General features: G+C 67.9%; 100 protein-coding genes and 1 other RNA gene (2 of these 101 running past the window's edge). 52 read left to right on the top strand and 49 right to left on the bottom strand.

The features are described from left to right. Window positions 1-203 carry the beginning of a thioredoxin family protein gene (locus CFB41_RS03440; RefSeq protein WP_089455620.1) on the bottom strand. 223 nt of this gene lie to the left of the window's left edge, so only the first 203 of its 426 coding nucleotides appear in the window; its start codon is at window positions 201-203; its stop codon lies off the left edge, out of view. Between the two features lie 10 nt (window positions 204-213). Then, window positions 214-759, bottom strand: a complete 546-nt coding sequence (gene grpE, locus CFB41_RS03435; protein ID WP_089455619.1) for a nucleotide exchange factor GrpE — start codon at window positions 757-759, stop codon at window positions 214-216. Between the two features lie 355 nt (window positions 760-1,114). Here grpE and CFB41_RS38045 point away from each other — a divergent pair, with 355 nt between their 5' ends. Continuing rightward, window positions 1,115-1,276, top strand: coding sequence for a hypothetical protein (locus tag CFB41_RS38045; protein WP_006476841.1), 162 nt, complete (start codon window positions 1,115-1,117; stop codon window positions 1,274-1,276). Here CFB41_RS38045 and CFB41_RS03425 read toward each other — a convergent pair. The 3 genes from CFB41_RS03425 to hrcA form a co-directional block, all read right to left on the bottom strand. Further along, complete coding sequence (locus CFB41_RS03425; protein ID WP_089455618.1) at window positions 1,248-1,655, bottom strand: RNA-binding S4 domain-containing protein; 408 nt, start codon at window positions 1,653-1,655, stop codon at window positions 1,248-1,250. The genes CFB41_RS38045 and CFB41_RS03425 overlap by 29 nt on opposite strands. Before the next feature lie 5 nt (window positions 1,656-1,660). Beyond that, entirely contained in the window at window positions 1,661-2,725 is a 1,065-nt protein-coding gene (gene hemH, locus CFB41_RS03420; RefSeq protein ID WP_089439277.1) for a ferrochelatase, read from the bottom strand. A gap of 147 nt (window positions 2,726-2,872) precedes the next feature. Continuing rightward, complete coding sequence (gene hrcA, locus CFB41_RS03415; protein WP_031399637.1) at window positions 2,873-3,895, bottom strand: heat-inducible transcriptional repressor HrcA; 1,023 nt, start codon at window positions 3,893-3,895, stop codon at window positions 2,873-2,875. A gap of 131 nt (window positions 3,896-4,026) precedes the next feature. Here hrcA and CFB41_RS03410 point away from each other — a divergent pair, with 131 nt between their 5' ends. Then, window positions 4,027-4,929: an NAD kinase gene (locus tag CFB41_RS03410; RefSeq protein WP_039361361.1), complete on the top strand. Its 903-nt coding sequence runs from the start codon at window positions 4,027-4,029 to the stop codon at window positions 4,927-4,929. 19 nt (window positions 4,930-4,948) lie between these two features. Next, window positions 4,949-6,598: a DNA repair protein RecN gene (gene recN, locus CFB41_RS03405; RefSeq protein ID WP_089455617.1), complete on the top strand. Its 1,650-nt coding sequence runs from the start codon at window positions 4,949-4,951 to the stop codon at window positions 6,596-6,598. Window positions 6,599-6,797: 199 nt separating this feature from the next. Here the strand turns inward: recN and CFB41_RS03400 are convergent, their stop codons facing one another. Further along, complete coding sequence (locus CFB41_RS03400) at window positions 6,798-9,041, bottom strand: carbohydrate-binding protein (protein ID WP_256940835.1); 2,244 nt, start codon at window positions 9,039-9,041, stop codon at window positions 6,798-6,800. Between the two features lie 137 nt (window positions 9,042-9,178). Further along, entirely contained in the window at window positions 9,179-11,965 is a 2,787-nt protein-coding gene (gene glnE, locus CFB41_RS03395) for a bifunctional [glutamate--ammonia ligase]-adenylyl-L-tyrosine phosphorylase/[glutamate--ammonia-ligase] adenylyltransferase (RefSeq protein WP_089456545.1), read from the bottom strand. 226 nt (window positions 11,966-12,191) lie between these two features. On the opposite strand from glnE, the gene CFB41_RS03390 reads away from it, so the two are divergent. The 3 genes from CFB41_RS03390 to tldD all read left to right on the top strand — a co-directional run bounded on the left by CFB41_RS03390 (window position 12,192) and on the right by tldD (window position 18,834). Next, a complete protein-coding gene (locus tag CFB41_RS03390; protein WP_089455616.1) occupies window positions 12,192-16,391 on the top strand; it encodes a YhdP family protein in 4,200 nt (1,399 codons plus the stop codon). A gap of 63 nt (window positions 16,392-16,454) precedes the next feature. After that, on the top strand, window positions 16,455-17,282 hold the full coding sequence (locus tag CFB41_RS03385; protein WP_089455615.1) for a carbon-nitrogen hydrolase family protein: 828 nt from the start codon (window positions 16,455-16,457) through the stop codon (window positions 17,280-17,282). Between the two features lie 85 nt (window positions 17,283-17,367). After that, window positions 17,368-18,834 (top strand): metalloprotease TldD, encoded by a 1,467-nt coding sequence (tldD, locus tag CFB41_RS03380; RefSeq protein WP_039361365.1) that lies wholly within the window; start codon window positions 17,368-17,370, stop codon window positions 18,832-18,834. A gap of 110 nt (window positions 18,835-18,944) precedes the next feature. Here tldD and CFB41_RS38040 read toward each other — a convergent pair whose 3' ends face one another. Next, window positions 18,945-19,238, bottom strand: a complete 294-nt coding sequence (locus CFB41_RS38040; protein WP_179249952.1) for a hypothetical protein — start codon at window positions 19,236-19,238, stop codon at window positions 18,945-18,947. Between CFB41_RS38040 and aroG the strand changes: the two genes are divergently transcribed. The 3 genes from aroG (at window position 19,237) to CFB41_RS03365 (ending at window position 21,089) form a co-directional block, all read left to right on the top strand. After that, complete coding sequence (gene aroG / locus CFB41_RS03375; protein WP_089455614.1) at window positions 19,237-20,310, top strand: 3-deoxy-7-phosphoheptulonate synthase AroG; 1,074 nt, start codon at window positions 19,237-19,239, stop codon at window positions 20,308-20,310. The genes CFB41_RS38040 and aroG overlap by 2 nt on opposite strands. A 123-nt stretch (window positions 20,311-20,433) precedes the next feature. Then, window positions 20,434-20,703, top strand: coding sequence for a type II toxin-antitoxin system Phd/YefM family antitoxin (locus CFB41_RS03370; protein WP_089439272.1), 270 nt, complete (start codon window positions 20,434-20,436; stop codon window positions 20,701-20,703). Next, window positions 20,700-21,089 (top strand): type II toxin-antitoxin system VapC family toxin, encoded by a 390-nt coding sequence (locus CFB41_RS03365; RefSeq protein WP_011351011.1) that lies wholly within the window; start codon window positions 20,700-20,702, stop codon window positions 21,087-21,089. Before CFB41_RS03370 ends, CFB41_RS03365 begins: the two co-directional genes overlap by 4 nt. A gap of 72 nt (window positions 21,090-21,161) precedes the next feature. Here the strand turns inward: CFB41_RS03365 and hmpA are convergent, their stop codons facing one another. Together hmpA and CFB41_RS03355 are read right to left on the bottom strand one after the other, a co-directional pair. Beyond that, window positions 21,162-22,370 (bottom strand): NO-inducible flavohemoprotein, encoded by a 1,209-nt coding sequence (gene hmpA, locus CFB41_RS03360; RefSeq protein ID WP_089455613.1) that lies wholly within the window; start codon window positions 22,368-22,370, stop codon window positions 21,162-21,164. Window positions 22,371-22,462: 92 nt separating this feature from the next. Then, window positions 22,463-23,014 carry a cob(I)yrinic acid a,c-diamide adenosyltransferase gene (locus tag CFB41_RS03355; protein WP_089455612.1) on the bottom strand — a complete coding sequence of 184 codons (552 nt, stop codon included), beginning with the start codon at window positions 23,012-23,014 and terminating at the stop codon, window positions 22,463-22,465. Window positions 23,015-23,187: 173 nt separating this feature from the next. On the opposite strand from CFB41_RS03355, the gene CFB41_RS03350 reads away from it, so the two are divergent. From CFB41_RS03350 to proC, 6 genes are all read left to right on the top strand, one after another. Then, entirely contained in the window at window positions 23,188-24,597 is a 1,410-nt protein-coding gene (locus tag CFB41_RS03350) for an FAD-binding oxidoreductase (RefSeq protein WP_047851128.1), read from the top strand. A 41-nt stretch (window positions 24,598-24,638) separates the two neighbouring features. Beyond that, the gene (locus CFB41_RS03345) at window positions 24,639-26,132 is read left to right on the top strand and encodes an FAD-linked oxidase C-terminal domain-containing protein (RefSeq protein WP_089455611.1); all 1,494 of its coding nucleotides are present in this window, start codon (window positions 24,639-24,641) and stop codon (window positions 26,130-26,132) included. A gap of 185 nt (window positions 26,133-26,317) precedes the next feature. Further along, window positions 26,318-27,406 (top strand): glycolate oxidase subunit GlcE, encoded by a 1,089-nt coding sequence (gene glcE / locus CFB41_RS03340; RefSeq protein ID WP_089455610.1) that lies wholly within the window; start codon window positions 26,318-26,320, stop codon window positions 27,404-27,406. 7 nt (window positions 27,407-27,413) lie between these two features. Further along, the gene (glcF, locus tag CFB41_RS03335) at window positions 27,414-28,640 is read left to right on the top strand and encodes a glycolate oxidase subunit GlcF (RefSeq protein WP_089455609.1); all 1,227 of its coding nucleotides are present in this window, start codon (window positions 27,414-27,416) and stop codon (window positions 28,638-28,640) included. Between the two features lie 131 nt (window positions 28,641-28,771). Next, complete coding sequence (locus CFB41_RS03330) at window positions 28,772-29,470, top strand: YggS family pyridoxal phosphate-dependent enzyme (protein ID WP_089456544.1); 699 nt, start codon at window positions 28,772-28,774, stop codon at window positions 29,468-29,470. A 52-nt stretch (window positions 29,471-29,522) separates the two neighbouring features. After that, entirely contained in the window at window positions 29,523-30,335 is an 813-nt protein-coding gene (gene proC / locus CFB41_RS03325) for a pyrroline-5-carboxylate reductase (RefSeq protein WP_089455608.1), read from the top strand. Between the two features lie 154 nt (window positions 30,336-30,489). On the opposite strand, the gene ubiA is transcribed toward proC, so the two are convergent. The 6 genes from ubiA to recG all read right to left on the bottom strand — a co-directional run bounded on the left by ubiA (window position 30,490) and on the right by recG (window position 38,690). Continuing rightward, a complete protein-coding gene (ubiA, locus tag CFB41_RS03320) occupies window positions 30,490-31,353 on the bottom strand; it encodes a 4-hydroxybenzoate octaprenyltransferase (protein ID WP_089424539.1) in 864 nt (287 codons plus the stop codon). A gap of 276 nt (window positions 31,354-31,629) precedes the next feature. Continuing rightward, on the bottom strand, window positions 31,630-32,118 hold the full coding sequence (gene dpsA / locus CFB41_RS03315) for a non-specific DNA-binding protein DpsA (RefSeq protein WP_089439266.1): 489 nt from the start codon (window positions 32,116-32,118) through the stop codon (window positions 31,630-31,632). A 105-nt stretch (window positions 32,119-32,223) separates the two neighbouring features. Next, window positions 32,224-32,364, bottom strand: a complete 141-nt coding sequence (locus tag CFB41_RS38035) for a hypothetical protein (RefSeq protein ID WP_179243613.1) — start codon at window positions 32,362-32,364, stop codon at window positions 32,224-32,226. A gap of 101 nt (window positions 32,365-32,465) precedes the next feature. Next, complete coding sequence (gene katG / locus CFB41_RS03310; protein ID WP_089455607.1) at window positions 32,466-34,652, bottom strand: catalase/peroxidase HPI; 2,187 nt, start codon at window positions 34,650-34,652, stop codon at window positions 32,466-32,468. 622 nt (window positions 34,653-35,274) lie between these two features. Further along, window positions 35,275-36,234 (bottom strand): hydrogen peroxide-inducible genes activator, encoded by a 960-nt coding sequence (locus CFB41_RS03305; protein ID WP_043189592.1) that lies wholly within the window; start codon window positions 36,232-36,234, stop codon window positions 35,275-35,277. A 125-nt stretch (window positions 36,235-36,359) separates the two neighbouring features. Further along, the gene (gene recG, locus CFB41_RS03300) at window positions 36,360-38,690 is read right to left on the bottom strand and encodes an ATP-dependent DNA helicase RecG (RefSeq protein WP_089455606.1); all 2,331 of its coding nucleotides are present in this window, start codon (window positions 38,688-38,690) and stop codon (window positions 36,360-36,362) included. 167 nt (window positions 38,691-38,857) lie between these two features. Here recG and queA point away from each other — a divergent pair, with 167 nt between their 5' ends. The 6 genes from queA to CFB41_RS03270 all read left to right on the top strand — a co-directional run bounded on the left by queA (window position 38,858) and on the right by CFB41_RS03270 (window position 46,728). Then, the gene (queA, locus tag CFB41_RS03295) at window positions 38,858-39,925 is read left to right on the top strand and encodes a tRNA preQ1(34) S-adenosylmethionine ribosyltransferase-isomerase QueA (protein ID WP_089455605.1); all 1,068 of its coding nucleotides are present in this window, start codon (window positions 38,858-38,860) and stop codon (window positions 39,923-39,925) included. A 157-nt stretch (window positions 39,926-40,082) separates the two neighbouring features. Beyond that, window positions 40,083-41,282, top strand: a complete 1,200-nt coding sequence (gene tgt, locus CFB41_RS03290; protein WP_089424534.1) for a tRNA guanosine(34) transglycosylase Tgt — start codon at window positions 40,083-40,085, stop codon at window positions 41,280-41,282. A gap of 256 nt (window positions 41,283-41,538) precedes the next feature. Further along, window positions 41,539-41,862: a preprotein translocase subunit YajC gene (yajC, locus tag CFB41_RS03285; RefSeq protein ID WP_006476868.1), complete on the top strand. Its 324-nt coding sequence runs from the start codon at window positions 41,539-41,541 to the stop codon at window positions 41,860-41,862. A gap of 106 nt (window positions 41,863-41,968) precedes the next feature. Further along, complete coding sequence (secD, locus tag CFB41_RS03280; protein ID WP_089439262.1) at window positions 41,969-43,990, top strand: protein translocase subunit SecD; 2,022 nt, start codon at window positions 41,969-41,971, stop codon at window positions 43,988-43,990. Between the two features lie 16 nt (window positions 43,991-44,006). Next, window positions 44,007-44,957 (top strand): protein translocase subunit SecF, encoded by a 951-nt coding sequence (gene secF, locus CFB41_RS03275; RefSeq protein ID WP_089439261.1) that lies wholly within the window; start codon window positions 44,007-44,009, stop codon window positions 44,955-44,957. A gap of 205 nt (window positions 44,958-45,162) precedes the next feature. Further along, window positions 45,163-46,728, top strand: a complete 1,566-nt coding sequence (locus tag CFB41_RS03270; RefSeq protein ID WP_179249950.1) for a S41 family peptidase — start codon at window positions 45,163-45,165, stop codon at window positions 46,726-46,728. 18 nt (window positions 46,729-46,746) lie between these two features. Here the strand turns inward: CFB41_RS03270 and CFB41_RS03265 are convergent, their stop codons facing one another. The 4 genes from CFB41_RS03265 to CFB41_RS03245 form a co-directional block, all read right to left on the bottom strand. Beyond that, window positions 46,747-48,024 (bottom strand): MFS transporter, encoded by a 1,278-nt coding sequence (locus tag CFB41_RS03265; protein WP_089455604.1) that lies wholly within the window; start codon window positions 48,022-48,024, stop codon window positions 46,747-46,749. 184 nt (window positions 48,025-48,208) lie between these two features. Then, the gene (locus CFB41_RS03255) at window positions 48,209-48,790 is read right to left on the bottom strand and encodes a YceI family protein (protein WP_089439259.1); all 582 of its coding nucleotides are present in this window, start codon (window positions 48,788-48,790) and stop codon (window positions 48,209-48,211) included. A 65-nt stretch (window positions 48,791-48,855) separates the two neighbouring features. Then, a complete protein-coding gene (locus CFB41_RS03250) occupies window positions 48,856-49,416 on the bottom strand; it encodes a YceI family protein (RefSeq protein WP_089439258.1) in 561 nt (186 codons plus the stop codon). Window positions 49,417-49,424: 8 nt separating this feature from the next. Next, window positions 49,425-49,985, bottom strand: coding sequence for a cytochrome b (locus CFB41_RS03245; protein WP_089455602.1), 561 nt, complete (start codon window positions 49,983-49,985; stop codon window positions 49,425-49,427). 258 nt (window positions 49,986-50,243) lie between these two features. Between CFB41_RS03245 and CFB41_RS03240 the strand changes: the two genes are divergently transcribed. The 6 genes from CFB41_RS03240 to CFB41_RS03215 all read left to right on the top strand — a co-directional run bounded on the left by CFB41_RS03240 (window position 50,244) and on the right by CFB41_RS03215 (window position 57,934). After that, window positions 50,244-50,909 carry a paraquat-inducible protein A gene (locus tag CFB41_RS03240; protein WP_089455601.1) on the top strand — a complete coding sequence of 222 codons (666 nt, stop codon included), beginning with the start codon at window positions 50,244-50,246 and terminating at the stop codon, window positions 50,907-50,909. Then, window positions 50,906-51,535: a paraquat-inducible protein A gene (locus tag CFB41_RS03235; RefSeq protein ID WP_089439255.1), complete on the top strand. Its 630-nt coding sequence runs from the start codon at window positions 50,906-50,908 to the stop codon at window positions 51,533-51,535. The genes CFB41_RS03240 and CFB41_RS03235 overlap by 4 nt, the downstream gene beginning before the upstream one ends. Continuing rightward, window positions 51,528-53,147: an intermembrane transport protein PqiB gene (locus tag CFB41_RS03230; protein ID WP_089455600.1), complete on the top strand. Its 1,620-nt coding sequence runs from the start codon at window positions 51,528-51,530 to the stop codon at window positions 53,145-53,147. Before CFB41_RS03235 ends, CFB41_RS03230 begins: the two co-directional genes overlap by 8 nt. After that, window positions 53,144-53,872: a membrane integrity-associated transporter subunit PqiC gene (locus CFB41_RS03225; protein ID WP_089455599.1), complete on the top strand. Its 729-nt coding sequence runs from the start codon at window positions 53,144-53,146 to the stop codon at window positions 53,870-53,872. Before CFB41_RS03230 ends, CFB41_RS03225 begins: the two co-directional genes overlap by 4 nt. A gap of 471 nt (window positions 53,873-54,343) precedes the next feature. Beyond that, a complete protein-coding gene (locus tag CFB41_RS03220) occupies window positions 54,344-56,467 on the top strand; it encodes a site-specific recombinase (protein ID WP_089455598.1) in 2,124 nt (707 codons plus the stop codon). 165 nt (window positions 56,468-56,632) lie between these two features. Further along, the gene (locus CFB41_RS03215; RefSeq protein ID WP_039361417.1) at window positions 56,633-57,934 is read left to right on the top strand and encodes a class I SAM-dependent RNA methyltransferase; all 1,302 of its coding nucleotides are present in this window, start codon (window positions 56,633-56,635) and stop codon (window positions 57,932-57,934) included. A 96-nt stretch (window positions 57,935-58,030) separates the two neighbouring features. Here the strand turns inward: CFB41_RS03215 and CFB41_RS38030 are convergent, their stop codons facing one another. Further along, window positions 58,031-58,468, bottom strand: a complete 438-nt coding sequence (locus CFB41_RS38030; RefSeq protein WP_373558611.1) for an SRPBCC domain-containing protein — start codon at window positions 58,466-58,468, stop codon at window positions 58,031-58,033. Between the two features lie 168 nt (window positions 58,469-58,636). On the opposite strand from CFB41_RS38030, the gene CFB41_RS03205 reads away from it, so the two are divergent. After that, window positions 58,637-59,041: a VOC family protein gene (locus CFB41_RS03205; protein ID WP_089439251.1), complete on the top strand. Its 405-nt coding sequence runs from the start codon at window positions 58,637-58,639 to the stop codon at window positions 59,039-59,041. A gap of 73 nt (window positions 59,042-59,114) precedes the next feature. After that, entirely contained in the window at window positions 59,115-59,801 is a 687-nt protein-coding gene (locus tag CFB41_RS03200) for a YafY family protein (protein WP_069746174.1), read from the top strand. A 74-nt stretch (window positions 59,802-59,875) separates the two neighbouring features. Here CFB41_RS03200 and CFB41_RS03195 read toward each other — a convergent pair whose 3' ends face one another. Next, entirely contained in the window at window positions 59,876-60,799 is a 924-nt protein-coding gene (locus tag CFB41_RS03195; RefSeq protein WP_089455597.1) for a carbon-nitrogen hydrolase family protein, read from the bottom strand. Window positions 60,800-60,879: 80 nt separating this feature from the next. Between CFB41_RS03195 and CFB41_RS03190 the strand changes: the two genes are divergently transcribed. The 3 genes from CFB41_RS03190 (at window position 60,880) to mnmA (ending at window position 63,543) form a co-directional block, all read left to right on the top strand. Further along, window positions 60,880-61,800, top strand: a complete 921-nt coding sequence (locus CFB41_RS03190) for a LysR family transcriptional regulator (protein ID WP_089455596.1) — start codon at window positions 60,880-60,882, stop codon at window positions 61,798-61,800. Window positions 61,801-61,888: 88 nt separating this feature from the next. Continuing rightward, window positions 61,889-62,398, top strand: coding sequence for an NUDIX hydrolase (locus CFB41_RS03185; RefSeq protein WP_089439248.1), 510 nt, complete (start codon window positions 61,889-61,891; stop codon window positions 62,396-62,398). Next, the gene (gene mnmA, locus CFB41_RS03180) at window positions 62,395-63,543 is read left to right on the top strand and encodes a tRNA 2-thiouridine(34) synthase MnmA (RefSeq protein WP_089455595.1); all 1,149 of its coding nucleotides are present in this window, start codon (window positions 62,395-62,397) and stop codon (window positions 63,541-63,543) included. Before CFB41_RS03185 ends, mnmA begins: the two co-directional genes overlap by 4 nt. 57 nt (window positions 63,544-63,600) lie before the next feature. Here the strand turns inward: mnmA and CFB41_RS03175 are convergent, their stop codons facing one another. Next, entirely contained in the window at window positions 63,601-63,975 is a 375-nt protein-coding gene (locus tag CFB41_RS03175; protein WP_089424511.1) for a helix-turn-helix domain-containing protein, read from the bottom strand. 74 nt (window positions 63,976-64,049) lie between these two features. On the opposite strand from CFB41_RS03175, the gene CFB41_RS03170 reads away from it, so the two are divergent. Both CFB41_RS03170 and CFB41_RS03165 read left to right on the top strand, forming a co-directional pair. Further along, the gene (locus CFB41_RS03170) at window positions 64,050-64,820 is read left to right on the top strand and encodes an NAD(P)H-dependent oxidoreductase (RefSeq protein WP_089455594.1); all 771 of its coding nucleotides are present in this window, start codon (window positions 64,050-64,052) and stop codon (window positions 64,818-64,820) included. A 190-nt stretch (window positions 64,821-65,010) separates the two neighbouring features. After that, window positions 65,011-66,630 carry an FMN-binding glutamate synthase family protein gene (locus CFB41_RS03165; RefSeq protein ID WP_039361434.1) on the top strand — a complete coding sequence of 540 codons (1,620 nt, stop codon included), beginning with the start codon at window positions 65,011-65,013 and terminating at the stop codon, window positions 66,628-66,630. 112 nt (window positions 66,631-66,742) lie between these two features. Here the strand turns inward: CFB41_RS03165 and CFB41_RS03160 are convergent, their stop codons facing one another. Beyond that, entirely contained in the window at window positions 66,743-67,357 is a 615-nt protein-coding gene (locus tag CFB41_RS03160) for a glutathione S-transferase family protein (RefSeq protein ID WP_089455593.1), read from the bottom strand. A 185-nt stretch (window positions 67,358-67,542) separates the two neighbouring features. Here CFB41_RS03160 and CFB41_RS03150 point away from each other — a divergent pair, with 185 nt between their 5' ends. From CFB41_RS03150 to CFB41_RS03105, 10 genes are all read left to right on the top strand, one after another. Further along, the gene (locus CFB41_RS03150) at window positions 67,543-68,928 is read left to right on the top strand and encodes an aminopeptidase P N-terminal domain-containing protein (protein ID WP_089455592.1); all 1,386 of its coding nucleotides are present in this window, start codon (window positions 67,543-67,545) and stop codon (window positions 68,926-68,928) included. Window positions 68,929-68,968: 40 nt separating this feature from the next. Continuing rightward, a complete protein-coding gene (locus CFB41_RS03145; RefSeq protein WP_089455591.1) occupies window positions 68,969-70,156 on the top strand; it encodes a UbiH/UbiF/VisC/COQ6 family ubiquinone biosynthesis hydroxylase in 1,188 nt (395 codons plus the stop codon). A 124-nt stretch (window positions 70,157-70,280) separates the two neighbouring features. Beyond that, a complete protein-coding gene (gene dusB, locus CFB41_RS03140; protein WP_006497523.1) occupies window positions 70,281-71,348 on the top strand; it encodes a tRNA dihydrouridine synthase DusB in 1,068 nt (355 codons plus the stop codon). Then, window positions 71,345-71,578, top strand: a complete 234-nt coding sequence (locus CFB41_RS03135; RefSeq protein WP_006476892.1) for a Fis family transcriptional regulator — start codon at window positions 71,345-71,347, stop codon at window positions 71,576-71,578. The genes dusB and CFB41_RS03135 overlap by 4 nt, the downstream gene beginning before the upstream one ends. A gap of 44 nt (window positions 71,579-71,622) precedes the next feature. Further along, window positions 71,623-73,188, top strand: a complete 1,566-nt coding sequence (purH, locus tag CFB41_RS03130) for a bifunctional phosphoribosylaminoimidazolecarboxamide formyltransferase/IMP cyclohydrolase (RefSeq protein WP_089430608.1) — start codon at window positions 71,623-71,625, stop codon at window positions 73,186-73,188. A gap of 150 nt (window positions 73,189-73,338) precedes the next feature. Next, window positions 73,339-73,881 (top strand): crossover junction endodeoxyribonuclease RuvC, encoded by a 543-nt coding sequence (gene ruvC, locus CFB41_RS03125; protein WP_089455590.1) that lies wholly within the window; start codon window positions 73,339-73,341, stop codon window positions 73,879-73,881. Window positions 73,882-74,073: 192 nt separating this feature from the next. Next, a complete protein-coding gene (gene ruvA, locus CFB41_RS03120) occupies window positions 74,074-74,655 on the top strand; it encodes a Holliday junction branch migration protein RuvA (protein ID WP_089439242.1) in 582 nt (193 codons plus the stop codon). 119 nt (window positions 74,656-74,774) lie between these two features. After that, window positions 74,775-75,845 (top strand): Holliday junction branch migration DNA helicase RuvB, encoded by a 1,071-nt coding sequence (gene ruvB / locus CFB41_RS03115; RefSeq protein WP_089430607.1) that lies wholly within the window; start codon window positions 74,775-74,777, stop codon window positions 75,843-75,845. Between the two features lie 24 nt (window positions 75,846-75,869). Beyond that, window positions 75,870-76,823 carry an oxygenase MpaB family protein gene (locus CFB41_RS03110; RefSeq protein ID WP_089455589.1) on the top strand — a complete coding sequence of 318 codons (954 nt, stop codon included), beginning with the start codon at window positions 75,870-75,872 and terminating at the stop codon, window positions 76,821-76,823. A gap of 143 nt (window positions 76,824-76,966) precedes the next feature. After that, window positions 76,967-78,103, top strand: a complete 1,137-nt coding sequence (locus tag CFB41_RS03105) for a ParB/Srx family N-terminal domain-containing protein (protein WP_373558610.1) — start codon at window positions 76,967-76,969, stop codon at window positions 78,101-78,103. Window positions 78,104-78,163: 60 nt separating this feature from the next. Here the strand turns inward: CFB41_RS03105 and CFB41_RS03100 are convergent, their stop codons facing one another. The 3 genes from CFB41_RS03100 to tyrS are packed head-to-tail and all read right to left on the bottom strand — an operon-like array spanning window position 78,164 to window position 80,546. After that, on the bottom strand, window positions 78,164-78,826 hold the full coding sequence (locus CFB41_RS03100; RefSeq protein WP_089455588.1) for a histidine phosphatase family protein: 663 nt from the start codon (window positions 78,824-78,826) through the stop codon (window positions 78,164-78,166). Between the two features lie 23 nt (window positions 78,827-78,849). Then, on the bottom strand, window positions 78,850-79,308 hold the full coding sequence (gene dtd, locus CFB41_RS03095) for a D-aminoacyl-tRNA deacylase (RefSeq protein WP_011350959.1): 459 nt from the start codon (window positions 79,306-79,308) through the stop codon (window positions 78,850-78,852). Next, the gene (gene tyrS / locus CFB41_RS03090) at window positions 79,305-80,546 is read right to left on the bottom strand and encodes a tyrosine--tRNA ligase (protein WP_089439239.1); all 1,242 of its coding nucleotides are present in this window, start codon (window positions 80,544-80,546) and stop codon (window positions 79,305-79,307) included. Before tyrS ends, dtd begins: the two co-directional genes overlap by 4 nt. A 142-nt stretch (window positions 80,547-80,688) precedes the next feature. Here tyrS and CFB41_RS03085 point away from each other — a divergent pair, with 142 nt between their 5' ends. Continuing rightward, window positions 80,689-81,837: an anhydro-N-acetylmuramic acid kinase gene (locus CFB41_RS03085; RefSeq protein WP_089455587.1), complete on the top strand. Its 1,149-nt coding sequence runs from the start codon at window positions 80,689-80,691 to the stop codon at window positions 81,835-81,837. 114 nt (window positions 81,838-81,951) lie between these two features. On the opposite strand, the gene erpA is transcribed toward CFB41_RS03085, so the two are convergent. From erpA to rplM, 4 genes are read right to left on the bottom strand one after another with little or no spacing between them, the layout of a single operon-like run. Beyond that, window positions 81,952-82,323 carry an iron-sulfur cluster insertion protein ErpA gene (gene erpA, locus CFB41_RS03080; RefSeq protein ID WP_011350956.1) on the bottom strand — a complete coding sequence of 124 codons (372 nt, stop codon included), beginning with the start codon at window positions 82,321-82,323 and terminating at the stop codon, window positions 81,952-81,954. A 20-nt stretch (window positions 82,324-82,343) separates the two neighbouring features. Next, a complete protein-coding gene (locus tag CFB41_RS38025) occupies window positions 82,344-82,532 on the bottom strand; it encodes a hypothetical protein (RefSeq protein ID WP_166893546.1) in 189 nt (62 codons plus the stop codon). 9 nt (window positions 82,533-82,541) lie between these two features. Further along, window positions 82,542-82,934 (bottom strand): 30S ribosomal protein S9, encoded by a 393-nt coding sequence (gene rpsI, locus CFB41_RS03075; protein WP_011883283.1) that lies wholly within the window; start codon window positions 82,932-82,934, stop codon window positions 82,542-82,544. 11 nt (window positions 82,935-82,945) lie between these two features. After that, entirely contained in the window at window positions 82,946-83,374 is a 429-nt protein-coding gene (gene rplM / locus CFB41_RS03070) for a 50S ribosomal protein L13 (protein WP_009687896.1), read from the bottom strand. A 311-nt stretch (window positions 83,375-83,685) separates the two neighbouring features. Here rplM and CFB41_RS03065 point away from each other — a divergent pair, with 311 nt between their 5' ends. Continuing rightward, complete coding sequence (locus CFB41_RS03065) at window positions 83,686-83,994, top strand: DUF1090 family protein (protein ID WP_089455586.1); 309 nt, start codon at window positions 83,686-83,688, stop codon at window positions 83,992-83,994. 436 nt (window positions 83,995-84,430) lie between these two features. After that, the gene (locus CFB41_RS03060) at window positions 84,431-84,895 is read left to right on the top strand and encodes an OsmC family protein (protein ID WP_172625585.1); all 465 of its coding nucleotides are present in this window, start codon (window positions 84,431-84,433) and stop codon (window positions 84,893-84,895) included. Window positions 84,896-84,965: 70 nt separating this feature from the next. Here the strand turns inward: CFB41_RS03060 and rnpB are convergent. Further along, an RNA gene (gene rnpB, locus CFB41_RS03055) (RNase P RNA component class A) lies at window positions 84,966-85,377 on the bottom strand. A gap of 68 nt (window positions 85,378-85,445) precedes the next feature. Then, complete coding sequence (gene pyrC, locus CFB41_RS03050; RefSeq protein ID WP_089439236.1) at window positions 85,446-86,510, bottom strand: dihydroorotase; 1,065 nt, start codon at window positions 86,508-86,510, stop codon at window positions 85,446-85,448. Between the two features lie 204 nt (window positions 86,511-86,714). On the opposite strand from pyrC, the gene CFB41_RS03045 reads away from it, so the two are divergent. After that, complete coding sequence (locus CFB41_RS03045) at window positions 86,715-87,626, top strand: class II glutamine amidotransferase (RefSeq protein ID WP_039361465.1); 912 nt, start codon at window positions 86,715-86,717, stop codon at window positions 87,624-87,626. Window positions 87,627-88,263: 637 nt separating this feature from the next. Next, window positions 88,264-93,525, top strand: a complete 5,262-nt coding sequence (locus CFB41_RS03040; protein WP_089455584.1) for an autotransporter outer membrane beta-barrel domain-containing protein — start codon at window positions 88,264-88,266, stop codon at window positions 93,523-93,525. 102 nt (window positions 93,526-93,627) lie between these two features. Here the strand turns inward: CFB41_RS03040 and CFB41_RS03035 are convergent, their stop codons facing one another. The 6 genes from CFB41_RS03035 to CFB41_RS03010 form a co-directional block, all read right to left on the bottom strand. Further along, window positions 93,628-94,353: an amino acid ABC transporter ATP-binding protein gene (locus CFB41_RS03035; RefSeq protein ID WP_089439234.1), complete on the bottom strand. Its 726-nt coding sequence runs from the start codon at window positions 94,351-94,353 to the stop codon at window positions 93,628-93,630. Beyond that, complete coding sequence (gene gltK / locus CFB41_RS03030; protein ID WP_089439233.1) at window positions 94,350-95,027, bottom strand: glutamate/aspartate ABC transporter permease GltK; 678 nt, start codon at window positions 95,025-95,027, stop codon at window positions 94,350-94,352. Before gltK ends, CFB41_RS03035 begins: the two co-directional genes overlap by 4 nt. Further along, window positions 95,027-95,767, bottom strand: a complete 741-nt coding sequence (locus CFB41_RS03025) for an amino acid ABC transporter permease (protein ID WP_039361471.1) — start codon at window positions 95,765-95,767, stop codon at window positions 95,027-95,029. Before CFB41_RS03025 ends, gltK begins: the two co-directional genes overlap by 1 nt. Before the next feature lie 84 nt (window positions 95,768-95,851). Further along, window positions 95,852-96,745: a glutamate/aspartate ABC transporter substrate-binding protein gene (locus CFB41_RS03020; RefSeq protein ID WP_179249948.1), complete on the bottom strand. Its 894-nt coding sequence runs from the start codon at window positions 96,743-96,745 to the stop codon at window positions 95,852-95,854. Window positions 96,746-96,996: 251 nt separating this feature from the next. Further along, window positions 96,997-98,283, bottom strand: a complete 1,287-nt coding sequence (locus tag CFB41_RS03015; RefSeq protein ID WP_089439231.1) for a Glu/Leu/Phe/Val dehydrogenase — start codon at window positions 98,281-98,283, stop codon at window positions 96,997-96,999. Window positions 98,284-98,547: 264 nt separating this feature from the next. Then, window positions 98,548-99,501, bottom strand: coding sequence for a LysR substrate-binding domain-containing protein (locus CFB41_RS03010; protein ID WP_089455582.1), 954 nt, complete (start codon window positions 99,499-99,501; stop codon window positions 98,548-98,550). Between the two features lie 231 nt (window positions 99,502-99,732). Here CFB41_RS03010 and purB point away from each other — a divergent pair, with 231 nt between their 5' ends. Continuing rightward, the gene (purB, locus tag CFB41_RS03005) at window positions 99,733-101,121 is read left to right on the top strand and encodes an adenylosuccinate lyase (RefSeq protein WP_089455581.1); all 1,389 of its coding nucleotides are present in this window, start codon (window positions 99,733-99,735) and stop codon (window positions 101,119-101,121) included. A 77-nt stretch (window positions 101,122-101,198) separates the two neighbouring features. Here purB and CFB41_RS03000 read toward each other — a convergent pair whose 3' ends face one another. Beyond that, window positions 101,199-102,620, bottom strand: coding sequence for an FAD-binding oxidoreductase (locus CFB41_RS03000; RefSeq protein WP_089455580.1), 1,422 nt, complete (start codon window positions 102,618-102,620; stop codon window positions 101,199-101,201). Between the two features lie 284 nt (window positions 102,621-102,904). Here CFB41_RS03000 and CFB41_RS02995 point away from each other — a divergent pair, with 284 nt between their 5' ends. After that, window positions 102,905-103,552 carry a TetR/AcrR family transcriptional regulator gene (locus tag CFB41_RS02995; RefSeq protein ID WP_089455579.1) on the top strand — a complete coding sequence of 216 codons (648 nt, stop codon included), beginning with the start codon at window positions 102,905-102,907 and terminating at the stop codon, window positions 103,550-103,552. Between the two features lie 78 nt (window positions 103,553-103,630). Here CFB41_RS02995 and CFB41_RS02990 read toward each other — a convergent pair whose 3' ends face one another. From CFB41_RS02990 to edd, 4 genes are all read right to left on the bottom strand, one after another. Further along, window positions 103,631-104,134, bottom strand: a complete 504-nt coding sequence (locus CFB41_RS02990; protein WP_089455578.1) for a gluconokinase — start codon at window positions 104,132-104,134, stop codon at window positions 103,631-103,633. Between the two features lie 13 nt (window positions 104,135-104,147). Beyond that, window positions 104,148-105,509, bottom strand: a complete 1,362-nt coding sequence (locus CFB41_RS02985) for a GntP family permease (protein ID WP_046544930.1) — start codon at window positions 105,507-105,509, stop codon at window positions 104,148-104,150. Window positions 105,510-105,728: 219 nt separating this feature from the next. Further along, complete coding sequence (gene eda / locus CFB41_RS02975) at window positions 105,729-106,355, bottom strand: bifunctional 4-hydroxy-2-oxoglutarate aldolase/2-dehydro-3-deoxy-phosphogluconate aldolase (RefSeq protein ID WP_011350938.1); 627 nt, start codon at window positions 106,353-106,355, stop codon at window positions 105,729-105,731. Window positions 106,356-106,374: 19 nt separating this feature from the next. Continuing rightward, the gene (gene edd / locus CFB41_RS02970) at window positions 106,375-108,231 is read right to left on the bottom strand and encodes a phosphogluconate dehydratase (protein WP_089455577.1); all 1,857 of its coding nucleotides are present in this window, start codon (window positions 108,229-108,231) and stop codon (window positions 106,375-106,377) included. Window positions 108,232-108,513: 282 nt separating this feature from the next. Between edd and CFB41_RS02965 the strand changes: the two genes are divergently transcribed. Further along, window positions 108,514-109,362, top strand: a complete 849-nt coding sequence (locus tag CFB41_RS02965; protein WP_039361495.1) for a MurR/RpiR family transcriptional regulator — start codon at window positions 108,514-108,516, stop codon at window positions 109,360-109,362. Window positions 109,363-109,467: 105 nt separating this feature from the next. Here the strand turns inward: CFB41_RS02965 and CFB41_RS02960 are convergent, their stop codons facing one another. From CFB41_RS02960 to leuS, 5 genes are all read right to left on the bottom strand, one after another. Beyond that, window positions 109,468-109,890: a CopD family protein gene (locus CFB41_RS02960; RefSeq protein WP_011350935.1), complete on the bottom strand. Its 423-nt coding sequence runs from the start codon at window positions 109,888-109,890 to the stop codon at window positions 109,468-109,470. 19 nt (window positions 109,891-109,909) lie between these two features. After that, window positions 109,910-111,181, bottom strand: coding sequence for a glutamate-5-semialdehyde dehydrogenase (locus CFB41_RS02955; protein ID WP_089456541.1), 1,272 nt, complete (start codon window positions 111,179-111,181; stop codon window positions 109,910-109,912). A gap of 138 nt (window positions 111,182-111,319) precedes the next feature. Then, window positions 111,320-112,414 (bottom strand): DNA polymerase III subunit delta, encoded by a 1,095-nt coding sequence (gene holA / locus CFB41_RS02950; protein ID WP_089455576.1) that lies wholly within the window; start codon window positions 112,412-112,414, stop codon window positions 111,320-111,322. A gap of 18 nt (window positions 112,415-112,432) precedes the next feature. Beyond that, window positions 112,433-112,987 (bottom strand): LPS assembly lipoprotein LptE, encoded by a 555-nt coding sequence (gene lptE, locus CFB41_RS02945; RefSeq protein ID WP_089455575.1) that lies wholly within the window; start codon window positions 112,985-112,987, stop codon window positions 112,433-112,435. Window positions 112,988-113,025: 38 nt separating this feature from the next. After that, a protein-coding gene (gene leuS, locus CFB41_RS02940; protein WP_089439222.1) for a leucine--tRNA ligase crosses the window boundary here: on the bottom strand, window positions 113,026-115,107 show its 3' portion. Its footprint extends 513 nt past the window's final position; 2,082 of the gene's 2,595 nt are visible here — the last part of the coding sequence; the start codon falls outside the window, past its right edge; the stop codon is at window positions 113,026-113,028.

The raw sequence follows: 115,107 nt of genomic DNA, 5'->3' as shown, positions 1-115,107 counted from the left end.
TTCAGGTCCAGCGCGCGGATCGCGTCGGGCTGGGCGAGCATCGCCTTTTTCGCGATCTCGCAGTTGAAGCAGTCGACGCCCCAGAAGAACACCACCGCGAGCGCATCGCCCGCGCCGTCGAGCGCCGCGTCGAACGTGCCGGCGTCCAGCGCCTGCATGTCGAACGCGTCGAACGCGGCCGGATCGACGCCGGCAGGCAGCATCGCGACGGCCTTACTTCGGCTGCGCGACGGTGACGAGCGCCGGACGCAGCACGCGGTCGGCGATCATGTAGCCCTTTTGCAGCACGGTGACGACGGTATTCGGCTCCTGGTCGGCCGGCACCATCGAAATGGCCTGGTGCTGGTGCGGATCGAACTTCTCGCCGACCGGGTTCAGCGCGACGACGCGGCCCTTCTCGAGCGCGCTCGTCAGCTGGCGCAGCGTCAGTTCGACGCCCTCGCGCACCTTCGCGATGTCGCCGGACGTATCGTTGACGGCCGCTTCCAGGCTGTCCAGCACGGGCAGCAGGTGCTCCGCAAAGCTCTCGATCGCGAACTTGTGCGCCTTCGAGACGTCGTCCTGCGCGCGGCGGCGGACGTTCTCGGTTTCGGCCTTCGCCCGCAGGAAGCTCTCCTGCAGCTCGGCGACCTTGGCTTGAGCCTCCGCGAGCGCCGTGTCGGCTGCTTCGGCGGCGGGAGCGGCGCCTTGCGCCGCCTGCTTCTCGCTGCCGATCTCTTCGGCCGATTGGGATGCCGGGTTCTCTTGCGTGTTTTCCATGTCGCTGAAAGTCGATTAGAGGTTGAAGCCAAATCGGCAACCGCCGGACCGTATATCCGGTGGCACCGCACATTGCTGGTGCAAATAAGGGTGAAAACGACGATTTCAAGAGGGTTATTCGCCGGCATTCTCCAATACCGCGAAACAACCGCGCGTCACGCCGGGGCATCGGCCGCATAGTCCGCCAGATCGGGCGAAACGGCCGGTAACAACGCTTACCTGGCAAGTACTAGCTTGGCACAGGCCCGCTGCACTACACTCCACTCAAGCGTCGGAAAAGCGTGTTTACCCCTAGCTGACTGACGCCTGACATCCACCTGGCGCCGTTTTCACCCTTCTTCCCGAGGGGAGTACCATGAAACTGACGTTTGCGATCTCGGTGGTCGCGCTGGTACTCATTGCCGGCACCACCACCATCTGCCTGTCGGGAGCCGTCACCGACCGCACGACCGAATACGGAAGCGCGCGGGCGACGTTCGACCAGATGTTCAGCTCCCACCAGAAAATCTGTCGATGATGCGCCGGTCGCGCTTCGTCGGCCGGCCGTGCAATTCGGCTGCCGGCTCGCGATACGTGCGGCGCCGCTCCAGTTCGGCGAGCCGCGCGGCCCGCCCTGCTTCCGTCTCCGCGTAGAGCGTCTGCGCGACGCTCGCCGGCCCGCGCACGTCGCACACGCCGAGCACGGCAATGTGCCAGACGATGCCGTCGATCGCAATCTCGACCTCGTCGCCCACGCGCACTTCCTTCGCCGGCTTGACCGCCGCGCCGCCAATCTTCACGTGCCCCTTGTCGACCGCATCGGTCGCGAGCGAGCGCGTCTTGAAGAACCGGGCCGCCCACAGCCATTTGTCGACGCGCAGCTTCGCGCCCGGTTCGGTCGAAATCTTGTAATTCATCGCGCTCAACTCACCGTTTCGGGCTGCGCGGCCCTGACCGGCCAGCCCTGCAGATTCTCGGCAACGATCTCGCCGAGCGCACCGATCCACGCGGATGCGCCATTCAGGCACGGAATCCGGTGGAACGCCTTGCCGCCGCCGGCGAGGAACTCGTCACGCACTTCCATGCCGATCTCCTCGATCGTCTCCAGGCAGTCGGCCGTGAAACCGGGACAGAACACGTCGGCCCGCCGCACGCCGGCCTCGCCGAACTCGCGCAGCGTCGGCGCGGTGTAAGGCTGCAGCCATTCGGCCTTGCCGAATCGCGACTGGAACGTGACGCGGCATTCGGTGGTCGACAGCCCGAGCGCGGCCATCAGCAGCGCGCCCGTCTGCTGGCACTGGTCGTGATAGGGATCGCCGAGATCGAGCGTGCGCTTCGGCACGCCGTGAAAGCTCAGCACGAGCTTGTCGCCGGCCGCGAAGTCGGGCCGGCCGTGCTGCGCCCAATACTGACGCACCTGCTCGGCCAGCGCGTGGATATAGGCCGGATGGTCGGCGTAGTGACGCACCGTGCGCACCTCGGGCTGGTTGCGCATGCGCGCGAGCGCGTCGAAGGCGGCATCGAACGCCGTGGCCGTGGTCGACGCCGAGTACTGCGGATACATCGGCATCAGCAGCACGCGCTCGACGCCCGCCCGCTTGAACTGCGCGAGCGCGTGCGAGATGTTCGGGCTGCCGTAGCGCATCGCGTAGTCGACCTGCACGTGATAGCCGTTCGACACGAGCAGGTGCCGCACGCTGTCAGTCTGGCGCTCGGTGTACACGCGCAGCGGCGAGCCCTCGGGCATCCAGACGGCCGCGTACTTCTTCGCGGACGCACGGCCGCGCAGCGGCAGGATCACCGCGCGCAGCAGCACCTGCCAGACGGCCTGCGGAATCTCGACGACCCGCGGATCCGACAGGAATTCGGCCAGGTAGCGCCGCACCGCGCGCGGTGTCGGGGCGTCGGGCGTGCCGAGATTGATCAGCAACACACCGATGCGATGGGCAGCCGCGGTGGTCGAGGGCGGCTCAAGATCGAAACGCATGGGCAATGACGTGCTCGGGGCACGGAACCGGACGGCTCTCAATTATAGCGGCCCGCTCCGCGCCGGTCGGCTGGCCGTTCGGCCGACTACCGGCACACGCGGCGCCGCGGCACGATGACGGGGCAGGATCGGGCAGGCGACGCCAGGCTACTGCTGGCTCAGCGTGAGCGACAGCAGGCGCGCGGTGATGTCGACGATCGGTATCACACGGTTGTACGCCATGCGGGTCGGGCCGATCACGCCGAGCGTGCCGACGATCTGCCCGTTCACCTCGTAAGGCGCGGTGACGACGCTCATTTCCTCGATCGGCACGAGCGTCGATTCGCCGCCAATGAAGATCTGCACGCCCTGGGCGTGGCTCGACACGTCGAGCAGTTGCAGGAGGCCCGTCTTTTGGTCGAATACGTCGAACAGCTTGCGCAGCCGCGCCATGTCGGACGAGAGATCCGCCACTTCGAGCAGGTTGCGCTCGCCGGAAATCAGCACGGTGTCCTCGGTGTCCGGCACCTCGGTGCTGGCCGTCACGGCGGCATGCATCAGCGCGGTCATGTCGCCGCGCAACTGGTCGATCTCGTCGCGCAGGCGGCGGCGCACCTCGTCGAACGACAGGCCGGCGAAGTGCGCGTTGATGTAGTTGGACGCCTCGGTCAGTTGCGACGGCGAGTAATCGCGCGGCGTCGCGAGCATCCGGTTCTGCACGTCGCCCTCGGGCGTGACGATGATCAGCAGGATGCGCTTGTCCGACAGGCGCATGAACTCGATCTGCTTGAACACGTGGCTGCGGCGCGGCGTCAGCACCACGCCCGCGAACTGCGACAGGTTCGACAGCACGCTCGCGGCGGCCGCCACGACCCGCTGCTGCGGCTCGCCGGCCTGCAGCGTGTTCTGCACCTGCCGCGCGACGGCTTCGGCGTCGATCGGCGCCTCGACCGTCAGCATGGTGTCGACGAACAGCCGGTAGCCGCGCGGCGTCGGCACGCGGCCGGCCGACGTGTGCGGGCTCGACACGAGGCCGAGCTCCTCCAGGTCGGACATCACGTTGCGGATCGTCGCCGGGCTCAGCTCGAGCCCGGAGTAACGGGACAACGTGCGCGATCCGACTGGCTGACCGTCGGCGATATACCGTTCGATCAGGGTTTTCAGGAGGGTTCGTGCGCGAGGATCTAGCATGGTGGAAAATTTTAGCGCAACCACGCGACCGCGGCGAGTGGCGTCGGCTGCCGTTGCGCGGGCCGGCCCGATCCGGCCCCGCCCGCGCACAGCCGGTTCTTTTCGTCAACGAGCTATGGTGTAATGCCGGCATGAAAACCGGTAATCAGTTCAACACTGTCGCGCTCGTCGGCCGGAGCAACACGCCGAACATCGCCGAGCCGCTCGCCACGCTGGCCGCCTGCGTCGCCAAGCGGGGCTTCGAGGTCGTCTTCGAAGCCGAGACCGCGCGCGAGATCGGCATCACCGGCTACCCGGCGCTGACCCCGGCCGAAATCGGGGCGCGCGCCGATGTGGCGGTCGTGCTGGGCGGCGACGGCACGATGCTCGGCATCGGCCGTCAGCTCGCGCCGTACAGGACACCGTTGATCGGGATCAACCACGGGCGGCTCGGCTTCATCACCGATATCGCGGCGGCCGACATGCAGGCGCTCGTCCCGGTGATCCTGTCGGGCAAGTTCGAACGCGAGGAGCGCGCGCTGCTCGAGGCCCGGATCATGCGCGACGGCGAACCGATCTACCACGCGCTCGCCTTCAACGACGTCGTCGTGAACCGCAGCGGCTTCTCCGGGATGGTCGAGCTGCGCGCCTCGGTCGACGGCCGGTACATGTACAACCAGCGTTCGGACGGCCTGATCGTCGCCACGCCGACCGGCTCGACCGCTTACGCACTGTCGTCGGCCGGCCCGATCCTCCATCCGCAGCTGGCGGGCATCGTGCTCGTACCGATCGCGCCGCACGCGCTGTCGAACCGGCCGATCGTGCTGCCCGACGATTCGAAAATCGCGATCCAGATCGTCGGCGGGCGCGACGTCAACGTGAACTTCGACATGCAGTCGTTCACCGCGCTCGAACTGAACGACACGATCGAGGTGCGCCGCTCGAAGCACACGGTGCCGTTCCTGCACCCGATCGGCTACAGTTACTACGCAACGCTGCGCAAGAAGCTGCACTGGAACGAACACGCCTCGAACGAAGACGACAAGGCGTCCTGACGCCGCTCTGCCCGACATCATGCTCCGCCACCTCTCGATCCGCGACTTCGTCATCGTCGCCGCGCTCGATCTCGAATTCGACAGCGGCTTTTCCGTCTTTTCCGGTGAAACCGGCGCCGGGAAATCGATCCTGATCGACGCCCTCGCCCTCGCGCTCGGCGAACGTGCCGACGCGAGCGTCGTGCGCACCGGCTGCAGCCGCGCCGACATCACCGCCGAATTCACGCCGCACGACCGCGTCGCGCGCTGGCTCGACGAACACGCGTTCGACACCGAGGACACCGTGATGCTGCGCCGCGTGATCGATGCGAACGGCCGGTCGCGCGCGTTCATCAACGGCACCAGCGCGACGCTCGCGCAGCTGCGCGAGCTCGGCGAAATGCTCGTCGACATCCACGGCCAGCATGCGCACCAGCTGCTGATGCGGCCCGATGCGCAGCGCGAGCTGTTCGATACGCACGCGGGGCTCGTCGCCGAGGCCGCGAACGTCGCGCGCGCATGGCGCGTGTGGCGCGACGCGACGCAGGCGATCGACGCTGCAAAAGCGCACGAGCGCGAGCTGCAGCTCGAACGCGAAAAGCTCGCCTGGCAGCTCGCCGAACTCGACAAGCTCGCGCCGCAGCCCGGCGAATGGGACGAAGTCAGCAACGAGCACAAGCGCCTGTCGCATTCGGCGAACCTGATCGAAGGCGTGCGCGGTGCGCTCAACGCGCTGTCCGAATCCGACGACGCGATGCTCGCGCAGCTGGGCGCGATCGTGTCGAAGCTGCGCAGCCTCGCCGACTACGACACTTCGCTCAGCGACGCGCTCGCGTCGCTCGAACCGGCCGAGATCCAGTTGCAGGAAGCCGTCTATTCGCTGCAGCACTATGCGCAGCGCGTCGATCTCGATCCAGAACGGCTCGCGCAGGTCGAAACGCGTCTCGATGCGCTGCACTCGACCGCCCGCAAGTTCCGCTTGCCGCCCGACACGCTGCACGAAGAACACGCGGCACGCCGCGCGCAGCTCGCCGCACTCGATGCGGCGGCCGATCTCGGCGCGCTCGTGGCGGCGCAGGCCAAGGCGCGGGAAGCCTATCTCGCCGACGCCAAACACCTCTCCAAGGCACGCGCGCAGGCCGCCAAGGCGCTCGGCACGGCCGTCACGGCCGGCATGCAGGAACTGTCGATGGCGGGCGGGAGCTTCGAAGTCGCGCTCGTGCCGCTCGCAGACGGCGGCCCGCACGGGCTCGAGCAGGTCGAATTCCGGGTCGCCGGGCACCCCGGCGTGCCGCTGCGGCCGCTTGCGAAGGTGGCGTCGGGCGGCGAGCTCGCGCGGATCAGCCTCGCGCTCGCGGTGATCGCCAGCGCGGCAAGCCCCACGCCGACGCTGATCTTCGACGAAGTCGATACGGGGATCGGCGGCGGCGTCGCCGAAGTGGTCGGCCGCCTGCTGCACCAGCTCGGGCGCGATCGCCAGGTGCTGTGCGTGACGCACCTGCCGCAGGTCGCCGCGCGCGGTGATCACCACTACCAGGTCGCAAAAGGCGCCGACGACCGTGGCGGCACGGTGTCGACCGTCGTCGCGCTCGACCGCGCCAACCGCATCGAGGAAGTCGCGCGGATGCTCGGCGGGCTCGAGATCACGGCGACCACGCGCAAGCACGCGAAGGAAATGCTCGCCGCATAAGGCACCGGATACGCGAAACAGCACGCTCAGCCAACGTGAAAACGAAAAAAGGCCGTTCCGGGTAATACCGGAGCGGCCTTTTGATAGGTACCGACTTGTCCGACGCGCTTCGCGGCACGACGAACTTACCGGATGGCACCAGATCGAACGGCGCGCGGCACACGCCAGCGCGGTCGCCCGCGCCGGCACCTCGCCGTGCCTACTTGCCCTTGCACGCCGCATGCATGTTCGCGACACCCTTCTCGCGCCATGCGCCCCACTCACCGCCCGTCCCCGGCACATCGCCGAGCACCCACCAGCCGTTGAGCCAGGTCTTGCCGGCGTGGCTGACCTCGTGGCACGGCGTCGCGTAGGTCTTCTTCTTGTCCCAGGCCGGCGCGCCCGTGGCCACGTCGGCACGCACCGTCACGCCATGCGTCGCCACCGCACTGCGGTTCTGCGCATCCGTCACGGTCAGCTTCACGTCGTAGCGCTGCGCCTGCGTCGCCTTCGGCGCGACGAACGATGCATTCGCACCCTGCTGGTCGATCGCGATTCCTGCCGGCGCGGTCCACACATACTTCAGCCCCTTGCCGGTCGACGCCGCGCCGGACAACGCGACGGTCGCGCCACCGTCGACCGTCGCCGGCCCGCTGATCGCGGCCCGCGGCGGCGGGACGATTTCCTGCGCCTTCACCTTGACGACATGCGACGCCTGCGCCGTGTAGCCCTTGTCATTGGTCACGGTCAAATCGAAGGCGTAATCGCGGTCCCGTTCGAGCGCGGGGGCAACGAACTTCAGTTCCGCGCCGTTCGGTTTCGCATCGATGCCGGCCGGGGCCGTCCACGCATGGCGCAACTGCTCGCCGACCGACGACGCGCCCGACAACACGACCGTCGCGCCCGCGTTCGCCTGTTGCGGGCCGATGACGGCCGCTTGCGGCAGCAGCACCCCGTCGTTCTTCACCTCGACCACCGCGCCGTTCGGCCCGACCGACGTGACGGTGACGATCTTGCCCGACAGCGTGTCGTGCAACGCATGACCCGGCATCAGCGGCGCGTCCTTCATTCCCTGCGCACTGCCCGGCGTCGCATCGACCAGCGTATTGGCCAGCACATTGCCGGCTTGTGCGACGGTTCGCACGATCACGCCATTGACGAACGGGTCGTCGGACTTCCAGTTGTCGAAGCCGGGTTGCGGCTGGCGAAACTCGAGCCACAGCGTCGAGCCGTCGGCGCGCGCCAGACGGTACGCCTTCGCACCCGACGCTTTGCCCCACAGCGGCGCGAGTTGGTACGTGCCCTCGCCCTTGATCTCGGGTACGTCGGCTTCGGTCAGCCAGCCTCTGAACAACTGGTAGCTCGCCGGATACAAACGCCGGCCACCGCCGCCCATCGTGTCGGACGGATCGTCGACCCCGCCCTCGCGACACGCGCTGCCCACCTCGACCGTGCCGCCCGGCGTCGGGCAGTTGACGAGCGAGCCCGGATGCCGCGCGCCCAGGCTGTGACCGAATTCGTGGGACCACATCCAGTAACCCTGGCCGCTCGCGTTCGACAGGATCCAGTTGCCGGGCATCGCCGCCAGGCCGGCCCAGTCGCAGCTGCTCATTTTCGGCAGTTCGACGAACAGGTAGTCGAACTTGTCCGGGTTCACACCGCGGGCGAACGCCGCGCTGCGCGCGGCCGCGCGCAGCGCGCCGGAATCGCAGCTGGCCGGGCGATCGCCAAGGTTGACGCTGTCGAGCGTCTGACCGTGCAACGTCAGCTTGCCGTGGGACGCGACCTCGACATAACGCCGCAGCGACGAATAGTCGTCGCCGTCGCCGAACACCGCGTTGCGCACCACTTCGCTATCGGCCGGTTGGGAGTCGTTGAAGTGCGTGATCATCAGCAACGCCGACTTGTCGCCGAGCAGCGGGCGCTGCGACGGCGCGATCGAGGCGGACGACCGCCAGACCGACGCCGGCTGGCCGCGCAGGTTCTGCATCGCGACGCCGGCAGACCCTTCCCGCGGCGCCAGCACTTCGCCGGACCGGCCCGTGTTGACCCGGTACCGGTTGCCGAACGACACACGGCCGTCGATACCGATGTCGGCCCGCCAGTCGCGCATCGTCTGGTCGCCCTCGCTGCAGACGCCGACCGACACGCGGCCCATGCCGTTGTCGCCGGTGGCCGAATGCAGGCACATCTTCGTGCCGCGCGCCGCGCTCGCGCCGGCGTTGATGATGCGCTGGAAGCCGTCGCGCGGCTCGAAGGTCCAGTCCTGCGCGGCGCTGCCGTCGCATGCCGCGAACACGGCCGCGTTGTCGGCCGGCTGCCAGGCCAGGCACTGGCCATCGCCGCGCGACAGGTTCTTCAGCGGGGTGGAAGCCGTTTCCGCTGCACCAGCGGAAACGGAGAACAGTCCAGCGACGGCCGCGGACAGCGCCGTCGTGGCAAGAGAGTAGCGGATAGGTTTCAAGATGAGTTGAGATCGCTTGTGGCGCACACGGCACCGGTTGAACGGAAAGCCGGATTCTTCCGATACCCGCCCTTGCGCTCAAACAATCTCAAACGAATCTCAATGCAGGCCGCCGCGGCGCGCGCGGCATGCCGCGGTCAGATTCCGCCGAACACCCGCTCCCACAGCGCCGTCACGGCCGCCCGCTCGTCGGCCACCACGGCCGGATCGACCCGCGCCTTTTCCATCCCGTCGAGCCGCAGCTTGTGCTGCAGCTTCCGGTACTTGCGGTACGCCGCGCCGACGCGCTCGGCCTCGTCCTCGCTCATCAGCCCGAAACGCGCGACCTCGCGCAGCAACGCGATGTTGCCCGTGTTGCGGATCAGCTCGGCATCGCTCGACGCGTGCAGCAGCACCCAGTACTGGACGATGAACTCGATGTCGACCATCCCGCCGCGATCGTGCTTCAGGTCGAACAGCTCGGTCTGGTTCGGGTGGCCGGCGAACACCTTGCCGCGCATGTCGACGATTTCCTTCGCAAGCACGCCGCCGTCGCGCGGCGTCGTCAGCACCTGCTGGCGGATCGCCTCGAAGTCCGCGCCGATCTGCGCGTCGCCCGCGCTGTAGCGGGCCCGCGTCAGCGCCTGATGCTCCCAGACCCACGCGGTATTCGCGGCGTCGCCCTCGCGCAGCTGGTAGCGGCGGAACGCGTCGAGATCGGTGACGAGCAGCCCGGCCTCGCCGTTCGGCCGCAGCCGCAGGTCGATGTCGAACAGCGCGCCCGCCCCGGTCGCCGTGGTGAGCCACGTGATCAGGCGCCGCGTGAAGGTCGTGTAGACGTCCGCCGAGCGCTCGTCGGCGTCGTCGTACAGGAAGATCAGGTCGAGATCCGACGCGTAGCCGAGCTCCTTGCCGCCCAGCTTGCCGTATGCGATCACCGCGAACTTCGGCACGTCGCGATGGCGCTTCGCGAGCTGCGACCAGACGACTTCGATCGTCACGTCGAGCACCGCGTCGGCCAGCTCGGACAGCCGGTCGCTCACGTGCTCGACCGACAGTTGCCCGGCGAGATCGATCAGCAGGATCCGGAACACCTCCGCGTGCTGCGCGTGCCGCAGCAGGTCCATCTGTTGCTCCGGGCCGTCGGCCGCGGCGAGGCGTGCGCGCAGTGCGTCCTTGAACGCGGGCCAGTCGAACGGGCTCGCGATCGCCTCGTCGTCGAGCAGTTCGTCGAGCAGTTGCGGATGGCGAATCAGGTAGCCGCCGCCCCAGCGCGTCGCCCCGAGCACCGACAGCACGCGGTCGAGCGCGGCCGGATATTCGGTCAGCAGCGCGAGATAGACACCGCGCCGGCTGACCGTCTCGAGCAGGTCGAACAGGCGCACGATCGTATCGTCGCGGCGCGCGGCATCGATGTTCGGCGCGGCGTCGAGCGCCCGCTGCGCGACGCTGTCGAAGCGCTGCCGGCTCTTTTCCGGCAGGCCCGTGTAGCGCGACGACTGCCAGATCGCGCGCAGCCGGGCGAGCACGGTGGCCGGATCGGTAAAGCCGAGGCCGTCGAGACGCGCGACCAGCGCGTCGTCCTCGCCGTCGTCGGCCAGCGCGCCGCTCCAGATCCACGCGGCGGCCGTATCGTCGCCGGCCGCGCAGGGCGCGCCGCTCGCCTTGTCCGCAAAAATCTGGTCGAACTGCGCTTCGACGAACGTGCGGTGGCCGTCCAGCACCGTCATCAGCGCCGCATAGTCGGCGAAGCCCAGCGACGCGGCCAGTGCCGCGCGTTCGTCCGGCTCGACCGGCATCGCGTGCGTCTGCGCGTCGTTGCGGTACTGCAGACGGTGCTCGAGCGTGCGCAGGAAGTTGTAGGCCTCGGTCAGGCGCGCGCGCACATCCTCGCCGATCAGCCCGCGCGCCTGCGCATGGCGCAGCACGGCAAGCGTCGGCCGCACGCGGAATTCCGCATCCTGGCCGCCGCGGATCAGCTGGAACACCTGCGCACTGAATTCGATCTCGCGGATCCCGCCACGCCCAAGCTTGATGTCATCGGCCTTGTCGGGCCGCATCGACGCGCGGCGTGCGGCTTCCTGCCGGATCTGCTGGTGCAGCGAGCGGATCGCGCCGATCACGCCGAAGTCGAGGTAGCGGCGGTACACGAACGGCTTGACGAGCGACTCGAGTTGCGACGCCAGCCGTTGCGCCGCGTCGCTGTCGCCTTCCGACACGAGCCGCCCCTTGATCCACGCGTAGCGCTCCCACTCGCGCCCCTGTACGTAGAAATACTCCTCGAGCATGCCGAGGCTGCAGACGAGCGGCCCCGAATCGCCGTTCGGACGCAGCCGCATGTCGACGCGAAACACGTAGCCGTCGGCCGTGACTTCCGACAATACGCCGATCAGCCGCCGGCCGAGCCGCGTGAAATATTCCTGGGTGGACAGCGGCGAACGCGCGCCGCCGGTCGTCTCGCCGTCGTCCTCGTAGACGAAGATCAGGTCGATGTCCGACGACACGTTCAGCTCGCGGCCGCCGAGCTTGCCCATCCCGACCACGCCGAGCACGACGCGCTGGCCGTCGGCGCCGCGCGGCTCGCCGTACAGCGCCTCGAGCTCGGCCGACAGCAGCGCGAGCGAGCGCTGCACGGCCACTTCCGCGAGATCGGTCATCGCGCCCGTCACCTCGGCGACGTCCGCCAGCCCGCGCAGGTCGCGCTCCGCCACCGCGCCGAATGCCTCGGCACGCAGTTGCCGCAGCGCGCGCTTCAGGTGCTCCTCGGTCGGCGCGGCGCCGGCCGGCGTTGCCAGCAGTTCGGTGAGGCGTGCGTCGAGCTGCGCGCGACCGAGCGGCGCGGCCGCCCACGCGGCGACCTGGTCGGCGAGCGCGGGTCGCGCGGCGGCCGCGCGGGCCAGGTAACGGGAATAGGACGTGCAGATCAGGGCGGAAGCGTCGGTCATCGAGAAGCGGGCCTGGCGGAACGGCCGGCCGGCACGGGAACGCACGCGTGCCCCGCTCCCGACCGGCTCCATGGACTCGGCGCGGCGTCGCGGGGCGGGTGCGCCCGTCGCGAAACCGCGCGCCGGAAAGCCCGTGCCGCGCTGCCGCAACGGCGCCCGGCACGAACCCGTGTGATACATTTCAACGTCAGTCTGCAAAACTACCATATCGCCGCCCGTCCGCCGCATGTCCGACCGTCAGGAATCCGCCGTAGCTGCGCCCGAAGCGGGACCTCCGAAGCACGATCACCCGGTCTTGCGTCGCGTGTTCAGGGTGACGCTGGCAGTCGGGATCGGCACCTACTTCGTCGCGTCCGGCGCGTTCCTCGGGCTGCGCTACGTCCTGCTGCCCCGCATCGACGAATTCCGCCCGCGCATCGAACGCGCGGTGTCCGACAAGCTCCACGCGCAGCTTTCAATCGGCAAGCTTTCCCCGAACTGGTCCGGCATGCAGCCGGGCGTCGAACTCACGAACCTGACGATCCGCGGCCATGACGGCAAGGTCGCGCTGTCGGTACCGCATGCGACGGCCGCGCTGTCGTGGCTTTCGCTGCTGCGGCTGTCGCCCGCGCTGTCGAGCCTGATCGTCGACCAGCCCGACCTGGTCGTCGCGCGGGCGGCCGACGGCTCGCTGAGCATCGCGGGCGTCGGCGTGGCGACCACCCACGGCGGCAACGACACGTTCGGCACGTGGCTGCTGAAACAGGAAGCGATCGTGCTGCGCGGCGGTACGCTGCGCTGGCGCGACGCGCAGCATGACGCGCCGGAGCTCGTGCTGTCGGGCATCCGGCTCGCGGTGCTCAACGACGGCCGCGTACACAAGGCCGCGCTGCAGGCGCCCGCGAACGGCACGCTGCTGCTCGGTCCGCTCGACTTCCGCGCACGCTTCAAGCACAAGCCGCTCGCGCCGGTCGGCAAGCCGTCGAACTGGACGGGCGACGCGTACCTGTCGACGGGCCCGGTCGACCTGCAGACGCTGGCGCGCTACCTCGACATGCCGCTGACGATCCACGCGGGCCGGATCGACAACGCGATCTGGGCCACCTTCAGCGACGGCCACCTGCATTCGGCGGGCGGCGACCTGCAGGGCGCGGACGTCGCGCTGCGCGTGCGCCCGACGCAGCCGCGGCTCGATGTGCCGACGGTCGGCTTCGGCTGGGACATGCAGCTCAACGCCGGCCACGACTACACGCTGCACCTGACACGCTTCAACGCGGAGCTCGGCCAGCCGCCGCTGCCGGACGGCACGCCGCTTGCCCGCTCGCTCGCGCTGTCGACGCTGACGGCCCGCTACCGCGTGCCGACCGCGAACCAGGGGCAGTTGTTGAGCGTCGTCGGCGACCGCGTCGATCTCGGCATCCTCAGCGAATTCATCCGCGGGCTGCCGCTGCCGGCACGCCTGCGCAACGAACTGATCAAGATCGACCCGCGCGGAATGGTGTCGAACTATCACATCGAGGTCGAGCGCGCGAAACCCGCGCACGCGGACCTCGCCGACGAGGAGCGGCGCATGGGCGCCGCGCCGATCGTCCGCTACCGCTTCCTCGGCGACCTGCAGGGCATCAGCTTCGCGGCGCAGGAACCGCCCCCCGGGCTCTCGCCGCGCGGCCACCCGCGCGCCGGCTGGCCGGGTGTCGAAAACCTGTGGGGCCGCGTCGACGCGAACGAGACGGGCGGCTCCGCGCATTTCGACACGGTCAACGCGGCCGTCACGGTGCCCGGTGAATTCGACGAGCCGCGCCTGACGTTCGACCGGCTGCGCGGCAATGCGAAATGGACGATCACGCCCGCGCCCGGCGAGAAACACGCGCGCGTCGACGTCTCGCTGCCCGACCTGTTCGTGTCGAACCCCGATGCCGAAATCGCGGTGTCGGGCTCGTACGCGAACCCCGGCCACGGCCGCGGCTCGCTCGACCTGCGCGCCGATTTCGCCCGCGCGTCGGTGGCGCGCATCCCGCGCTACCTGCCGACCGGGATGTCCGAACACCTGCGCGACTATCTCGGCCACGCGCTGCAGGACGGCCAGGTGGCCAAGGGCGCGTCGATCGTCGCCCGTGGCCCGCTCGAGAAATTCCCGTTCGAACACGAGCCGGACGCCGGCGTGTTCCACATCGTCGCGCCGTTCACCGGCGGCCGCTTCGAACCGACGCCGTACCCGCCGCGCAAGCTCGCGAACGGCACGCCGAGCGTCTGGCCGGCGCTCGACGGGATCGACGGCGTATTCGAACTCGCGCAGAACAAGCTGCGCTTCGACATCCACCGCGCACACTACAAGCGCGTCGCGCTGACGAAGGTCGCCGGCCGCATCGACGATCTCGGCAATCCGACCCACTCGCCGCTCATCATCGACGGCCATGCGCAGGGCCCGCTCGCCGACCTGATCGACTACGCGGACAACAGCTCGCTCGGCACGATGAGCGGACATATCGGCCAGCGGATCGACGCGCAGGGGCCCGCGTCGCTCGGGCTCAAGATCACGATTCCGCAGCACGTCGCGCATCCGCACACGCACGTCGAAGGCGCGCTCGCATTCGGCGGCAACACGCTGACGACCAGCGGCGTGCCGCCGCTGTCCGCACTGCACGGCAGCGTCCGGTTCACCGAGGCCGGCGCGTCGCTGCACGAACTCTCGGGGCGCTTCCTCGGCGGCCCGGTGCGCGCGAACGGCAACTTCCAGTCGCACGGGCCGTACACGGTGGACGTCGACGGGCGGCTCGCGCTCGACGCCGCACGCGGCCTGAACCTGCACGGCCCGGCCGCCGCGCTGCTCGAGCACGTGGTCGGCGACGCGCCGTACAAAGTCGCCGTGCGCGGCGCGCCGGGCCGCCTGCCCGACATCAGCGCGCATTCCGACCTGACCGGCGTCGCGCTGAATTTCCCCGCGCCGTTCGCGAAGGCGGCCGGCACGCCGATGCCGTTCAGCTTCACGCTGCAGCCGGCGCCGCAGACGGACGGCAAGCGCCTCGAGCACGCCGACCTGACGCTCGGCCCCGTGTCCGCGACCTACCTGCTCGACGCGACGCGCGGCCAGCCGCTGCGCGCGGTGCGCGGCGCGATGGGCATCCACCGGATGCCCGACATGCCGCAGGACGGCGTGAGCGCGGCCGTCGACGTCAACGAACTGGACGCCGACGCCTGGCTCGCGCTGGCCCATACGCTGAAGCCCGACACGCCGCGCGCGGCGGAGCCGCAGGCCGCGCCGCGCGTCGATTTCGCAAGCTTCGCGCCGAAGCGTTTCGCGCTCCACTTCGGCACGCTGAAGCTGCTCAAGCGCAACTGGGAAAACGTGATCATCGGCGCGTCGCACGTCGACGAGCTGTGGCAGGCGAACATCGCGTCGAACCAGGTGTCGGGCTACCTGTCGTGGGCGCCGGGCGGCGGCCACAACGGCGCGGGCGTGTTGAACGCGCGGCTCGCGAAGCTCGTGATCCCGGACAGCGCACAGCACGATCTCGTCGGCCGCGCGATGAACCTGCCGACGCCGACCGACCGCCCGATGCCGTCGATCGACCTGATCGTCGACCAGGTCGTCGCGCGCAACCACGACATCGGCCGCCTCGTCGTCAACGCGCGCAATATCGACGAAGCCGGCACGCCGGTCTGGCAGCTCGACAAGCTGGAGCTGTCGAACCCGGACGCGAAGCTGACGGCGACCGGCAACTGGCGCACGTCGCGCCGCGCGCTTGCCCGCGGCGCCGACGAGAGCGACGCACCGCGCCGCACCGTGTTCGACTTCAAGCTCGACATCGGCAACGCGGGCGCGCTGCTCGACCGCGTCGGCCTGCCGCGCACGCTGGCGGCCGGCCACGGCTCGGTGACCGGCAAGGTCGGCTGGCGCGGCGGCCCGACCGGGCTCGACTTCCCGTCGCTCGGCGGCCAGATCGCGATCGATCTCGAACACGGCCAGATCCTGAAGGTCGACCCGGGCGCGGCGAAGCTGCTCGGCGTGCTGAGCCTGCAGAGCCTCGCGCGCTTCCTGACGCTGAATTTCCGCGACGTGATCGGCAAGGGGCTGCCGTTCGACAAGATCACCGGCACCGGCCAGATCTCGAACGGGATCGCCCGCACCGACGACTTCTCGATGATGACGGGGCCCGCGAACGTCTCCGTGCGCGGCGCGGTCGATCTCGGCGCCGAGACGCAGGATCTGCATGCGCACGTCGCACCGAAGATCAGCGCGGGCGCCGCCGCGATCGGGGCAGCCATCATCAACCCGCTGCTCGGCGTCGGCGTGCTGGCCGCGAACTACGCGCTGTCGGAGACGCTGTCGCACGCGTTCGCGCTCGACTACGCGATCACCGGCTCGTGGGCGCACCCGCACATCGAGCGGGTGCGGGGCGATCAGGGTAAGATGAATCACGGTCCGGCCGATGCGGCGAATCACTGAGCCGCGAGTCGAATCGCGCGCGGTGCCGGGCCGCACCCCATTTATGACGCAACCGATCCTGCGATGACCGACCAGACCCGTTCCGCCACGCCCTTCCAGGTCGCCGCGCTGCAGATGGTGAGCACGCCGGACGTCGCGCGCAATCTCGCCGAAGCCCGCCGCCTGATCGCGGAAGCCGCCGGCGAAGGCGCGCAGCTCGTGCTGCTGCCCGAGTATTTCTGCTTCATGGGCCACCGCGACACCGACAAGCTCGCGCTCGCCGAACCCTACCAGGACGGCCCGATCCAGCGCTTCCTCGCGGAAGCCGCGCGTCGCCACGGCGTCTGGGTGATCGGCGGCACGCTGCCGCTGAAGGCGCCGGAACCCGATCGCGTGCTCAACACGACGCTCGTGTTCGATCCGTCCGGCAACGAAGCCGCGCGCTACGACAAGATCCACCTGTTCAACTTCGAGAAAGGCGACGAGTCGTTCGACGAGGCGCGCACGATCCGCGCGGGCGATACGGTCGTCGCGTTCGATGCGCCGTTCGGGCGGGTCGGCCTGTCGGTCTGTTACGATCTCCGCTTTCCGGAGCTGTATCGCAGGATGGGCGACTGCACGCTGATCGTCGTCCCGTCGGCGTTTACGTATACAACGGGCCGCGCGCACTGGGAAACGCTGCTGCGCGCACGGGCCGTCGAGAACCAGTGCTACGTGCTCGCGGCCGCGCAAGGCGGCAAGCACGAGAACGGCCGACGCACCTGGGGCCACAGCATGCTGATCGACCCGTGGGGCGAGATCGTCGCGGTCCGCGACGTGGGCGCCAGCGTCGTGCTCGGCGCGATCGATCCGCAGCGCATCGCGGACGTGCGCCAGAGCCTGCCCGCGTGGCGGCACCGCGTGCTGACCTGAATCCGCCGCGCCGCTTGAAACGCCGCGCGGCCAACCCATCTGCCCAGCAGCACCCGACAACTTTTTGAGAAACCCCGATATCCGCATGAACATCATCGAACCCGGCATCCGCAACCTCGCGCTGGCGAAGGACATCCTGCTCACGCCGTACGGCCTCGACGAAAGCCTGCTCACGCGCACGATCGCCGACATCTTCACGCATCGCGTCGACTACGCGGACCTGTACTTCCAGGCGACCCGCAGCGAAGCGTGGAGCCTCGAGGAAGGCATCGTCAAATCGGGCAGCTTCAGCATCGACCAGGGCGTCGGCGTGCGCGCGGTCGCGGGCGACCGCACCGCGTTCGCGTATTCCGACGACCTGTCGCCGGAAGCGATCGCGCAAGCCGCGGCGGCCACCAAGGCAATCGCGGCGGCCGGCGGCGGCCGCCAGAAGATCAAGGCGGCATCGTCGCTGAAGGGCATCTCGGGCCGCGACCTGTACCTGCCGTCCGATCCGCTCGCGTCGCTCGACGCGACGGCCAAGGTCAAGCTGCTCGAGCGCATCGAGCAGATGGCACGCGGCCGCGACCCGCGCATCACGCAGGTGATGGCAGGCCTCGCCGGCGAATACGACGTCGTGCTGGTCGCGCGCAGCGACGGTGCGCTCGCGGCCGACATCCGCCCGCTCGTGCGCGTGTCGGTCACGGTGATCGCCGAGCAGAACGGCCGCCGCGAGATCGGCTCCGGCGGCGGCGGCGGCCGCTTCGACTACGGCTACTTCACCGACGACGTGCTGTCGCGCTACGTCGACGACGCCGTGCATGCGGCGCTCGTGAACCTCGACGCGCGCCCCGCGCCGGCCGGCGCGATGACGGTCGTGCTCGGGCCGGGCTGGCCGGGCGTGCTGCTGCACGAGGCGATCGGCCACGGCCTCGAGGGCGACTTCAACCGCAAGGGCTCGTCGGCATTCGCGGGCCGGATCGGCGAGCGCGTCGCCGCGAAGGGCGTGACGGTGGTCGACGACGGCACGCTGCCGAACCGCCGCGGCTCGCTGAACATCGACGACGAAGGCAACCCGACGCAGTGCACGACGCTGATCGAGGACGGCATCCTGAAGGGCTACATCCAGGACACGCTGAACGCGCGCCTGATGAAGATGCCGGTTACCGGCAACGCGCGCCGCGAGTCGTACGCGGCGCTGCCGATGCCGCGCATGACGAACACGTACATGCTGAACGGCGACAAGGATCCGCAGGAAATCATCGCATCGGTGAAGAACGGCCTGTACGCGGTGAACTTCGGCGGCGGCCAGGTCGACATCACGAACGGCAAGTTCGTGTTCTCGGCGTCCGAGGCGTACATGATCGAGAACGGCAAGATCACCTACCCGGTGAAGGGCGCGACGCTGATCGGCAGCGGCCCCGAATCGCTGAAGGACGTGAGCATGATCGGCAACGACATGTCGCTCGACTCGGGTGTCGGCGTGTGCGGCAAGGAAGGCCAGAGCGTGCCGGTCGGCGTCGGCCAGCCGACCCTGCGGATCGACCGGATGACGGTCGGCGGTACGGCATAACCGCATCGCGGCGCAGACATTCCGCGCATTTTGAAGAAAACGCGCGGAATGTCCGCATTTTCGACGTGTCCCGGTTGCCAGCCGACCGGCGACCGGGTATAAATTCCGAATCAACTTTTTTGACGAACCGAATCTCCGTCATGTCCGCCAAGTTTTACTTTTACTTTTTTTGGTATCTCAGACCGCTGGCGGATCGAGAGGGTTGATGGCGCGTAAAGCGCAACCGAAATTCCCGAAAAAACCGCCGGCGAACCCGGCGGTTTTTTTTCGCCCTTCGCCACCCGGTTGCCGCCGCAGCGGTCCCGCGGCCCCGACCGACACCACTGAATTGCTTGAATTGATGAATCTGCCGCACGCGCACTCGCACTGACCGAACCGCGCCCGGAACCAAGGAGAAACAGCATGCCCCCGCACAACACCGACGACGTCCGCATTCGCGAACTCAAGGAACTGACGCCGCCCGCCCACCTGATCCGCGAATTCGCGTGCTCCGAAGCCGCGTCCGAGCTGATCTACAACTCGCGCCAGTCGATGCACCGCATCCTGCACGGGATGGACGACCGGCTGATCGTCGTGATCGGGCCGTGCTCGATCCATGACACGAAGGCGGCGATCGAATACGCGGGCCGGCTGGTGAAGGAGCGCGAGCGCTTCAAGGGCGAACTGGAAATCGTGATGCGCGTGTACTTCGAGAAGCCGCGTACGACGGTGGGCTGGAAGGGCCTCATCAACGATCCGCACCTCGACAACAGCTTCAAGATCAACGAAGGGCTGCGCACCGCGCGCGAGCTGCTGCTGCAGATCAACGAGATGGGGCTGCCGGCCGCGACCGAATACCTCGACATGATCAGCCCGCAGTACATCGCCGACCTGATCTCGTGGGGCGCGATCGGCGCGCGCACGACGGAATCGCAGGTGCACCGCGAGCTCGCGTCGGGGCTGTCGTGCCCGGTCGGCTTCAAGAACGGCACCGACGGCAACGTGAAGATCGCGGTCGATGCGATCAAGGCCGCGTCGCAGCCGCACCATTTCCTGTCGGTGACGAAGGGTGGCCATTCGGCGATCGTGTCGACGGCGGGCAACGAGGACTGCCACGTGATCCTGCGCGGCGGCAAGGCGCCGAACTACGACGCGGACAGCGTGAACGCCGCGTGCGCGGACATCGGCAAGGCCGGCCTCGCCGCGCGCCTGATGATCGACGCGAGCCACGCGAACAGCTCGAAGAAGCACGAGAACCAGATCCCCGTCTGTGCCGACATCGGCCGCCAGATCGCGGCCGGCGACGCTCGCATCGTCGGCGTGATGATCGAATCGCATCTCGTCGAGGGGCGCCAGGACCTGAAGGAAGGCTGCGCGCTGACCTACGGCCAGAGCATCACCGACGCGTGCATCGCATGGGACGACAGCGTGAAGGTGCTCGAAGGCCTCGCGGAATCGGTGAAGGCGCGCCGCGTCACGCGCGGCAGCGGGAACTGACGGACGCAAACAGGCTGGCCGCATGACCCCGCCTGTCGGTGGATTGGCCGTGCGGCCAGCGCGCGGTCGTCATTTCGCTCTGCTAGACTAGCTAACGTTATCTAGCTAACCAGGGGAGCGACGATGCCGACCGTCAACATGCACGATGCCAAGTCGCGGCTCTCAAGCCTCGTCGAAGCGCTTGAATTGGGGCGCGAGTCCGAAATCGTGATCGCCCGCAATGGTCATCCGGTTGCGCGGATCGTTCCTTACGCGGCGCCGAAGCGAATCGGCGCCGCTCGTCAATTGCTTGCCGGGCTGAACATCCCGACAACCGTCGAGGCATTCAATGCCGGTGACGAATCGATCGCGGCCGACTTCGATGCCAGTTCGGAACAGGGGCTCGCACCGTGAAGCTGCTGCTCGATACGCACATCGCACTCTGGGCGGCTGAAGGCGCACCTCAACTTTCGGCGACCGCCGCCGCGTTGATCGAGCATCCCGAGAACACGCTGTACGTCAGCGCCGCGTCCATCTGGGAAATCGCGATCAAATACCGCAAAGGCAATCTGCCCGTTCACCCACGTGATGCACGCTCGGCATTTCGGCTCGCCGGTTTTGCGGAGTTACCGATCAGCAGCGATCACGTCGAAGGTGTCGCCGCGTTGCCCGATTTTCCAGATCACGCCGATCCGTTCGACCGCGTGATGGTCGCGCAGGCGCTCCATGAAGGCATGCCGCTCGTCAGTGCCGATCCGAAAGTGTGGCGCTATCACGCGACGCTGATGCTGCGCGCCTGACGCCCTATGCGCTCAACAAAAAGCCCGGCTCGGCCGGGCTTTTTCATTGGCCGGAGCCCCTCCGCCAGGGCATCACTCGAGCGCGCCCGAGCCGAAGATCTCGGTATTCACGCGTTCCGGCGCGACGCCCAGCGCGACGAGCGCGTCACGCTGCGCCTTCATGAACCCGATCGGGCCGCAGATGTAGTAGTCGGCGTCCGGCACGAGCGCGTATTGCTGCATGCGTTCCGGCGTGAGGCGCCCTTCCAGGTCGTGGTCGATGCCGGCGCGATCGTTCGGGCCGACCCGCTCGTACACCACCGTGCGCTTGACGTTCGCATGGTCGCGCACCGTATCGTTCAGCCAGTCGCGGAACGCGTGCACCGCGCCTGAGCGGCAGGCATGGACGAACCGCACCTCGCGCCGGCTGCCCTCGGCGATCAGCGTCGACGCCATCGACATCATCGGCGTGATGCCGACGCCGCCGGAGATCAGCACCACCGGCGTCTCGACGCCACGCTTCAGCGAGAAGTCGCCCATCGGCGCGGTCACTTCGACGATCGCGCCCTCTTCGACGCCGTCGTGCATCAGCGTCGACACCTTGCCGGCCGGAATGACTTCCGGCTTGCCGGCTTCACGCTTCACCGAGATGCGCAGCCACTTGCCGTGCGGCGCGTCGGACAGGCTGTACTGGCGGGGCTGGTCGACGCCCAGGTCGCCAACGAAGCGCTTCACCGTGATGTACTGGCCAGGCTCGAACGTGGGCGCCGCGCCGCCGTCGGCCGGTGTCAGGTAGAACGACGTGATCTCGTCGCTTTCGCGCACCTTGCGCTCGACCTTGAACGGACGGAACCCGCTCCACGCGGCGCCCGCGTACAGGTCGGCCTCGACGCCGATCAGGATCTGCGCGAGCTGGCCGTACGCCACGCGCCACGCCTCGAGGGTTTCGGCATCGACCGCGTCGCCCAGCACTTCGACGATCGACGCGAGCAGGTTCTCGCCGACGATCGGGTAATGCTCGGGGCGGATGTTCAGGCTCGCGTGCTTGTGCGCGATCCGGGTCACGGCGCCGCCCAGCGCGCCGAGGTTGTCGATGTTCGCCGCATACGCGTAGACGGCCTTCGCGAGCGTTTCCGGTTGGCTGCCCGTCTTCTGGTGCGTCTGGTTGAACAGGTTCTTCAGTTCCGGATGGCGCGCGAACATGCGCTGGTAGAAATGCTTCGTGATCGTCGCGCCGTGCACGGCGAGGACAGGGGCAGTGGCCTTCACGCGAGCCATCTGGTCAGCAGTGATGTGGGTCATGTTCGTTCTCCGTTAAACATGCACACACCATACATCTTTAAAAATGAACGCTCCCCGGGCAAATTGTCGCAGTGCGTCAAAGGGGCAAACCGTCAGCGGACGCGGCCGCGCTCCCACAGCACGTCGGACCCGCCGTCGGTGCGGTTCAGCACGCGGGCCAGCACGAACAGCAGGTCCGACAGCCGGTTCACGTAGCGCCGCGGCGCGTCGTTGAGCGTCTCGGTGCGCCCGAGCGCGACGATCGAACGCTCCGCGCGGCGGCATACGGTTCGGCACACGTGCGCGAGCGACGCCGCGCGCGAGCCGGCCGGCAGGATGAATTCCTTCAGCGGCGGCAGCGTCGCGTTGTAGTCGGCGAGCCAGCGGTCGAGACGCGCGAGATGCGTGTCGTCGAGCACGGAATGGCCGGGAATGCACAGTTCGCCGCCGAGATCGAACAGGTCGTGCTGGATCGTCACGAGCGCCGTGCGGATCTCGTCCGGCAGCGTTTCGGCGAGCAGCACGCCGAGGTTCGAGTTCAGTTCGTCGACGTCGCCGATCGCGGCGATCCGCGTATCGTCCTTGCCGATGCGCCGGCCGTCGCCGAGCCCGGTGGTGCCATCGTCGCCCGTGCGCGTGGCGATCTTGCTCAAGCGGTTGCCCATGCGAATGTCCTCTCGTGCGTGGCCGCGACGCGGCCCGGTTGCGTTCGAACGCGATTATCGCAGCCCGCGGAGGCGGGCGCAGCGGGCGTTACAGCGTAGAATGGGCCGAAACCCTGCAGCACGGGAGCCGGGCCGGCGCCAACGCGCTCACCCGGATCGACAAGGAGACGTACGTGAATCACCCTGCCCAGCCGGCCGCCACGCGCCGCCCCCTTCCCCCTGCCATGCTCGATGCGCTGCGCGCCGCCTTCGGCGAGCGCGTGTCGACCGCTGACGCCGTCCGCGCCCACCACGGCCGCGACGAATCGCCGTTCGACCCGCAACTGCCCGACGCCGTCGTGTTCGCGCACAGCGCGGACGACGTGCGCGAAGTCGTGTCGCTGTGCTCGCTGTACAGCGTGCCGCTGATCCCGTACGGCGCCGGCTCGTCGCTCGAGGGCCATCTGCTCGCGGTGCGCGGCGGCGTGTCGCTCGACCTGTCGGAAATGAACCGCGTGCTGTCGATCAACGCCGAAGACCTGACCGTGACGGTGGAACCGGGCATCACGCGCAAGGCGCTCAACGAAGCGCTGCGCGACACCGGCCTGTTCTTCCCGATCGACCCGGGCGCCGACGCGAGCATCGGCGGGATGACCGCCACGCGCGCGTCGGGCACCAACGCCGTGCGCTACGGCACGATGCGCGAGAACGTGCTCGGCCTGACCGCCGTGCTCGCCGACGGCCGCGTGGTGAAAACCGGCTCGCGCGCCCGCAAGTCGTCGGCCGGCTACGACCTCACGCGCCTGTTCGTCGGCTCCGAAGGCACGCTCGGCGTGATCACCGAGATCACGCTGCGCCTGCATCCGCTGCCCGAAGCCGTATCCGCCGCGATCTGCACGTTCCCGTCGATGGGCGACGCGGTGCGCACCGTGATCGAGACGATCCAGATCGGCGTGCCGATCGCGCGCGTCGAATTCGTCGACGCGCTCGCGGTGCGCTCGATCAACCGCCATTCGAACCTGACGCTCGCCGAAGCGCCGACGCTGTTCTTCGAATTCCACGGCACCGAGGCCGGCGTGAAGGAACAGGCCGAGCTCGTCCAGGCGCTCGCCGGCCAGAACAACGGTCAGGGCTTCGAATGGGCCACCCGCCCCGAGGACCGCAGCCGGCTCTGGGCCGCCCGCCACAACGCGTATTTCGCGATGCTGCAGTTGAAACCCGGCTGCCGCGCGGTGACGACCGACGTGTGCGTGCCGATCTCGCAGCTCGCCGCGTGCGTCGAGGAAACCGAGGTCGACCTGCGCGCGTCGTCGCTGCCCTGCCCGATCGTCGGCCACGTCGGCGACGGCAACTTCCACGTCGCGATCCTGATCGACCCCGACAAGCCCGAGGAAATCGCCGAAGCCGAGCACATCAACGACCGGATCGTCGAGCGCGCGCTGCGCCTCGGCGGCACCTGTACGGGCGAGCACGGCGTCGGGCTGCACAAGATGCGCTTCCTGCCGAAGGAGCACGGCGACAACGCGATCGATACGATGCGTGCGATCAAGCTCGCGCTCGATCCGCGCAACCTGATGAATCCGGGCAAGATTTTCACGTGCTGACACGGCGGCGCGACGCCGCGCCGCCTGCTGCAGGAGACCCCATGAACGCTCCCGTCGAACTGTCGAGCGCGGCACGCGCGCAGCGTCAGCGCGAAGTCGTGCAGGCGCTGATGGCCGTGCTGCCGACGCACTGCCTGCTGTACCGCGACGAAGACACGGCGCCGTACGAATGCGACGGCCTGTCGGCGTACCGCCGCCTGCCGCTCGCGGTCGCGCTGCCCGAAACGGAATCGCAGGTGCAGCGGATCGTGCAGATCTGCCGCCGCATGGAGGTGCCGATCGTGCCGCGCGGCGCGGGCACGAGCCTGTCGGGCGGCGCGTTGCCGATCGCGCTCGGCGTCGTGCTGTCGCTGGCGCGCTTCACGCGCATCGTCGAAGTCGATCCCTACGCGCGCACGGCGACCGTGCAGCCCGGCGTGCGCAACCTCGCGATCTCGGAAGCCGCCGCGCCGTACGGCCTGTATTACGCGCCCGATCCGTCGTCGCAGATCGCGTGCACGATCGGCGGCAACGTCGCGGAAAATTCCGGCGGCGTCCACTGCCTGAAATACGGGCTGACCGTGCACAACGTGATGCGCGTGCGCGCGGTGACGATCGACGGCGAGATCGTCGAATTCGGCTCGCTCGCGCTCGACATGCCGGGCCTCGACCTGCTCGCCGTGATGATCGGCAGCGAAGGGATGTTCGCGATCGTCACCGAGGTCACGGTGAAACTGATCCCGAAACCGCAAACGGCCCAGCTCGTGATGGCGAGCTTCGACGACGTCGTCAAGGGCGGCGAGGCCGTCGCGGCGATCATCGCGTCGGGCATCATCCCGGCCGGGCTCGAAATGATGGACAAGCCGGCCACGCAGGCCGTCGAGTCCTTCACGCATGCCGGCTACGACCTCGACGCGAAGGCGATCCTGCTGTGCGAATCGGACGGCACGCCGGAAGAAGTCGCCGAGGAGATCGTGCGGATGACGGCCGTGTTGCGCGAGCATGGCGCGACACGCATCCAGGTATCGCGCAACGAGAGCGAGCGGCTGCGCTACTGGTCGGGCCGCAAGAACGCGTTCCCGGCCGCCGGCCGGATTTCGCCCGACTATTACTGCATGGACGGCACCGTGCCGCGCCGCGCGATCGGCCCGCTGCTCGCGCGCATCGAACAGCTCGAAACGCGCTACGGGCTGCGCTGCATCAACGTGTTCCATGCGGGCGACGGCAACATGCATCCGCTGATCCTGTACAACGCGAACGATCCGGACGAGCTGCACCGTGCCGAGCAGTTCGGCGCGGAAATCCTCGAATGCTGCGTGGAATTCGGCGGCAGCGTGACGGGCGAGCACGGCGTCGGCATCGAGAAGCTCAATTCGATGTGCGTACAGTTCTCGCCGCAGGAGCGCGATGCGTTCTTCGCCGTCAAGCGCGCGTTCGATCCGGCGGGGCTGCTGAACCCGGACAAGGGCATCCCGACCCGCGCGCGCTGCGCCGAGTACGGTCGCCAGCACGTGCGCGGGGGGCTGCTGCCGCACCCCAACCTGCCGCGCTTCTGAGCCTCACCCTCGGTACGCGGCCGGTGCCGGCGGGCGGATCACGGCGGCGGGACGCGCCCGCGCGGCCCGCTCGAGCGACGGCGCAAGCTTGCGGCCTGCAATACGGGGCTTAGGGATAGTCGCGATGTGGATTCGCGCCACCCCGGTACAATCGACCGAACAACAAGTCGAGGCAGCAACAGAACATGGAAGAGGACGACATCGTCGCCGGATGGGCCGAGCGTGTCCGCGCCGCCAGTGCCGACGGCCGGCCGCTGCGGATTCGCGGCGGCGGCACCAAGGACTGGTACGGCCAGGCGCTCGAGGGCGAAATACTCGACACGCGCGCGTTTCAGGGCGTGGTGTCGTACGACCCGGCCGAACTCGTCGTCACGGTCCGCGCGGGCACGCCGCTCGCGCAGCTTGAAACCGTCCTCGCCGAGTGCGGCCAGATGCTGCCGTTCGAGCCGCCGCATTTCGGCCGGGCGGCCACCGTCGGCGGCTGCGTCGCGGCCGGCCTGGCGGGCCCGCGACGCGCCACCTGCGGCGCGCCGCGCGATTTCGTGCTCGGCGTCACGCTGATGAACGGCCGCGGCGAAATGCTGCGGTTCGGCGGTCAGGTCGTGAAGAACGTCGCCGGCTACGACGTGTCGCGGCTGATGGCCGGCGCGCTCGGCACGCTCGGGCTGATGCTCGACCTGTCGATCAAGGTGCTGCCGATGCCCGTCGCCGAAGTCACGCTGAAGTTCGAGATGACCGCGACCGACGCGGTGCGCAAGCTCAACGAATGGGGCGGCCATCCGCTGCCCGTCAGCGCGAGCGGCTGGCGCAACGGCACGCTCGTGCTGCGCCTGTCGGGCGCCGAAGCGGCCGTGAAAGCCGCGAAGACGCTGCTCGGCGGCGAAGTCGTCGACGCGGTCGAAGCCGAACGCTTCTGGGCCGGCCTGCGCGAGCATACCGACCCGTTCTTCAACGGCATCCCGCCCGGCTACGCGCTGTGGCGCCTCGCGCTGCCGTCCATCACCGAACCGATGCACCTGCCCGGCACCCAGCTGATGGAATGGGGGGGCGCGCAGCGCTGGTGGATCACCGACGCCGACGCGCAGACCGTGCGAATGAGCGCGAAACAGGCCGGCGGCCACGCGACGCTGTTCCGCGCGGGCGACGCGTACGACCGCAGCGCGGGCGTGTTCACGCCGCTCCCCGCCCCGATGATGAAAATCCACCGCGGGCTGAAGGCCGCGTTCGATCCCGCGCGCATCTTCAACCGCGGCCGGCTCTACCCCGATCTCTGAGGGCTCGATGCAAACGAACCTCGCCGATTTCATCCGCAATACGCCCGACGGCGACGAAGCCGACGCGATATTGCGCAAGTGCGTGCATTGCGGGTTCTGCACCGCGACCTGCCCGACCTATCAGTTGCTCGGCGACGAACTCGACGGCCCGCGCGGCCGGATCTACCTGATCAAGCAGATGGTCGAAGGCGCACCCGTCACGCGCAGCACGCAGCAGCACCTCGACCGCTGCCTCACGTGCCGCAGCTGCGAGACGACCTGCCCGTCCGGCGTCCAGTACGGCCGGCTCGTCGAGATCGGCCGCAAGCACGTCGAGGCGCAGGTGCAGCGCCCGGCGCAGCAGCGTCTCGTGCGCCGCCTGCTCGCGAGCCTGGTGCCGAACGAGGCGCTGTTCTCGCCGGTGATGCGGCTCGGCCAGCACGTGCGGCCGCTGCTGCCGAAGCGGCTGCGCGACAAGGTGCCGCCGCGCACGCGGCTGCTCGAATGGCCGCACCTCACGCATACGCGCAAGATGCTGATGCTCGGCGGCTGCGTGCAGCCGTCGATGCTGCCGAACATCAACATCGCGACCGCGCGCGTGCTGGACGCGCTCGGCATCGAGACGGTCGTCTCGCCCGACGCGGGCTGCTGCGGCGCGATCCGCCTGCACCTGAACTATCACGACGAAGCGCTCGACGATGCGCGCCGCAACATCGACGCGTGGTGGCCCCATGTCGAACAGGGTGTCGAGGCGATCGTGATGAACGCGTCGGGCTGCGGCGCGACGGTGCTCGAATACGCGCACCTGCTGCGCGACGACCCGGCCTACGCGGAGAAAGCGCAGCGCATCGTATCGCTCACGCGCGACATCTCCGACGTGCTGCTCGCGTTCGAGGCCGAGCTCGCGACGCTCGCGCGGCGGCGCGCGATCCATACGGTCGCGTACCACCCGCCGTGCACGCTGCAGCACGGCCAGCAGTCGCGCGGCAAGGTCGAACGCCTGCTCGAGACGCTCGGCATCGACGTGCGGCTGCCGGCCGACAGCCACCTGTGCTGCGGGTCGGCCGGCACCTATTCGCTGACGCAGCCGTCGCTGTCGTACCGGTTGCGCAAGCAGAAGCTGCTGAAGCTGCAGGCGCTCGAACCGCAGATGATCGTCTCCGGCAACATCGGCTGCATCGCGCACCTGCAAAGCGGCACGCAGATTCCGGTCAGCCACTGGATCCAGCTCGTCGAGCATCTGCTGTACGGCTAGCGCGTGCGCATACGAATGACGGGGGGACGCTGGGCGTCGCGCACGGCGTCCGTATAATGGGCGAATCGATGCGTCGCGTGCCGCGGCGCATCCGCACCATGCCCGCTTCCGTGCCTGCTTTCGTGCCCGTCATGTCCGATCTCGCCGCCCGTCTCGCCTCCGTTCATCGCCGCATCGCCGACGCCGCCCGCGCGGCCGGCCGCGATCCCGCCACCGTGTCGCTGCTCGCCGTGTCCAAGACGTTTCCCGCCGACGACGTGCGCGCCGCGCATGCGGCCGGGCAGCGTGCGTTCGGCGAAAACTACGTGCAGGAATCGATCGACAAGATCGACGCGCTCGCCGACCTGCGTGCGGACCTCGAATGGCATTTCATCGGGCCGCTGCAATCGAACAAGACGCGCCCCGTTGCCGAACGCTTCGACTGGGTCCATTCGGTCGACCGGCTGAAGATCGCGCAGCGCCTGTCGGAGCAGCGCCCCGCGCACCTGCCGCCGCTCAACGTGTGCGTGCAGGTGAACATCAGCGGCGAGGCGTCGAAGAGCGGCGTTGCGCCGGCCGACGTGGCCGAGGTTGCGCGCGCGGTCGCCGCGCTGCCGTCGCTGCGGCTGCGCGGGCTGATGGCGATTCCCGAACCGGCCGGCGACACCGACGCGCAACGCGCGCCGCATCGTGCGCTGCGCGCGCTGTTCGACACGTTGCGCGCCGACGGCCTGCCGCTCGACACGTTGTCGATGGGCATGTCCGCCGATCTGGACGCGGCCGTGCTCGAAGGCGCGACGGTCGTGCGCGTCGGCACCGCGATCTTCGGCGCGCGCGATTACTCGCACTGAACGCCACGCCCTTTTACGCCTTTCCGTTCACTCACTCGCTCAATCCGACATCATGAAAATCGCATTCATCGGCGGCGGCAACATGGCCGCGGCCCTGATCGGCGGCCTGATCAAGCGCGGCGTCGCCGCTGACGGCCTGTATGCCATCGACGTCAACGAAGAGGTGCGCACGCGCGCCGCCCAGCAGTTCGGCGTGCGCACCGGCGCGGCCATCGACGCGACGCTCGCCGACTACGACGCGGTCGTGCTCGCGGTGAAGCCGCAGGTACTGAAGGACGTCGCGCAGGCGCTCGCGCCGCACCTGAAGACGCAGCTCGTGATCAGCATCGCGGCCGGAATCCGCGGCAGCGATCTCGCGCGCTGGCTCGGCGACTACGCACGCGTCGTGCGCACGATGCCGAACACGCCCGCGCTCGTCGGCATGGGCGTGACGGGCCTCGCGGCGCTGCCGGGCGTCGACGCGGCGGGCCGCGAACTCGCGTCGAACGTGCTGGGTGCAGTCGGTGAAATCGTGTGGTTCGACGACGAGTCGAAGCTCGACGCCGTCACGGCCATTTCGGGCAGCGGCCCGGCCTACGTGTTCTATTTCATCGAAGCGTTGCAGGAAGCCGCGCGCCAGCTCGGCATGAACGACGAACAGGGCCGTGCGCTCGCGGTCGCGACGTTCACGGGCGCCGCGCAACTCGCCGCGCAATCGGGCGAGCCGGCAAGCGTGCTGCGCGAGCGCGTGACGTCGAAGGGCGGCACGACGGCCGCCGCGCTCGCGTCGTTCGACGCGCAACGCGTGAAGGATGCGATCGTGCGCGGCGCACTCGCGGCCGAAGCGCGCGCGAAGGAAATGGGCGACGAGCTCGGCCGCGCATAAACGCGCCGGCGGTGCCGGCCCGGCGCACGCTTCATGCGTTGGGCGCCCCGCCCCGTCATGCTGACGTGCACGAACAACAAAAAAGCGGCCCAGGCCGCTTTTTTGTTGGTACCGCGTTCCGCACCGCCTACCGCCTGCGGTGAGACCGCGACATTCAGCTCCCCGCCAGCAGGTAATGCACGGCGATCCCGGCGAACAGCACGCCGCCGAGCCAGTTGTTGTGCCGGAATGCCGCGAAGCACGGCATCCGCTCGCGGTCCTTGATCAGCGTGTAGTGATACAGCGCGCAACCGACCGCCGCCGCCCAGCCGGCCCAGTATGCGAGGCCGAAGCCGAGCGTCACCCCGATCCACACGTAGATGCCGAGCGTCACCGCGTAGCACAGCATCACGGCCGCGACGTCGAAGCGGCCGAACGTCAGCGCGGACGTGCGGATGCCGATCTTGATGTCGTCGTCGCGATCGACCATCGCGTATTCGGTGTCGTACGCGACCGACCAGAAAATGTTCGCGACCAGCATCACCCACGCGATCGTCGGCACCGTGTCCTGCACGGCCGCGAACGCCATCGGGATGCCGAAGCCGAATGCGATGCCCAGATAGGCCTGCGGAATCGCGAAGAAGCGCTTCATGAACGGATACGAGCCCGCGACGAACAGCGCGACGACGGACAGCTGCTTCGTCAGCGTGTTGAGCGGCAGGATCAGCAGGAACGAGATGAAGGCGAGCCCGACCGCGATCGCGATGGCTTCCCATGCGCGGATCTTGCCCGACGTCAGCGGCCGGTCGGCCGTGCGCTTCACGTGGCGGTCGAAGTCGCGGTCGGCGTAGTCGTTCATCGCGCAACCGGCCGAGCGCATCAGCAGCGTGCCGAGCGAGAAGATCACGAGCAGCGGCCAGCGCGGATGGCCGTCGGACGCGATCCACAGCGCGTTGAGCGTCGGCCACAGCAGCAGCAGGCTGCCGATCGGCTTGTCCATCCGGACGAGCCGCAGATACAGGGGAAAGCGGGCAAGCATGGCGAAGCACCGGGAAGATAACCCCGGCATTTTAGAGCCGAGCGGTGCTTCGCGTCATGTCGGCGCGGCCCGCGGGCGATCACGGCCGGACGCCGGCGCGCGGCCCGCGCCCGCTGCACGTGGCCGAGCCGCAACGCGCATCAATCAAGGGACAGAGCCGGCGCCCGGCACGGATCCGCGCCGGGCGCCGGACTGGGTTCGGCCCGGCGGCGGTGGATCAATCAGGGCCGGAGTCCCGATGCGCAGGCCTCGGCCAGCCTGCCGCGCGTTGCGCGCCTATGCGAGCAGCGACCGCAGCATCCACGCGGTTTTTTCATGAATCTGCAGACGCTGCGTCAGCAGGTCGGCGGTCGGCTCGTCGCTCGCCGCATCGGCAAGCGGAAAGATCGCACGCGCGGTGCGCACGACGGCCTCGTGCCCTTCGACGAGCTGGCGGATCATGTCTTCCGCGGCCGGCACGCCCTTCGCTTCCGGCACCGACGACAGTTTCGCGAAATCGCCGAAGGTGCCCGGCGCGACGACGCCGAGCGTGCGAATGCGTTCGGCCACCGAATCGACCGCGAGCCACAGTTCGTTGTACTGCTCCTCGAACATCAGGTGCAGTGTGTTGAACATCGGCCCCGTGACGTTCCAGTGGAAATTGTGGGTCTTCAGGTACAGCGTGAACGTGTCGGCAAGCAGGTGCGACAGGCCCTCCGCGATCTTCTTGCGGTCCTTGTCGCTGATGCCGATGTTGATCTGGGCAGCTTGAGCTTTCCTGGCCATGTTCGGACTCCTTATTCAATGAAGCAGGGCAACGAAAGTGAATCGGGACTACCTGCCTATTGATACCACACCTGCCGCACGCGCGTGGCGAGCGAAACGCCGCGCTCAGGCGGCCGCGATCGCGTGCAGCGCCTGCGACACCAGTTCGGCCGCACCGCCGATGACGATGGCGGATCCGACAACGTATCGCGCGACCTCGCCCGGCGTCGCCAGGGCAGCGCGCATGTTCTGCATCATTTGCGTCATGATCGTCACTCCTTCAACAAAACCCAGGGTCGGGAGAAACGGCCGGCCGGACGACCGGCCGTTTCCCGTTACTGCCTCACCGCACTACCGCGCGGCGACGCTTACGCGAGGTCGAAGCGGTCCAGGTTCATCACCTTGTTCCAGGCCGCGACGAAGTCGTGCGCGAACTTCTCCTTCGCATCCGCGCTGCCGTACACCTCGGCCAGCGCGCGCAGTTGCGCATGCGAGCCGAAGATCAGGTCGACGCGCGAGCCCGTCCACTTGACCTGGCCCGTTGCCCGATCGCGCCCTTCGAACACGTCGTTCGCGGCCGACACCGGCTTCCATTCCGTGCCCATGTCGAGCAGGTTCACGAAGAAGTCGTTCGTCAGCGCTTCCGGACGGTCGGTGAACACGCCCCGCTTCGCATCGCCGGCGTTCGCCCCCAGCACGCGCAGGCCACCGACGAGCACCGTCATCTCGGGCGCGGTCAGCGTCAGCAGTTGCGCCTTGTCGACCAGCAGCGCCTCGGCCGGCGTCTTGTACGCGCTCTTCAGGTAGTTGCGGAACCCGTCCGCCACCGGCTCGAGCACGGCCATCGCCTCGACATCGGTCTCTTCCTGCGACGCATCCGCACGGCCCGGTGCGAACGGCACCGTCACGGCGATACCCGCATTCTTCGCGGCCTGCTCGACGCCGGCCGCACCGGCCAGAACGATCAGGTCGGCGAGCGACACCTTCTTGCCGCCCGTCTGCGCATCGTTGAACGCCTTCTGCACGCCCTCGAGCGTCTCGAGCACCTTCGCGAGTTCAGCCGGACGGTTCACTTCCCAGTCCTTCTGCGGCGCCAGGCGGATCCGCGCACCGTTCGCACCGCCGCGCTTGTCCGACCCGCGGAACGTCGCAGCCGACGCCCAGGCGGTCGACACGAGCTGCGACACCGACAGGCCCGTGGCCAGCACCTTCGCCTTCAGCGCCGCGACGTCGGCTTCGTCGATCAGCGGGTGATCGACGGCCGGGATCGGGTCCTGCCACAGCAGGTGTTCCGCCGGCACGTCCGGACCGAGATAGCGGGAACGCGGGCCCATGTCGCGGTGCGTGAGCTTGAACCACGCGCGTGCGAACGCGTCGGCGAACTCGGCCGGGTTCTCGTAGAAACGGCGCGAAATCTTCTCGTAGGCCGGATCGAAACGCAGCGACAGGTCGGTCGTCAACATCGTCGGGCGATGCTTCTTCGACGCGTCGAACGCATCCGGAATCACTTCGCCTGCGTCCTTCGCGACCCACTGGTGCGCGCCGGCCGGGCTCTTCGTGAGCTCCCACTCGTAGCTGAACAGGTGCTTGAAGAAGTCGTTGCTCCACTGCGTCGGCGTCGAGGTCCACGTGACTTCGAGGCCGCTCGTGATGGCGTCCTTGCCCTTGCCCGTGCCGAACGTGCTCTTCCAGCCGAGCCCCTGCTCCTCGAGGCCCGCGGCTTCCGGCTCGGGGCCGACGTTCGACGCCGGACCGGCGCCGTGCGTCTTGCCGAACGTGTGGCCGCCCGCGATCAGCGCGACCGTCTCTTCGTCGTTCATCGCCATGCGCGCGAACGTCTCGCGGATGTCATGCGCGGCGGCGACCGGGTCGGGGTTGCCGTCCGGGCCTTCCGGGTTCACGTAGATGAGGCCCATCTGCACCGCGGCGAGCGGGCTTTCGAGCTCGCGCTTGCCGGAGTAGCGGCTGTTCGGGCCGCCGCTCAGTTCCAGCCAGATCTTTTCCGAACCCCAGTACACGTCGTCCGGTTCCCACGTATCGACGCGGCCGCCGGCGTAGCCGAAGGTCTTGAAGCCCATCGATTCGAGCGCGACGTTGCCGGTCAGGATCAGCAGGTCGGCCCACGAGATGTTGCGGCCGTACTTCTGCTTGATCGGCCACAGCAGGCGGCGCGCCTTGTCGAGACTGACGTTGTCCGGCCAGCTGTTGAGCGGCGCGAAGCGCTGCTGCCCGCCGCCCGCGCCGCCGCGGCCGTCGGCCGTGCGGTACGTGCCGGCGCTGTGCCAGGCCATGCGGACGAACAGGCCGCCATAGTGGCCGAAGTCGGCCGGCCACCAGTCCTGCGACGCCGTCATCAACGCGTGCAGGTCCTTCTTCACCGCCTCGAGGTCAAGCTTCTTGAACGCTTCGGCGTAGTCGAAATCCGGGTCCATCGGATCGGACAGCGCCGAATGCCGATGCAGGACGTTCAGGTTCAGCTGATTCGGCCACCAGTCCTTGTTCGTCGTGCCGCCACCAGCGGTGTGGTTGAACGGGCACTTCGTTTCGTTCGACATGCTTTTTCTCCTTGTCTTGCTCATAGGCCCCCACGTGCCTGGCGCGGTTCGTGGAGCATTGCGGGGGGATGAAACGGAACAGGCGGTTCCTCCTGTCGTACTACGGGACGTCGTGCGCGGCCTGCGACCCGCGTTCCCGCTGCGACGCGCCGCAGGCGGCGCGCTCGGGAACGCGGCTGCCGGCGGTCGTCGTACCGGCGCGGCGGGCGGCTTTTCGGGTCTCGGACATGCAATGCTCCCTCATGGCTCGGCGGCAGTTAGTCGGGGGCACACAGGACCGGCGTGCGGCGGCACTCATCCGCCATACACACGGTCCGCCAGGTACGCGAACGCAATCGGACGCAGGCTGCGAACCGCCGCCCTGGCGCGATGTACGACCGCGTCGCGCGACGGGATGTTCCGCTGCGCGTGCTGCAATACCGACCGCATCATGACATCCTCCTTTGACGCTTGCATTCAACGTGCCGATCGGTCGTCGACCTCACGCCGATCCATGGAGAAGATTCTATCTTCATCTATCGATTGATTGAATTTGATAAATTTCATCTATTCGATAGGGAAAAATAAACGGGGTCGCAAGACCCCGTTCACGATGCTGCCACATGCGCATGCCTCAGCGTACTCAGTTCATCGTCGCCGGCATGTCGAGCTTCGCGACACCCGGCAGCTCGCACGCGGAAATCGCGTCGCTGATCGCGTCGATCGCGGGCATCCGCGTGAAGCTCTTGCGCCACACGAGCACCACGCGGCGGTCGGGCACCGGCTCGTTGAACGGCACGTATGACAGCAGTTCGGCATCGGGGCCGTTCGCGCGCGGGCCGACCTCGGCGACCGACATCCGCGGCAGCACGGTGATGCCGACACCGCTTGCGACCATGTGGCGGATCGTCTCGAGCGACGAGCCCTCGAAGGTCTTCTGGATACCGTCGGCCGTCTGCGAGAAGCGCATCAGCTCCGGGCACACGCCGAGCACGTGATCGCGGAAGCAGTGGCCGTTGCCGAGCAGCAGCATGGTTTCCTGCTTGAGATCCTCGGCATCGATTTCCTCGCGCTTCTCCCACGGATGGCCGGCGGGCAGCGCGACGACGAACGGTTCGTCGTACAGCGGGCGCACCATCAGGCCGGTTTCCGGAAACGGCAGCGCCATGATCGCCGCGTCGATTTCGCCCTGCTTGAGCAGTTCGAGCAGCTTCAGCGTGTAGTTTTCCTGCAGCATCAGCGGCATCTGTGGGACCCGCTGGATCATCTGCTTGACGAGCGTCGGCAACAGATAGGGCCCGATCGTGTAGATCACCCCGAGGCGGAACGGGCCGACCAGCGGATCCTTGCCCTGCTTCGCGATCTCCTTGATCGCGAAGGTCTGCTCGAGCACGCGCTGCGCCTGCGTGACGATCTGGTCACCGATCGGCGTGACGCTCACTTCGCTCGCGCCGCGTTCGAAAATCTGCACGTTGAGCTCGTCTTCGAGCTTCTTGATCGCCACCGACAGCGTCGGCTGGCTCACGAAGCATGCTTCGGCCGCGCGGCCGAAATGCCGTTCGCGCGCGACCGCGACGATGTATTTCAATTCAGTCAGCGTCATTGTGGGTCAATCAGAGATATACAAGCGATAGGTTTAATTTATACACCCTGTGACACCGGTTCGCCAAGTTTCTCTGCATCGGAATGCGTCAAACGGCGGTTTTAACTCCGGCCCCGACCCGCGGATCAGGCCTTCAGATACTGCTCCCGCGCGCCGAGCCAGCGCGCGAGATGCTGCGTGACGACCTCCGGATACGCGGCAATCAGCCGCGACGCCGCTTCGCGGGCCGGCTCGATCAGCCAGCCGTCGGTCTCGAGGTTCGCGAAGCGCAGCATCGCCGCGCCCGACTGGCGGGCACCGAGGAATTCGCCGGGGCCGCGGATCTCGAGGTCGCGCCGCGCGATCTCGAAGCCGTCGGTCGTCTCGCGCATCGTCTTCAGCCGCTCGCGGCCGGTGAGCGACAGCGGCCCCGTGTACAGCAGCACGCACACCGACGCCGCGGTGCCGCGCCCGACCCGGCCGCGCAGCTGGTGCAGCTGCGCCAGGCCGAAGCGCTCGGCGTGCTCGATCACCATCAGCGACGCGTTCGGCACGTCGACGCCGACTTCGATCACGGTCGTCGCGACGAGCAGCTGCACGTCGTTGCGCGTGAACGCTTCCATCACGGCTGCCTTGTCGGCCGGCGACAGCCGGCCGTGCACGAGCCCGACCTTCAGCTCCGGGAGCGCGGCGGCCAGCGTCTCGTAGGTCTCGACGGCCGTCTGCAGCTGCAGCGTCTCGCTCTCCTCGATCAGCGGGCACACCCAGTACACCTGGCGCCCGGTCAGCGCGGCCTCGCGCACGCGGGCGATCACTTCCTCGCGCCGCGCATCGCCGACGAGGCGCGTCAGCACGGGCGTTCGGCCCGGCGGCAGCTCGTCGATCGTCGAGACTTCGAGATCGGCGTAATACGTCATCGCGAGCGTGCGCGGAATCGGCGTGGCCGACATCATCAGCTGGTGCGGCTGGAAGTCGCGCGCGCCGTTGGCCGCATTCGCGGCCTTCGCACGCAGCGCGAGCCGCTGCTCGACGCCGAAACGGTGCTGTTCGTCGACGATCACGAGGCCGAGCCGCGCGAATTCGACCGTGTCCTGGATGATCGCGTGCGTGCCGATCACGAGCTGCGCGGTGCCGAGCGCGGCCGCCTCGATCGCCGCGCGCTTCTCCTTCGCCTTCAGGCTGCCCGCGAGCCACGCGACCGTGACGCCCAGCGGCTCGAGCCACGCGCGCAGCTTGCGCGCGTGCTGTTCCGCGAGGATTTCGGTGGGCGCCATCAGCGCGGCCTGGTAGCCGGCGTCGATCGCCTGCGTGGCGGCCAGCGCCGCGACGACCGTCTTGCCGCTGCCGACGTCGCCCTGCAGCAGGCGCTGCATCGGGTGCGCAAGGGTAAGATCGTTCGCGATTTCGTTGACGACGCGCGCCTGCGCACCCGTCAGCGTGAACGGCAGTGCGGCGTAGAGCCGGGTCGTCAACGCATCGGCATCGCTCGCGCTGCGGCGCGGCATCGCGGGCGCCGCACGCGTGCGGCGCTCCTCGTGCGCGCGCTTGAGCGACAACTGCTGCGCGAGCAGCTCTTCGAACTTGATGCGCGTCCACGCCGGATGCGAGCCGTCCATCAGCGCGGCTTCGTCGGAATCGACGCGCGGGTGGTGCAGGATGCGCACCGCCTGCTCGAGCGTCGGCACGTCGAGCGGCTTCAGATAGTCGCGCTGGATCTCGGGCGGCAGCAGCTCGGGCAGCGGCGTGCGCTCGACCGCGTTCTCGATCGCCTTGCGCAGATAGGCCTGCGACACGCCGGCCGTGCTCGGATAGACGGGCGTGAGCACTTGCGGCAGCGGCGCATCCGCTTCGACCACGCGCACCGCCGGATGCACCATCTCCATCCCGAAGAAGCCGCCGCGCACGTCGCCGCGCACGCGCAGCCGCTGGCCGACGGCCATCTGCTTGACCTGCGAGCCGTAGAAATTCAGGAAGCGCAGCACGAGCTGCTCGCCGTCGTCGTCCTGGATCTTCACGACCAGCTGGCGGCGCGGCCGGTACGCGACCTCGTTGTCGAACACGACACCTTCGGTCTGCGCGATGCCGCCCGGCAGCAGCTCGCCGATCGGCGTGAGCGTGGTTTCGTCCTCGTAGCGCATCGGCAGATGCAGCACGAGATCGATCGAGCGCGTGAGGCCGAGCTTCGCGAGCTTGTCGGCGGTCTTCACGGGTTTATCGGCGGCGGGCTTCTTCTTGCGCTTCGCGCCGGCCGCGCCTGCCGCGTCGCTGTCAGCCGCACCATCGGCATCGGGCGCCGCGGCGGCCGGCTGCGCGAGCCTGCCGTCGGCGCCGCGCTTCGGGCCGGCGCGGCGCGGTGCGGCGCGCTCGGCGGAATCACGCTCGCCCGCGCGTGGCGCGGGCGGCGCGACATCTTCCGCGTCGAACGGATCGGCGGAATCGGCAACGGCTGCGGGGGAACGGCGTGGTGACACAGGCATCGGATCGTCTGGGTGCTTCGCAAGGCAAGTACAATAGCGGCTTTCACGTCGTCCGAACGAACGACGCCGGCCAGGCCGCGCATCCCGCCATCATAGCGGCTCGCGCGCCCGATTTACGCGTTTCCGCCCTGCCGGCGACGCCCGCCGGCCGCTTCGAACCAGCCCGCATGTTCACGCTTTCCGATTTCGATTTCAATCTGCCGCCCGAGCTGATTGCACAAACCGCGCTGCCCGATCGCACCGCGAGCCGCCTGCTCGAGGTCGACGGCACCGTCGCGCCCGCCCGCCTGGTCGACCGCCATTTCACCGCGCTGCCGTCGTGCATCGCGGCCGGCGACCTGCTCGTCTTCAACGATACCAAGGTGCTGAAGGCGCGTTTCTTCGGCCAGAAGGCCAGCGGCGGCAAGATCGAGGTGCTGATCGAGCGCGTGACCGGCACGCACACGGCGCTCGCGCAGATCCGCGCGAGCAAGTCGCCCGGCGCCGGCACGACGCTGCGGCTCGCCGATGCGTTCGACGTGACGGTGGGCGAGCGCGTCGATCCGTTCTTCACGCTGACCTTCCCCGCGCCGTGCCTCGACCTGATCGAGCAGTACGGCCGCCTGCCGCTGCCACCCTATATCGAGCACGATCCGGACGCGACCGACGAGACGCGCTACCAGACCGTCTACGCGAGCAACCCGGGCGCGGTCGCCGCTCCCACGGCCGGGCTGCACTTCGACCAGCCGATGCTCGACCGGCTCGACGCGATGGGCGTCGAGCGCGCGACCCTGACGCTGCACGTCGGCGCCGGCACGTTCCAGCCGGTGCGCGTCGACAACATCGCCGAGCACAAGATGCACAGCGAGTGGTACGACCTGCCGCAGTCGCTCGTCGACAAGATCGCCGCGACCCGTGCGCGCGGCGGCAACGTGATCGCGGTCGGCACGACGTCGATGCGCGCGCTCGAAGCCGCGGCGCGCACGGCCGACGAAGCGGGCCGCCCGCTCGCGGCCACGCAGGCCGAGACCGACATCTTCATCACGCCCGGCTATCGTTTCCGCGTGGTCGACCGGCTCGTCACGAACTTCCACCTGCCGAAGTCGACGCTGCTGATGCTGGTGTCCGCGTTCGCGGGCGTCGAGACGATCCGCGCCGCGTACCGGCACGCGATCGCCGAGCGCTACCGCTTCTTCAGCTACGGCGATGCGATGCTGCTCACGCGGCGCGACACGCCGGAGGCGGCGAGCGCGTAAGCGCGGCACGGAGGCCGGCCGCCGTACCGAACGGCCAGGTTCCGCTTTCACGTTGTGCGTGCGATGCTCGCACGCACCCGCTTTCCCCGCCGCCGGATTCCCGGCGGCGTTTCCAACATGCGCCGGACTGTTTTCCGGTGGCAAGGAGAATGACGCGATGACCGAAGGTTCATCCCACGATACGCACGCTGATACGCACGCCCCCGTGCAGGACCGCCCGGCGAACGGGCTCGAATTCGAACTGCTGACGACCGACGGCCATGCGCGCCGCGGCCGCGTGAAGCTCAACCACGGCGTGGTCGAAACGCCGATCTTCATGCCGGTCGGCACGTACGGCACCGTGAAGGCGATCCAGCCGCGCGAGCTGCACGAGATCAAGGCCCAGATCATCCTCGGCAACACGTTCCACCTGTGGCTGCGCCCGGGCCTCGACACGATCGACGCGCACGGCGGCCTGCACGCCTTCATGGGCTGGAACAAGCCGATCCTGACCGACTCGGGCGGCTTCCAGGTGTTCTCGCTCGGCGACCTGCGCAAGATCACCGAGGACGGCGTGACGTTCGCGTCGCCGATCAACGGCGACAAGCTGTTCCTGTCGCCGGAAGTGTCGATGCAGATCCAGAAGGTGCTGAACTCCGACGTCGTGATGCAGTTCGACGAGTGCACGCCGTACGCGACCAACGGCGTGCCGACCACGCACAAGGAAGCGGCCGACTCGATGCGCATGTCGCTGCGCTGGGCGAAGCGCTCGCTCGACGAGTTCAACCGGCTCGGCAACCCGAACGCGCTGTTCGGGATCGTCCAGGGCGGGATGTTCGAGGACCTGCGCGACGAATCGCTCGCGGGCCTCGCGGAACTCGGCTTCCACGGCCTCGCGATCGGCGGGCTGTCGGTCGGCGAGCCGAAGGAAGACATGATGCGCGTGCTGCGCCACGTCGGCCCGAAGCTGCCGGCCAACAAGCCGCACTACCTGATGGGCGTGGGCACGCCGGAGGACCTGGTCGAAGGCGTCGCCAACGGCGTCGACATGTTCGACTGCGTGATGCCGACCCGCAACGCGCGCAACGGCTGGCTGTTCACGCGCTTCGGCGACGTGAAGATCCGCAACGCGACGCACAAGAACTCGCTGAAGCCGCTCGACGCGAGCTGCACGTGCTACACGTGCCAGAACTTCTCGCGCGGCTACCTGCATCACCTGCACCGCGTGGGCGAGATCCTCGGCGCCCAGCTCAACACCATCCACAACCTGCACTACTACCTGCAGCTGATGAGCGAGATCCGCGAAGCGATCGAGACCCACACGTTCGACGCGTTCCGCCAGCGCTTCGCGGAGGATCGCGCCAGAGGGGTCGACTGACGGGCGGTCGAGCCGCCCTTGATAAGACAAGCACTAAACGGATCGAAAATCTTTTGGGACTCGTCCTAAACAAGCGCGTCCCAACTGCCGCTCGGAACCGACAAACATTACAATCGCCTTTCCATTCAAGTCGCAACGGTACCGGTTCGCGCTTTAACAGCTTGATCCGAAAGCGCATTTGCCGAGCCGTTTGCGCATGGGGCCGGTGGTAGAATAACCGGCTTATTTTTCGATCTTCCCCTACGGAGAGACCAACGTGCCGTTCATTTCCAACGCGTTCGCCCAAGGTGCCGGTGGCGCCGAATCGAGCCTGATGAGCTTCCTGCCGCTCATCCTGATGTTTGCCGTGCTCTACTTCATCATGATCCGTCCGCAGATGAAGCGTCAGAAGGAGCACCGCAACATGCTCGCGGCCATGGCCAAGGGCGACGAAGTCGTCACGAGCGGCGGCCTCGTGGGCAAGGTGACGAAGGTCACCGAAGGCTACATCGGCGTCGAAATCGCCGAAGGCACCGAAATCACCGTGCAGAAGGCCGCGGTCACGACCATTCTGCCGAAGGGCACGATCAAGTCGCTGTAAGCCCTTCACCGAGCGTCCGGCTCCCCGCGCCGTGCCCGCCTGAGAGAGCGGGCCGCCGCGGCGCCGGACGCGACGCTTTCACGCCAACCACCCGTTCGGCTCCCTCATGAATCGTTATCCACTCTGGAAATATGTCGTGATGGTCGTGGCGCTCGCCATCGGCCTTCTGTACACATTGCCCAACTTCTTCGGCGAATCGCCGGCGGTGCAGGTGTCGAGCGGCAAGGCCACGGTCAAGCTCGACTCGACCACGCTGACCCAGGTCGAATCGGCGCTCGCCTCCGCGCAGATCACGCCGGACGACGTCACCTTCGAGAACACGGCCACCAACGCGAACATCCGCGTGCGCCTGAAGGACACCGATACGCAGCTGCGCGTCAAGGACCTGCTGCAGAAGTCGCTGAACACCGACCCGAACGATCCGCAGTACGTCGTCGCGCTGAACCTGCAGAGCGCGTCGCCGCGCTGGCTGACCTCCCTGCACGCGCTGCCGATGTATCTCGGCCTCGACCTGCGTGGCGGCGTCCACTTCCTGCTCCAGGTCGACATGACGGGCGCGCTGACGAAGAAGCTCGATTCCGACGCGTCCGACGCGCGCACGCTGCTGCGCGACAAGAACATCCGCGACGGCGGCGTGAGCCGCGTCGACCAGTCCGTGGTCGTCAACTTCAGCGATGCGCAGACGGCGGAAGACGCCCGCAAGCTGCTCGCGCAGTCGATCACCGAACTGCAATGGGCGACCCAGCCCGGCGGCGGCGGCACGCAGGTCGTCGGCACGTTCACGCCGGCCGTGCAGAAGTCCGTCGAGGACGCCGCGCTCAAGCAGAACCTGACGACGCTCCACAACCGCGTGAACGAACTCGGCGTGTCCGAGCCGATCCTGCAGCAGCAAGGTAGCGACCGCATCGTCGTCGAGCTGCCGGGCGTGCAGGACACCGCGAAGGCGAAGGACATCATCGGCCGCACCGCGACGCTCGAAGCGCGCCTCGCCGATCCGATCAACACGCACCCGAACCCGAACGACCCGGTGCCGCCGGGTGAAGAGCTGTTCACCCAGGGCAACCAGGCGCCGGTGCTGCTGAAGAAGGACGTGATCTTCACGGGCGACCGCATCATCGATGCCTCGGCCGGCTTCGACGATCACCAGCGTCCGTCGGTCAACATCCGCCTCGATTCGGCGGGTGGCCGCTCGGTGCGCGCGGTCTCGCGCGAGAACATCGGCAAGCCGATGGCGATGGTGCTGTTCGAGAAGGGCAAGGGCGAAGTGCTGACCGTCGCGACGATCCAGTCGGAACTCGGCGACCGCTTCCAGATCACGGGCCAGCCGACGCCGCAGGCCGCGGCCGACCTCGCGCTGCTGCTGCGCGCCGGTTCGCTCGCAGCGCCGATGGACATCATCGAGGAACGCACGATCGGCCCGAGCCTCGGCGCCGACAACATCAAGATGGGCATCCACTCGGTGATCTGGGGCTTCTGCGCGATCGCCGTGTTCATGATCGCGTACTACATGCTGTTCGGCGTGATCTCGGTGATCGGCCTGTCGGTGAACCTGCTGCTGCTCGTCGCCGTGCTGTCGCTGATGCAGGCGACGCTGACGCTGCCCGGTATCGCCGCTATCGCGCTCGCGCTCGGTATGGCGATCGACGCGAACGTGCTGATCAACGAGCGGGTGCGTGAAGAACTGCGCGCCGGCCAGCCGCCGCAGACCGCGATCCAGGCCGGCTACGCGCATGCGTGGGCGACGATTCTCGACTCGAACGTCACGACGCTGATCGCCGGCCTCGCGCTGCTCGCATTCGGCTCGGGCCCGGTTCGCGCGTTCGCGATCGTGCACTGCCTCGGTATCCTGACGTCGATGTTCTCCGCGGTGTTCTTCTCGCGCGGGATCGTCAACCTCTGGTACGGCGGCCGCAAGAAGCTCAAGTCGCTCGCGATCGGCCAGGTGTGGAAGCCGGAAGGCGCCGCTGCCGCCGCGTCGTTCACCGACGCCGACGAATCGACCGACACCGCACGCGCCGCGAAGCTCGCCGCCCCCGCGAAGGGCAACGCGCCGCGCGCCGGCAAGCCGCAGCTGCGCAACCGCGCGCAGCAGGGCGTGTCGCCGAAGAAACCGGGCTCGACCCAATAAGGCCCCGGAGAAGACCATGGAATTTTTCCGCATCCGTAAAGACATTCCGTTCATGCGGCACGCGCTGGTGTTCAACGTGATCTCGCTGGTCACGTTCCTCGCCGCCGTGTTCTTCCTGTTCCACCGCGGGCTGCACCTGTCCGTCGAATTCACCGGCGGGACGGTGATCGAGGTGCAGTACCAGCAGGCCGCTGAACTCGAACCGGTGCGCGCGACGCTCGGCAAGCTCGGCTATGCCGACGCGCAGGTGCAGAACTTCGGTACGTCGCGCAACGTGCTGATCCGCCTGCAGCTGAAGGAAGGCCTCACGTCCGCGCAGCAGAGCGACCAGGTGATGGGCGCGCTGAAGGCGCAGAACCCGGACGTCACGCTGCAGCGCGTCGAGTTCGTCGGCCCGCAGGTCGGCCGGGAGCTCGCGACCGACGGCCTGCTCGCGCTCGCATGCGTCGTGATCGGCATCGTGATCTACCTGTCGTTCCGCTTCGAGTGGAAGTACGCGGTGGCCGGCATCATCGCCAACCTGCACGACATCGTGATCATTCTCGGCTTCTTCGCGTTCTTCCAGTGGGAGTTCTCGCTGGCGGTGCTCGCGGCGATCCTCGCGGTGCTCGGCTACTCGGTCAACGAGTCGGTCGTCATCTTCGACCGGATCCGCGAAACGTTCCGCCGCGAACGCAAGATGAACGTGCAGGAAGTGATCAACCACGCGATCACGACCACGATGTCGCGTACGATCATCACGCACACGTCGACCGAAATGATGGTGCTGTCGATGTTCTTCTTCGGCGGCCCGACGCTGCACTACTTCGCGCTCGCGCTGACGGTCGGCATCATGTTCGGCATCTACTCGTCGGTGTTCGTCGCGGGCTCGCTCGCGATGTGGCTCGGCATCAAGCGCGAAGACCTGATCAAGGAAAAGAAGTCCGCGCACGATCCGGACGATCCGAACGCAGGCGCGCAGGTTTAAGCGCCACGCTGCTTCGGCACTGACGAAGAGCCGGCCCGGTTGGGCCGGCTTTTTTCATGCCCGCGCCACTGCCGCGCAGCGCGCCGCCCGCTCGCCCTGCCCCGTCACGCGGGTCGGCTACAATCGTGACCGTCCCGTCGCGCCGCCTGCCGGCCGTGCGTCAGCGGGACAGCGCCTTCGCCCTCCGTTCAAACGTGCGGTCCCGATGATGCCTCCCACGCGTATCGCTCTTCGCGTTGCCGTTTGCGCCGCCGTCACGGCCGCGCTCCTGCCGCACGCGTCATCCGTCGGTGCGCAGCAGCCGGCGTCCACCCCGCCCGCTTCTGCCGCTTCTGCCGCTTCTGCCGCTTCTGCCGCTTCGCCCGCCGCCGCCCAGCCGCCCTCGCCCTGCCCGCCCGACTGGGAGCCGCAGATCTGCGAGCTCAAGGCAGCGGTGGAAATCCTGAAGCGGCAGCACCTGACCGACGTCGACATCGGCGCGCTGCTCGACGCAACGACCCACGCGGGAATCAAGACGCTGCCGTACGCGCGTTTCTTCGACGCGAAGGAGGAGCAGGAGCGGCGCGACGACGAACGGCGCGCGCGCGACGGCACGCCCGGCATCGGCATCGTGTTCGAGACGCGGCCCGACGGGCTGCACATCGTCGACGTGATTCCCGACGCGCCCGCGGAAAAAGCCGGCGTGCGCCCCGACGATCTCGTCGTCGCGATGAACGATACGAGCGTCGTCGGCATCGACCCCACCGACCTGACCGGACTCGCCAAGGGCGATGCGGGCGTGCCGCTGAAGCTCACGGTCCAGCGCGGCCCGTCGCACGCGGTGCTCAGCTTCGCGCCCGTGCGGACGATCCTCAAGCCCCATCCGGCGATCGCGAAGCGGCTCGACGGCGACATCCTGTACACGCGGCTGTCGAGCTTCCCCGAACCGGCGGTCGGCGACTACATCGACGCGGTGCAGGCCGCGCGCCGCACGGGGCCGGCGGTGAAAGGCGTGATCCTCGACCTGCGCATCAACGGCGGCGGCGCGCTCAATGCGGCGATCGGCATCACCGCGCTGTTCGCGGGCCGCGACCGCACCGCAATGGTGACGGTCGAGCGCGGCGACGCCAACCGCCGCCGCTACACGACCAACTGGCCCGATTACGAATTACCGGTCATGCACGGCCAGGATCCGCTCGCGCCGTTGCAGGCGGACGACTGGTGGCGCACCGTGCCGCTCGTCGTGCTCGTCGACGGACAGAGCGCGTCGGCCGCCGAAGCGACCGCGGCGGCGCTGAAGGATCTCGGCCGCGCGAAGCTGCTCGGCATGCCGACCTACGGGAAGGGGCTTGCGCAGACGGGCGTCGACCTGATCGACGGCACGCGCCTGAATTTCACGTATGCGCGCAACCTGCGGCCGAACGGCTGCCCGATGGACGGCTACGGCGTCGTGCCGGACTGGCTCGTGCCGCCGCGCCGCGACTCGGACGTCGACGGCGTGCTGCTGTGGTACCGGGAAGCCGATCTCGCCCGCGCGCCGTATGCGGACCGGCTCGCGCCCGATCCGTTCGCGAAGGTGCGCAAGGAACGGCAGACGCTGCGCGAGCGGCGGGCGCTCGCGAAGATCGATACCTCGAAGAGCGCGGCGCTGCCGCAGCGCGAGTTCGGCACGGCCACCGACTGGCAGCTCGGTCAGGCGCTCGCGGCGCTCGCCGGGCGCCCGGTGCGGACCGTCGAAGCCAGGCCGCAGCTGATGCCCGCGCAACCCGTGTGCGAGCGCGCCGGCAACTGACACGCGCCGCCCGTCCCGTTACCGGAACCCGAACCGCTTGCGCAGCACGACCAGCGCCACGAGGCTCAGCACGGCCGCGAACATCAGGTAGAAGCTCGGCGCGGTCTTCATCCCGGTCGCCTTGATCAGCCACGCGATGATGAACGGCCCGAACCCGCCGAAGATCGTCACCGCGACGTTGTACGCGAGCGACATCCCGGTCGTGCGCGTCTGCACCGGAAACACTTCGGACAGCAAACCCGGCAGCGCCGCGAAGTAGCCCGTCATCAGGAACGCGAGCAGCACCTGCAGCGCGATCAGCGTGCCGAAGCCCGGATGCGCGACCAGATACGCGAACGCCGGGTAGATCAGCACGAGGATGCCGACGGCCGGCGCGATCATCACGCGCACGCGGCCATAGGTGTCCGACCAGTGGCCGACGAGCGGCGCGAACGCCATCTGGATCACGCCGACCACCAGGATCGCCGCGAACGCGGCCGACGGCGCGAGGCCGAGCTGCTTCACGCCGTAGGTCGGCATGAACAGCACGAGATAAGTCGCGACGGTGCCGAGCACGACCACGCCCATCGCGGCGACGAGGCGCGCCTTGTGCGACGCGAACGTGTCGCGCAGCGGGTTCGCGGTGCCTTCCGCCGCGAGGAATTCCGGCGTCTCGTCGACCTTCGTGCGGATGTAGTACGCGACCGGCCCGAGCAGCAGGCCGAAGAAGAACGGCACGCGCCAGCCCCACGACGCCATCTGCGCGGCCGTGAGCTGCGCGTTCAGCACGGTGCCGAAGCCGGCGGCGAGCAGCGTCGTGAGCCCCTGGCTCGCGACCTGCCAGCTCGCGAAGAAGCCGCGCCGGCCCGGCACGTGCTCGGCGAGGAACGCGGTCGCGCTGCCGAACTCGCCACCGGCGGAAAAGCCCTGCATCAGCCGCGCGGCGACGAGGATCACCGGCGCCGCGACGCCGATCGTCTCGTAGGTCGGCAGCACCGCGATGATCAGCGTGCCGCCCATCATCAGCAGGATCGACAGCGTGAGTGCGGCCTTGCGCCCCGCGCGGTCGGCATACGCGCCGAGCACGATCGCGCCGAGCGGGCGCATGAAGAACGACACGCCGAACGTGCCGAGCGTGAGCAGCAGCGACACGGTGTCGTTGCCGGCCGGGAAGAACAGCTTCGAGATCGTCACCGCGAAGAAGCCGTAGACGACGAGATCGAACCACTCGAGCGCATTGCCGATCGACGCGGCAACCACCGCGCGCCACACGCGCGGCGACGAGGCAATGGAACGGGACTGCGTGACGGCATGCATCGGCGATCTCCTTGTCGTTGTACGTTCTGTTCGAGGCGGCCGCTCGCGCGCCGTCGGCCTGCCCGGCGCCGCGCACGGCGCTCGGGCGATTATAGGCGCGCAAATAAAAACCGCCGCGCCCCTGACGGGAACGCGGCGGCGGACTCGCGACGGGCCGGCACGAAGGCCGGCCCGACCGGCGGGCTTACTGCTGCTTGAGCGCTTCGGCCGTGATCAGCAGCTTCGTCTTCATCTTGAAGCCGTACTGCTTGCCGTAGTCGAGGCCGAAATCGCTGCGGTCGAATTCGCCGACGGCGTCGACGCCGCACACTTCACGCTTGAGCATCGGGTGCGGCATGCACTTGAACGAGTCGATCTTCAGCGTGACCGGCTTCGTGACGCCATGCAGCGTCAGGTTGCCGACCACCGATACCGGCTTGTCGCCGTCGAACTTGATCGCGCCCTTGTAGTTCGCCTGCGGGAACTTGGCGACGTCGAAGAACTCGGCCGTCTGCAGATGCTCGTCGAGCTTCGTGCTGCCGGTGTGGATCGACGCGATGTCGGTCGTCACGTCGACCGTCCCCGTCTTCGCCGCGCGGTCGAGCGTCACGGTGCCGCTCGACTTGTCGAACTTGCCGCGCCAGACCGACAGGCCGCCCATGTGGTCAGCCTCGAAGCTCGGGTACGTGTGGCTCGGGTCGAACTGGTACGTGACGCTTTCGGCGAATGCCGAGAACGACAGCGACGCTGCCAGCGCGCCTGCGGCGATGATCAGTTGCTTTTTCAAACCTTTTCTCCTTGGAACGGCGCCGCGCCCTCGCGCGGCATTCGGGTGAGGCGACAATCCGCCGCTTACTTGGTGGCGACGAGATGGAACTTGATCTGCACTTCGTCCGCGACGACCGACGTGTCCTTCCACTCGCCGGTGCCGACGTTGAACGCCGAGCGCTTGATCGGCAGCACGCCGTCGAAGGTCTGCGTCGCGCCGCTCTGCGTGACCGTGACGGGCACCGTGACGTTCTCGGACTTGCCCTTGATCGTCAGCTTGCCGGTCACGTTGTACTTGTTGCCGCCCGCCGGCGCGATCGCCGACGACACGAACGTGGCCTGCGGATACGCCTTCGCGTCGAACCAGTCCTTGCCGGCAACCTGGTCGTTGTACATCTTGTCGCCGAGGTCATAGCTGGCGACGTCGATCGTCATCTGGGCGCTGCCCTGCGCGGCTTTCGCCGGGTCGAACTTCACCTGCGCGGAAAACTTCTTGAACGTGCCTTCGGTCGGCACGTTCATCTGCTTCGACACGGCGGACACCTTGCTCTTCGCGAGATCGACATCGGCGAGCGCCGCGCCCGACGCGACAAGTGACACCGCGGCGAACGCGGTCAGCATGGAGCGGGAGAAAGACACTTTCATGGGATCCTTCATTTGGCAAAGGGAAGCATCCGCGACAGCAGGCCGTCGCGGTCCAACAACTGGTGCTTGAGCGCCGCGACCACGTGCAGCGAAACGAGCGCAAGCAGAATGTAATTCAATGACACGTGAAGCGTCTTGAAGGTTTCCTTCAGCACCGGATCGGGGTCGATCAGCCGCGGCAGCGGCACGATGCCGAGGTAGACCACCGGGATGTTCGACGCCGAGCTGTACAGGTAGCCCGTCACCGGAATCACGATCATCAGCAGGTACAGCAGGATGTGCACGCCGTGCGACGCCGCGCGCTGCCACGCGGGCGTGCCGCCCGGCAGCGCCGGCGGCACGTGGGTGGCCCGCCACAGCACGCGGATGACGACCAGCGCGAATATCGTCACGCCCATCCACTTGTGCCACGAGAAGTACTTCAGCTTGGTCGGCGTGAAGCCGGGGATGTCGGTCATCACCCAGCCCATCGCGAACGCGCAGACGATCAGCAGCGCGATCAGCCAGTGCAGCGCGATCGCCGTCTGCGTATAGCGTACCGGCGTGGCCGGCAGCGATTTCGATGCCATCTTGGATTCCTCAGTTCAGCGAACGGCCGCGCCGGAAATTCGTCCGACGCTTGTCAAGGGCGCCATGCTACCGCAACCTTTTGACGCGCGCGGACTCTGAAGACAGGCCCGCCAGCCGGCTGACAGCTTCCTGTCATGTTACCGATCGGTCACCGAACCCGCGATCGTTGACACGCCGAAAAAGGCCTTTTGGTAAGATTGGCGCGGGTTCCGGCCCCGTCGACGCGTCTGCCCAGCCGTCGCACCACTGCCTTTTCCATGCAACGAAACGACCTGATTGCCTGCCACGAGTGCGACGCACTGTTGCACAAACCGCGCCTGAGCGGACGTGAAATCGCGCGCTGCCCGCGCTGCGACGCGCTGCTCTATCGCAACAGCACCGCGCAGATCGAGCGGATCTGCGCGCTCGCGCTCGCGGCGCTGATCACGTTCACGATCGCGCAGGCGTTCCCGATCCTCGAAATGGACGTGAACGGCAACCGCGTGCAGACCACGCTGATCGGCGCGATCGATTCGCTGTGGCACCAGGACATGGCGCTCGTCGGCGTGATGGTGTTCTGCTCGACCGTGCTGTTCCCGCTCGTCGAGATGGCCGCGCTGCTGTACCTGCTGCTGCCGATCCGGCGCGGCGTCGTACCGCCCGGCTTCAACCTGGTGCTGCGCGCGATCGAGCTGGTGCGGCCGTGGGGCATGATCGAGGTGTTCATGCTCGGTATCCTCGTCACGATCGTGAAGATGGTGAGTCTTGCAAGAGTGGTTCCCGAGGCCGCGCTGTTCGCGTTCGCCGCGCTCACGCTGATGATCGCCGTCGTGCTGATGTTCGATCCGCGCACGCTGTGGGACATCGCCGACGACCTGCGCGCCGGCCGCTCGCCCGGGCAGCCCGACGATGCCGCCCCGCTGCCGGAAGCCGCCCGCCGATGACGATCCCGACCGCCGCCCGCGAGGGCTACGCCAGCTGCCACGCATGCGGCCTCGTGCAGACGCTCGACCATCCGCACGCACACTGCGCGCGCTGCGGCAGCGCCCTTCACTTCCGCACGCCGAACAGCGTGATGCGCACCTGGGCGCTGCTGCTCGCCGCCGCGATCCTCTACATTCCCGCGAACCTGCTGCCGATCATGCGCACCGCGTCGATCGTCGGTTCGCAGGAAGACACGATCATGAGCGGCGTGATCTATTTCTGGGTCTCCGGCGACTGGCCGCTTGCCGTCGTCGTGTTCGTCGCGAGCATCCTCGTGCCGATGCTCAAGCTCGGCGTGCTGCTGATCCTCGTGATCAGCGCGCAGCGCCGCGCCGCCTGGCGGCCGCTGCAGCGCACGCGCCTGTTCCGGATCGTCGAACGCATCGGCCGCTGGTCGATGCTCGACATCTTCGTCGTGACGCTGACCGTCGCGCTCGTCCATTTTCGTTCGCTCGCCATCATCACGGCCGGCCCCGGCGCGCTCGCGTTCGGTTCCGTCGTGATCCTGACGATGCTCGCATCGATGCAGTTCGATCCCCGCCTGATCTGGGATCCAGTCGAAACCTCAGGGAATCACCATGAATAGTCCACAAGGCCCGCAGCACGACGCGCCCCGGCCGCCCGATCCGACGATCTCGACGAAAAGCGGCTGGCTGCCTTCGCTCGTCTGGCTCGTGCCGCTGATCGCCGCGCTGATCGGCATCGGCCTCGTGATCAAGTCCGTGCGCGAGCGCGGCCCGGAAATCACGATCAGCTTCCACAGCGCCGAAGGGCTCGAGCCCGGCAAGACCCAGGTCAAGTACAAGGACGTCGAGATCGGCATGGTCAAGACGATCAAGCTGTCGAAAGACCTGTCGCGCGTGCTCGTCCAGGTGCAGCTCAAGAAGGAGGCGGAGGATTTCGCGGTCAAGGGCTCGCGCTTCTGGATCGTGCGGCCGCGCGTCGGCGCGACCGGCGTGTCGGGGCTCGGCACGCTGCTGTCGGGCGCGTACATCGGCGTCGACGCCGGGCGCTCGGAGGATACGCTGACCGACTTCACCGGCCTCGAGTCACCGCCCGCCGTGACGGGCGACCAGAAAGGCACGCAGTACGTGCTGCGCGGCGATTCGCTCGGCTCGGTCGACATCGGCTCGCCGGTCTACTACCGCCGCGTGCAGGTCGGCCAGGTGGTCGGCTTCTCGCTCGACAAGGACGGCACCGGCGTCACGTTCAACGTGTTCGTCAATGCGCCGTACGACCAGTACGTCGGCGTGAATTCGCGCTGGTGGCAGGCAAGCGGCGTGGACCTGCGGCTCGACTCGAGCGGCCTGAAGCTGAACACGCAGTCGCTCGCGACGGTGATCCTCGGCGGCATCGCGTTCCAGACGCCGCCGAACCAGGGCTCCGGCGCGACGGCGCCGAACAACACGACGTTCCGCCTCGCGTCCGACGAGGGCGACGCGATGCGCGACCCGGACGGCCAGCCGCTGCAGGTCGTGATGAACTTCAACCAGTCGCTGCGCGGGCTCGCGGTCGGCGCGACGGTCGACTTCCGCGGCATCGTGCTCGGCGAAGTGACGAACATCGGCATCGACTTCGATCCGAAGACGAAGAACTTCCTGATGCCGGTGACGATCAACGTGTATCCGGAACGCCTCGGCCGCCGCTTCCGCGAAACGATCGAGAGCAAGGGCGAACCGGCCCGCCGCGAGATCGTCGAGCGGCTCGTCCAGCACGGGCTGCGCGGCCAGCTGCGCACCGGCAACCTGCTGACGAGCCAGCTGTACGTCGCGCTCGACTTCTTCCCGAAGGCGCCGGCCGTGAAGATCGACACGACGCGCCAGCCGCTCGAGCTGCCGACCGTGCCGAACACGCTCGACGAGCTGCAGCTGCAGGTCGCCGACATCGCGAAGAAGCTCGACAAGGTGCCGTTCGACCAGATCGGCGCGAACCTGAACAGCGCGCTGTCGAACGCCGACAAGCTGTTCAAGCAGCTCGACACGCAGGTCGCGCCGGAAGCGCGCGACACGCTGTCGGCCGCGAAGCAGACCTTCTCGACCGCCGAAGCGACGCTGCAGCAGGATTCGCCGCTGCAGTCCGACGTGCGCGGCGCGCTGAAGGAGCTCACGCGCACGCTGCAATCGCTGAACGCGCTCGCCGACTATCTGGAGCGCCACCCCGAATCGCTGCTCAAGGGCAAGCCAGGAGATAAACAATGACGACCACACGCGTGAACGGTTTCGCGAGCGGCGCGGCGGCGGCTGTCGCCGCCCTCGCGCTCGCCGCGTGCAGCTCGCCGCCCGCGCGGTTCTACACGCTCAGCCCGGCCGATGCCGCGGCGCCGCTGCGCACCGCGCCGGCCAACCCGGCGTTCCTGATCGAGGTGCCGGCCGTCGGCGTGCCCGAGCAGGTCGCGAAGAACCAGCTGGTCGTGCAGAAGAACGCCGCGCAGGTCGACGTGCTCGAGCAGGAACGCTGGGCGTCGCCGCCCGCCGACGAGATCCGCCGCGCGCTGTCGGACGATCTCGCCGCGCAGCTCGGCACGATCGACGTCGCGAATTCCGCGACTCCGCCCGGCGTGCCCGTGTACCGGATCAGCGTGAACGTGCAGCGCTTCGAGTCGTGGCCCGGCAAACGCGCGGCGGTCGACGCCGTATGGAGCGTGCGCTCGCTCGCCACGCAGGCCGTGATGACCTGCCGCACGAGCGTCGCGCAACCGGTCGCCGACGGCTACGACGCGCTCGTCGCCGGCCACCGGCGCGCGCTCGACGTGATCGCCACGCAAGCCGCGGCCGGCGTGCGCGCGATGGCCGCGCGCCGCGGCACGGCGACTGCCGCGGCGCCCGCTGCCGGCAGCAAGACGGCCGTCGCGCCGGTCGTGCCGTGCCCGGCCAACCCGACCTCCGGCGGCGACGCCGGCGCGACGGGCAAGTCCGGCGCGTAAGCGGTCGGGGCGCAGGCGAGCTCGATGGCGTGCCCGCCTGCGCGGTTTCGGGCGGCATGACCTCGATCGTCGCCGACGCGCCGGCCGCCGTCGGCGTTGCGGCGCCGCCCGCCTCCCGTCACGCTCATCGGCCAAACGGCCAATTTGCACTGTTTGTCAAAGTCGGCCGGAACCGGCGCCATGCCACACGGTCGGCTTGCGTTTTCCGGCCCGATTGACGATCCTACGCACTTTCCGGCTCGCGCCGTTCGTCGTGCGCGCCAGCCAGCGGCGCCGGGCCGCGTTCGGCCCGACCGCCGTGCCTCCCGGCGCCTGCACGCGATCGGCGTGCACCGCAGCGGGGCAGCCGCATCGCGGGTCGCCGCGCCTCGTCCGGCAACCGGCCCCGTCTCACCCGTTCTCCCCGGCGCCGCGCCGTTTCCCCGGCCGGCAATCCGAACCCGCCCGCCGAGGGCTTTCGTTATTCCGTTTATGCTTCGTTCCCTGACGACCCTGATCAAGAAGTGGCGCGCGTCGCGCAATGCCGGTCACCAGCTCGATGCGCTGCTCGCGCACGCCGACGCCGATGCGTCGTACGCCGAGCGCAGCGAATGGCTGATCGAGCTCGCGCACTGGCTGCGCCGCACCGGCGCGATGCAGGCCGCCCAGGACGCGCCGGCCGATCGCGACGCCGATGCGCGCGCGTATCCGGCCCATGCGCGGTTGCGCTACCTGTTCCACGTGCTCGATCGCAACCCCGCGTGGAAAACCCACGCCGCGCGCATCCTGCGCGGCATCCTGCGCGAGTGCGACGGCATCTCGCTCCTGTGCGACGCCGGCATGCCCGTGCACTCGGGCTTCTTCGGCGCGCTGTTCGAGCGGATCGACTCGTCGCTGATCCCGCCCGCGCCGAACCGCCGCGAGCTGTCCGCGCTGTTCACGCTGATGTTCCCGACGCCGGAAGACGCGCAATGGATCGACGCGCTGCCCGACGATCTCCTCACGCGCCTCGCCGAGCTGATCTCGTTCGACGTCACCGACGAAGAGCGCCACGAGCCGGGCTCGTTCTCGCGCGACCTGCTGGCCGCGCTGCACAACCTGACCTGCCAGATCAGCTCGACCGGCCTGTCGCAGACGGTGCGCAGCCGGCTCTCCGACGACGATGCGCGCAAACCGCTCGAAACGCAGCCGTTCTACCGCCTCACGCGCGCGATGCTCGCGGTCGAGACCGCGCACGCGGCCGTCGAGGACGGCGGCGACCCGAGCAAGCTGCTGCATGAGGTGAACTACCTGCGCGTGCTGCTCGACGAATGCCGGATCGCCGTCGACGACGTGTTCTCGCACCTGTACCGCAACGGCGTATCGGTCGACATCGTGTTCCAGGTCGAACGGATGCGCATGCGCATCGTGCGCGCCGAGATGCTGCTGAACGCGTGGATGGCGCGCGACGACCTGCACGGCATGGCGCACCTGACGGCCGAGCTCGTCGACGCGAACCACAACAGCCAGAGCGTGTCGCACCTCGTGCGCAGCAACTTCTCGCTGTTCGCGCGCAAGCTCGTCGAGACCAACGCGGACACCGGCGAGCACTACATCTCGCGCGGCCGCGCCGAGTACCTGAAGATGCTGCGGATGGCCGCGGGCGGCGGGCTCGTCACGGTCGTGACCGTGTGCGTGAAGTTCGCGATCACGGGCGCGCACCTGCAGTCGATGCTCGAAGGGCTGCTCGCGGGCGTCAACTACGCGGCCAGCTTCATGCTGATGCACTTCCTGCACTTCACGCTCGCGACCAAGCAGCCCGCGATGACCGCGCCGACCCTCGCGCGCGAGCTCGACGACACCGGCCACGAGGAAGGCGTGAAGGCGTTCGTCGCGTCGGTGATCGCGCTGATCCGCACGCAGGCCGCCGCGATTTCCGGCAACGTACTCGTCGTGCTGCCCGTGTGCCTGCTGGTGCAGCTGTTCGCGAGCAACGTGATGCACGCGAACCTGATCTCGCCGGAGAAGGCGCACACGACCCTGCACTCGTTCTCGCTGCTCGGCCCGACGCCGCTCTACGCGGCGCTGACCGGCGTGCTGCTGTGGGCGTCGAGCCTGCTCGCGGGCTGGGCCGACAACTGGTTCGTGCTGCACCGGGTCGGCGACGCGCTCACGTACAACCGCCGGCTGCGCCTCACGCTCGGTCAGGCCGGTGCCGCGAAGCTCGCGCACTTCTGCCGGTCGAACGTGGCCGGCGTGGTCGCGAACGTCGGGCTCGGCCTGATGCTCGGCCTCGTTCCGGCGATCGTCACCGTGTTCATGTTCCCGTTCGAGGTGCGCCACGTGACGCTGTCGGCCGGCTCGATCGGCATCGCGCTCGGCGTGCTGGGCAAGGATGCGCTCGGCACGCCCGAGCTGTGGTGGGCCGGCGCCGGCGTGCTCAGCATGGCGATCCTGAACGTGCTCGTGAGCTTCGCGCTCGCGTTCACGATGGCCGTGCGCTCGCGCAGCCTGCGCCGGACCAAGGTGCGCGCGCTCGTCGGCGCGATCGTCCGCACCGTGCTGTCGAATCCGCTCGCGCTGTTCTGGCCGGGCAGCGGCCCAGCCGCGCGCGCCGGCCAGCCGGGCTCGCACTGAGCCTGCGGCGGCATGGCGGTGCCCGTCCGGGCGCCGCCGCGCGGCCTGCCGGCCCGCCTGCGCGGCGCCCCGGCCCGCGCCGCGGCACCGAAAGGCGACGCAACGGCGGCCCCGGCCGCCCGCGCCGCGTACAATAGTGGACTTTTGCACGTCCTCACCCGCCTTATGTCCTCGCCCACCCTGTACGAATTCTTCGCCCCCTGCCCGCGCGGCCTCGAAGCGGCGCTTGCCGCCGAGCTGGCCGAAATCGCCGGCCGCCACCTGAACGGCGCGCCGTTCACCGCGGGCGCGCAGGTGCCGGGCGGCGTCCACTTCAGCGGCGGCTGGGCCGCCGGCATGGCCGCGAACCTCCATTCGCGGATCGCGAGCCGGGTCCTGCTGAAGATCGCGCACCGCGCGTACCGCAACGAGCAGGACGTCTACGCGCTCGCGCTCGAGCAGCCGTGGGAGCGCTGGTTCGCGGCGACGCAGACGCTGCGCGTCGACATCACCGCGATCAAGTCCCCGCTGAAGAGCCTCGAATTCGCGACGTTGCGCGTGAAGGACGCGATCTGCGACCGGATGCGCGACAAGACCGGCGCGCGCCCGAGCATCGACACCGGTGCGCCGGACGTGCGCGTGTTCGCCTTCCTGACGGCGGGCGAGTGCACGCTGTATCTCGACACGTCGGGCGAGCCGCTGTTCAAGCGCGGCTGGCGTCTCGACAAGGGCGCGGCGCCGCTGCGCGAGAACCTCGCGGCCGGCATCCTACGCCTGACGGGCTGGACGCCCGGCACGGCGCTGTACGACCCGATGTGCGGCAGCGGCACGTTCCTCGCGGAAGCCGCGCAGATCGCACTCGGCGTGGCGCCGGGCGTCGAGCGCCGGTTCGGCTTCGAGAAGCTCAAGCAGTACGACATCACCGCGTGGCAGGGGCTGAAGGTCCCGGCGCTGGACGCGAAGCGCGCGGCGCGCGGCAAACGCGGCGAAGCGCTCGGCGTGTACGGCAGCGACATTTCCGGCGACATGCTCGAAAAGGCGCGCGCGAACCTCGAGCGTGCGGGCGTGCCGTCGGTATGGCTCAAGCAGGTCGACGCGCGCGGGATGACGCCGCCGTGCGACGGCCCGGGCATCATCCTCGCGAACCCGCCGTACGGCGAGCGGATCGAGGTGCGCGGCCGCAGCGCGCGCGGCGAGGTGCGCGAGACGGGCCGCAACCGCGGCAACGACGACGCCTTCCGCCGCACCCACACCGACGCGCCCGACAGCGAGTTCTTCAACGCGCTCGGCGATGCGCTGAAGCAGCGCTTCACCGGCTGGCAGGCGTTCCTGCTGACGTCCGACCGTTCGCTGCCGGGCCAGCTGCGGCTGCGCGAGTCGGCGAAGACGCCGCTGTTCAACGGCGCGCTCGAATGCCGGCTGTTCCGCTTCGACCTGATCGCCGGCAGCGTGAAGGCGCGCCCGGCCACACCGGAAGGCGACGCGTAACCTGCATCATGATCGCCACGGGGCCGCCGGTACGGCCCTGCTGCGGCACCTGGAACGCCGCCGTTACCGCACCCGCGGCAACGGCGGCGTTTCGTTTCAGTGCGTCGAGCACGCCCGGCGCCCCATCGTGAACGGCAGTGCCTGCCCCGTCTCGAGCAGCGTCTTCAGGCTCGACCGCACGACCGGCCGGCCGCCGCGAATCCCGCGATCCATCTCCGAGCCCGGCACCAGCCCGTCGTGCGCGACGGTCAGCTTCACGACGCCCTCGTGCGGCTCGACGAGACCGGTCACGCGCGACGCCTCCCCCTCCCCTGACGGCGGCGTGCGCCACGTGACGACCAGCCGGTGCGGCGGATCGTTCTCGCTCCCTTCGCCGACGATGTCGACCCGCGACGGATCGTCGTAGTCCCGATGCTCCCGGCGCGAGCCCGTCGCACAGTTCGGACAGCGTCCGCCCGCTTTTCGCGTGCAGCAAATCGAGCACCCGCCGGCGCGTGGCGTCGGCCAGCGCCTTGAAAACGAGATCCATCCCACTCCCGGGTCAATGGCCCTGTTACGCAACCAAGCAGTTGCATGTCAGGGGTGACAACTCTACTGACAATACGGTGTCAGCAGGCCGCGATCACACTGCAATCCCGGCGCAATGCAAGGCTGGTTTCCGCACCGAACCCGAACAACAAACAACGCAACAAGGAGCTCGTCATGACGTCTGCAACCGCCAATGCCACGCTGGAGCGCGCGATCGCGTGGTTCGACATTCCGTCCCTCGATTTCGACCGGGCGATCCGCTTTTACGAAACCGTGCTGCAGACGACGCTGCAGCGCGCCGTCATCGGCGGCGTGCCGATGGCCACGTTCGACCGCGACGCATCGAGCACGGGCGGCAGCATCGTGTTCGACCCACAGCAGCTGAAGCCGAGCGCGAACGGCGTGCTCGTCTACCTGAACGCCGGCGAATCGGTCGTCGCGGCGCTCGAACGCGCGAAGCGCGCGGGCGGCGTCGTGCAGGGCTCGGTCGTCGAGCTGCCGAACAACTACGGCTACGTCGGCTACCTGATCGACACGGAAGGCAACCGCGTCGGCCTGCACGCGCCGAAATGCCACTGAACGCGGCGGCCGTCGGGCCCGCGCGGCGCTATCATCGCGAAGTCCCCACTGCCGTTGGAATCGAGGTGCCGTCATGACGCGCCGTGCCGACCGCCTGTTCCAGATCGCCGAGCTGCTGCGCGGGCGTCGTCTCACGACCGCGCAGCAACTGGCCGACTGGCTGTCGGTGTCGCCGCGCACCGTCTATCGCGACGTGCGCGACCTGCAACTGTCAGGGGTGCCGATCGAAGGCGAAGCCGGCATCGGCTACCGGCTGAACCGCAACGCCAGCCTGCCGCCGCTCACGTTCACGGCCGAGGAGCTGGCGGCGCTCGCCACCGGCGCACGCATGCTCGAGACCTGGGGCGGTGCGCGCTTCGCGAGCGGCGCGCGCTCGGCGCTTGCGAAGATCGCGTCGGCGATGCCGGCCGACAAGCGCACGGCGCTCGACCGCCTGCCCGTGTTCGCGCCGTCGTTCCACATCGACGAGACGTTTTGCGCGAAAGTCGACGCGATCCACCAGGCCATCGACACGCGCCACGTCGTCAGCTTCGGCTACCGCGACCGGCTCGGCGCGCATTCGCAACGCCGCGTGTGGCCGCTCGGGCTCGTCTACTGGGGCGGGCGCTGGACGATCGGCGCGTGGTGCGAGCTGCGCGACGATTTCCGCACCTTCGACATCGCGCGGATGGGCGACATCACCGTGCACGAGCAGTTTCCGGACATGGAAGGGCGGCGGATCGCCGACTACATGCGGATCGCGGAAGCGCCGATGCGCTGACGCGGCACGACGGCGGGCGCGTTGCGCGCCGCCGCTGTCCCTGTTCCGGGCCGCCAAGCGGCGCCCCGCCAACCTTACCCGCCGAACACCACCGTCCGCTTCGGCCGCTCGTCGACGTGCAGCGAGAACACGTCGGGGCGCGCGTAATGCCCGACCACGTCGAAGTCGTAGCGCGCCCGCACGAGTTCATCTGTATCCATGCGCGCGGTCACGAGCCCGGCTTCGCCGATCAGCGGCTCCGTCAGCAGGTCGCCGAGCGGCCCGACGATCACGCTGCCGCCGCGAATCAGCGGCCGCTCCGGATCCCAGCCCGGCACGTCGATGCCGAGCGCGCGCGGCGACGGCTGCACCTGGCATGCGCTGACGACGAAGCAGCGCCCTTCGTGCGCGATATGCCGCATCGAGCTCTGCCAGACGTCGCGCTCGTCGACGGTCGGCGCGCACCAGATCTGCACACCCTTCGCGTACATCGCGCAGCGCAGCAGCGGCATGTGGTTCTCCCAGCAGATCGCGGCGCCCGCGCGGCCCGCGGCCGTGTCGACGACCGGCAGCGTCGAGCCGTCGCCCTGCCCCCAGATCAGCCTCTCGGTGCCGGTCGGCATCAGCTTGCGGTGCTTCGCGACGAGCCCGTCGCGCGGATCGAAGAACAGCGCCGTGCAGTACAGCGTGCTGCCGCCGCGCTCGATCACGCCGACCACGAGGCTCGCGCCCGTGCGCTGCGACAGCGCGGCCAGCTCGTCGGTTTCCGGCCCCGGCACGTCGATCGCCTGCGCGGCGTAGCGCGCATACGCGTCGCGGCCTTCGGGCAACCGGTAACCGAGCCGCGTGCCGAAGATCTCGCCTTTCGGATAGCCGCCGAGCACGGCCTCGGGCAGCACGACGAGCGACGCGCCGCTGTCGCGGATCGCGGTTTCGTAGCCGAGGATCGTGTCGAGCGTGGCGCGCGTGCCGGCGGGCGATGCGCCGATCTGCAGCGCGGCGATGACTGACGTGGACATGAAGGCGTCTCCGGTGAATGGGGTAACGCCATCTTTATCGATAAGATGTCATCGATCAAATCGATAGAACGATAAGTGTCATGAATGCAGATGATATCGCCGGCCTCGACCTGAACCTGCTGAAGGTGTTCGAGGCGCTGTACGAGGAAGGCGGCGCGAGCCGCGCGGCGCTGCGGCTCGGCCTCACGCAGTCGGCGGTGAGCGCGGCGCTCGCGAGGCTGCGCGTGATCTACGCCGATCCGCTGTTCGTGCGCACCGGCCGCGGGCTCGCGCCGACGCCGCGCGCGGACGAACTGAAGCCGATTCTGTCCGACGCGCTCGACCGTTGCCGCGAAAGCCTCGCGATCGCGGCCGACGGCGGCGACCGCATCGGCCGCACGATCTCGATCGGGCTGTCGGACGACTTCGAGATCGCGCTCGGCCGCGCGCTGATCGACGCCGTCGCGCGGGAAGCCGCCGGCATCCGGCTGATCTTCCGGCAGACGCACAGCGGCATCGCCGGCGACGCGCTGCTGCGCCACGGCGTCGACCTTGCCATCGCATCCGGCGGCTTCTCGGCGAACGGGCTCAGCCGTCGCGCGGTCGCGACCGGCGGCTATGCGTGCCTGATCGACCCGGCCGCCAGCCCGAAGCCGCCGCGCACACTGACGCTCGCCGATTTCCTGCGGCGCGACCACCTGCTCGTATCGTCGGGCGGCGTGATCGGGATCGTCGACGAGGCGCTGGCGACGCTCGGCCACAAGCGGCGCGTCGCGGCGTCGACCACGCATTTCGCCGCGTTGCCGTACCTGCTCGCCGGTTCCGACGCCGTCGCGACGATTCCCGCGCACGCGGCACGCGCGATCGCGCAATCCACCCCGCTGCGCGCGCTCGCCTGCCCGGCCGACTTGCCGCACTACCCGGTCGAAATCGGCTGGCGCACGAGCACGCAGCGCGACCCGGCGATCGTGCGCGTACGCGACACGATCGCCGCGTGCGTCGCCCATCTCGTCGTGCCGTGAAATCGGCAACCCAGACGAATTGAAAGGGTCTGATTCGTTTAGCGCAGCGACCGGCAGCGTTCGGGCGCAACCGGTAAAATGCCGAACCATGAAACCCGAAATCTGGACCCCGCATGTGACGGTCGCCGCGCTCGTCGAGCACGCCGGCCGCTTTCTCATGATCGAGGAAGAAACCTCGTCGGGCCTGCGCATCAACCAGCCGGCAGGCCATCTCGAAGCCGGCGAAACGCTGGCCGACGCCGTGATCCGAGAAACGCTCGAGGAAACCGCGCACCCGTTCACGCCCGACGCGCTCGTCGGCGTCTATCTCGCGCACTACGACCGCCCCGGCACCGCCGGCGCGACCTACCTGCGCTTCACGTTCTGCGGCACGGCCAGCGAGCCGATCGCAGGCCACGTGCTCGACGACGGCATCGTCCGCACGCTGTGGATGACCGCCGACGAGCTGCGCGCGTGCGGCGAGCGTCATCGCTCGCCCGCGGTGATGCGCTGCGTCGACGATTACCTCGCCGGGCGGCGCATTCCGCTCGATTTCGTGCACACGCATTCGGTCGCGCCGCGCCCCGAAGCATTCGAACGTCAGGCGGTCAACAAATGAGCAAGCGCCGTGTAGTGGTGGGCATGTCGGGCGGCGTCGATTCGTCGGTGACCGCGTGGCTGCTGAAGGAACAGGGTTACGACGTGGTCGGCCTGTTCATGAAGAACTGGGAAGACGACGACGACGGCGAATACTGCTCGACGCGCCAGGACTGGATCGACGTCGTGTCGGTGGCCGACCTGATCGGCATCGACGTGGAAGCCGTCAACTTCGCGGCCGAATACAAGGACCGCGTGTTCGCCGAATTCCTGCGCGAATACTCGGCCGGCCGCACGCCGAATCCCGACGTGCTGTGCAACGCCGAGATCAAGTTCAAGGCGTTCCTCGATCACGCGATGTCGCTCGACGCGGAAATGATCGCGACCGGCCACTATGCGCGCGTGCGCGAGCGTGACGGGCGTTTCGAACTGCTGAAGGCCTTCGATCATACGAAAGACCAGTCGTACTTCCTGCACCGGCTGAACCAGGCGCAGCTGTCGAAGACGATGTTCCCGCTCGGCGAGATCCCGAAGACGAAGGTGCGCGAGATCGCCGCGCAGATCGGGCTGCCGAACGCGAAGAAGAAGGATTCGACCGGCATCTGCTTCATCGGCGAACGGCCGTTCCGCGATTTCCTGAACCGCTATCTGCCGACGAAACCCGGCCCGATGAAGACGCCGGACGGCAAGGTCGTCGGCGAGCATATCGGCCTCGCGTTCTACACGTTCGGCCAGCGCAAGGGCATCGGCCTCGGCGGCAGCAAGACCGGCAACGGCGATCCGTGGTTCGTCGCCGCGAAGGACATCGCGTCGAACACGCTGTACGTCGTGCAGGGCCACGATCATCCGTGGCTGCTGGCGCGCGAGCTGGTCGCGGGCAACGTGAGCTGGGTCGCCGGCGAACCGCCAGCCGAAGGTTTCGCGTGCGGTGCGAAGACGCGCTACCGGCAGGCCGACGCGGCGTGCGCATTCGGCGCCGCCACGCCCGGCCCGGCGGGCGAAGCGCGCTTCTCGCTTGCGTTCAACGACGCGCAGTGGGCCGTCACGCCCGGCCAGTCCGCCGTGCTGTACGACGGCGAGATCTGCCTCGGCGGCGGGATCATCGAATCCGCGCTGTCCGGCAACGTGCAGTCGAACGAAGCACCGGCCCTCGCGCTCGCCCGCTGACGCACTGCCGCCGGCGCCGCCGCGCAAGCGGGCGCCGGCCGGACGCGGCCGCGCCGCTCATCGCATGTTCCGTACCGACGCGTCGTAGCGCTCGCGCGCCGCGTCCAGCTCGGGAAAATGGCGCTCGGCCCAGCGGTCGAGCGCCACGAGCGTCTCCACGAGCGACCCCGCCACCGCCGTCAACCGGTACTCGACGTGTGCGCGCCGCGCCGCCACCGCGATGCGTTCGATCAGCCCGTTGCGCTCCAGCTCGCGCAGCGTCTGCGTCAGCACCTTCTGGGAAATCCCGCCGATACGCTTGAGCAGCTCGCCATTGCGCAGCGGCCGCTCGGCCAGCGCCGGCAGGATCAGCAGCGACCATTTGCCGGCGACCAGCGCGAGCGCATCGCGCGCCGAGCAGTCCGCCGCATAGACGTCGCCGGGAAATGCCATGGTTACCTCCGGGTGCGTGATTGCGCGGCCCCACCGCCGCCGGCCATCATCGTCGCACACTCCCGGAGCCCGCCATGCATGCGCTGATCGTCGTCGCCCATCCCGAACCGCAGTCGTTCAACGCCACCCTCGCCAGCGCGGCGGCCGACGCCTGGCGCGCCGGCGGCGATACCGCGACGGTCGCGAACCTGTACGCAGACGCGTTCGACCCGCGCGAAGCGCCGCACCATTACGCAGACCGGCTCGACACCGCCCGCTTCGACGCGCAGCGCGAGCAGCGCCATCACTGGGAACGCGGCACGCTCGCGCCCGAGATCGCGCATCACGTCGGCCTGCTGAAGCAAGCCGATGCGCTGATCCTCCAGTTCCCGCTGTGGTGGTTCGGCGCGCCCGCGATCCTGAAGGGCTGGATGGATCGCGTCTTCGTCTACGGCGGCCTTTACAGCAGCCGGCAGCGCCACGATCGCGGCGTGCTGCAAGGGCGGCGCGCGTTGCTGAGCGTCACGACCGGCTCGTCGGCCGCCGCCTGCGCGCCCGATGGCCGTGAAGGCGATACCCGCCTGCTGCTGTGGCCGATCATGTACGCGCTGCGCTACGTCGGCTTCGACGTGCTCGAACCGCACCTGATCCACGACGTCCGCGGCGGCCTGGCGGGCGACGCCGCGCGGCGGCAGGACGCGCGCCTCGCACGCTGCCTCGTCGACTACCGCACGCGGCTGCGCGACTGGCCCGCGTGGCCGCGCGTGCCGTTCAACCGCGACGAGGACTTCGACGACGACGCCCGGCTGAAGCCCGGCACCCCGGCGTACAGCCCGTTCATCCGCCCGGCCGAGGCCGGCCGGTAGCCGCCGGCTCGGCAACGCGAGCTTCACGACACCCGTAGTAGACTCTCGACCATCGTGGGCGCCGGCGGCGGCGGGTACGGCACGGGCAGCATGCCCGCCGGGCCTGCGCGATGCCTCGGGCGCCGACCTGCCGGCCGCCGCGCGATCCTGGCGACGTGACGGCCACCCAGACAATTACGATGGAGTCCCCATGTTTTCCCGACGCTATATCGCGATGTGGTGCGCGGTCCTGCTGTTCGTGGCCGTCGCGGCGCTCGCCGCCCGGCACACGATCGCGTGGCTGTGGCTCGTGATCCCGGCCGCCCTCGTCGCGCTCGGCCTGTACGACCTGAAGCAGGACCGCCACGCGATCCTGCGCAACTACCCGCTCTGGGGCCACTTCCGCTTCCTGTTCGAATTCATCCGACCTGAAATCCGCCAGTACTTCGTCGAGGACGACACCGACGAGAAGCCGTTCTCGCGCGCGCAGCGCAGCCTCGTCTACCAGCGCGCGAAGAACGTCGCCGACAACCGCCCGTACGGCACCGAGCTGAACGTGAAGGCCGTCGCGCACGAATGGATCAGCCACTCGCTCGCGCCGACGAAGCTGCCGAACCACGATTTCCGCATCCGCGTCGGCGCGAACCGTGCGCAACCGTACGACATTTCGATCTTCAACATCTCGGCGATGAGCTTCGGCTCGCTGTCCGCGAACGCGATCCGCTCGCTGAACCTCGGCGCGAAGAAAGGCGGTTTCGCGCACGACACGGGCGAAGGCTCGCTGTCGAAGTACCACCGCGAGAATGGCGGCGACATCATCTGGGAAATCGCGTCCGGCTACTTCGGCTGCCGCAACGACGACGGCACCTTCAACCCCGACAAGTTCGCGAAGCAGGCCGCCGATCCGCAGGTCAAGATGATCGAGGTGAAGCTGTCGCAGGGCGCGAAGCCCGGCCACGGCGGCGTGCTGCCGGCCGCGAAGATCACGCCGGAAATCGCCGAGACGCGCGGCGTGCCGATGGGCAAGGACTGCATCTCGCCCGCGACGCATTCGGAGTTCTCGACGCCGCGCGGGCTGCTCGAATTCGTCGAACGGCTGCGCACGCTGTCGGGCGGCAAGCCGACCGGCTTCAAGCTGTGCATCGGCCATCCGTGGGAATTCTTCGGGATCGCGAAGGCGATGCTCGAAACCGGCATCGTGCCGGACTTCATCGTCGTCGACGGCGCGGAAGGCGGCACGGGCGCGGCGCCGCTCGAATTCACCGACCACGTCGGCGTACCGCTGCAGGAAGGGCTGCTGCTCGTGCACAACACGCTCGTCGGGATCGGCGTGCGCGATCGCGTGAAGCTCGGCGCGAGCGGCAAGATCATCACCGCGTTCGACATCGCGCGTACGCTCGCGATCGGCGCGGACTGGGTGAACTCGGCGCGCGGCTTCATGTTCGCGGTCGGCTGTATCCAGGCGCAGCACTGCCACACCGATCGCTGCCCGACCGGCGTCGCGACGCAGGACCCGGTGCGCCAGCGCGCGCTCGTCGTGCCCGACAAGGCCGAGCGCGTGTACAACTTCCACCGCAATACGCTGCATGCGTTGCAGGAACTCGTGCAGGCGGCCGGCCTCGCGCATCCGTCCGAGCTGCGCGCGCATCACATCGTGCAGCGGGTCGCGCCGCATGAAGTGCGGCTGATGTCGCAGTTGCTGAAGTACCTGAAGCCCGGCGCGCTGCTCGACGGCCAGACCTGCGGCTTCTCGCTGTACGACAAGTGGTGGCCGATTGCGCGCAGCGATTCGTTCACGCTCGGCGAAGCCGTGTACGCGTCGATCGAATGACGCGGGCCACCGCCCCCGCTGCGGGGCGGCCCGGCAAAAAGAAAAGCGCCCCGCGGGGCGCTTTTCTTTTGTCTGCCGAATGCGTGAAACGCGTGAATGCGTCGCGTGCGGTTCAGTTTTGCGGCAGCGTATCGGCGAACGACGGCCGCTGCAGCAGCTTCGCGAAGTGCTTGTCGAGGTTCGGGTGGCGATCGCGCCAGTTGAGCTCGGGCATCCGGAAGTCGAGATAGCCGAGCGCGCAGCCGAGTGCGATGTCGGCGAGCGTGTAATGATTACCGACGCACCACGTCTTGCCGCCGAGGCCCTGCGACATCGCGACGAGGCCGTCGTCGATCTTGCGTTGCTGGCGCGCGATCCAGCTCGCGCTGCGCTGCGCCTCGTCACGCATCGTATGTTCGACGCGAATCGTAACCGCCGCGTCGATCACGCCGTCGCCCAGCGCTTCCCAGCACCGCACCTCGAGGCGCTCGCGGCCCGACGGCGGAATCAGCTTGCCGACCGGCGACAGCGTATCGACGTATTCGCAGATCACGCGGGAATCGAACACCGCGGCACCATCTTCCATCACGAGGCACGGAACCTTGCCGAGCGGATTCGACGCATGAATATCCGTCTCCGGCGCCCACACGTTCTCGAGCTCCAGCTTGTAGTCGATCTTCTTTTCAGCCAGCACGATCCGCGCCTTGCGGACGTACGGGCTGCTGAGCGAACCGATTAATTTCATCATCTGCCTTTTTAAGGGAACCGCCGAGAGTATACGTTGTCGCCGATCATAACCGGCCGGCGTCGCGCGACAGAAAATCGCCCGGACGGCCTGTGGATGGTTTGCAACAACCGCCGCGCGGGCCTTCCGGGGCGGCTTCCCGCCCCCCTCTCTCACGCATGGCGTCCCGCGGCGCTACAATCGCACGAATGAACGCGCCCCTCGATACCGCCATCGCCGTCGACGTCTACCGCCAGCGCCGTGAACGCGTGCTTGCCGCACTGCGTGCCGCTGGCGGCGGCGTCGCCATCGTCCCCACCGCGCCGGAAGTGCCGCGCAACCGCGATACGGACTATCCGTACCGGTTCGACAGCTACTTCCACTACCTGACGGGCTTCAGCGAGCCGGATGCCGTGCTCGTGCTGAACGCGGCCGCACCGCACGGCGCGCCGGAGTCGATCCTGTTCTGCCGCGGCAAGAATGCCGACCGCGAAATCTGGGAAGGCTTCCATTACGGGCCCGAAGCCGCGCGCGACGCGTTCGGCTTCGACGCGGCATTCGCGGTCGACGTGATCGATACCGAGATGCCGCGGCTGCTCGCCGACGCGGGCACCGTGCACTACCGGTTCGGCGCATCGGCCGACTTCGAGCGCCGGCTCGCGGGCTGGCTCGACGCGGTGCGCGCGCTGGCGCGCACGGGCGTCGCCGCGCCGGACGCGATGCTCGACCTCACGCCGCTGCTCGACGACATGCGGCTCGTGAAGGACGAGCACGAGCTCGCGATCATGATGCGCGCCGCGCACATCTCCGCCCTTGCGCACCGCCGCGCGATGCAGGCGTGCCGCCCCGGTATCCGCGAATACGAACTCGAAGCCGAATTGCTGTATGTGTTCCGCAAGCACGGCGCGCAGTCGCCCGCGTACGGCTCGATCGTCGCGGCCGGCGCGAACGCGTGCGTGCTGCACTACCCGGCCGGCAACGCGGCCGCGAAAGATGGCGACCTGATCCTGATCGACGCCGCGTGCGAACTCGACGGCTACGCGTCGGACATCACGCGCACGTTCCCGGCCAACGGGCGCTTCTCGCCCGCGCAGCGCACGCTGTACGACATCGTGCTCGCCGCGCAGCAGGCCGCGATCGACGCGACGCGCGCCGGCGTGCCGTTCGAGGCGCCGCACGACGCCGCCGTGCGCGTGCTCGCGCAGGGGCTGCTCGACACCGGCATCCTCCCGAAAACGCGCTTCTCGACCGTCGACGACGTGATCGCCGAGCGCGCCTACGCACGCTTCTACATGCATCGCACCGGCCACTGGATCGGCATGGACGTGCACGATTGCGGCGACTACCGCGAGCGGCTCGCCGAGCGTGACGGCAACGGCGTGCTGCCGTGGCGCACGCTGAAAGCCGGCATGACGCTGACGATCGAGCCCGGCCTGTACGTGCGCGCCGCCGACGACGTGCCGCCCGAGTACTGGAACATCGGCATCCGCATCGAGGACGACGCGATCGTGCGCGAGCACGGCTGCGAGCTGATCACGCGCGGCGTACCCGTCGCGGCGGACGAGATCGAAGCGCTGATGCGCGCGGGCGCATGACCGGCTGCCGCCGACCGTTACCTCCGTTTCACGAATCAAGATGACGACCGCCTCCTCCCCGGCCACGCCGGACTACGATCTCGCCATCGTCGGCGCGGGCCCCGTCGGGCTCGCGCTCGCCGGCTGGCTCGCGCGCCGCAGCGCCACGCAGCACGCATCGATCGCACTGCTCGATGCACGCGAACCGGCCGCGAGCGCGAACGATCCGCGCGCGATCGCCGTGTCGCACGGCAGCCGTGTGCTGCTCGACACGCTCGCGTGGCCCGCCGACGCGACGCCGATCGAACATATCCACGTGTCGCAGCGCGGCCATTTCGGCCGCACGCTGATCGACCGCGACGAACACGACGTTGCCGCGCTCGGCTATGTCGTGCGTTACGGCTCGCTCGTGCAGGCGCTCGCGGGCGCCGTGCGCGGCACGCGCGTCGACTGGCTCACGTCGACCACCGCGCGTGCGCCGCAGCAGGATGCCGACGGCGTCACGCTGACGCTCGACGGCCCGCAGGGCGCGCGCACGCTGCGCGCACGCGTCGTCATCAATGCCGAAGGCGGGCTGTTCCACGAACAGCAGGCCGACGCCGGCAAACATCGCCGCGACTACGGGCAGACCGCGATCGTCGGCACGGTCACGGTATCCGCGCCGCGCCCGAACGTCGCGTGGGAACGCTTCACGCACGAAGGCCCGCTCGCGCTGTTGCCGCTCGGCGGGCCGCGCCAGGCCGAGTATGCGCTCGTCTGGTGCTGCACGCCCGACGAAGCGGCGCGCCGTGCCGCGCTGCCCGACGATGCGTTCCTGCGCGAGCTCGGCCGCGCATTCGGCGAACGCATGGGCGCCTTCGTCGCGATCGCGGGCCGCGCCTCGTTCCCGCTCGGCCTGACCGCCGCGCAAACGCTCGTCAACGGCCGCGTCGCGATCGTCGGCAATGCCGCGCAGACCCTGCACCCCGTCGCGGGCCAGGGGCTCAACCTCGGGCTGCGCGATGCGCATACGCTCGTCGACACGCTGTCCGCGCAAGGCTTCGAAGCCACCGCGCTCGCCACCTTCAACGCGCGCCGCGCACTCGACCGGCGCTTCACGATCGGCGCAACCGACACGCTGGCGCGCCTGTTCACGATCGACTCGGGCCCGCTCCCGCTGCTGCGCGGCGCGGCGCTCACCGCGCTCGAGTTCGTACCGCCGCTCAAGAAGGTGATCGCGCGCCAGATGATGTTCGGCCAGCGCAACTGACCCGCGGCGCGCCCAGTCGCGCCGCTCAAACCGGGTCAAATCGGCGGGGCATGGGAATACGGTAAAATGCGCGTTTCCCTCTGCCCTTTCCCTGCCCGCGCCCGCCGCGGGCGGTGCCATTGCGATGCCCGTTATCGGCCCTCACGTATTGCGTAACAACCTGTTCGTCGCCCCGATGGCCGGCGTGACGGATCGTCCGTTCCGCCAGCTCTGCAAGCGGCTGGGCGCCGGTTACGCCGTGTCCGAGATGGTCGCGTCCAACGCGCAGCTGTGGAAGAGCGCGAAGACGATGCGGCGCGCGAACCACGAAGGCGAGGTGGAACCGATTGCGGTCCAGATCGCCGGCGCCGATCCCGCGATGATGGCCGAAGCGGCCCGCTACAACGTCGACAACGGCGCGCAGATCATCGACATCAACATGGGCTGCCCGGCAAAGAAGGTCTGCAACGTCGCGGCCGGCTCCGCGCTGCTGCAGAACGAGCCGCTCGTGCAGCGCATCGTCGAGGCCGTCGTCGCGGCGGTCGGCACGGGGCCCGATGCGGTGCCCGTCACGCTGAAGATCCGCACCGGCTGGGATCGCGAGCACAAGAACGCGATCACGGTCGCGCGCCTGGCCGAAGCCGCCGGCATCTCGATGCTCACCGTGCACGGCCGCACGCGCGCCGACCTGTACCGCGGCGATGCCGAATACGACACCATCGCGGCCGTGAAGGCGGCCGTGCGGATTCCGGTGGTCGCGAACGGCGACATCACGTCGCCCGCGAAGGCGAAGGCCGTGCTCGACGCCACCGGCGCCGACGCGCTGATGATCGGTCGTGCCGCGCAAGGTCGGCCCTGGCTGTTCCGCGAAATCGATCATTTCCTGCAAACCGGCGAGCTGCTGCCCCCGCCGCGGATCGACGAGATCCAGCACGTGATGAACGAACACCTGGAAGACCACTACGCTTTCTATGGTGAATTCACGGGAGTCCGTACTGCGCGCAAGCACATCGGCTGGTACACTCGCGGCCTTTCCGGTGCCAACGGGTTCCGGCACAGGATGAACACGCTCGATTCCACCCGCGAGCAGCTCGCCGCCGTCAATGCCTTCTTCGAGGCGCAAAAGGCGCTGTCGGACCACCTCGTCTACGTCGATGACGAAGAGGAAAACGGCCAGGGCGAGTCGGACGACCATAACCAGTTAGCAGCATGAGCAAGCACAACATCGAACAATGTGTCCGCGAGAGCCTGGACGTGTATTTCCGGGATCTAGACGGCTCCAATCCGCACGACGTCTATGAAATGGTGATGTCCTGCGTCGAAAAGCCGATGCTCGAGGTCGTGCTCGTACAGGCCGGCGGCAACCAGTCGCTCGCCGCGGAGTACCTCGGCATCAATCGCAATACGCTGCGCAAGAAGCTGCAGCAGCACGGCCTGCTGTAGGCGGCCGTCCCGTCCCCGTTTCCCTGGCTATTGGTGGTTCCATCATGATCAAGCAAGCGCTCATTTCCGTTTCCGACAAGACCGGCATCGTCGACTTCGCGAAGTCGCTGTCCGACCTCGGCGTCAAGCTGCTGTCGACGGGCGGCACCGCGAAACTCCTCGCCGACGCCGGCCTGCCCGTGACCGAAGTGGCCGATTACACGGGCTTCCCGGAAATGCTCGATGGGCGCGTGAAGACGCTCCACCCGAAGGTGCACGGCGGCATCCTCGCCCGCCGCGACCTGCCCGAGCACATGCAGGCGCTGGAACAGCACGGCATCCCGACGATCGACCTGCTCGTCGTGAACCTGTACCCGTTCGTCGCGACGATCGCGAAGGACGACTGCACGCTCGCCGACGCGATCGAGAACATCGACATCGGCGGCCCGACGATGCTGCGCTCGGCCGCGAAGAACCACCGCGACGTGACGGTCGTCGTCGATCCGGCCGATTACGCGGTCGTGCTCGATGAAATGAAGGCGAACGGCAATGCGGTCGGCTACGCGACCAACTTCCGCCTCGCGACGAAGGTGTTCGCGCACACCGCGCAATACGACGGCGCGATCACGAACTACCTGACGAGCCTGACCGACGAGCTGAAGCACGCGTCGCGCAACGCGTACCCGGCCACGCTGAACCTGGCGTTCGACAAGGTGCAGGACCTGCGCTACGGCGAGAACCCGCACCAGAGCGCCGCGTTCTACCGCGACCTCGCGACGCCGGCCGGCGCGCTGGCGAACTACCGCCAGCTGCAGGGCAAGGAACTGTCGTACAACAACATCGCCGATTCCGACGCGGCGTGGGAATGCGTGAAGACGTTCGACGCACCGGCGTGCGTGATCATCAAGCACGCGAACCCGTGCGGCGTCGCGGTCGGCAACGATTCGGCCGACGCATACGCGAAGGCATTCCAGACCGACCCGACGTCGGCATTCGGCGGCATCATCGCGTTCAACCGCGAAGTCGACGAAGCGGCTGCCCAGGCCGTCGCGAAGCAGTTCGTCGAAGTGCTGATCGCACCGTCGTTCTCCGACGCCGCGAAGCAGGTGTTCGCCGCGAAGCAGAACGTGCGCCTGCTCGAGATCGCGCTCGGCGAAGGTCATAACGCATTCGACCTGAAGCGCGTGGGCGGCGGCCTGCTCGTGCAGTCGCTCGATTCGCGCAACGTGCAACCGAGCGAGCTGCGCGTCGTCACGAAGCGCCAGCCGACCGCGAAGGAAATGGACGACCTGCTGTTCGCATGGCGCGTCGCGAAGTACGTGAAGTCGAACGCGATCGTGTTCTGCGGCAACGGCATGACGCTCGGCGTCGGCGCAGGCCAGATGAGCCGTGTCGATTCCGCGCGCATCGCGAGCATCAAGGCGCAGAACGCCGGCCTGACGCTGGCCGGTTCGGCAGTCGCATCGGATGCGTTCTTCCCGTTCCGCGACGGCCTCGACGTCGTCGTGGCAGCCGGCGCGACCTGCGTGATCCAGCCGGGCGGCTCGATGCGCGACGACGAAGTGATCGCGGCGGCCGACGAGCACGGCATCGCGATGGTCCTGACGGGCGTGCGCCACTTCCGTCACTGATCGCATGCGGCCCGCGCGGCCGCTGCACGACAACCCGGCGGCATCCCCCCGCCGGGTTTTTTATTGCGCGGCGCCTTCGCGCACGACCGGGCGACCGGCTTGCCGCACCAATCGTTGTAGTATCGCTGCATCACGCCACTCTCCTCACTCATGCGAATTCTCGGCATCGACCCCGGCCTGCGCGTCACCGGCTTCGGCGTCATCGACGTCAGCGGCCACCGGCTCGCCTATGTCACGAGCGGCGTGATCCGCACGCCGACGGCCGACCTGGCCACCCGGCTCGGCACGATCTTCCAGGGCGTCTCGACCATCGTGCGCGAGCACGCCCCCGACCAGGCCGCGATCGAAAAGGTGTTCGTCAACGTGAACCCGCAGTCGACGCTGCTGCTCGGCCAGGCGCGCGGCGCCGCGATCTGCGGCCTCGTCGCGGGTGGCCTGCCGGTCGCCGAATACACGGCGCTGCAGCTCAAGCAGGCCGTGGTCGGCTACGGCCGCGCGACCAAGACGCAGATGCAGGAAATGGTCACGCGGCTGCTCAACCTCTCGGGACAACCGGGCTCCGACGCGGCCGACGCGCTCGGCATGGCGATCTGCCACGCGCACGGCGGCGATACGCTCAGCACGCTCGGCAGCCTCGCGCCGGCGCTCGCGAAGAAAGGGTTGCGCGTGCGGCGCGGGCGGCTGGTCGGCTGACACCGGCGCGCATCGCGGCCCGGCGCGCCGGCTCGACTGCGTTGCCCCCTTTGGCTGCGCCGGCCACCTTGACCGTTTTACCCGCACGCGGCACGCCCGCGACACGCGCCGCTTCGGCCTGACGGCCGCGCCCATCGGCATCGCGCCGCACGTGCGCTACACTCGCGCTTTCTTCCTCGCATCAAGCCATCCATGATCGGTCGCATCGCCGGCATCCTGCTCGAAAAGAACCCGCCCCACCTGCTCGTCGACTGCAACGGCGTCGGCTACGAAATCGACGTGCCGATGAGCACCTTCTACAACCTGCCGCAAACGGGCGAGCGCGTCGTGCTGCTCACGCAGCAGATCGTCCGCGAGGACGCGCACCTGCTGTACGGCTTCCTGACGCCGCAGGAGCGCACGACCTTCCGCGAGCTGCTGAAGATCACCGGCATCGGCGCGCGCATGGCGCTCGCCGTGCTGTCCGGCATGAGCGTGCAGGAGCTCGCGCAGGCCGTGACGATGCAGGACGCCGCGCGCCTCACGCGCCTGCCCGGCATCGGCAAGAAGACGGCCGAACGCCTGCTGCTCGAATTGAAGGGCAAGCTCGGCGCCGATCTCGGCGCGCTCGCCGGCGCAGCGTCGCCGTCCGACCACGCGACCGACATCCTCAACGCGCTGCTCGCGCTCGGCTATTCCGAAAAGGAAGGGCTTGCCGCGATCAAGAACGTGCCGGCCGGCACCGGCGTATCCGAAGGCATCAAGCTCGCACTGAAAGCGCTGTCGAAGGGGTAACGCCCGCCTGACGGGCCGCCCACCGGTGCGTTGAAGCCAGTGTCGCGCAGCCGCGCAACGCTCGCCAGTCGGCCGTTCGGCCAGGTGGGCGGGACCGCGGCGCGCGGTACAATGGCCGCATGATTGAAACCGACAAACTCGCCACCGAGCAGCGGATCATCGCCGCCACGCCCGCCTCGTCGCACGAGGAGGTGTTCGAACGTGCGCTGCGGCCGCGCCAGCTCGACGACTACGTCGGCCAGGAAAAGGTGCGCGGCCAGCTCGAGATCTTCATCGAAGCGGCCAAGCGCCGCTCCGAGCCGCTCGACCACGTGCTGCTGTTCGGGCCGCCGGGCCTCGGCAAGACGACGCTCGCGCACATCATCGCGCGGGAGATGGGTGTGAACCTGCGCCAGACGTCGGGCCCCGTGCTCGAGCGCGCGGGCGATCTCGCCGCGCTGCTGACGAACCTCGAAGCGAACGACGTGCTGTTCATCGACGAGATCCACCGGCTGTCGCCGGTCGTCGAGGAAATCCTGTATCCGGCACTCGAGGATTACCAGATCGACATCATGATCGGCGAAGGGCCGGCCGCGCGCAGCGTGAAGCTCGACCTGCAGCCGTTCACGCTGGTCGGCGCCACCACCCGCGCCGGGATGCTGACCAACCCGCTGCGCGATCGTTTCGGCATCGTCGCGCGCCTCGAGTTCTACGATGCCGATCAACTGTCGCGCATCGTGCGGCGCTCGGCGTCGCTGCTGAACGCGCAGATCGATCCGAACGGCGCGCTCGAAATCGCGAAGCGTTCGCGCGGCACGCCGCGGATCGCGAACCGGCTGCTGCGCCGCGTGCGTGACTTCGCGGAAGTGAAGGCCGACGGCCAGATCACCGCGGCCGTCGCCGATGCCGCGCTCGCGATGCTCGACGTCGATCCGGTCGGCTTCGACCTGATGGACCGCAAGCTGCTCGAGGCGATCCTGTACAAGTTCGACGGCGGCCCGGTCGGTATCGACAACCTCGCGGCGGCGATCGGCGAAGAGCGCGACACGATCGAGGACGTACTCGAGCCGTACCTGATCCAGCAGGGCTTCCTGCAGCGCACGCCGCGCGGGCGCGTCGCGACGCTGCTCACGTATCGCCACTTCGGGCTTTCCGTGCCCGACACCGGCCGCACCGAACGCGGCGAGTGGGATACCCCCGACGGGAAGTAACCCGTCGCCCGAGCCGCCCCCGCCATGACGACGCCACCCAGCTCCCGCCCCGTCGCACCCGCACCGGGCCCGCGCTGGGCCGAGCCGATCCGCAAGCGGCTCGTGGCCGGCGTCACGCACCTGACAGCGGGCGGCGGCGGCCCGTCACTCGACCTCTCTTCGCCGCCGGGCGACCCCGGGCTGTTCGGTCCCGAGGCCATCTGCTGGCGCGTGCACGCCGACTTCACGTCGATGATGACGGGCGGCATCGCGGCGCTGCTGCTGCAGGCGCTTCACCCGCTCGCGCTCGCGGGCGTCTGGGATCACTCGTCGTTCCGCACCGACATCCTCGGCCGCTTGCGACGCACCGCCACGTTCATCACCGGTACGACGTTCGGCAGTCGCGCGGACGCACTTGCGCTGATCGAGCGCGTGAAATCGATCCACGCACACATCTCGGGCACCGCGCCGGACGGCCGCCCATACCGCGCCGACGATCCGGCGTTGCTGACCTGGGTGCATGTCGCGGAAGTGTCGAGCTTCCTCGCCGCGCACCTGCGCTATGTGAATCCCGCACTGCCGGGCGAGTTGCAGGACCGCTACTACGCCGAAACGGCCTTGGTCGCCGAGCTGCTCGGCGCACACGAGGTGCCCCGTTCGCGTGCCGAGGTGGCCGCCTATCTCGCGCGCATGCAGCCCGAGCTCGAAGCCGGGCCGCGCACGTTCGACGTGATGTCCATCCTGCTGAACGTGCCGGTCGCGAAGCCCGCGCTGCGGCCCGCCGCGTCGCTGGTGATGCACGCGGGCATCGACCTGCTGCCGCCGTGGGCGCAACGCATGCTCGGCGTGTCGGCGTTCGCGCCGCTGCGCCGCGCGGTGGTGCGGCCCGGCATCCGGGTCGTCGCGCCCGTGCTGCGCTGGGCGCTCGTGAACGGCGCATCAAAACGTGCGCGCCGCCGCGCCACTGCGACACCGCCCGACAGCACCCCGCCTGCCTGACGATTCGCTTCCTCTTATCATTTCAATTTACTGTCAAATACCTGTGACAAGCTGACGGGCTTGCACCCGTGCACGGTTGCACGGGCCAGACGTGCCGCCCGTCCGTGACCTGCGCGGTGTCCCGCCCACCCGACCGACACCCGATGCCCGCGATGCCACGCCTGCCGATCCGATTCGCCCTTGCCGCCAGCCTGTCCACCGTCTTCGCCCTCACCGCCTGCGGAGGCGACGATGTCACCGCCGTCGCGCGTTCGGACGCGCAAACGCCGTCCGGCGGCACCCCGACCACGCCTGCCCCGACGCCGCCCGCCACCGTCACGCCGCAACCGGGCAAGTGGAAGGCCGCGCGCGCGGGCGACCTGATCGACGTGACGCTCGGCGACCTCCATCCGACGCAAGGCGCGATCGGCTACGACCAGATCTATTACAAGCTCGGCCGCTACGAACTGCAGCCCGACAAGAAATTCGACGACTTCTGCGCGGACGAAGGCCTCGGCGGCATCGCGTCGAGCGGCTACACGACCAAGTCGGTGCTGCGCGAGCCCGCGAGCTACACGTGCACGACGACCGACGCGAACGCCCGCGACCGCTCGGTGCTGAACCCGGTCGTGATCGGCCCGAACGGCGATGCGCTGTACCTGACCGACGGCCACCACGGCCTGTCGACCTACTACGAGACGCCCGACGGCGGCCCCGCGCTGCACGTGCACGTCGTCGTCAAGGACAACCTCAGCGACTACTCGGGCGACGCGTTCTGGCAGCAGATGCAGAGCCGCGGCTATCTGCGCCTCAAGAATGGCGAAGGCAAGCCGATCACGACCGCGCAATTGCCGACCGGGCTCGGCCTGAAACTCGGGATGACGAACGATCGCTACCGCTCGCTCGTCTATTTCACGCGTGATATCGGCTACAGCAAGCCCGCACAAGCCACCGACTATCTCGAGTTCTACTGGGCCGACTGGCTGCGCGCGCAACCGGGCACGTTCGCGCTCGCCGGCTATGACCTGACGCGCGCCGGCACGACCGACCCGGATCCGGCGAAGGCCGACACCGGCTACCTGAACGCGGTCTGGAATGCGTCGACGCGCATGGTCGCGGCCACGGACCCGGTGATCGACGGCAAGACGGGCGCCGACCTCGGGCGCGCGGACGCGATCAACGGCGGGAAGAAATACAACAAGGGGGAATTCGACAAGCTGCGCCAGCCGATCACGGCGGACAAGCCCGGCAAGATCGCGTACGCGCTCGACTACAAGACGCGCCACGCGCTGCCGCAGTAAGCAGCCGGCACCACGCAGGAAGGAAGTCCCGGCCGGCGATGCCGGACGGGGCCTGCCGGCTCAGAGCACCTTGCGGTACCCGTCGTCGTCGCTCGTGGCGTCCAGGTGCGACACGTCGGCCCACTGCACGACCTGCGCGCGGCCATCGACGTAATCGACGACGTTGATGCTCGTGTTGAGCAACTGATAATTGCGCGGCGCCGACAGCTCGATGCCGTTCGCGAAACGATAGACGCAGTCGAGCACGCCACCATGCGCGACGCACGCGATCCGGCCACCCGGATGCTCGGCGACGATCGGTTCGAGCGCATGCAGCACGCGGTGGTAGAACTCGCGCTGCGACTCGCCGCCCTCCGGCGCGAAGCCGGGGTCGCGCGTCTGCCAGGCCGCGTAGGCGTCGGGGAACAACGTCTCGATCTCGGCGCTATCGTGCCCCTGAAACTGGCCGTACGAGCGCTCGCGCAGCCCTTCCCGCAGCCGCGGCGTAAGCCCGAGCGCGTCGGCGAACGGCTGCGCGGTCTGCTGTGCACGCAACAAGTCGCTCGAATAGATCGCGTCGAGCCGTGCACCGTCACGCGCGTCGCGTGCGAGCCGTACGGCCAGCTTTTGTGCCTGCTCGAGGCCCGTTTCGGCCAGCGGGATGTCGATATGACCCTGGATGCGCTTGATGCGATTCCAGGCCGTCTCGCCATGGCGGATGAAAAGAATCTGCGTGGTGGCCATCGCGGTGCGTCTCCGGGGAAGAATCAGGGCCGCACTTGCAGCCAGAAGGTCACGGGGCCGTCATTGACGAGCGACACCTGCATGTCGGCGCCGAACTCGCCCGTCTCGACGACCGGATGGCGCGCCCGCGCGGCCGCGACGAAATAGTCGAACAGCCGCGCGCCTTCGTCGGGCGGCGCGGCCGGCGTGAAGCTCGGACGCAGCCCGCTGTTGGTATCGGCCGCCAGCGTGAACTGCGACACGAGCAGCAGGCCGCCCGCACGGCCTTCGCCGTCGATATTCGACACCGGCAGGTTCATCTTGCCGGCGGCGTCGCTGAACACGCGGTAGCCGAGCATCTTCGCGAGCAACTTGTCGGCCGCTGCGTCGGTGTCGCCGCGCTCCGCGCAGACCAGCGCGAGCAGGCCCGCGCCGATCTCGCCGGTCGTGCGATCGCCGACGCGCACGTCGGCGCGCTTCACGCGCTGGATCAGCGCGATCATGCCGTGAGCGTGACGCGTGCGAAGCGGCGCTTGCCGACCTGCACGACGAACTCGCCGGCTTCGACCTTCAGGCCCTTGTCCGACACGGTCGCGCCATCGATCTTCACGCCGCCCTGCTCGATGTTGCGCAGCGCCTCGCTCGTCGACGGCACGAGGCCGGCCTGCTTCAGCAATTGGCCGATCGCGAGCGGCGCGCCCGCGAGCGTGACCGACGGAATGTCGTCCGGCACGCCGCCCTTCGCACGGTGGTTGAAGTCCTCGAGCGCACGCTCGGCATCGGCCTGCGAGTGGAAGCGCGCGACGATTTCCTGCGCGAGCAGCACCTTGAAGTCGCGCGGGTTGCGGCCGCCTTCGATCTCGCGCTTGAAGCCGTCGATCTCGTCCATCGGACGGAACGACAGCAGCTCGAAGTAACGCCACATCAGCGTGTCCGAGATGCTCATCAGCTTGCCGAACATGTCGTTCGGCTGCTCGCTGATGCCGACGTAGTTGCCCTTCGACTTCGACATCTTCTCGACGCCGTCGAGGCCTTCGAGCAGCGGCATCGTGAGAATGCACTGCTGTTCCTGGCCGTACTGCTTCTGCAGTTCGCGGCCGACCAGCAGGTTGAACTTCTGGTCGGTGCCGCCAAGCTCGAGGTCGGCGTTCAGCGCGACCGAGTCGTAGCCCTGCATCAGCGGGTACAGGAATTCGTGGATCGAGATCGGCACGCCGCCCTGGAAGCGCTTCGTGAAATCCTCGCGCTCGAGGATCCGCGCGACCGTGTAGCGCGACGCGAGCTTGATCATCCCGTCCGCGCCGAGCGGCATCGACCATTCGCTGTTGTAGCGGATTTCGGTCTTGTCGCGGTCGAGCACGAGCGCGGCCTGCTCGAAGTAGGTCTTCGCGTTCGACTCGATCTGTTCGCGCGTGAGCGGCGGGCGCGTCGCGTTGCGGCCCGACGGATCGCCGATCAGCGACGTGAAATCGCCGATCAGGAAAATGACCGTGTGGCCGAGGTCCTGCAGCTGGCGCATCTTGTTCAGCACGACCGTATGGCCGATGTGGATGTCGGGCGCGGTCGGGTCGAGGCCGAGCTTGATGCGAAGCGGCGTGCCCGTCGCAGCGCTGCGTGCGAGCTTCTGCGCGAACTCTTCCTCGACCAGCAGCTCGTCGACGCCGCGCTTCGTGACGGCGAGCGCATGCCGGACTTCGTCGGTGATCGGGAAAACAGGCTTGGAACTGGGTTCGGTGCTCATCGGTGCCAGGAAGAATGTCGCAAAAACAGGGATTTTCCCATAACTTGCGCGCCCATCGCTTAACGGCACGTCACGTTGCGCGGATAATCGGGCGCAAGGCGCGCGGCACCGGCCCGCGCCGCACGATCCAGGAGAACCCAACGTGCCGCAACGACAGCCGCAACATGCCCATCCGGCCGACGGCATCTACTTCGGGCTGATGTCGGGAACCAGCATGGACGGCGTCGATGGCGTCGCCGTGCGCTTCGAGGCCGGCCGTGCGCCGGTCGTGCTCGCGGAAGCGTTCGTCGGCTTCGCGCAATCGCTGCGTGACGCCCTGTTCGCGCTGCAGCAGCCCGGCCACGATGAAATCGACCGCGAATCGCTCGCGGCGAACGCGCTGGTCGCGCGCTATGCGGTGTGCTGCCACGAATTGCAGCGCACGGCCGGGCTGTCGCGTGACGAGATCCGCGCGATCGGCGTGCACGGCCAGACCGTGCGCCATCGCCCCGAGCGCGGCTATACGCGGCAGATCAACAACCCGGCGCTGCTCGCCGAGCTGACCCAGCTCGACGTGATCGCCGATTTCCGCAGCCGCGACGTCGCCGCGGGCGGCCATGGCGCGCCGCTCGCGCCGGCCTTCCACGCGACGGTGTTCGGCGCGCCGGGTGAAACGCGTGTCGTCTGCAATCTCGGCGGGATCAGCAACATCACGATCCTGCCCGGCGAAGGCGGCGACGTGCGCGGCTTCGACTGCGGCCCCGCGAACGCGCTGCTCGACGAATGGGCGACCCGCCATCTCGGCAAGCCGTACGACGACGGCGGCAAGTTCGCCGCGCGCGGCACCGTCCACGCACCGCTGCTCGACGCGCTGCTCGACGAGCCGTATTTCGCCGCCCCGCCGCCGAAAAGCACCGGGCGCGACCTGTTCAATCCCGCATGGCTCGACGCGAAGCTCAGCGCGTTCGCGCAGGTCACGCCGGAGGACGTGCAGGCGACCCTTACCGCGCTCACGGCCGTGTCGGTCGCACGCGAGATCGCGCAGCACGCAGCGGGCTGCAAGGCCGTGTTCGTCTGCGGCGGCGGCGCACGCAATCCGGTGCTGCTCGACGCCCTCCGGGACGCACTGCGCGAGGCCGGCGTGCCGGCCACGGTCGATACGACGGCCGCGCTCGGCGTGCCGCCGCAGCAGGTCGAGGCGCTCGCATTCGCGTGGCTCGCGTACCGCTTCACCGCGCGCCAGCCCGGCAATCTCGCGACCGTCACGGGCGCAGCCGGCAACCGCGTGCTAGGCGCGCTCTATCCGCGCTGACGCCGCGCCTGCCGCACAGCGGGCGCCGCACCGCCAACGCGAATGGGCATGAAAAAAACGGGGCATGAAGCCCCGTTTTTCATTCCGGCGAACCGGATCGGATCTGCCGTGTGCTCAGACCGAGAACGACGAGCCGCACCCGCAGGTGGTGCTCGCATTCGGGTTCTTGATCACGAACTGGGCGCCGTTGAGGTCGTCCTTGTAGTCGATCTCGGCGCCGACCAGGTACTGGTAGCTCATCGAGTCGATCAGGAGCTGGACGCCGTTCTTGTTCATCACGGTGTCGTCCTCGTTGACTTCCTCGTCGAACGTGAAGCCATACTGGAAGCCGGAGCAGCCGCCGCCCTGCACGAACACGCGCAGCTTCAGGTCGGGATTGCCCTCTTCGTCGATCAGTTGCTTGACCTTGTCGGCCGCGGCGTCGGTGAAGACGAACGGAACCGGCATTTCGGCCGTCGTTGCTGCGGATTCGGTAACAGCGTTCATTGCGAACTCTCCAAAAAGCTTTAGCCGCTATTGTAGGGCCGATCAGAAGATCGTGCTGAAGTCCATGAAATCAATAGGTTCTTGTCGATTTCATCAAACACGCCCGCGCGGGCCGCGGCAGCACGCGCCTGAAAGCGGACATAAAAAAACCGCCAGCGCGAACGCTGGCGGTTTTTCCGGCGGACGCCGCCCGGGAGCGGCGAGGCCATGAAGCGGAATTAACGCTTCGAGAACTGCTTTGCGCGACGTGCCTTGCGCAGACCAACCTTCTTACGCTCGACTTCACGTGCATCGCGCGTGACGAAGCCTGCGTTCGACAGCGACGGCTTCAGCGTCGCATCGTAGTCGATCAGTGCACGGGTGATGCCGTGGCGCACTGCACCTGCCTGACCCGTTTCGCCGCCGCCGTTGACGTTGACCTTGATGTCGAACGTCTGGCCGTGGTTCGTGAGTTCCAGCGGTTGACGCACGATCATCAGCGACGTTTCGCGCGAGAAGTAGTCAGCGATGGGCTTGCCGTTGACGATGATGTCGCCCTTGCCAGCCTTGATGAAGACACGTGCGACTGCGCTCTTGCGGCGGCCCGTACCGTAGTTCCAGTTACCGATCATGTGGGCTCCCCTTAGATCTCGAGCGCCTTCGGCTGTTGCGCCGAATGCGGATGCGTAGCTTCAGCGTAGACCTTCAGCTTCTTGATCATCGCGTAGCCGAGCGGGCCCTTCGGCAGCATGCCCTTGACCGCTTTCTCGAGCGCGCGGCCCGGGAAGCGTTCTTGCATCTTGCCGAACGTCGTTTCATAGATACCGCCCGGGTAGCCCGAGTGACGGTAGTACTTCTTGTCCAGAGTCTTGTTGCCCGTGACCTTCAACTTGCTCGCGTTGATGATGATGATGAAATCACCAGTGTCGACGTGCGGGGTGAACTCAGGCTTGTGCTTGCCGCGCAGACGGCGTGCCACTTCGCTGGCAACACGGCCGAGAACCTTATCCGTCGCGTCAATCACGTACCATTCGCGCGTCACCTCATGGGCTTTTGCGGAAAACGTCTTCATGATCGATCCAAAAAAATTGCTTTGCCCGATGTGTTCTTCCTGCTTGTCTGTGTGCGCTTCGAGGCGCGGTGCAGGCTCTCCCTGTTCTTTTTCCGTGGGCATGAATGCGGAAAAGCCCTGAATTATAAAGGAAATACGGCAACGCGGTCAAAGGGAATCCACTCCCCGTGTCCACGGCGGCCGAAATGGGCCAAAATCCGTTCGTGCCCCAAGAAGCCAGGCGAACCGAGCGCCTGGGGAGGCACCCATCGACGCGCGGCACAGGACCCTCCCGCGCCAGACCGGCCGAATCTGGAAAACAACAAACAAGCATGATGAATCAACGACTTACGCCCTTCCTTGCGGCGGCCCTGCTCGCCGCCGCAGCGCCCGCCGTGGCCGCCCAGGCCGACTGCGCAGCCAAGCTCGACGCACTCGATACCCGCATTACCGAAGCCCGCGCCGCTCATGCCGAGGATCGCGTCGCCCGCCTGCGCGCGGTGCGCGAACGCGTCCGCCACTTCTGCGCACGCGGGCACGGCCACGCGTCGGCCGTCCACGTGCCCGCACCTGATGCGCGCTCAACCGGCACGCCGTCCGGTGGCGCGACGTCACAGTCGGACGCAAAGCAACCTGCGTAACGATTACGGGTTTCCGGGGATACCGTGATGCCGGGGCGCGCAAGCCGCGCGCCGATGTTTGCATGGGACGAAAAAAAGCCCGAACGGCTGGTTCGGGCTTAATCCACCATAGGAGGAGGGTGGAGGAGACATTCGGAGGTTGTCGCAGCGCGACAACCAATGAGGCTCATTATACGAACGCGTCGCCGACTTCACAAGAAAATTTGCATTACGAAATCAAACACCATAATGCGGAATATTTCGCGTCGCGTTTGAAAATTCCATTTTTCCCTTTTAAATCAATCACCTGATCCCATCGGACCGGCTCGAAAACGCCCCGTTTCTAGAGCAAAAACCCTAAATCCGAGCGGGAATTGGCCGTCCGGCGCGTCGCTCGCACGGCTCCGGCATTGCGCGTCGTGCAGCGCATCAGCCGACCGTTGCGCAGCGGGCTACAATGCCGGATCGAATCCGAATCAGGCAACGCTGGAGTGCAAGCATGGAATGCAAAGTAAGCTGGATGGGCCAGGACGGCATGGCGTTTTCCGCCGAGACCGGCAGCGGCCACCTCGTCACGATGGATGGCGCGCCCGAAGGCGGCGGCCACAACCTCGCGCCGCGCCCGATGGAAATGGTGCTGCTCGGCACCGGCGGCTGTACGGCCTATGACGTCGTGCTGATCCTGAAGAAGAGCCGCCAGGAAGTGAGCGGCTGCTCGGTCACGCTGAAGGCCGAGCGCGCGAGCGAAGATCCGAAGGTGTTCACGAAGGTGCACTTCCACTTCACCGTCACCGGGCGCAACCTGAACCCGTCCACGGTCGAACGCGCGATCAACCTGTCGCACGACAAGTATTGCTCCGCGTCGATCATGATCGCGAAGACGGCCGAACTCACGCATTCGTTCGACATCGTCGCCGGCTGAACGCACGGCGAGCGCGCATGAAAAAAGGGCCGGCGCTCCGTGGGGAGACGCCGGCCCTTTCGCATTCGAACCGCAAAGCAGGCCGATAAGCCGGATTCTGTGCACGCTGCGCGCCGAAGCGCGCAACGCGTGGCAGCCATTCCTCTAGGCGCGCCATTGCTGACGCGCTCAAGCTTCCTACCCGCAGACGAGACGGGGGCCCCGTCCTGCATCCGAAAATGCGCGCCTGCCTACTTGGAATTGCTCCGAGTGGAGGTTACCGTGCCGGCGAACGTCGCCGTCGCCGCGGTGCGCTCTTACCGCACCGTTTCACCCTTACCTGATCCCGGCTTGCGCCGGGCCATCGGCGGTTTGCTTTCTGTTGCCCTGTTCCGCGTGTCGCCACGGATGGCCGTTAGCCATCACCCTGCCCTGTGGAGTCCGGACTTTCCTCGCCCCCGCGCGCCCGAAGGCGGCGAGGCCGCGACTGCCTGGCCTGCTTTGCGACGCGCATTCTAGCACTGCGCGCCGCGGGCCGCATGGGGCCGGGTTCGCGCGCCGGCGCGGTGGCTTACGCCAGCTTCCAGCCGATCGTCTCGCCGCCGCGCAGCGGCACGACGGGCGTATCGCCTGCGAAGATCTCGCGCGGCAGTTCCCACGACTCGCGACGCAGCGTGACCGTCTCGGCGCTGCGCGGCAGCCCGTAGAAATCGGCGCCGAAGAAGCTCGCGAAGCCTTCCAGCTTGTCGAGCGCGCCGGCGGTGTCGAACGCTTCCGCATACAGTTCGAGCGCGTGCAGCGCCGTGTAGCAGCCCGCGCAGCCGCACGCGGTTTCCTTCGCGTCGCGCGCGTGCGGCGCGCTGTCGGTGCCGAGGAAAAAGCGCGGGTTGCCCGACGTCGCGGCCTCGACCAGCGCGACGCGATGCGTCTCGCGCTTCAGCACCGGCAGGCAGTAGTAGTGCGGGCGAATCCCGCCGACGAACAGCGCGTTGCGGTTGTACAGCAGGTGATGCGCGGTGATCGTCGCGCCGAGCAGGCCGGGCGCCGCGTCGGCGTCGCGCACGTAGTCGGCCGCGTCCTTCGTCGTGATGTGCTCGAACACGACCTTCAGGCCCGGGAAATCGCGGCGCAGCGGCGTCATCACGCGGTCGATGAAGACCTTCTCGCGGTCGAACAGGTCGATCGACGCATCGGTCACCTCGCCGTGCACGAGCAGCGGCATGCCGGTTTCCTGCATCGCCTCGAGCGTCTTCGCGCATTTCGCGAGATCGGTGACGCCGTGGTCGGAATTCGTCGTCGCGCCCGCCGGATACAGCTTCACGCCGTGCACGAAGCCGCTTTCGCGCGCGCGGCGGATCTCGTCGGGCGGCGTGTTGTCGGTCAGGTACAGCGTCATCAGCGGTTCGAACGTCATTCCGGCCGGCAGCGCGGCCAGGATGCGCTCGCGATAGGCCTGCGCCTGCGCGGTGGTCGTCACCGGCGGCTTCAGGTTCGGCATGACGATCGCGCGGCCGAACTGGCGCGCGGTGTGCGGCAGCACGGCGGCCAGCATGTCGCCGTCTCGCAGGTGCAGGTGCCAGTCGTCGGGACGGGCGAGCGAGAGCGTCGCCGGGGAGGAAGCGTTCGAGGCAGTCATAGGAAGCGTCGTGAGGAACGGGCTGGCCATCGGCGGGGCCGGAACGCGCGTGCGCGGGCCGACTGACGGCAAACCGCAACACGGGGCCTTCGGCCGGCGGAATCCGCTTTTTACCGCTCAGGGCTCGGTGATATGCTAGAAGCCGCATTGTACCGGGGTTCGCCCGGTTCGTTACCCCCGCCTCAGCCTGCCGCCCCAAGTAAAATGTGCCAACTCTTAGGAATGAACTGCGCCGCGCCGACGGACGTCACATTCTCCTTCACAGGTTTCGCGGCCCGGGGCGGGCTCACCGATCACCACGCCGACGGCTGGGGCATCGCGTTCTTCGAAGACAAGGCCTGCCGCCTGTTCATCGATCACCAGGCATCCGCCACGTCGCCGATCGCCGAAATGGTGAAGCGCTACCCGATCAAGTCCAAGAACACGATCGCGCACATCCGCAAGGCGACGCAAGGCCACATCCTGCTCGAGAACAGCCATCCGTTCATGCGCGAGCTGTGGGGCCGGCACTGGATCTTCGCGCACAACGGCGACCTGCAGGACTACGCACCGGACATGGACGGCAGCGTCTACCATCCGGTCGGCACGACCGACAGCGAACAGGCGTTCTGCGTGCTGATGCAGGGGCTGCGCGAAGCGTTCCCCGGCGCGCAGCCGCCGTTGCCCGAACTGTTCGAACGCGTCGGCGAACTGACGCGCGGCATCACCGATCACGGCGTGTTCAACTTCCTGATGTCGAACGGCCAGGCGCTGTTCGCGCATTGCTCGACGCGGCTGCACTACCTCGTGCGGCGCTGGCCGTTCTCGACCGCGCACCTCGTCGACGAAGACCTGTCGATCGACTTCGCGAAATACACGACGCCCGAGGATCGCGTCGCGGTGATCGCGACGCAGCCGCTCACCGACAACGAAGTCTGGACCGCGTTCGAGCCGGGCGAGCTGATCATGTTCCAGTGCGGCGACGTCGCCGCGCGGATGCGGATCCCGGTGCCGGAACGCGTGCTCGAGAAGTTGCGCAATCCGTCGCTCGACGCGTCGGCATCGGCGCCGCGCGACACGCGCGAGGTGCTCGCCACCGCCGCCGAAGTCGATTCCGACGACGCGATCGACTTCTGAGCCCGGCGCCCGCGCCCTCTTCCCTTCACGTTTTCGCCGCTGTGCGGCAAGTCGGCGGCGCGCCGCGTCCGATCGCGGCGGTGACTTGGTACGCAGGCGATTCGGCGACGTTCGCTATCGGCGTCAATGGCCCTCCCCGCACCGATCTCCCTTCATCCGGACTAAAGTCCGGCATATCGAAGCGCCGCCACACCATATTCGTTTGATTTAATTTATTTTCAAACGAAAGAAATTAAAAGGCGAAAAATAATATACGTCGAGCAAGCATATAATCCGGGCGGAGGCATTTTAACGCACCAATCTGGCGTAAAACGTGCGCCACCTTACCGAGCCGGCAATCGCTGACTCACATCGCCAGAATCCACCCGATCCTTACCCGACAAGGCCTTCAGTTCGATTCGTCACACAATCCAGAAATACCGGATGAAATCGACATGATTGCCGCATTTGTTAGCTTCCCGACAATCCATCGCCTGCACGATCAATAGACTCCGCCCCATCCTCGGTGTAACGAATCGCGATTCGCGGAGAAACGGCCACGGCCGCCGCACCCCCATTCACGCCATTCTCCACCGCGGATTGCGATTTCACTGCGCCATGGTGAAAACCACATCAAAACAAGAGATAGGGGCTTGTCGTGAATCATTCATTTCGATCGATATGGAACGAGGCCACCGGCTGCTGGATTGCGGCCGCGGAAACCGCACGGGCGCGCGGCAAGCGTTCGGGCGGCGCATCCGGCACGAGCCGCCGCGCCGCGCTCGCGGCGACGCACCGGGCATCGCTTCGCATCGCGGCAGTCGGCGCCGCGCTGGCCGCACTGTCGGCCGGCTCCGCGTACGCATCGACGTGCGGCGGCGGCGCGGCCGTCGCGAGCGGCGGCACCTGCGCGCCCGGCAGTTTCAGCCCGACCGTCAACGACAACCTGGCAGGCTCCGCCACCGTCTCGGGCGGCGACACCGTCGGCGTGTCGGGCGCATGGACCGGCGCCGGCGGCGACCCGGGCTACACGCTCACGCCGATCGGCAGCACGACCATCGTGTCGGGCAACCCGAACCAGCCGCTGCTGTCGCTCGGCGGCAAGACACGCAGCGTCAGCACACCCGACTCGATCACCGGCACCCACACGTCGGTCGCGACCTACGACTCGTCCGCGTTCGCCGCGTCGACGGCCGGCACGACCGCGGTACCCGTCTACCACGACGTGAACGGCGATCAGTATGTGAACGCGCGCATCGGCACCGTCGCCGCCACCGGCGGCACGCTCAACGTGTCGATCGGCAATGCGGCGAACGCGCCCGATGCAGCCGGCAACGCGATCGAGATGGCCGCGAAGCAGACCGACCTGACTTTCGCGGACGGCACGGGCGCCGCGAAAAGCACCGTCACCTGGAACTCACGCAACCAGATCCGGTTCACCACCGGCGACTACCTGGCTGACGGCGGCGCCATCGGCAGCCGCCAGCTCGACGTGCCGGCCTACGCGGGCACCTTCACCGCATTCGACGGCAGCACCTGGAAGGTCACCGACGCCGCATCGCTCGCCGCGTACAACGACTTTCTCGTGCGCTCGGTGCAAAGCGGCGCGCTCGGCTCGCAGGCCGCCTACGACAGCGCGTTCGGCCAGGCCGTCACGTTCTCGCAGCAATCCTTCCAGTATCAGAACAACGTGTCCCCGGGCGACAAGAACACGCTGCCGATCGGTTTCCTGTCGGCGATGCACGGCACGGGCGCGAACGCGACACTGCAGATCGGCAAGGACGGCCAGATCGACTTCCGCGGCGTCAACACGATCGACTCGAGCTCGGCCGTCCTCGCGGAAAACGGCGCGCACTTCATCAACGACGGGCGCCTGTCGGGCGACTTCACGCTGGTGCGCCTGCTGAGCGGCGCAAGCGGCGTCAACAACGGCGTGATCTCGTCCGGGTACGCGTCCGGCGACAACTTCGACACGAGCGGCAGCACGCCGCCGAACAACTTCAACTACCACGCGTACACCGAAGGCAACGGCGTATTTGCGAACGGCACGGGCACGTCGTTCGTCAACCACGGCGTGATGAACGTCGGCGCGTGGACGCTCGACGGCAACCAGCCGGACCTGCAGAACTACGCGGTCGCCGTGACAGGCGGTGCGACGGCTTCGAACGCCGGCACGATCAACGTCGGCGTCAATGCGACGACGCTCGACAGCCAGGTGATCGGCGGCCTCGTCGATGGCGGCAGCTTCACGAACGAAGCGGGCGGCACGATCACCCTCGGCCGCTCGGCGCAGTACGCGCCCGGCGGAACGGCAAGCGACGTCGCACTCGCCGCGCACGCTTACGGCATCCTGCTCGGCAATTCCGGCACCGCGAGCAACCTCGGCACGATCGTGATCGGCTCGCAGACGCAGAACGGCGCCGCGCTGGCGAGCATCGGCTCGGCGTCCGGCACGCTGACCAACGCGGGCGCGATCGTCGTCAACGGCGCGGCCGCCGGCACGCCGCTCGCCAACGTCGGCATGCTCGCGGCCGACACGGCGGCGACCGTGACCAACACCGGCACCATCACGCTGAACGGCGTCAACGGCATCGGCATCATGGTGGTCGGCACCGGTGCGCAGGCAACGTCCGCGCTGTCGAGCGGCACGATCGACGTCGCCGGCGGCCTCGATCCGGCCTCCGGCACGCGTAACTACGGCGTGTGGGCTGAAGGGCCGAGCGCCACGGCCACGCTCAACGGTGCGCTCAACCTGACGGGCACCGGCGCGATCGGCGTGCATGCACGCTCGGGCGCGACGATCAACGTCGGCGCCAACGCCGTGCCGGCCTTCATGTCGGGCACCAGCCAGATCGGCTTCTACGCGTATGGCGCGGGCTCGAAGATCAACGTCGCTGCGCAGCACCTCAGCGTCGACACGGACGATTCGACGCTGTTCCGCGTCGCGGGCGGCGCAGCCTACACGGGCACGTCGACGGCCGGCGCGCTGACGACCGACGTCAACGGCCAGCGTGCGCACGGCGTGCTCGCGACCGACGCCGGCACCGTGCTGTCGACCGGCAACGCGATCTACAACGTCAACGGCGCGAACGGCATCGCGATCGCGGTCGAAGGCGGCGCGCAAGGCACGATCGACGCGGGCGCGACGATCAACCTGAACGCGGCCGGTGCGATCGCCGGCGTCGTCGACGGCCAGGCGCACGATCTCGCCGGCGCCAATGCCGGCACACCGGTCGCGACGACGCTCACCAACCACGCCGCCGTCACGTCATCGACGGCCGGCGTCACTGGCTTCGTCGCGCAGAACCTCGGCACGCTCGAGAACCGCGACACGGTGCTGCTGACGGGCGCCGGCTCGACGGGCGTCGTGATCGGCGCGCTCGGCACGGTGAACAACGCGTCGACGATCCGCGTATCCAATGGCACCGGCGCGCTCGTGCAGGGTGCGTCGGCGACGCTCGCCAACGCCGGTTCGATCGAAGCCGACGACGGCATCGCGGGCGTCCACCTGACGGGCACCGGCGCATCGGTCGCGCTGTCGGGCGCCGGCACCGTCATCGCGAACGGCAGTGCCGACGGCGTGCTGATCGACTCGAGCGTGACGGGCGGCGGGCTGGCAGCCGGCGCGACATCGATCGCGGTTGGCGGCTCGGGCAAGGGGGTCGACAACCAGGGGACGAACGCGACGATCGCGCTGGCCGGCACGCAGATCGGCACGACCGGCAGCGGTGCCGACGGCCTGTCGTCGACGGGCGCCGGCGCACGCATCGCAGCCGATACGGCGACCGTCGTCCGGACCACCGGCGACAACGCACGCGGCTTCTTCGTGTCGGGGGCGGATTCGACGCTGGCGGCCAACGGCACGACCGTCGCGACGACCGGCGCGGGTTCGGCCGCGATCGTGACGACCGGCGGCGCGACCGCGCTGCTGTCGGGCGCGAAGATCACCACGTCGGGCGCGACGTCCGACGGCCTCGTCGCGCAAAACGGCGGCCGCATCGGCGATACGGGCTCGACGATCGCCAGCGCCGCCGGCAACGGCGCCACCGCCGACAGCGGCGGCGTGCTCGCGCTGACCGGCACGACGCTCAAGGGTGCGACGGCCGGCGTGCTGACGTCCGATACGCTCGCAAACGGCGCGACGAGTTCGGTGCTCGTCGACGGCGGCAGCGTCGCGTCCGTCACCGGGCCGGCTTTCGCGGTGCGCGGCGGCACGGCCGACATCGCCGTGCGCAACGGCACGGTGGTGACGGCCGGCAACGGCACGCTGCTCGACCTGTCGAACGGCAGCCGCGCCACCTTCACCGCATCGGCCGTGAACCTGGCCGGCGACATCGTCTCCGACGCTTCGAGCACCGGCAACGTGTTCCTCGCGAACGGCACGACGCTGACCGGCAAGATCGATCCGGTCGCACTGACCGTCGACAACACCAGCACGTGGCGCATGACGGGCAGCTCGGTGCTGAGCAGCCTGAACAACGCGGGCCTCGTCGCATTCGCCGCACCGACCGGTTCGCCGACGCTCGCGGGCAGCTACAAGACGCTGACGACCGGCAGCTACGTCGGCAACGGCGGCACGATCGCGCTCAATACGTTCCTCGGCGCCGACGCGTCGCCGACCGATCGGGTGATCGTGAACGGCGGCGCCGCGAGCGGCACGACGGGCCTGAAGATCGCCAACACGGCCGGCACCGGCGCGCAGACGAAGGGCGACGGGATTCCGGTGGTCGTCACGGCCAACGGCGGCACGACCACCGCATCGGCGTTCCAGCTCGCGGGCCCCGTGCAGGCGGGTGCGTACGAATACCGGCTCTATCGCGGCGGGCAAGCCGACGCGAACGGCTGGTACCTGCGGTCGCAACTCGATCCGTCGGACCCCGGCGACCCGATCCACCCGTCCGGCGGCGGTGACGGCGGCAACAACGGGAATGGCAACGGCGGCACGCTCGCGTATCGCCCCGGGGTCTCGGGCTATGCCCTCACACCGCTGCTCAACGCCGACTACGGCTTCTCCACGCTCGGCAAGCTGCACGAGCGCGTCGGCGACATCTACAACCTCGAAAAGCAGCAGCCGGGCAATCGCGACGGCGTGTGGGGGCGCATCGGCGGTCAGAGCCTCGATGCAAACGCGGGGCGCTTCGCGGCCGACGAGCGGACGTTCTTCGCGCAGTTCGGCAAGGACTGGACGCTCGACCAGGCACCGAACGGCGGCGGCAGCACGCATGCGGGCGTGACGGCCAGCATCGGCGTGTCGAACGCAAGCTTCAGCGACATGGCGCGCGCCGACACGGCCAACCTGTCGACGTCGACGGGTTCGGTCGAGATGCATGCGCAGAGCATCGGCGGCTACTGGACGAAGTACCTGTCCGACGGCACGTACTTCGACAGCGTCGGGCAGGTCACGCACTACGGCAACCGCTACCGCGACAGCTACGGCAACGAGGCGTCGCAGAACGGCTTCGGCATCGCACTGTCGCAGGAAGTCGGCAAGCCGTTCGCGATCGGTGCGCTGCCGGTCGCGGTCGAGCCGCAGGCGCAGCTGATGTACCAGTACCTGAAGCTGAACGGGTTCAACGACAACGTCTCGGCGGTATCGGGTACGACGACGAACGCGCTGCGCGGCCGCGTCGGCGTGCGCATCTTCCGGCCGAACCTCCAGTCGGATTCGGGCGGCGGCGCCGCCACGCCGTACTTCACGGCCGACGTGCTGCACGACTTCCTGTCGCCGGGCCAGACCGTCGTCGGCGGCACGCCGTTCGCGACGCATCTCGGCCGCACGTGGTACGAACTCGGCGTCGGCGTGACCGCGGGCTTCGGCAAGTCGGGCGAGCTGTACGCGAACGCGAAGATCGCGCGCAACATCGGCGGCGACTACCGGCGCGGCATCGTCGGGCAGGTCGGCTACCGCTACAGCTGGTAACGGCGCTCACCCGCGTAACGGTGGACGAAAAAAAACCGCCCGGCGTTCGGCCGGGCGGTTTTTTCGTATCGGCGCATCGGCAGCGCCGACGCGCGCGAACGCTCAGTGCAGGATCTTCGCGAGGAAGTCCTTCGCGCGTTCCGATTTCGGATTCGAGAAGAAATCGTCCTTGCGGTCGTCCTCGACGATCGCGCCCTTGTCCATGAAGATCACGCGATGGGCGACCTTCTTCGCGAAGCCCATCTCGTGCGTGACGACCATCATCGTCATCCCTTCCTGCGCAAGTTCGACCATCACGTCGAGCACTTCGTTGATCATCTCGGGGTCGAGCGCGGACGTCGGCTCGTCGAACAGCATCGCGATCGGATCCATCGACAGCGCGCGCGCGATCGCGACACGCTGCTGCTGGCCGCCCGACAGCTGGCCGGGAAACTTGTGCGCATGCGCCTTCAGGCCGACGCGCTCGAGCAGCTTCATGCCCTTCTCGTTCGCCTCGTCCTTGCCGCGGCCGAGCACCTTGACCTGCGCGAGCGTCAGGTTCTCGGTGATCGACAGGTGCGGGAACAGCTCGAAATGCTGGAACACCATCCCGACCTTCGAGCGCAGCTTCGACAGGTTCGTCTTCTTGTCGCCGACCGACTGGCCGTTCACGAGGATCTCGCCCTGCTGGAACGGCTCGAGGCCGTTCACGGTCTTGATCAGCGTGGATTTACCCGAGCCCGACGGGCCGCACACGACGACCACTTCGCCTTTCTTGACCTCGGTCGTGCAGTCGGTGAGAACCTGAAACTGGCCGTACCACTTCGAAACGTTCTTGATGGAAATCATCTTGTGACCTTTTTCTGGAGACCCTTGACGAGTGCAGACGCCAACGAGCAAATCACGAAATAGCATGCGCCGGCGAACAGGACCATCTCGACGGTCGTGCCGTCGCGATCGCCGATGTTGGCCGCCGTGCGAAAGAAGTCCGCGAGACTGATCACGTACACGAGCGACGTATCCTGGAACAGGACGATCGCCTGCGTGAGCAGCAGCGGCACCATCGCGCGGAACGCCTGCGGCAGGATCACGAGGCGCATCGCCTGCGCGTAGTTCATGCCGAGCGCGAACGCGGCGTTCACCTGCCCGCGCGGCACCGCCTGGATGCCGGCGCGGATGATCTCGGAATAATACGCGGCTTCGAACAGCGAGAACGCGACCATCGCCGACGCGAGACGGATGTCGATCGTCGGCGACAACCCGAGCACGCCCTGCAGCAGCTGCGGCACGATCAGGAAGAACCACAGCAGCACCATCACGAGCGGGATCGAACGGAACACCGTCACGTACGCTTTAGCGAACCACGCGAGCGGCGTCACGCCCGACAGCCGCATCAGCGCGAGCAGCGTGCCCCAGACGATCCCGACCACGATCGCGATCAGCGTGATCTGGAACGTGACGACCGCCCCCGTCCACAGCGTCGGCAGCGCGCCGGGAATACTACTCCAGTCGAACTGATGCATCACTTGCCTCCGATATAGCCGGGCAGCCGCGTACGGCCTTCGATCCAGCGCATGAACGCCATCACGACGAGGTTGATGATCACGTAGGCGAGCGTCACCGCGATGAACGACTCATACGTCTGCGCGGTGTAGTCGACGAGCTGGCGCGCCTGCGCGGACAGGTCGAGCAGGCCGATCGTCGACGCGACGGCGGAGTTCTTGAAGATGTTCAGGAATTCCGACGTGAGCGGCGGCACGATGATCCGGTACGCAACGGGCAGCAGCACGTAGCGGTACGTCTGCCATTGCGTGAAACCCATCGCGAGGCCGGCGGCGCGCTGGCCCTTCGGCAGCGCGTTGATCCCCGAGCGCACCTGTTCGCACACGCGCGCCCCCGTGAACAGGCCGAGACAGATGATCGACGCGGTAAAGAACTGCGTGGCGGGCGGCAATTGCTTGATCCAGGTGCCGATCGACGCGGGCAGCAGCTCCGGTATCACGAGATACCAGACGAAGAACTGCACGATCAGCGGAATGTTCCGGAAGATCGACACGTACACGGTACCGATCGCGGACAGCCATTTGTTCGGCACGGTGCGCAGCACGCCGAACAGCGAACCGACGATCAGCGCGATGACCCAGGCGACGAGCGACACTTCGATGGTCACCCAGAAGCCGGACATCAGCCATCCGAAATAAGTCGTCGGCTCGCCGGTCGATACGGGGCTCAGGAAGATGCCCCAGTTCCAGTGGTAAGACATGGGCAAGACTCCAGCAAAAAGAGACGGAAGAAGCGGGGCCTCTTCCGTCTCATTAGCGTCATTTCTGCATCAACGGCCCTGCGGTCAGTCGAGCGCCTTGTCGTTCGGGTTCGCGTACAGCTTCTTCATCGAATCGGACAGCGGGAAGTTCAGGTTCAGCCCCTTCGGCGGGATCGGGTTCTCGAACCACTTCGCGTAGATCTTCGCGGCTTCGCCCGACTTCTCGACTTGCGAGATCGCGTCGTCGACGACCTTCTTGAAGTCCGCATCGCCCTTGCGCATCATGCAGCCGTACGCTTCTTCCGATTGCGGCGTGCCGACGATCACCCACTCGCCCGGTTGCTTCGCCTTCGCGCGCTCGCCCGCGAGCAGCGCGTCATCCATCATGAACGCGACCGCGCGGCCCGATTCCAGCGTATTGAACGAATCGCCGTGATCCTTCGCGCTGATGATGTTCATGCCGAGCTGCTTGTCGTTGTTCATCTTGCGCAGCAGGCGCTCCGACGTCGTGCCGGCGGTGGTCACGACCGTCTTGCCCTTCAGGTCGGCGAAATCCTTGACGCCCGAATCCTTCTTCGTCATCAGGCGCGTGCCGATCACGAAGATCGTGTCGGAGAACGCAGCCTGTTGCTGGCGCTCGACGTTGTTGGTGGTCGAGCCGCACTCGATGTCGACCGTGCCGTTCTGCACGAGCGGGATGCGGTTCTGCGACGTGACCGGAATGTTCTTCACCTGCAGGTTCGGCAGGTTCAGCTTCTTCTTCACCGCGTCGACCACCTTCAGCTGGAATTCGCGCGAATAGCCGACCACCTGCTGGCTCTGGTCATAGTAGGAGAACGGAATCGACGATTCGCGGTGCCCCAGCGCGATCACGCCCGTGTCCTTGATCTTCTTCAGCGTGCCCGTCTCCTGAGCATGCGCGCCGCTTGCGAACGCGCAAAGCGCCGCGAACATCAGGACTGCCTTTTGGTATTTCATTTTGGTCATCTCCTTGGCTAAAACCCGCGCCAGTGTATCAAAGTAATATTTTTGAAAGTACTGGTTGTTTACCGCACTACGCATCGCGCTGCGCGAAGCCGTCCTCCCGGCTTCGGGCGCCCTTCCGGCGCCTGAATGCGCGCGCGGGCGATGCCGGATTCGGCACCGCCCGCGAGGGTTCATGCACGCAACCGGACGGATTGCGTCATGGATTGATCGTAGTCAACCGATCTGAAATCGGCAACCGCCGATCAGGGGTACAGGCCGCGCATTTCGCGCGCCATCAGGATGCGCTTGCACGCAACGATGAACGCTGCGGTACGCACCGACACCTTGTGCTCTTCCGCGACCGCCCACACGCCGGAGAACGCTTCGCGCATCACGCGTTCGAGACGATGGTTGATCTCGTCTTCCGTCCAGAAGAAGCTCGAGAAATCCTGCACCCATTCGAAGTACGACACGGTCACGCCACCCGCGTTCGCGATCACGTCCGGGATCACCAGCACGCCGTTCGCGGTCAGGATGTCGTCCGCCGCCGTCGTCGTCGGGCCGTTCGCGCCTTCGACGACGATCTTCGTGCGGATCTTCCCTGCGTTCTTCTCGGTGATCTGGTTTTCCAGTGCCGCCGGGATCAGGATGTCGGTTTCGACCGTCCAGAACTCGTCATTCGGCATCGGCTCCGCGCCTTCGAAGCCCGCGACGCCGCCCGTGCGTGCGACGTGGTCGAGCAGCTTGTTCGAATCGAGGCCGGCCGGCTGGTAGATCGTGCCCGTGTGATCCTGCACCGCGATCACCTTCGCACCCGCTTCCTGGAACAGCTTCGCCGCGATGCCGCCGACGTTGCCGAAGCCCTGCACCGCGATGCGTGCGCCTTCGATCTCGAGGCCCTTCTTCTTCGCCGCTTCGCTGCCGACGACGAACACGCCGCGGCCCGTTGCTTCCTTGCGGCCGAGCGAACCGCCGAGCGCGATCGGCTTGCCGGTCACGACGCCGGTCGACGTCTGGCCCTGGTTCATCGAGTACGTGTCCATCATCCACGCCATCACCTGTTCGTTGGTGTTGACGTCCGGCGCCGGGATGTCGGTGTTCGGGCCGATGATGATGCCGATTTCGCTGGTGTAGCGGCGCGTCACGCGCTCGAGCTCACCACGCGACAGCTTGCGCGGGTCGACGCGGATACCGCCCTTCGCGCCGCCGTACGGCACGTTCACGGCCGCGTTCTTGACCGACATCCATGCGGACAGTGCCATCACTTCCGACAGCGTCACGTCCTGGTGGTAACGCACGCCGCCCTTGCCCGGGCCGCGCGACACGTTGTGCTGCACGCGATAGCCTTCGAAGTGCGCGACGGTACCGTTGTCGAGCTCGATCGGGCAGTCGACGATCAGGATGCGCTTCGGGCGCTTCAGCGTTTCGAGCCAGCGCGACAGCGAACCGAGATACGGCGCGACGCGGTCGACTTGCTGAAGGTAGTTGCCCCACGGGCCGAGATCGTCGGCGTGCAGGTAGGACGGGATGGACTGCAATTGCGAAGACATGGATGCTCCAACGGTCAACAGGTGCGCACATTGTCGAAAAACCCGTTTTTTTTATCCAATGCCGTTTGCTTATTCGATTATGCGTTTCTTGCATGATCGCGATTTTTCGCAAATCTGCGGTCGATTTGCGCAAGAACGCCCGCGATCGATCGTGCATCGCGTGCGTGAAAAATCGTGTTTCCCGAAGGCGGGACGGCCGCCGGACAGCCGCCCGACAGGCATCGCAAGCTCGACGACAGCAGGCCGGCGGTTAACCGCCCACGGTTAACCCGCGGTTTCGCGCAGTTCGTCGCGCACGACGTCCCACAGCGCACGCACGAGCTTCTGCCGCGGATCGTCGCCCTGCAGCGCGAGCTTGTCGCAGTACAGCCGGATCTCCATGGTCAGCGTGAACGGGAACGCGCCGCCGCGCACCGACCGGTCGAGCCGGATCAGGCGGCCGCCCGCGACCGCATCCTCGACCGCGCTGTGCGGCAGGAACGCGATGCCGTGGCCCGCGAGCGCCATCGCCTTCAGCCCTTCGGCCATGTCGGTCTCGTACACGCGATCGAGGAACAGCGGTGTCGTCGCATTCGCGACGATGACTTCCGTCATCCGGCCGAGATACGCGTTCGGCGTATAGGACAGGTACGGCACGCGCGCGTCGGCCGTGCCGGGCAGCGTATAGCGCGGCCGCCCCGCGCGGCCCGGCGCCGAGAACGGGCTGATCGGCTCGCTGCCGAGGATCAGCATGTCGTAGCGCGCCGGATCGAGCGCGACCGGATGGCTCGGGTGGTGGTAGCCCATCACGAGATCGCAGCCGCCCTCGACGAGCGACAGCACCGCGTCGTGCACGTTCAGCGCGCGCAGCCGCGTGTGGACCTGGCCCATCTTCGCCTCGATCCGCTGCAGCCAGCGCGGGAAGTACGTGAGCGACAGCGTGTGCGGCACCGCGAACTCGATCGTCGGCACCGGCGCGCCGACGTGGCCACGCAGCAGCGTGCGCGCCTCGTGCGCCTGCGACAGCATCGTCAGCGCCTGTTCGTAGAAGATCTGCCCGGCCTGCGTGAGCCGCGTCGGATAGACCGAACGATCGATCAGTTCGGTCGCGAGCCATGCCTCGAGCGCCTGGATGCGCCGCGAAAACGCCGGCTGCGACACGTGCCGCAGCTCGGCGGACCGGCTAAAGCTGCGCGTTTCCGCGAGCGAGACGAAGTCTTCGAGCCATTTCAGTTCCATGCAGGCGGGCGCGGCGGGCGGCGGTCGGGAAGAAGCCTGCATTCTACCGGCGGGCGGCCCCGGCCGGCGGTGCGGCGAGCGGCCCGGCGCCCCGCCGCGAACGGGCGCCGACGCGGTATCGGCACGCGACAGCGCCCGCCGGCCGCGCGCGGCCGGGATCGTCCCGCGCCGATGGTAAAATGCCGGATTCTCCCTCCCCTCGCTCGACCCGGCCCCAAGGCCCGCCCGATCATGTCCGACACTCGTCCCGATACGCTTTTCGCCCTCACCGCGCTTTCGCCCATCGACGGCCGCTACGCCAGCAAGACCGAAGCGCTGCGCGACTGGCTCTCCGAAGCCGCCTTCATGCGCCACCGCGTCACCGTCGAGGTGCACTGGCTGATCGCGCTGTCGCGCGCCGGCTTCGCGGAAGTCCCGCGCTTCTCCGACGCGTCCGAACAGTTCCTGCTGCAGCTCGCCGAGCGCTTCACCGCGCACGACGCCGCCCGCATCAAGGACATCGAGCGCGTGACGAACCACGACGTGAAGGCCGTCGAATACTGGCTGAAGGAATCGGTGAAGGGCCAGGAAGAACTCGAAAAGGCCAGCGAATTCATCCACTTCGCGTGCACGTCGGAAGACATCAACAACACGTCGCACGGCATGATGCTCGCCGGCGCGCGCGAACACGTGATCCTGCCGGCGCTGCGCACGGTCCACCAGCGCCTCGTCGCGCTCGCGCACGCGCACGCCGAGCAGCCGATGCTGTCGCGCACGCACGGCCAGCCGGCCAGCCCGACGACGCTCGGCAAGGAACTCGCGAACGTCGCGGCCCGCCTCGCCCGTGCGATCACGCGCATCGAGAAGGTCGAGATCCTCGGCAAGATGAACGGCGCGGTCGGCAACTTCAACGCGCACCTGTCGGCGTATCCGGAATTCGACTGGGAAGCGTTCTCGCGCGACGTGATCGAGAACCGCCTGAAGCTCACGTTCAACCCGTACACGATCCAGATCGAGCCGCACGACTACATGGCCGAGCTGTTCGACGCCGTGGCGCGCGCGAACACGATCCTGCTCGACCTCGACCGCGACGTGTGGGGCTACATCTCGGTCGGCTACTTCAAGCAGAAGACGAAGGCCGGTGAAATCGGCTCGTCGACGATGCCGCACAAGGTCAACCCGATCGACTTCGAGAACTCGGAAGGCAACCTCGGCCTCGCGAACGCGACGCTGCGCCACCTCGCCGACAAGCTGCCGGTGTCGCGCTGGCAGCGCGACCTGACCGACTCGACGGTGCTGCGCAACATGGGCGTCGCGCTCGGCTACTCGCTGCTCGCGTACGACTCGCTGATCCGCGGCCTCGACAAGCTCGAAGTGAACCCGCAGCGCCTGAACGAAGACCTCGACAACTGCTGGGAAGTGCTCGCCGAGCCGGTGCAGACGGTGATGCGCCGCTACGGCATCGAGAACCCGTACGAGCAGTTGAAGGAACTGACGCGCGGCAAGGGCATCACGCGCGAAGCGCTGCAGGAGTTCGTCGGCACGCTCGCGATCCCGCAAGAGGCGAAGGATCTCCTGCTCGCGATGACGCCGGCGTCGTACATCGGCAAGGCCGTCGAACTCGCGAAGCGGATCGCGTAAGCGCCGCCGTCTGCGCACGTAAAAAAAGCCCGATGCGAGCAATTGCATCGGGCTTTTTCGTTGCCTGCGCGGCAGCATCAGAACGAGATCATCCGCCCCGGATTGAGCGCGCTCATCACGCTCATCGCGGCCTTCGCCGCGGGAATCGCGATCGGCGACAACTGGCGGCCGAGCGGAATCGAGCGATGGTCGATGCCGGTCAGCATCGAGAAATCGTCGTTACGACCGACGAAATCGTCACAGATCGCCTTGCCGATCCGCACCGTCTGCGCGACGCCGTGGCCGCTCCAGCCCTGCACCATGTACATCGGCACACGGCCGTCGGTCTTGCGGCTGTCGGTCGCGCCGTTCAGCGTGAAGTCGCTGACGCCGCTCCAGCAATAGTCGAGCGCGAACCGGCCGTCATGCTGCGGGAACACCGTGTTCAACCGCGTCAGCAGGTACGCGTTCACGTCGGGCTGCGCCCAGCACGTGCCGGTGCCCTGCCCGCCGAACAGCAGGCGGTTGCCGCGGACCGGCCGGTAATAGTCGATCTGGAACTGCGTGTCGTACACGGGCATGCCGGCCGGCATCAGCGTCGCGACGTCGACGTCGAGCGGCGCCGTCACGCTCACGTAGGTAAAGAACGGCACCGTGGTCGCCGCGCCGTCGTCGAGCAGCCGGAACGTCGTGTTGTGCAGTGCGAGCACGACGCCGCGGCGCGCGGTGATCGTGCCGCCCGGCGTCGTCGCGACGACGCCCTCCGGCGTCTCGTCGAGCTCGAGCACCTCGGTGCCCTCGAACAGCGCGCCGCCGTTCAGCCGGAAGCCGTGCACGAGGCCGCGCACCAGTGCGAGCGGATGAATCTGCCCGCCGATCGCGTCGATCGCCGCGCCGTGATACAGCCCCGAGCGCACGTAGTCGTCATGCAGCTGATGGCGGCCGACGAGCGTCACGCCCGCGTCGCCGAGATGGCGGCGCGCATCCGCGCCGTCCAGCAACGCGCTCATGTGGCCCGGGTGGACCGCCGCGGTGATGTGGCCGCGCTTGCGGTCGAGCTCGAGCGCGTAACGTGCGCCGATCGCATCGATCAGGTCCATCGATTCGGCCGACGCGAAGCGCCACAGCCGCTTCGCGTCGTCGTGCGACAGGTAGTCGATCATGTCGGCGGCTTCCCAGCGCGCGAGGCCGGGCGTCAGTTGCCCGCCGTTGCGGCCCGATGCGGCCGAGCCGACGTGGTGCTTGTCGACGAGGATCGTGTCGACACCCGCTTCCGCGAGATGCAGCGCGGCCGACGCGCCGAGCAGGCCCGCGCCGATCACGAGCACGTCGCAGACGGCATCGTGCGCGAGCGGCGCGCTGTTCGCGTGGCGTGACAGCGACGCCTCGTACCAGTTCGCCGGGTGCTCGCCGTCGTAGCGGGCCGGGTCGCACCAGTTCCAGTTGTCTTTTTCGATGTTCAGTTGCGTTGGTTCGAAACGCGATTCGCCCTGGATCAGGGATTGATTGTTGAAAGTCATGATTGCACTTGCATGGTCTTGGGCCGCCTGTCGAAGGGCCTCGTTGCTTCGAGGCTTCGCGGGTGGGGCAGCCGGTTCCACATGGGTGTCAACGAGAAAAGGGGCGTGATGGCCCGTGTTGACGGCGGGCACGCTCGTGCCGCCTGGATCCCGGACTGTGCGAAAGCACGTATTGAAAGGTGCCGGGACACCCAATTTCTACACCGCAGAAATAATTCTACAGTGTAGAATAAGCTTTCGTCAAGTTTACAACCGGTGCCGTACCGGCCCGCCAGCCCGCATCGATGAAAGACAAACCCGCCCAGGGCCCGCGCGGCCTCGACAAGGAGGCGATCGTCGCGGCCGCGCTCGCGCTGCTCGAAGACGTCGGCGAAGCCGCGTTCAGCGTGCGCAAGCTCGCGCAAACGGTCGGCTGCGACCCGATGAGCGTGCTGTACCACTTCAAGTCGAAGGAAGGCCTGAGCCGCGCGATCGCGAACGCGCTGTCGCGCTCGCTCGTGCCGGTCGACGCCGCGCTGCCGTGGCGCGAACGGCTGCGCGACCTCGCACGCCAGTACCGCGCGCTCGCGCTGCGCTACCCGGCCGCGTTCGCGCTGCTGCAGCGGCACATGAGTACCGGGCCCGCCGATCTCGCACACATCGAGGCCGTGCATCGCGCGCTGGCCGACGCCGGCATCCCGCGCGCGGCGCTGCCGTCGGTGTGCGTCGGCTGGTATGCGAGCGTGATCGGCCTGGCCGCGGCCGAAGCCGGCGGCCTCACGCGCGCCGCGAACGATGTCGAGCTCGCGGAAATGGAAGCGCTGTCCGACGCCGCGCATCCGCTCGTCAAGGCAGCCGCCCCGCTCTATGCGCAGCTCGATCCGGCCGCCGTGCACGACACGATGCTCGACGTGCTGCTCGACGGCATCGCGAAGCAAGCACCCGCGGCGTGACCGGCCCGAGACCGGCGAGCCGCCAACGAAAAAGGCGCCCGAAGGCGCCTTTTTTATGAAGATTGCCGCGAACCGCGCTCAGTGCTGCTGCGCGGTACCGATCTTCAGCATGACCTGATCGACGATCTGCTCGGGCGTCAGCTCGATGCTGACCTCGATCGCTTCGTCCGGGCCCGGCTCCTCGAGCGTGTCGAGCTGGCTCTTCAGCAGCGACGGATCGAAGAAATGGCCGGTGCGGCTCCCCAGACGCTCGTGCAACACCTCGAACGAGCCCTTCAGATACACGAACCGCACGTCGGTGTCGGTGCCACGCAGCACGTCGCGGTACGACCGCTTCAGCGACGAGCACGTGAACACGGCCGTCTCACCGGCACGCTGCTTTTCCTCGATGGCCGCGCGGATCGTGCGCAGCCACGGCCAGCGGTCTTCATCGGTCAGCGGAATGCCGTGATGCATCTTTTCCTTGTTCGCCGCGCTGTGAAACGCGTCGCCATCGGTATAGCTGCACGACAGGCGTTCCGCCAGCATTTCGCCGATCAGCGACTTGCCCGCGCCCGACACGCCCATTGCGATCAGAATCATTGACTACCCCTTGTTACAAAACCACGCTCAGCAGCAGCGTAAAGCTCAGACCGAGCACCGAGATGATGGTTTCAAGCAGCGACCAGGTCTTGAAGGTCTGGCCCACCGTCATCCCGAAATATTCCTTGATCAGCCAGAAGCCGCCGTCGTTCACGTGCGAGAAGATCAGCGAGCCCGAGCCCGTCGCGAGCACGAGCAGCTCCGGCCGGACCGACGCGCCCGACGCCGCCGCGATCGGCGCGACGATGCCGCAGGCGGTCGTCATCGCAACCGTCGCCGAACCCGTCGCGAGACGCATCAGCGCCGCGACGAACCAGCCGAGCAGCAGCGGCGACAGGTTGGCATGCTTCGCGGTCTCGACGATCTGCTGCGAGATCCCGCTGTCGCGCAGGACGCCGCCGAAGCCGCCGCCCGCACCGACGATCAGCGTGATGCCGGCGATCGGCGCCAGGCACTCGCTGCAGAACTTCTGGATCTGGTCGCGGTTGAAGCCCTGCTTCGCGCCGAAGGTCCAGAAGCTGACCAGCACGGCGATCAGCAGCGCGACGTCGGAGTTGCCGGCAAAGCGCAGCAGGTTGTTCGGCAGCGACTTCGGCGTGAACACCAGGTCGGCCCAGCTGCCGACCAGCATCAGCACGACGGGCAGCAGGATCGTGAACAGCGTGATGCCGAAGCTCGGCAGTTCGCGCTTGCGGCCGTCCGTGTTCGTGTCGACGAACTGCGCGGCGAGCGGATTGTTTTCCGGCAACTTCACGAACTTCGAGATCGTCAGCGCGAACAGCGGGCCCGCGATGATCGCGGTCGGCACGCCGACGACGAGGCCGAGCGCGATCGTCTTGCCGATGTCGGCGCCGTATTGCTGCACGGCCAGCAGCGCGGCCGGGTGCGGCGGGATCAGGCCGTGCACGACGGACAGGCCGGCCACCATCGGCAGACCGACGACGAGCAGCGACTTGCCGGTCCGCTTCGCGACGTTGAACGCGATCGGGATCAGCAGCACGAAGCCGACTTCGAAGAACACCGGCAGGCCGACGATGATCGCGACGAACATCATCGCCCAGTGGATGTTCTTTTCACCGAACCAGTCGATCAGCGTGGTCGCGATCCGTTCGGCGCCGCCCGATTCGGCCATCATCTTGCCGAGCATCGTGCCGAGGCCGACGACGATCGCGATGTGACCGAGCGTACCGCCGGTGCCCGTCTCGAACGACTTGACGATCTTGTCCATCGGCATGCCGACGACCAGGCCGAGGCCGAGCGAAACGATGATCAGCACCAGGAACGGGTAGATCTTGAAGCGCGCGATCATCAGGATCAGCGCGGCAATCGCGATCAGCGTGAATACGAGCAGCATGCTGCCTTGGACAGCCCCCATGTGGCACTCCTCCTAGAATTGTTCGAACCGGGCGAGTTGTTGCGAGTATGCCCGGCTATGCAGGTCTCCGGAACACGGGGGGTACCCACCCCGTCAGGACGCTGAATTTTACTTATCTTTACGGTCCGCGGATAGAACCGGTTCCATCAGCAAAAACCCTCGGTAAAACAAGCACTAAGGCTCGCTTTCCGAGGGCTGAACCGTCATTCCGTACAAGTCTTAACGGGGAAGCTGGCTCGCGGCTTGCGCGAGGCGCGTGACTTCGGCCCAGTCCTGCGCGGCGAGCGCGGCTTTCGGCGTGAGCCACGAGCCGCCGACGCACACGACGTTCGGCAGTTTCAGGAAATTCGGTGCGGTTTCGACGGTGATGCCGCCGGTCGGGCAGAACTTCAGCGCCGGGAACGGGCCGTGGAACGCCTGCAGCATCGGCACGCCGCCCGCCTGCTGCGCGGGGAAGAACTTCACGATCTCGTAGCCGAATTCGAGCGCCTGGATGATGTCGCTCGGCGTCATCACGCCCGGCAGCAGCGGCAGGCCCGCGTCGAGCGACGCGAGGTGCAGTTCCTTCGTCAGGCCCGGCGACACGCCGAACTTCGCGCCCGCGCGCTTGGCCTGCTCGCAATGCTCGGGCTTCGTGATCGTGCCGACGCCGACGACGATGTCGTCCGCGAGCTGGCTGGCGCGCTGGATCGCTTCCAGGCCGGCCGGCGTGCGCAGCGTGATCTCGAGCACCTTCACGCCGCCTGCGTGCAGTGCACGCGACACGTGTTCGCCCTGCTCGACCGAGTCGAATGCGAGCACCGGGATGACCGGGCCCAGCTTTACGATTTCAGCAATCGTCTTCATTGAATTGGCTCCTTGAAATTCATGCGGCGACGTGGGCGGCCGTTTCGCCGACCAGCGCGCCGAAAACCGATGCGCCCTGCTCGGCCGGCGCGGCGGCCGCGCGGAACACGCCGAACAGTTCACGCCCGAAACCGACTTCGTTCTCGGCCTGGTGCAGCGGCTGCGCGACCGGGCGCGCCTGCCACTCGGCGGCGTCGACCTCGATGTCGAGCACGCCGGCTTCCGCGTCGATCACGAGCGTATCGCCCGTCTTCACCTTGCCGAGCGGGCCGGCGAGCAACGCTTCCGGCGACACGTGGATCACGGCCGGCACCTTGCCCGACGCGCCCGACATGCGGCCGTCGGTGACCAGCGCGACGTGGAAACCCTGATCCTGCAGCACGCCGAGCAGCGGCGTCAAACGGTGCAGCTCGGGCATCCCGTTCGCGCGCGCGCCCTGGAAGCGCACCACCGCGACGAAATCGCGCTTCAGCTCGCCGCGATCGAATGCTTCCTGCACGGCTTCCTGCGAATCGAACACGATCGCGGGCGCCGTCACCTTGCGGTGCTCGGGCGCGACCGCCGAAATCTTGATCACGCCGCGGCCGAGGCGGCCCTGCATCAGGCGCAGGCCGCCGTCCGGCTGGAACGGGTCGCGGATGCCGCGCAGGACCTTCGTGTCGTGGCTCTCGGCCGCGCCGTCGACCCAGGCGAGCTTGCCGTCGATCAGCTTCGGCTCCTTCGTGTAGTGCGCGAGACCCTTGCCGGCGACCGTCGTCACGTCCTCGTGCAGCAGCCCGCCTTCGAGCAGGTTGCGGACCAGGAAGGCCACGCCGCCCGCCGCGTGGAAATGGTTCACGTCGGCCTTGCCGTTCGGGTAGATCTTCGCGAGCAGCGGCACGACGGCCGACAGTTCGTCGAAATCGTTCCAGTCGATCAGGATGCCGGCCGCGCGCGCGATCGCGACGAGGTGCAGCGTGTGGTTGGTCGAGCCGCCCGTCGCGAGCAGCGCGACGATCCCGTTGACGATCGCCTTCTCGTCGATCACGTGGCCGATCGGCGTGTAGTGGCCGCGCTCGACGGTCAGGTCGAGCACGCGGCGCGCGGCCTCGGCGGTGAGCGCGGTGCGCAGCGGCGTGTGCGGGTGGACGAATGCCGAACCCGGCAGGTGCAGCCCCATCAGCTCCATCAGCATCTGGTTGCTGTTCGCGGTGCCGTAGAACGTGCAGGTGCCGTGGCCGTGATACGCGGCCGATTCGGCTTCGAGCAGCGCGTCGCGGCCGACCTGGCCGGTCGCGAACTGCTGGCGGATCTTCGCCTTGTCGTCGTTCGACAGGCCGCTCGTCATCGGGCCGGCCGGCACGAAGATCGTCGGCAGGTGGCCGAACTGCAGCGCGCCGATCAGCAGGCCCGGCACGATCTTGTCGCAGATGCCGAGGCAGAGCGCCGCGTCGAACATGTTGTGCGTGAGCGCGATCGCCGTGCCCATCGCGATCGCCTCGCGCGAGAACAGCGACAGCTCCATCCCCGGGTTGCCCTGCGTGACGCCGTCGCACATCGCCGGCACGCCGCCCGCGAACTGCGCGACCCCGCCGTTCTCGCGCGCGGCCGCCTTGATGATCTCGGGGAAATCCTTGTACGGCGCATGCGCGGACAGCATCTCGTTGTACGAGGACACGATGCCGATGTTCGGCTCGCGGATCGCCTTGATCGAGAACTTGTCGTTACCCTCGAGGCCGGCGAAGCCGTGCGCGAGGTTCGCGCACGACAGCGCGCCGCGCGCCGGGAACTTGCCCTGCGCGCCGTCGATGCGCTGCAGATAGGCGGAACGGGTCGATTGGCTGCGGGCGATCACGCGTTCGGTGACCTTCGCCAGAGTGGGGTGCAGCGACGTCATGCTGGGCGCTCCTGTATGCCGGCCGACACCGGCGGTTGGAATCGTGGGGACGGTCGAATGCATCGACAGAACGAAGTCAGTCTAGTAGAAAAACTACAAGCATGCAATGCGGATTCGTCGACCCGCAACCCGCATTCCCGCCACCAGCAAGGCGACACCTAGTGAAAACCCTAATTCTCCTCACTGAAAGCACTGCGCCCACGCTAGTATTTTTCTGTAGATTTTCTACAATTCGATTGCGATACACTCGCTCATCCGAACCCGATTTCCGCCTGCCGTCCCATGCTGCCCCGCATTGAAGCGATCCGCACCGAGTTGCGCCCGTCCGAGCGCAAGCTCGCCGACTACATCCTCGCCGCGCCGCGCGAGGTGCTCGACCTCGCGATGACCGAGCTGTCGACGCGCGCGGGCGTCAGCCAGCCGACGATCGCGCGCTTCTGCCAGGCGCTCGGCTGCAGCGGCTTTCGCGAATTCAAGATCCGGCTCGCGCAGAGCGTCGCGCCGGGCGTGTCGTCGGTCTATCGCGACGTCGAGCCCGACGAACCGGCGCCCGGCATAATCGGCAAGGTGTTCGACCGCACGATCGGCGCACTGATCGAAGTGCGCAACAGCCTGTCCGCCGGCAGCGTCGCCGAGGCGATCGGGCTGTTGTCGAACGCGTCGCGGATCGAGTTCTACGGCGCCGGCGGCTCCGGTATCGCCGCGCAGGACATCCAGCACAAGTTCTTCCGGCTCGGCGTGCCGAGTGTCGCGTATTCGGATCCGCACACGTTCTCGATGTCGTCGGCGCTGCTCGGCCCGCACGACGTCGTCGTCGCGATCTCGAACACCGGCCGCACGCGTGACATCGTCGACGCCGCACGCTCCGCGCTCGCATGCGGCGCGAAGGTCGTCGCGATCACGCAGAGCCATTCGCCGCTCGCGAAGCTCGCAACGGTGAGTCTCGCGTCGAATGTCGCGGAGGAAACCGACGTGTTCTCGCCGATGACGTCGCGGATGTCGCATCTCGCGATCGGCGACATCCTCGCGGTCGGCGTCGCGCTGTCGCGCGGCCCCGCGCTGATGGAACGGGTCGGCCGTGCGAAGGAGGCGATCACGCGCCGCCGGATCGACGACGGCACGAAGGATTGAGCAGACGCCGCGCCGACCGCGCGCACGAACCGTAAACGACAAACGGCGCCCCGCGGGGCGCCGTTGCGCATCAGGCAGCGCCGGCAACCTCGCCGGCCCTGCCGCTCAGAACGGCTTGATCACGACCAGCGCGACCGCCGCGAGCATGCCGAGCACCGGCAGCTCGTTGAACACGCGATACCACTTGTCGGTGCGGCGGTTCTCGCCACGCTCGAACACCCGCAGCAGGTGCCCGCAATACGCGTGATAGACGATCAGCAGCAGTACGACCGTCACCTTCGCGTGAATCCAGCCCTGCCCCTGCCCGATGCCGATCGACAGCCAGAGCCACAGCCCGCAGGCCAGCGCCGGCACCGCGATCATCGTCATGAAGCGGAACAGCTTGCGCGCCATCAGCAGCAGGCGACGCACGGCGGCCGGATCGGTTTCCATGGCCAGGTTCACGTAGATGCGCGGCAGGTAGAACAACCCTGCAAACCACGCGGCGATCAGAACGATATGGAACGTCTTGACCCAGAGCATCGCCATCGATTGTGTGCCTCGCTGTTTACTGGCGGCCTTCGCCGTGTCCGAGCACGACGTACTTCAGCGACGTCAGCCCTTCCAGGCCGACGGGGCCGCGTGCGTGCAGCTTGTCGTTCGAGATGCCGATTTCCGCGCCGAGGCCAAATTCGAAGCCGTCCGCGAAGCGCGTCGATGCGTTGACCATCACGCTCGCCGAATCGACCTCGCGCAGGAACCGCATCGCGCGGTCGTGATCCTCGGTGACGATCGCGTCCGTGTGGTGCGAGCCGTAGTGGTTGATGTGCTCGATCGCGGCGTCGAGGCCGTCGACGACCTTGATCGCGAGCACCGGCGCGAGATACTCGGTGTGCCAGTCTTCCTCGGTGGCGTCGACGAGCGGGCCGACGCCCGCATCGGCGAGCACCGCGCGCGCGGCCGCGTCGACGCGCAGTTCGACCTGCTTGTCGCGATACAGCTTGCCGAGCGGCGGCAGCAGCGTCGCCGCGATACCGCTTGCGACGAGCAGCGTCTCCATCGTGTTGCAGGTGCCGTAGCGATGCGTCTTCGCGTTGTCGCAGACGGTCAGCGCCTTGGCGAGATCGGCGCGATCGTCGACGTACACGTGGCAGATGCCGTCGAGGTGCTTGATCATCGGCACGCGCGCCTCGTTGATCAGGCGCTCGATCAGGCTCTTGCCGCCGCGCGGCACGATCACGTCGACGTATTCGGTCATCGTGATCAGCTTGCCGACCGCCGCGCGATCGGCCGTCGCGACGACCTGCACCGCGTCCTGCGGCAGGCCGGCGGCTTCGAGCCCTTCGCCGATCAGCTTCGCGAGCGCGGCGTTCGATTCGAGCGCTTCGGAGCCGCCGCGCAGGATCGTCGCGTTGCCCGACTTCAGGCACAGCGCAGCCGCGTCGATCGTCACGTTCGGGCGCGATTCGTAGATGATGCCGATCACGCCGAGCGGCACACGCATCTGGCCGACCTGGATGCCGCTCGGGCGGTATTTGAGGTTGCCGATCTCGCCGATCGGATCGGCCAGCGACGCCACCTGGCGCAAGCCTTCGACCATCGTCTTCAGCGCCTTGTCCGACAGCGTCAGGCGATCGACGAACGCGGCATCCAGCCCCTTTTCACGGGCACGGGCGACATCGCGCGCATTCGCGTCCTTCAGCACCTGCGCGTCGCGTTCGATCGCGCGCGCCACGGCGTCGAGCGCCGCGTTCTTCGCGGCCGTGCTGGCGCGCGCCATCGCGCGGGAAGCGTGCCGGGCGCGACGGCCCAGGTCGGTCATGTACTGATCGATATCCATCGTGTGACTCGAGAAGCGCGCCGCGCGGGGCGGCATGAATTCGTGGGGAAGCGTGAGCGGCGGCGGCCGGAGGGCCGCGCCAGCTATCGAAACATTGTAAGCGGGTTGCGCAGCGCGCGCTGAAGGCCCGAACGGGACTTAGCGTCGCACGCGCCCCGCGGTCGGCGGTCGCTCGGCGCGGGCACCGGCCACCGTCATCGCGAGCTGGAACAGCCCGTCCCACGGATCGGGCGGCGGTTCGTCCTGCGTACGACGGCCCGGCGCGACGGCCGTGAGCCCCTTGACCTGACGGTCGAGCTTCGCGGCAAACGCGAGCGCCTTCTCGAGCACGGCTTCGGACACGCGATTCAGCGCGGGACCGATCAGCCGCTCGCGCGGCCCCCACACGCGGTTCTCGCGCAGCAGCGTTGCCAGCGGCTTGCCGGCCGTCGTGCCGCGCTTGATCCGCAGCAGCGTGCGCAATTCCTCGACGACGGCCCACATCACGAGCACGATCGCCTCGCCCTCGCCCTTCAACCCGTCGATCATCCGCGCGAGCCGCGCGGCGTCGCCGGCGAGCATGGCTTCGTTCAGCTTGAAGACGTCGTAACGCGCGACGTTCAGCACCGCGTCGTGCACCTGCTCGAACGACAGCGCTCCCTGCGGATACAGCAGCCCGAGCTTCTGGATTTCCTGGTGCGCGGCGAGCAGGTTGCCTTCGACGCGCTCGGCGATGAACTGCAGCGCGCGCCGCCCGTCCTCGCCGGGCGCGGCGCGCTGGCCCTGCAGCGCGAGGCGCTGGCCGATCCAGTTCGGCAGCTGCGCGCGGTCGACCGGATCGATCTTCAGCGCGACGCCGCCGTTCTGCAGCGCGGTGAACCACGCGGATTTCTGCGTGGCCGCGTCGAGGCGCGGCAGCGTGACGAGCATCAGCGCGTCGGGGTTCGGCGTGGCCGCGAGCGTCTTCAGCGCATCGGCGCCTTCCTTGCCGGGCTTGCCCGACGGAATGCGCAGCTCGATCAGCTGGCGCTCGCCGAACAGCGACATCGCCTGGGTCGCGCCGAGCAGCACGCTCCAGTCGAAGCCGCGCTCGACCGTATGCACCGAACGCTCGGTGTAGCCGGCCGCGCGCGCGGCCGCACGAATGCGGTCGCACGCTTCCTGCGCGAGCAGCGGCTCGTCGCCGTAGACGGTATAGAGCCCGGCCAACCCCTTCGCGAGGTGCGGCTCCAGCGCATCAAGTCGCAGTTGCATCGATACGTGCGCCGTCGATCAGAGCGGCGGCGGCGGCAGCGGCGCGCGCGGTGCAACGCCCGGCACCACGTCTTCCGGCGCCGGCGTCAGCGAATGGACGATCGCGAGACGCCGCATCAGCTGGTCGACCGCGTCGCTCTGCATGTCGCCGTAAAGGATGTCGGCTTCCTGCGCCTTCGCGTTCGTGTACTGGTCGCTGTACGTCATCGCGCGGTTCAGCGCGATCACGCTCGGCGGGATCAGCACGGTGCCGTCCTTGCTCGTCAACTGATAACGCAACGTATAGAAGAGCGCGTATTCCTGCGCCGAACCGTACTTGTTGAGCGTCAGCGTGTTCTGGCCACGCGATTCCCACATGGTCAGCACGGCATCGGCGTCATCCGCCGACTTGACGATCTTCGTGTCGCTGCCGGCCTCGACGAGGCGCACGAGGCGCGCCTCGACCGGCGCCGGCGCGCCGGCGATCAGCAGGTGCTTGAACGCGTAGTCCTGCTGGCCGCGCAACTGGAAGCCGCATGCCGACAGCGCAACCGCGCTGCCGACAGCGAGCATCAAAAACGATCTGCGGATCACCTTCGCTCCTTCTGGGTACGTCCGATGGCCGGCGGCCGTCAGACGACGATGTTCACGAGGCGGCCCGGCACGACGACGATCTTCTTCGCCGGCTTGCCGTCGCTGAACTTCGCGAACGCGTCGTCGGCCACTGCCGCGGCTTCGATCGCCTCGCGGCTCGCGTCCTTCGCCACCTTCAGCGCGCCGCGCACCTTGCCGTTCACCTGCAGCACGAGTTCGATCTCGGCCTGCTCGAGCGCGGCCTCGTCGACCTTCGGCCACGGTGCGTCGAGCAGCGGGCCGAATTCGTCCGCGTAGCCGAGCGCCTTCCACAGCTCGAACGTGACGTGCGGCACGACCGGGTACAGCACGCGCAGCAGCACGCCGTACGTTTCACGCAGCACGCCGGGCGTCGCGCCCTTCGCACCGTCGATCGCGTTCAGCATCTTCATCGCAGCGGACACGACCGTGTTGTACTGCAGGCGCTGGTAGTCGAAATCGGCCTGCTTCAGCACGCTGTAGATCTCGCGGCGCAGCGCCTTGTCGGCTTCGCCGAGCGCGGCCGCATCGAAGCCCGCGCGCGCGGCGAGCGCTTCGCGGTTGGTCGCACCGAAGCTCCACACGCGGCGCAGGAAGCGGCTCGCGCCCTCGACGCCCGCACCCGACCACTCGAGCTGCTGCTCGGGCGGCGCGGCGAACATCGTGAACAGGCGCGCGGTATCCGCGCCGTACTGGTCGATCAACAGCTGCGGATCGACACCGTTGTTCTTCGACTTCGACATCTTCTCGATGCCGCCGAGCACGACTGGCTGGCCGTCCGCGTTCAGCGTCGCGCCGACCGGGCGGCCCTTGTCGTCGTGCGTGACCGTCACGTCGAGCGGGTTGTACCAGGTCTTCTTGCCCGATGCGTCCTCGCGGTAGTACGTCTCGTTCAGCACCATGCCCTGCGTGAGCAGGTTCTTCGCCGGCTCGCCGAACTTCACGAGGCCGAGGTCGCGCATCACCTTGGTCCAGAAGCGCGAGTACAGCAGGTGCAGGATCGCGTGCTCGATGCCGCCGATGTACTGGTCCATCGGCATCCAGTAGTCGGTACGCGCGTCGACCATCGTCTCGGCGTCCGGCGCCGTGTAGCGCGAGAAGTACCACGACGAATCGACGAAGGTGTCCATCGTGTCGGTTTCGCGCTTGGCGGCCGCGCCGCACTTCGGGCACGTGCAGTTCAGGAACGCTTCCGACTTCGCGAGCGGGTTGCCCGAGCCGTCCGGCACGAGGTCTTCCGGCAGCACGACGGGCAGATCCTGCTCGGGCACCGGCACGTCGCCGCACGACGGGCAGTGGATGATCGGGATCGGCGTGCCCCAGTAGCGCTGGCGCGACACGCCCCAGTCGCGCAAGCGCCACGTGACCTGCTTGTCGCCGAAGCCGCCGGCGTTCAGGTCGGCCGCGACCGCGTCGACCGCTTCCGCGTAGCGCAGGCCGTCGTACTTGCCGCTGTTCACGCAGACCGCGATTTCCTTGTCGCCGTACCACTCCTGCCACGCGTCGAGCGAGTACTGCTGGCCTTCGGCCGCGATCACCTGCTTGATCGGCAGGTCGTATTTCTTCGCGAACGCGAAATCGCGCTCGTCGTGGCCCGGCACGCCCATCACCGCGCCTTCGCCATAGCTCATCAGCACGTAGTTGCCGATCCACACCTCGACCGGCTCGCCGGTGAGCGGGTGCGTGACCGAGAAGCCCGTCGCGACGCCCTTCTTCTCCATCGTCGCGACGTCGGCCTCGGCGACGCCGCCGCGCTTGCATTCATCGATGAACGCGAGCAGCTCGGGCTTGTCCTGGGCAAGGCGCGTGGCCAGCGGATGCTCGGCCGCGATTGCGCAGAAGGTGACGCCCATGATCGTGTCGGCGCGCGTCGTGAACACGCGCAGCAGCTTCTTCTCGCCGTCGAGTTCGTACGGGAAGCCGAAGTTCACGCCGAAGCTCTTGCCGATCCAGTTCTGCTGCATGATCTTCACGCGCTCGGGCCAGCCGAGGCCGTCGAGGTCGTTCAGCAGCTCATCCGCGTACTGCGTGATGCGCAGGTAGTACATCGGGATCTCGCGCTTCTCGACGAGCGCGCCCGAGCGCCAGCCGCGGCCGTCGAT

It is taken from the genome of Burkholderia sp. AU33803, from assembly GCF_002223095.1.
Taxonomy (GTDB): Bacteria; Pseudomonadota; Gammaproteobacteria; order Burkholderiales; family Burkholderiaceae; genus Burkholderia.
The sequence above is the reverse complement of the archived record's forward strand: the minus strand, read 5'-3'. Positions and strand labels throughout refer to the sequence as shown.

Bases quoted from the DNA above. Each gene is read 5' to 3' on its own strand.
- grpE (WP_089455619.1), bottom strand. From the start codon at position 759: ATGGAAAACACGCAAGAGAACCCGGCATCCCAATCGGCCGAAGAGATC.
- CFB41_RS38045 (WP_006476841.1), top strand. From the start codon at position 1,115: ATGAAACTGACGTTTGCGATCTCGGTGGTCGCGCTGGTACTCATTGCC.
- CFB41_RS03425 (WP_089455618.1), bottom strand. From the start codon at position 1,655: ATGAATTACAAGATTTCGACCGAACCGGGCGCGAAGCTGCGCGTCGAC.
- hemH (WP_089439277.1), bottom strand. From the start codon at position 2,725: ATGCGTTTCGATCTTGAGCCGCCCTCGACCACCGCGGCTGCCCATCGC.
- hrcA (WP_031399637.1), bottom strand. From the start codon at position 3,895: ATGCTAGATCCTCGCGCACGAACCCTCCTGAAAACCCTGATCGAACGG.
- CFB41_RS03410 (WP_039361361.1), top strand. From the start codon at position 4,027: ATGAAAACCGGTAATCAGTTCAACACTGTCGCGCTCGTCGGCCGGAGC.
- recN (WP_089455617.1), top strand. From the start codon at position 4,949: ATGCTCCGCCACCTCTCGATCCGCGACTTCGTCATCGTCGCCGCGCTC.
- glnE (WP_089456545.1), bottom strand. From the start codon at position 11,965: ATGACCGACGCTTCCGCCCTGATCTGCACGTCCTATTCCCGTTACCTG.
- CFB41_RS03390 (WP_089455616.1), top strand. From the start codon at position 12,192: ATGTCCGACCGTCAGGAATCCGCCGTAGCTGCGCCCGAAGCGGGACCT.
- CFB41_RS03385 (WP_089455615.1), top strand. From the start codon at position 16,455: ATGACCGACCAGACCCGTTCCGCCACGCCCTTCCAGGTCGCCGCGCTG.
- tldD (WP_039361365.1), top strand. From the start codon at position 17,368: ATGAACATCATCGAACCCGGCATCCGCAACCTCGCGCTGGCGAAGGAC.
- aroG (WP_089455614.1), top strand. From the start codon at position 19,237: ATGCCCCCGCACAACACCGACGACGTCCGCATTCGCGAACTCAAGGAA.
- CFB41_RS38040 (WP_179249952.1), bottom strand. From the start codon at position 19,238: ATGCTGTTTCTCCTTGGTTCCGGGCGCGGTTCGGTCAGTGCGAGTGCG.
- CFB41_RS03370 (WP_089439272.1), top strand. From the start codon at position 20,434: ATGCCGACCGTCAACATGCACGATGCCAAGTCGCGGCTCTCAAGCCTC.
- hmpA (WP_089455613.1), bottom strand. From the start codon at position 22,370: ATGACCCACATCACTGCTGACCAGATGGCTCGCGTGAAGGCCACTGCC.
- CFB41_RS03355 (WP_089455612.1), bottom strand. From the start codon at position 23,014: ATGGGCAACCGCTTGAGCAAGATCGCCACGCGCACGGGCGACGATGGC.
- CFB41_RS03345 (WP_089455611.1), top strand. From the start codon at position 24,639: ATGAACGCTCCCGTCGAACTGTCGAGCGCGGCACGCGCGCAGCGTCAG.
- glcE (WP_089455610.1), top strand. From the start codon at position 26,318: ATGGAAGAGGACGACATCGTCGCCGGATGGGCCGAGCGTGTCCGCGCC.
- glcF (WP_089455609.1), top strand. From the start codon at position 27,414: ATGCAAACGAACCTCGCCGATTTCATCCGCAATACGCCCGACGGCGAC.
- CFB41_RS03330 (WP_089456544.1), top strand. From the start codon at position 28,772: ATGTCCGATCTCGCCGCCCGTCTCGCCTCCGTTCATCGCCGCATCGCC.
- proC (WP_089455608.1), top strand. From the start codon at position 29,523: ATGAAAATCGCATTCATCGGCGGCGGCAACATGGCCGCGGCCCTGATC.
- ubiA (WP_089424539.1), bottom strand. From the start codon at position 31,353: ATGCTTGCCCGCTTTCCCCTGTATCTGCGGCTCGTCCGGATGGACAAG.
- dpsA (WP_089439266.1), bottom strand. From the start codon at position 32,118: ATGGCCAGGAAAGCTCAAGCTGCCCAGATCAACATCGGCATCAGCGAC.
- CFB41_RS38035 (WP_179243613.1), bottom strand. From the start codon at position 32,364: ATGACGCAAATGATGCAGAACATGCGCGCTGCCCTGGCGACGCCGGGC.
- katG (WP_089455607.1), bottom strand. From the start codon at position 34,652: ATGTCGAACGAAACGAAGTGCCCGTTCAACCACACCGCTGGTGGCGGC.
- CFB41_RS03305 (WP_043189592.1), bottom strand. From the start codon at position 36,234: ATGACGCTGACTGAATTGAAATACATCGTCGCGGTCGCGCGCGAACGG.
- recG (WP_089455606.1), bottom strand. From the start codon at position 38,690: ATGCCTGTGTCACCACGCCGTTCCCCCGCAGCCGTTGCCGATTCCGCC.
- queA (WP_089455605.1), top strand. From the start codon at position 38,858: ATGTTCACGCTTTCCGATTTCGATTTCAATCTGCCGCCCGAGCTGATT.
- tgt (WP_089424534.1), top strand. From the start codon at position 40,083: ATGACCGAAGGTTCATCCCACGATACGCACGCTGATACGCACGCCCCC.
- secD (WP_089439262.1), top strand. From the start codon at position 41,969: ATGAATCGTTATCCACTCTGGAAATATGTCGTGATGGTCGTGGCGCTC.
- secF (WP_089439261.1), top strand. From the start codon at position 44,007: ATGGAATTTTTCCGCATCCGTAAAGACATTCCGTTCATGCGGCACGCG.
- CFB41_RS03270 (WP_179249950.1), top strand. From the start codon at position 45,163: ATGATGCCTCCCACGCGTATCGCTCTTCGCGTTGCCGTTTGCGCCGCC.
- CFB41_RS03265 (WP_089455604.1), bottom strand. From the start codon at position 48,024: ATGCATGCCGTCACGCAGTCCCGTTCCATTGCCTCGTCGCCGCGCGTG.
- CFB41_RS03250 (WP_089439258.1), bottom strand. From the start codon at position 49,416: ATGAAAGTGTCTTTCTCCCGCTCCATGCTGACCGCGTTCGCCGCGGTG.
- CFB41_RS03245 (WP_089455602.1), bottom strand. From the start codon at position 49,985: ATGGCATCGAAATCGCTGCCGGCCACGCCGGTACGCTATACGCAGACG.
- CFB41_RS03240 (WP_089455601.1), top strand. From the start codon at position 50,244: ATGCAACGAAACGACCTGATTGCCTGCCACGAGTGCGACGCACTGTTG.
- CFB41_RS03235 (WP_089439255.1), top strand. From the start codon at position 50,906: ATGACGATCCCGACCGCCGCCCGCGAGGGCTACGCCAGCTGCCACGCA.
- CFB41_RS03230 (WP_089455600.1), top strand. From the start codon at position 51,528: ATGAATAGTCCACAAGGCCCGCAGCACGACGCGCCCCGGCCGCCCGAT.
- CFB41_RS03225 (WP_089455599.1), top strand. From the start codon at position 53,144: ATGACGACCACACGCGTGAACGGTTTCGCGAGCGGCGCGGCGGCGGCT.
- CFB41_RS03220 (WP_089455598.1), top strand. From the start codon at position 54,344: ATGCTTCGTTCCCTGACGACCCTGATCAAGAAGTGGCGCGCGTCGCGC.
- CFB41_RS03215 (WP_039361417.1), top strand. From the start codon at position 56,633: ATGTCCTCGCCCACCCTGTACGAATTCTTCGCCCCCTGCCCGCGCGGC.
- CFB41_RS03205 (WP_089439251.1), top strand. From the start codon at position 58,637: ATGACGTCTGCAACCGCCAATGCCACGCTGGAGCGCGCGATCGCGTGG.
- CFB41_RS03200 (WP_069746174.1), top strand. From the start codon at position 59,115: ATGACGCGCCGTGCCGACCGCCTGTTCCAGATCGCCGAGCTGCTGCGC.
- CFB41_RS03195 (WP_089455597.1), bottom strand. From the start codon at position 60,799: ATGTCCACGTCAGTCATCGCCGCGCTGCAGATCGGCGCATCGCCCGCC.
- CFB41_RS03190 (WP_089455596.1), top strand. From the start codon at position 60,880: ATGAATGCAGATGATATCGCCGGCCTCGACCTGAACCTGCTGAAGGTG.
- CFB41_RS03185 (WP_089439248.1), top strand. From the start codon at position 61,889: ATGAAACCCGAAATCTGGACCCCGCATGTGACGGTCGCCGCGCTCGTC.
- mnmA (WP_089455595.1), top strand. From the start codon at position 62,395: ATGAGCAAGCGCCGTGTAGTGGTGGGCATGTCGGGCGGCGTCGATTCG.
- CFB41_RS03175 (WP_089424511.1), bottom strand. From the start codon at position 63,975: ATGGCATTTCCCGGCGACGTCTATGCGGCGGACTGCTCGGCGCGCGAT.
- CFB41_RS03170 (WP_089455594.1), top strand. From the start codon at position 64,050: ATGCATGCGCTGATCGTCGTCGCCCATCCCGAACCGCAGTCGTTCAAC.
- CFB41_RS03165 (WP_039361434.1), top strand. From the start codon at position 65,011: ATGTTTTCCCGACGCTATATCGCGATGTGGTGCGCGGTCCTGCTGTTC.
- CFB41_RS03160 (WP_089455593.1), bottom strand. From the start codon at position 67,357: ATGATGAAATTAATCGGTTCGCTCAGCAGCCCGTACGTCCGCAAGGCG.
- CFB41_RS03150 (WP_089455592.1), top strand. From the start codon at position 67,543: ATGAACGCGCCCCTCGATACCGCCATCGCCGTCGACGTCTACCGCCAG.
- CFB41_RS03145 (WP_089455591.1), top strand. From the start codon at position 68,969: ATGACGACCGCCTCCTCCCCGGCCACGCCGGACTACGATCTCGCCATC.
- dusB (WP_006497523.1), top strand. From the start codon at position 70,281: ATGCCCGTTATCGGCCCTCACGTATTGCGTAACAACCTGTTCGTCGCC.
- CFB41_RS03135 (WP_006476892.1), top strand. From the start codon at position 71,345: ATGAGCAAGCACAACATCGAACAATGTGTCCGCGAGAGCCTGGACGTG.
- purH (WP_089430608.1), top strand. From the start codon at position 71,623: ATGATCAAGCAAGCGCTCATTTCCGTTTCCGACAAGACCGGCATCGTC.
- ruvC (WP_089455590.1), top strand. From the start codon at position 73,339: ATGCGAATTCTCGGCATCGACCCCGGCCTGCGCGTCACCGGCTTCGGC.
- ruvA (WP_089439242.1), top strand. From the start codon at position 74,074: ATGATCGGTCGCATCGCCGGCATCCTGCTCGAAAAGAACCCGCCCCAC.
- ruvB (WP_089430607.1), top strand. From the start codon at position 74,775: ATGATTGAAACCGACAAACTCGCCACCGAGCAGCGGATCATCGCCGCC.
- CFB41_RS03110 (WP_089455589.1), top strand. From the start codon at position 75,870: ATGACGACGCCACCCAGCTCCCGCCCCGTCGCACCCGCACCGGGCCCG.
- CFB41_RS03105 (WP_373558610.1), top strand. From the start codon at position 76,967: ATGCCCGCGATGCCACGCCTGCCGATCCGATTCGCCCTTGCCGCCAGC.
- CFB41_RS03100 (WP_089455588.1), bottom strand. From the start codon at position 78,826: ATGGCCACCACGCAGATTCTTTTCATCCGCCATGGCGAGACGGCCTGG.
- dtd (WP_011350959.1), bottom strand. From the start codon at position 79,308: ATGATCGCGCTGATCCAGCGCGTGAAGCGCGCCGACGTGCGCGTCGGC.
- tyrS (WP_089439239.1), bottom strand. From the start codon at position 80,546: ATGAGCACCGAACCCAGTTCCAAGCCTGTTTTCCCGATCACCGACGAA.
- erpA (WP_011350956.1), bottom strand. From the start codon at position 82,323: ATGAACGCTGTTACCGAATCCGCAGCAACGACGGCCGAAATGCCGGTT.
- CFB41_RS38025 (WP_166893546.1), bottom strand. From the start codon at position 82,532: ATGGCCTCGCCGCTCCCGGGCGGCGTCCGCCGGAAAAACCGCCAGCGT.
- rpsI (WP_011883283.1), bottom strand. From the start codon at position 82,934: ATGATCGGTAACTGGAACTACGGTACGGGCCGCCGCAAGAGCGCAGTC.
- rplM (WP_009687896.1), bottom strand. From the start codon at position 83,374: ATGAAGACGTTTTCCGCAAAAGCCCATGAGGTGACGCGCGAATGGTAC.
- CFB41_RS03065 (WP_089455586.1), top strand. From the start codon at position 83,686: ATGATGAATCAACGACTTACGCCCTTCCTTGCGGCGGCCCTGCTCGCC.
- CFB41_RS03060 (WP_172625585.1), top strand. From the start codon at position 84,431: ATGCCGGATCGAATCCGAATCAGGCAACGCTGGAGTGCAAGCATGGAA.
- pyrC (WP_089439236.1), bottom strand. From the start codon at position 86,510: ATGACTGCCTCGAACGCTTCCTCCCCGGCGACGCTCTCGCTCGCCCGT.
- CFB41_RS03045 (WP_039361465.1), top strand. From the start codon at position 86,715: ATGTGCCAACTCTTAGGAATGAACTGCGCCGCGCCGACGGACGTCACA.
- CFB41_RS03035 (WP_089439234.1), bottom strand. From the start codon at position 94,353: ATGATTTCCATCAAGAACGTTTCGAAGTGGTACGGCCAGTTTCAGGTT.
- gltK (WP_089439233.1), bottom strand. From the start codon at position 95,027: ATGCATCAGTTCGACTGGAGTAGTATTCCCGGCGCGCTGCCGACGCTG.
- CFB41_RS03025 (WP_039361471.1), bottom strand. From the start codon at position 95,767: ATGTCTTACCACTGGAACTGGGGCATCTTCCTGAGCCCCGTATCGACC.
- CFB41_RS03020 (WP_179249948.1), bottom strand. From the start codon at position 96,745: ATGAAATACCAAAAGGCAGTCCTGATGTTCGCGGCGCTTTGCGCGTTC.
- CFB41_RS03015 (WP_089439231.1), bottom strand. From the start codon at position 98,283: ATGTCTTCGCAATTGCAGTCCATCCCGTCCTACCTGCACGCCGACGAT.
- CFB41_RS03010 (WP_089455582.1), bottom strand. From the start codon at position 99,501: ATGGAACTGAAATGGCTCGAAGACTTCGTCTCGCTCGCGGAAACGCGC.
- purB (WP_089455581.1), top strand. From the start codon at position 99,733: ATGTCCGACACTCGTCCCGATACGCTTTTCGCCCTCACCGCGCTTTCG.
- CFB41_RS03000 (WP_089455580.1), bottom strand. From the start codon at position 102,620: ATGACTTTCAACAATCAATCCCTGATCCAGGGCGAATCGCGTTTCGAA.
- CFB41_RS02995 (WP_089455579.1), top strand. From the start codon at position 102,905: ATGAAAGACAAACCCGCCCAGGGCCCGCGCGGCCTCGACAAGGAGGCG.
- CFB41_RS02990 (WP_089455578.1), bottom strand. From the start codon at position 104,134: ATGATTCTGATCGCAATGGGCGTGTCGGGCGCGGGCAAGTCGCTGATC.
- CFB41_RS02985 (WP_046544930.1), bottom strand. From the start codon at position 105,509: ATGGGGGCTGTCCAAGGCAGCATGCTGCTCGTATTCACGCTGATCGCG.
- eda (WP_011350938.1), bottom strand. From the start codon at position 106,355: ATGAAGACGATTGCTGAAATCGTAAAGCTGGGCCCGGTCATCCCGGTG.
- edd (WP_089455577.1), bottom strand. From the start codon at position 108,231: ATGACGTCGCTGCACCCCACTCTGGCGAAGGTCACCGAACGCGTGATC.
- CFB41_RS02965 (WP_039361495.1), top strand. From the start codon at position 108,514: ATGCTGCCCCGCATTGAAGCGATCCGCACCGAGTTGCGCCCGTCCGAG.
- CFB41_RS02960 (WP_011350935.1), bottom strand. From the start codon at position 109,890: ATGGCGATGCTCTGGGTCAAGACGTTCCATATCGTTCTGATCGCCGCG.
- CFB41_RS02955 (WP_089456541.1), bottom strand. From the start codon at position 111,181: ATGGATATCGATCAGTACATGACCGACCTGGGCCGTCGCGCCCGGCAC.
- holA (WP_089455576.1), bottom strand. From the start codon at position 112,414: ATGCAACTGCGACTTGATGCGCTGGAGCCGCACCTCGCGAAGGGGTTG.